Origin of the sequence: Candidatus Kryptonium sp., assembly GCA_025060635.1 — a bacterium.
In the GTDB taxonomy this organism is placed as follows: Bacteria; Bacteroidota; Ignavibacteria; order Kryptoniales; family Kryptoniaceae; genus Kryptonium.
The window spans coordinates 1-115,343 of the sequence record JANXBN010000006.1; the positions used below are offsets into that span (position 1 = coordinate 1).

The 115,343-nt window shown below is 37.3% G+C and carries 119 protein-coding genes, 1 tRNA gene and 1 CRISPR repeat array (1 of these 121 running past the window's edge); of the genes, 73 read left to right on the top strand and 47 right to left on the bottom strand.

The features are described from left to right. Window positions 1-47 precede the first annotated feature (47 nt). Window positions 48-1,197: a CRISPR direct-repeat array (repeat unit 30 nt; unit sequence GTGAGAATTGAACCAGTGTGGAATTTAAAC). A 404-nt stretch (window positions 1,198-1,601) separates the two neighbouring features. The 4 genes from NZ923_08095 to NZ923_08110 form a co-directional block, all read right to left on the bottom strand. After that, entirely contained in the window at window positions 1,602-1,727 is a 126-nt protein-coding gene (locus NZ923_08095) for a hypothetical protein (GenBank protein MCS7229976.1), read from the bottom strand. A 161-nt stretch (window positions 1,728-1,888) separates the two neighbouring features. Next, window positions 1,889-2,266, bottom strand: a complete 378-nt coding sequence (locus NZ923_08100; GenBank protein MCS7229977.1) for a hypothetical protein — start codon at window positions 2,264-2,266, stop codon at window positions 1,889-1,891. After that, window positions 2,263-2,955: a hypothetical protein gene (locus NZ923_08105; protein MCS7229978.1), complete on the bottom strand. Its 693-nt coding sequence runs from the start codon at window positions 2,953-2,955 to the stop codon at window positions 2,263-2,265. Before NZ923_08105 ends, NZ923_08100 begins: the two co-directional genes overlap by 4 nt. A gap of 181 nt (window positions 2,956-3,136) precedes the next feature. Next, window positions 3,137-3,547: a DUF262 domain-containing protein gene (locus NZ923_08110; protein MCS7229979.1), complete on the bottom strand. Its 411-nt coding sequence runs from the start codon at window positions 3,545-3,547 to the stop codon at window positions 3,137-3,139. 648 nt (window positions 3,548-4,195) lie between these two features. On the opposite strand from NZ923_08110, the gene prfB reads away from it, so the two are divergent. The 7 genes from prfB (at window position 4,196) to NZ923_08145 (ending at window position 9,557) form a co-directional block, all read left to right on the top strand. Beyond that, window positions 4,196-5,309 (top strand): peptide chain release factor 2 gene (gene prfB / locus NZ923_08115; GenBank protein MCS7229980.1). Its coding sequence is split into 2 segments (ribosomal slippage): window positions 4,196-4,264 and window positions 4,266-5,309, totalling 1,113 coding nucleotides; the frame shifts between segments, so codons are not numbered across the junction. 32 nt (window positions 5,310-5,341) lie between these two features. After that, a complete protein-coding gene (locus tag NZ923_08120; protein MCS7229981.1) occupies window positions 5,342-6,211 on the top strand; it encodes a YicC family protein in 870 nt (289 codons plus the stop codon). A 15-nt stretch (window positions 6,212-6,226) separates the two neighbouring features. Then, complete coding sequence (gene gmk, locus NZ923_08125; protein MCS7229982.1) at window positions 6,227-6,820, top strand: guanylate kinase; 594 nt, start codon at window positions 6,227-6,229, stop codon at window positions 6,818-6,820. 26 nt (window positions 6,821-6,846) lie between these two features. Further along, the gene (locus NZ923_08130; GenBank protein MCS7229983.1) at window positions 6,847-7,194 is read left to right on the top strand and encodes a DNA-directed RNA polymerase subunit omega; all 348 of its coding nucleotides are present in this window, start codon (window positions 6,847-6,849) and stop codon (window positions 7,192-7,194) included. Between the two features lie 369 nt (window positions 7,195-7,563). Then, a complete protein-coding gene (gene pta / locus NZ923_08135; protein ID MCS7229984.1) occupies window positions 7,564-8,535 on the top strand; it encodes a phosphate acetyltransferase in 972 nt (323 codons plus the stop codon). Window positions 8,536-8,667: 132 nt separating this feature from the next. Continuing rightward, window positions 8,668-8,754: transfer RNA gene (locus NZ923_08140), tRNA-Leu, on the top strand. Between the two features lie 137 nt (window positions 8,755-8,891). After that, window positions 8,892-9,557, top strand: a complete 666-nt coding sequence (locus NZ923_08145) for a site-2 protease family protein (GenBank protein MCS7229985.1) — start codon at window positions 8,892-8,894, stop codon at window positions 9,555-9,557. Here the strand turns inward: NZ923_08145 and NZ923_08150 are convergent. The 3 genes from NZ923_08150 to cdd are packed head-to-tail and all read right to left on the bottom strand — an operon-like array spanning window position 9,554 to window position 11,932. After that, window positions 9,554-10,912 (bottom strand): NupC/NupG family nucleoside CNT transporter, encoded by a 1,359-nt coding sequence (locus tag NZ923_08150; GenBank protein MCS7229986.1) that lies wholly within the window; start codon window positions 10,910-10,912, stop codon window positions 9,554-9,556. The genes NZ923_08145 and NZ923_08150 overlap by 4 nt on opposite strands. Window positions 10,913-10,933: 21 nt before the next feature. Continuing rightward, a complete protein-coding gene (locus NZ923_08155; GenBank protein MCS7229987.1) occupies window positions 10,934-11,518 on the bottom strand; it encodes a thymidine kinase in 585 nt (194 codons plus the stop codon). 3 nt (window positions 11,519-11,521) lie between these two features. Further along, the gene (cdd, locus tag NZ923_08160) at window positions 11,522-11,932 is read right to left on the bottom strand and encodes a cytidine deaminase (GenBank protein ID MCS7229988.1); all 411 of its coding nucleotides are present in this window, start codon (window positions 11,930-11,932) and stop codon (window positions 11,522-11,524) included. A 191-nt stretch (window positions 11,933-12,123) separates the two neighbouring features. Here cdd and NZ923_08165 point away from each other — a divergent pair, with 191 nt between their 5' ends. The 17 genes from NZ923_08165 to NZ923_08245 all read left to right on the top strand — a co-directional run bounded on the left by NZ923_08165 (window position 12,124) and on the right by NZ923_08245 (window position 28,309). Next, window positions 12,124-12,732, top strand: a complete 609-nt coding sequence (locus NZ923_08165) for a MarC family protein (protein ID MCS7229989.1) — start codon at window positions 12,124-12,126, stop codon at window positions 12,730-12,732. 25 nt (window positions 12,733-12,757) lie between these two features. Then, the gene (locus NZ923_08170; GenBank protein ID MCS7229990.1) at window positions 12,758-13,474 is read left to right on the top strand and encodes a tetratricopeptide repeat protein; all 717 of its coding nucleotides are present in this window, start codon (window positions 12,758-12,760) and stop codon (window positions 13,472-13,474) included. Between the two features lie 8 nt (window positions 13,475-13,482). Then, entirely contained in the window at window positions 13,483-14,274 is a 792-nt protein-coding gene (locus NZ923_08175; protein MCS7229991.1) for an SDR family oxidoreductase, read from the top strand. Window positions 14,275-14,299: 25 nt separating this feature from the next. Continuing rightward, a complete protein-coding gene (locus NZ923_08180) occupies window positions 14,300-15,988 on the top strand; it encodes a phospholipase D-like domain-containing protein (GenBank protein MCS7229992.1) in 1,689 nt (562 codons plus the stop codon). 10 nt (window positions 15,989-15,998) lie between these two features. Continuing rightward, on the top strand, window positions 15,999-16,526 hold the full coding sequence (locus NZ923_08185; GenBank protein ID MCS7229993.1) for a hypothetical protein: 528 nt from the start codon (window positions 15,999-16,001) through the stop codon (window positions 16,524-16,526). Continuing rightward, the gene (locus NZ923_08190; protein ID MCS7229994.1) at window positions 16,523-17,419 is read left to right on the top strand and encodes a DMT family transporter; all 897 of its coding nucleotides are present in this window, start codon (window positions 16,523-16,525) and stop codon (window positions 17,417-17,419) included. The genes NZ923_08185 and NZ923_08190 overlap by 4 nt, the downstream gene beginning before the upstream one ends. Then, window positions 17,416-17,997, top strand: coding sequence for an RNA methyltransferase (locus NZ923_08195; protein ID MCS7229995.1), 582 nt, complete (start codon window positions 17,416-17,418; stop codon window positions 17,995-17,997). The genes NZ923_08190 and NZ923_08195 overlap by 4 nt, the downstream gene beginning before the upstream one ends. A gap of 15 nt (window positions 17,998-18,012) precedes the next feature. Further along, window positions 18,013-19,413 (top strand): YchF/TatD family DNA exonuclease, encoded by a 1,401-nt coding sequence (locus tag NZ923_08200; protein MCS7229996.1) that lies wholly within the window; start codon window positions 18,013-18,015, stop codon window positions 19,411-19,413. Window positions 19,414-19,415: 2 nt separating this feature from the next. After that, window positions 19,416-20,078, top strand: coding sequence for an L-serine ammonia-lyase, iron-sulfur-dependent subunit beta (gene sdaAB, locus NZ923_08205; protein MCS7229997.1), 663 nt, complete (start codon window positions 19,416-19,418; stop codon window positions 20,076-20,078). A gap of 23 nt (window positions 20,079-20,101) precedes the next feature. After that, window positions 20,102-20,983: an L-serine ammonia-lyase, iron-sulfur-dependent, subunit alpha gene (gene sdaAA, locus NZ923_08210; GenBank protein ID MCS7229998.1), complete on the top strand. Its 882-nt coding sequence runs from the start codon at window positions 20,102-20,104 to the stop codon at window positions 20,981-20,983. Window positions 20,984-20,995: 12 nt separating this feature from the next. Continuing rightward, on the top strand, window positions 20,996-23,089 hold the full coding sequence (locus tag NZ923_08215; protein MCS7229999.1) for a BatA and WFA domain-containing protein: 2,094 nt from the start codon (window positions 20,996-20,998) through the stop codon (window positions 23,087-23,089). A 30-nt stretch (window positions 23,090-23,119) separates the two neighbouring features. Beyond that, entirely contained in the window at window positions 23,120-24,004 is an 885-nt protein-coding gene (locus tag NZ923_08220; protein MCS7230000.1) for an alpha/beta hydrolase, read from the top strand. Further along, window positions 23,976-24,530 carry a biotin transporter BioY gene (locus NZ923_08225; protein ID MCS7230001.1) on the top strand — a complete coding sequence of 185 codons (555 nt, stop codon included), beginning with the start codon at window positions 23,976-23,978 and terminating at the stop codon, window positions 24,528-24,530. Before NZ923_08220 ends, NZ923_08225 begins: the two co-directional genes overlap by 29 nt. A gap of 18 nt (window positions 24,531-24,548) precedes the next feature. Then, a complete protein-coding gene (locus NZ923_08230) occupies window positions 24,549-25,520 on the top strand; it encodes a TerC family protein (GenBank protein MCS7230002.1) in 972 nt (323 codons plus the stop codon). Between the two features lie 9 nt (window positions 25,521-25,529). Next, entirely contained in the window at window positions 25,530-26,555 is a 1,026-nt protein-coding gene (gene hemB, locus NZ923_08235) for a porphobilinogen synthase (GenBank protein MCS7230003.1), read from the top strand. Window positions 26,556-26,627: 72 nt separating this feature from the next. Next, on the top strand, window positions 26,628-28,184 hold the full coding sequence (locus tag NZ923_08240) for a sodium-dependent transporter (protein MCS7230004.1): 1,557 nt from the start codon (window positions 26,628-26,630) through the stop codon (window positions 28,182-28,184). After that, entirely contained in the window at window positions 28,181-28,309 is a 129-nt protein-coding gene (locus tag NZ923_08245) for a hypothetical protein (protein ID MCS7230005.1), read from the top strand. Before NZ923_08240 ends, NZ923_08245 begins: the two co-directional genes overlap by 4 nt. 126 nt (window positions 28,310-28,435) lie before the next feature. Here NZ923_08245 and NZ923_08250 read toward each other — a convergent pair whose 3' ends face one another. Beyond that, window positions 28,436-31,234: a T9SS type A sorting domain-containing protein gene (locus NZ923_08250; protein MCS7230006.1), complete on the bottom strand. Its 2,799-nt coding sequence runs from the start codon at window positions 31,232-31,234 to the stop codon at window positions 28,436-28,438. Between the two features lie 21 nt (window positions 31,235-31,255). After that, window positions 31,256-31,669, bottom strand: a complete 414-nt coding sequence (locus tag NZ923_08255) for a hypothetical protein (GenBank protein MCS7230007.1) — start codon at window positions 31,667-31,669, stop codon at window positions 31,256-31,258. Between the two features lie 292 nt (window positions 31,670-31,961). Here NZ923_08255 and NZ923_08260 point away from each other — a divergent pair, with 292 nt between their 5' ends. The 15 genes from NZ923_08260 to NZ923_08330 all read left to right on the top strand — a co-directional run bounded on the left by NZ923_08260 (window position 31,962) and on the right by NZ923_08330 (window position 46,712). Next, window positions 31,962-33,500 carry an ATP-binding protein gene (locus NZ923_08260; GenBank protein MCS7230008.1) on the top strand — a complete coding sequence of 513 codons (1,539 nt, stop codon included), beginning with the start codon at window positions 31,962-31,964 and terminating at the stop codon, window positions 33,498-33,500. A 13-nt stretch (window positions 33,501-33,513) separates the two neighbouring features. Next, complete coding sequence (locus tag NZ923_08265; protein ID MCS7230009.1) at window positions 33,514-34,917, top strand: sigma-54 dependent transcriptional regulator; 1,404 nt, start codon at window positions 33,514-33,516, stop codon at window positions 34,915-34,917. Beyond that, window positions 34,914-35,450, top strand: coding sequence for a dCTP deaminase (dcd, locus tag NZ923_08270; GenBank protein MCS7230010.1), 537 nt, complete (start codon window positions 34,914-34,916; stop codon window positions 35,448-35,450). Before NZ923_08265 ends, dcd begins: the two co-directional genes overlap by 4 nt. Before the next feature lie 204 nt (window positions 35,451-35,654). Continuing rightward, a complete protein-coding gene (locus NZ923_08275) occupies window positions 35,655-36,734 on the top strand; it encodes an ATP-grasp domain-containing protein (protein MCS7230011.1) in 1,080 nt (359 codons plus the stop codon). 44 nt (window positions 36,735-36,778) lie between these two features. Beyond that, window positions 36,779-37,813: an ATP-grasp domain-containing protein gene (locus NZ923_08280; protein ID MCS7230012.1), complete on the top strand. Its 1,035-nt coding sequence runs from the start codon at window positions 36,779-36,781 to the stop codon at window positions 37,811-37,813. Next, window positions 37,788-38,261 carry a GNAT family N-acetyltransferase gene (locus NZ923_08285; GenBank protein MCS7230013.1) on the top strand — a complete coding sequence of 158 codons (474 nt, stop codon included), beginning with the start codon at window positions 37,788-37,790 and terminating at the stop codon, window positions 38,259-38,261. Before NZ923_08280 ends, NZ923_08285 begins: the two co-directional genes overlap by 26 nt. Before the next feature lie 12 nt (window positions 38,262-38,273). Then, window positions 38,274-39,401, top strand: a complete 1,128-nt coding sequence (locus NZ923_08290; protein ID MCS7230014.1) for a KamA family radical SAM protein — start codon at window positions 38,274-38,276, stop codon at window positions 39,399-39,401. Window positions 39,402-39,575: 174 nt separating this feature from the next. After that, complete coding sequence (locus NZ923_08295; GenBank protein MCS7230015.1) at window positions 39,576-40,268, top strand: hypothetical protein; 693 nt, start codon at window positions 39,576-39,578, stop codon at window positions 40,266-40,268. A 16-nt stretch (window positions 40,269-40,284) separates the two neighbouring features. Next, complete coding sequence (locus NZ923_08300; protein ID MCS7230016.1) at window positions 40,285-40,911, top strand: phosphatase PAP2 family protein; 627 nt, start codon at window positions 40,285-40,287, stop codon at window positions 40,909-40,911. Between the two features lie 6 nt (window positions 40,912-40,917). Then, the gene (gene polX / locus NZ923_08305) at window positions 40,918-42,654 is read left to right on the top strand and encodes a DNA polymerase/3'-5' exonuclease PolX (protein MCS7230017.1); all 1,737 of its coding nucleotides are present in this window, start codon (window positions 40,918-40,920) and stop codon (window positions 42,652-42,654) included. Between the two features lie 147 nt (window positions 42,655-42,801). Then, entirely contained in the window at window positions 42,802-43,653 is an 852-nt protein-coding gene (gene panC, locus NZ923_08310) for a pantoate--beta-alanine ligase (GenBank protein ID MCS7230018.1), read from the top strand. Window positions 43,654-43,684: 31 nt separating this feature from the next. Further along, entirely contained in the window at window positions 43,685-44,068 is a 384-nt protein-coding gene (locus NZ923_08315) for an aspartate 1-decarboxylase (protein ID MCS7230019.1), read from the top strand. A 27-nt stretch (window positions 44,069-44,095) separates the two neighbouring features. Beyond that, window positions 44,096-44,890 (top strand): sugar phosphate nucleotidyltransferase, encoded by a 795-nt coding sequence (locus tag NZ923_08320; protein ID MCS7230020.1) that lies wholly within the window; start codon window positions 44,096-44,098, stop codon window positions 44,888-44,890. Window positions 44,891-44,893: 3 nt separating this feature from the next. Next, a complete protein-coding gene (locus tag NZ923_08325; protein MCS7230021.1) occupies window positions 44,894-45,541 on the top strand; it encodes a hypothetical protein in 648 nt (215 codons plus the stop codon). Then, on the top strand, window positions 45,483-46,712 hold the full coding sequence (locus NZ923_08330; GenBank protein MCS7230022.1) for a class I SAM-dependent rRNA methyltransferase: 1,230 nt from the start codon (window positions 45,483-45,485) through the stop codon (window positions 46,710-46,712). The genes NZ923_08325 and NZ923_08330 overlap by 59 nt, the downstream gene beginning before the upstream one ends. A 13-nt stretch (window positions 46,713-46,725) precedes the next feature. Here NZ923_08330 and NZ923_08335 read toward each other — a convergent pair whose 3' ends face one another. The 3 genes from NZ923_08335 to NZ923_08345 are packed head-to-tail and all read right to left on the bottom strand — an operon-like array spanning window position 46,726 to window position 49,537. Further along, entirely contained in the window at window positions 46,726-48,144 is a 1,419-nt protein-coding gene (locus tag NZ923_08335) for an amidase (protein MCS7230023.1), read from the bottom strand. Between the two features lie 4 nt (window positions 48,145-48,148). Beyond that, on the bottom strand, window positions 48,149-48,424 hold the full coding sequence (locus NZ923_08340) for a hypothetical protein (GenBank protein ID MCS7230024.1): 276 nt from the start codon (window positions 48,422-48,424) through the stop codon (window positions 48,149-48,151). Between the two features lie 21 nt (window positions 48,425-48,445). Beyond that, complete coding sequence (locus NZ923_08345; protein MCS7230025.1) at window positions 48,446-49,537, bottom strand: DUF362 domain-containing protein; 1,092 nt, start codon at window positions 49,535-49,537, stop codon at window positions 48,446-48,448. Window positions 49,538-49,738: 201 nt separating this feature from the next. Here NZ923_08345 and NZ923_08350 point away from each other — a divergent pair, with 201 nt between their 5' ends. From NZ923_08350 to ccsA, 19 genes are all read left to right on the top strand, one after another. Next, complete coding sequence (locus NZ923_08350; GenBank protein ID MCS7230026.1) at window positions 49,739-51,100, top strand: MFS transporter; 1,362 nt, start codon at window positions 49,739-49,741, stop codon at window positions 51,098-51,100. Window positions 51,101-51,166: 66 nt separating this feature from the next. Continuing rightward, entirely contained in the window at window positions 51,167-52,465 is a 1,299-nt protein-coding gene (gene asnS, locus NZ923_08355) for an asparagine--tRNA ligase (protein ID MCS7230027.1), read from the top strand. Between the two features lie 8 nt (window positions 52,466-52,473). Beyond that, a complete protein-coding gene (locus NZ923_08360; protein MCS7230028.1) occupies window positions 52,474-53,721 on the top strand; it encodes a site-specific DNA-methyltransferase in 1,248 nt (415 codons plus the stop codon). Next, on the top strand, window positions 53,714-54,382 hold the full coding sequence (locus tag NZ923_08365) for an MjaI family restriction endonuclease (GenBank protein MCS7230029.1): 669 nt from the start codon (window positions 53,714-53,716) through the stop codon (window positions 54,380-54,382). Before NZ923_08360 ends, NZ923_08365 begins: the two co-directional genes overlap by 8 nt. A gap of 14 nt (window positions 54,383-54,396) precedes the next feature. Then, complete coding sequence (locus tag NZ923_08370) at window positions 54,397-55,299, top strand: ATP-binding cassette domain-containing protein (GenBank protein MCS7230030.1); 903 nt, start codon at window positions 54,397-54,399, stop codon at window positions 55,297-55,299. Window positions 55,300-55,385: 86 nt separating this feature from the next. Beyond that, window positions 55,386-56,252 (top strand): zinc metalloprotease HtpX, encoded by an 867-nt coding sequence (htpX, locus tag NZ923_08375; GenBank protein MCS7230031.1) that lies wholly within the window; start codon window positions 55,386-55,388, stop codon window positions 56,250-56,252. A gap of 20 nt (window positions 56,253-56,272) precedes the next feature. Further along, entirely contained in the window at window positions 56,273-57,382 is a 1,110-nt protein-coding gene (locus NZ923_08380) for a hypothetical protein (protein MCS7230032.1), read from the top strand. A gap of 20 nt (window positions 57,383-57,402) precedes the next feature. Then, on the top strand, window positions 57,403-58,683 hold the full coding sequence (locus tag NZ923_08385; GenBank protein MCS7230033.1) for a Glu/Leu/Phe/Val dehydrogenase: 1,281 nt from the start codon (window positions 57,403-57,405) through the stop codon (window positions 58,681-58,683). Continuing rightward, window positions 58,676-59,254, top strand: a complete 579-nt coding sequence (locus NZ923_08390) for a hypothetical protein (protein MCS7230034.1) — start codon at window positions 58,676-58,678, stop codon at window positions 59,252-59,254. Before NZ923_08385 ends, NZ923_08390 begins: the two co-directional genes overlap by 8 nt. A gap of 18 nt (window positions 59,255-59,272) precedes the next feature. Further along, the gene (bamD, locus tag NZ923_08395) at window positions 59,273-60,055 is read left to right on the top strand and encodes an outer membrane protein assembly factor BamD (protein MCS7230035.1); all 783 of its coding nucleotides are present in this window, start codon (window positions 59,273-59,275) and stop codon (window positions 60,053-60,055) included. 40 nt (window positions 60,056-60,095) lie between these two features. Further along, window positions 60,096-60,563, top strand: coding sequence for an acyl-CoA thioesterase (locus tag NZ923_08400; protein MCS7230036.1), 468 nt, complete (start codon window positions 60,096-60,098; stop codon window positions 60,561-60,563). Then, entirely contained in the window at window positions 60,532-62,679 is a 2,148-nt protein-coding gene (locus tag NZ923_08405) for a VCBS repeat-containing protein (protein ID MCS7230037.1), read from the top strand. The genes NZ923_08400 and NZ923_08405 overlap by 32 nt, the downstream gene beginning before the upstream one ends. Beyond that, on the top strand, window positions 62,676-64,340 hold the full coding sequence (locus NZ923_08410) for a hypothetical protein (GenBank protein MCS7230038.1): 1,665 nt from the start codon (window positions 62,676-62,678) through the stop codon (window positions 64,338-64,340). The genes NZ923_08405 and NZ923_08410 overlap by 4 nt, the downstream gene beginning before the upstream one ends. A gap of 15 nt (window positions 64,341-64,355) precedes the next feature. Beyond that, the gene (locus NZ923_08415) at window positions 64,356-65,009 is read left to right on the top strand and encodes an ABC transporter ATP-binding protein (protein ID MCS7230039.1); all 654 of its coding nucleotides are present in this window, start codon (window positions 64,356-64,358) and stop codon (window positions 65,007-65,009) included. A gap of 16 nt (window positions 65,010-65,025) precedes the next feature. After that, complete coding sequence (locus tag NZ923_08420) at window positions 65,026-65,664, top strand: heme exporter protein CcmB (GenBank protein MCS7230040.1); 639 nt, start codon at window positions 65,026-65,028, stop codon at window positions 65,662-65,664. A gap of 116 nt (window positions 65,665-65,780) precedes the next feature. Then, entirely contained in the window at window positions 65,781-66,512 is a 732-nt protein-coding gene (locus NZ923_08425; protein MCS7230041.1) for a cytochrome c biogenesis protein, read from the top strand. After that, window positions 66,509-66,670 (top strand): CcmD family protein, encoded by a 162-nt coding sequence (locus tag NZ923_08430; GenBank protein ID MCS7230042.1) that lies wholly within the window; start codon window positions 66,509-66,511, stop codon window positions 66,668-66,670. The genes NZ923_08425 and NZ923_08430 overlap by 4 nt, the downstream gene beginning before the upstream one ends. Before the next feature lie 3 nt (window positions 66,671-66,673). Beyond that, window positions 66,674-67,063 (top strand): cytochrome c maturation protein CcmE, encoded by a 390-nt coding sequence (locus NZ923_08435; GenBank protein ID MCS7230043.1) that lies wholly within the window; start codon window positions 66,674-66,676, stop codon window positions 67,061-67,063. A gap of 16 nt (window positions 67,064-67,079) precedes the next feature. Then, the gene (gene ccsA / locus NZ923_08440) at window positions 67,080-69,389 is read left to right on the top strand and encodes a cytochrome c biogenesis protein CcsA (GenBank protein ID MCS7230044.1); all 2,310 of its coding nucleotides are present in this window, start codon (window positions 67,080-67,082) and stop codon (window positions 69,387-69,389) included. Between the two features lie 166 nt (window positions 69,390-69,555). On the opposite strand, the gene hypE is transcribed toward ccsA, so the two are convergent. From hypE to lipA, 7 genes are all read right to left on the bottom strand, one after another. Further along, entirely contained in the window at window positions 69,556-70,605 is a 1,050-nt protein-coding gene (gene hypE / locus NZ923_08445) for a hydrogenase expression/formation protein HypE (GenBank protein MCS7230045.1), read from the bottom strand. Window positions 70,606-70,618: 13 nt separating this feature from the next. Beyond that, window positions 70,619-70,864 carry a HypC/HybG/HupF family hydrogenase formation chaperone gene (locus tag NZ923_08450; GenBank protein MCS7230046.1) on the bottom strand — a complete coding sequence of 82 codons (246 nt, stop codon included), beginning with the start codon at window positions 70,862-70,864 and terminating at the stop codon, window positions 70,619-70,621. Window positions 70,865-70,933: 69 nt separating this feature from the next. Then, the gene (locus NZ923_08455; protein ID MCS7230047.1) at window positions 70,934-71,902 is read right to left on the bottom strand and encodes a choice-of-anchor D domain-containing protein; all 969 of its coding nucleotides are present in this window, start codon (window positions 71,900-71,902) and stop codon (window positions 70,934-70,936) included. A gap of 19 nt (window positions 71,903-71,921) precedes the next feature. Further along, window positions 71,922-74,978: a T9SS type A sorting domain-containing protein gene (locus NZ923_08460; GenBank protein MCS7230048.1), complete on the bottom strand. Its 3,057-nt coding sequence runs from the start codon at window positions 74,976-74,978 to the stop codon at window positions 71,922-71,924. A 20-nt stretch (window positions 74,979-74,998) separates the two neighbouring features. Beyond that, window positions 74,999-75,295 (bottom strand): hypothetical protein, encoded by a 297-nt coding sequence (locus NZ923_08465; protein ID MCS7230049.1) that lies wholly within the window; start codon window positions 75,293-75,295, stop codon window positions 74,999-75,001. Window positions 75,296-75,319: 24 nt separating this feature from the next. Next, window positions 75,320-76,753: an oligosaccharide flippase family protein gene (locus NZ923_08470; GenBank protein MCS7230050.1), complete on the bottom strand. Its 1,434-nt coding sequence runs from the start codon at window positions 76,751-76,753 to the stop codon at window positions 75,320-75,322. An 18-nt stretch (window positions 76,754-76,771) separates the two neighbouring features. After that, window positions 76,772-77,623: a lipoyl synthase gene (lipA, locus tag NZ923_08475; GenBank protein ID MCS7230051.1), complete on the bottom strand. Its 852-nt coding sequence runs from the start codon at window positions 77,621-77,623 to the stop codon at window positions 76,772-76,774. A 92-nt stretch (window positions 77,624-77,715) separates the two neighbouring features. Here lipA and NZ923_08480 point away from each other — a divergent pair, with 92 nt between their 5' ends. Beyond that, on the top strand, window positions 77,716-79,869 hold the full coding sequence (locus tag NZ923_08480) for a VWA domain-containing protein (GenBank protein ID MCS7230052.1): 2,154 nt from the start codon (window positions 77,716-77,718) through the stop codon (window positions 79,867-79,869). A 3-nt stretch (window positions 79,870-79,872) separates the two neighbouring features. Here the strand turns inward: NZ923_08480 and NZ923_08485 are convergent, their stop codons facing one another. The 14 genes from NZ923_08485 to NZ923_08550 form a co-directional block, all read right to left on the bottom strand. After that, window positions 79,873-80,775, bottom strand: coding sequence for a tyrosine recombinase (locus NZ923_08485; GenBank protein MCS7230053.1), 903 nt, complete (start codon window positions 80,773-80,775; stop codon window positions 79,873-79,875). A 170-nt stretch (window positions 80,776-80,945) separates the two neighbouring features. Further along, entirely contained in the window at window positions 80,946-81,491 is a 546-nt protein-coding gene (locus NZ923_08490) for an arginine decarboxylase, pyruvoyl-dependent (GenBank protein ID MCS7230054.1), read from the bottom strand. A gap of 22 nt (window positions 81,492-81,513) precedes the next feature. Further along, on the bottom strand, window positions 81,514-82,716 hold the full coding sequence (gene tyrS / locus NZ923_08495; GenBank protein ID MCS7230055.1) for a tyrosine--tRNA ligase: 1,203 nt from the start codon (window positions 82,714-82,716) through the stop codon (window positions 81,514-81,516). Window positions 82,717-82,772: 56 nt separating this feature from the next. Further along, the gene (smpB, locus tag NZ923_08500; protein ID MCS7230056.1) at window positions 82,773-83,237 is read right to left on the bottom strand and encodes an SsrA-binding protein SmpB; all 465 of its coding nucleotides are present in this window, start codon (window positions 83,235-83,237) and stop codon (window positions 82,773-82,775) included. 42 nt (window positions 83,238-83,279) lie between these two features. Beyond that, window positions 83,280-83,768: a DUF2721 domain-containing protein gene (locus NZ923_08505; GenBank protein MCS7230057.1), complete on the bottom strand. Its 489-nt coding sequence runs from the start codon at window positions 83,766-83,768 to the stop codon at window positions 83,280-83,282. A 2-nt stretch (window positions 83,769-83,770) separates the two neighbouring features. Then, the gene (apt, locus tag NZ923_08510; protein ID MCS7230058.1) at window positions 83,771-84,331 is read right to left on the bottom strand and encodes an adenine phosphoribosyltransferase; all 561 of its coding nucleotides are present in this window, start codon (window positions 84,329-84,331) and stop codon (window positions 83,771-83,773) included. Between the two features lies 1 nt (window position 84,332). Next, entirely contained in the window at window positions 84,333-85,109 is a 777-nt protein-coding gene (locus NZ923_08515) for an enoyl-CoA hydratase/isomerase family protein (GenBank protein ID MCS7230059.1), read from the bottom strand. A 138-nt stretch (window positions 85,110-85,247) separates the two neighbouring features. Further along, the gene (locus tag NZ923_08520) at window positions 85,248-86,270 is read right to left on the bottom strand and encodes a zinc-binding dehydrogenase (protein ID MCS7230060.1); all 1,023 of its coding nucleotides are present in this window, start codon (window positions 86,268-86,270) and stop codon (window positions 85,248-85,250) included. A gap of 13 nt (window positions 86,271-86,283) precedes the next feature. Continuing rightward, window positions 86,284-87,426 carry a DUF1624 domain-containing protein gene (locus NZ923_08525; GenBank protein ID MCS7230061.1) on the bottom strand — a complete coding sequence of 381 codons (1,143 nt, stop codon included), beginning with the start codon at window positions 87,424-87,426 and terminating at the stop codon, window positions 86,284-86,286. Beyond that, on the bottom strand, window positions 87,423-88,865 hold the full coding sequence (gene gltX, locus NZ923_08530; protein MCS7230062.1) for a glutamate--tRNA ligase: 1,443 nt from the start codon (window positions 88,863-88,865) through the stop codon (window positions 87,423-87,425). Before gltX ends, NZ923_08525 begins: the two co-directional genes overlap by 4 nt. A 114-nt stretch (window positions 88,866-88,979) precedes the next feature. Beyond that, on the bottom strand, window positions 88,980-90,128 hold the full coding sequence (locus NZ923_08535) for an acyl-CoA dehydrogenase (protein ID MCS7230063.1): 1,149 nt from the start codon (window positions 90,126-90,128) through the stop codon (window positions 88,980-88,982). Continuing rightward, complete coding sequence (locus NZ923_08540) at window positions 90,125-91,000, bottom strand: 3-hydroxybutyryl-CoA dehydrogenase (GenBank protein ID MCS7230064.1); 876 nt, start codon at window positions 90,998-91,000, stop codon at window positions 90,125-90,127. Before NZ923_08540 ends, NZ923_08535 begins: the two co-directional genes overlap by 4 nt. A 44-nt stretch (window positions 91,001-91,044) precedes the next feature. Continuing rightward, a complete protein-coding gene (locus NZ923_08545; protein MCS7230065.1) occupies window positions 91,045-91,242 on the bottom strand; it encodes a DUF5618 family protein in 198 nt (65 codons plus the stop codon). A gap of 76 nt (window positions 91,243-91,318) precedes the next feature. Beyond that, on the bottom strand, window positions 91,319-92,497 hold the full coding sequence (locus NZ923_08550) for an acetyl-CoA C-acetyltransferase (protein MCS7230066.1): 1,179 nt from the start codon (window positions 92,495-92,497) through the stop codon (window positions 91,319-91,321). 235 nt (window positions 92,498-92,732) lie between these two features. Here NZ923_08550 and upp point away from each other — a divergent pair, with 235 nt between their 5' ends. The 6 genes from upp (at window position 92,733) to ahcY (ending at window position 98,525) form a co-directional block, all read left to right on the top strand. Then, window positions 92,733-93,365, top strand: coding sequence for a uracil phosphoribosyltransferase (gene upp, locus NZ923_08555; protein MCS7230067.1), 633 nt, complete (start codon window positions 92,733-92,735; stop codon window positions 93,363-93,365). 15 nt (window positions 93,366-93,380) lie between these two features. Beyond that, entirely contained in the window at window positions 93,381-94,382 is a 1,002-nt protein-coding gene (locus tag NZ923_08560) for an iron ABC transporter permease (protein ID MCS7230068.1), read from the top strand. Window positions 94,383-94,384: 2 nt separating this feature from the next. Continuing rightward, entirely contained in the window at window positions 94,385-94,918 is a 534-nt protein-coding gene (locus tag NZ923_08565; GenBank protein MCS7230069.1) for an LOG family protein, read from the top strand. Window positions 94,919-95,006: 88 nt separating this feature from the next. Then, on the top strand, window positions 95,007-96,002 hold the full coding sequence (locus NZ923_08570) for a sugar phosphate nucleotidyltransferase (protein ID MCS7230070.1): 996 nt from the start codon (window positions 95,007-95,009) through the stop codon (window positions 96,000-96,002). A gap of 32 nt (window positions 96,003-96,034) precedes the next feature. Further along, entirely contained in the window at window positions 96,035-97,204 is a 1,170-nt protein-coding gene (metK, locus tag NZ923_08575; protein ID MCS7230071.1) for a methionine adenosyltransferase, read from the top strand. A 43-nt stretch (window positions 97,205-97,247) separates the two neighbouring features. Further along, window positions 97,248-98,525, top strand: a complete 1,278-nt coding sequence (gene ahcY / locus NZ923_08580) for an adenosylhomocysteinase (GenBank protein ID MCS7230072.1) — start codon at window positions 97,248-97,250, stop codon at window positions 98,523-98,525. A gap of 89 nt (window positions 98,526-98,614) precedes the next feature. Here the strand turns inward: ahcY and NZ923_08585 are convergent, their stop codons facing one another. From NZ923_08585 to NZ923_08620, 8 genes are all read right to left on the bottom strand, one after another. Beyond that, window positions 98,615-99,268: a M15 family metallopeptidase gene (locus tag NZ923_08585; GenBank protein MCS7230073.1), complete on the bottom strand. Its 654-nt coding sequence runs from the start codon at window positions 99,266-99,268 to the stop codon at window positions 98,615-98,617. Continuing rightward, window positions 99,265-101,058: a membrane protein insertase YidC gene (yidC, locus tag NZ923_08590; protein MCS7230074.1), complete on the bottom strand. Its 1,794-nt coding sequence runs from the start codon at window positions 101,056-101,058 to the stop codon at window positions 99,265-99,267. The genes NZ923_08585 and yidC overlap by 4 nt, the downstream gene beginning before the upstream one ends. A gap of 23 nt (window positions 101,059-101,081) precedes the next feature. Continuing rightward, on the bottom strand, window positions 101,082-101,306 hold the full coding sequence (gene yidD / locus NZ923_08595; GenBank protein ID MCS7230075.1) for a membrane protein insertion efficiency factor YidD: 225 nt from the start codon (window positions 101,304-101,306) through the stop codon (window positions 101,082-101,084). Beyond that, window positions 101,296-101,697 carry a ribonuclease P protein component gene (locus NZ923_08600; protein ID MCS7230076.1) on the bottom strand — a complete coding sequence of 134 codons (402 nt, stop codon included), beginning with the start codon at window positions 101,695-101,697 and terminating at the stop codon, window positions 101,296-101,298. Before NZ923_08600 ends, yidD begins: the two co-directional genes overlap by 11 nt. After that, on the bottom strand, window positions 101,687-101,833 hold the full coding sequence (gene rpmH / locus NZ923_08605; GenBank protein ID MCS7230077.1) for a 50S ribosomal protein L34: 147 nt from the start codon (window positions 101,831-101,833) through the stop codon (window positions 101,687-101,689). Before rpmH ends, NZ923_08600 begins: the two co-directional genes overlap by 11 nt. 123 nt (window positions 101,834-101,956) lie before the next feature. Further along, complete coding sequence (locus NZ923_08610; GenBank protein MCS7230078.1) at window positions 101,957-102,481, bottom strand: NTPase; 525 nt, start codon at window positions 102,479-102,481, stop codon at window positions 101,957-101,959. After that, window positions 102,482-103,081, bottom strand: a complete 600-nt coding sequence (recR, locus tag NZ923_08615) for a recombination mediator RecR (protein MCS7230079.1) — start codon at window positions 103,079-103,081, stop codon at window positions 102,482-102,484. It abuts the gene before it with no gap. A 19-nt stretch (window positions 103,082-103,100) separates the two neighbouring features. Further along, window positions 103,101-103,445, bottom strand: a complete 345-nt coding sequence (locus tag NZ923_08620; GenBank protein MCS7230080.1) for a YbaB/EbfC family nucleoid-associated protein — start codon at window positions 103,443-103,445, stop codon at window positions 103,101-103,103. A 135-nt stretch (window positions 103,446-103,580) separates the two neighbouring features. Between NZ923_08620 and NZ923_08625 the strand changes: the two genes are divergently transcribed. Together NZ923_08625 and NZ923_08630 are read left to right on the top strand one after the other, a co-directional pair. After that, window positions 103,581-104,627: a hypothetical protein gene (locus NZ923_08625; GenBank protein ID MCS7230081.1), complete on the top strand. Its 1,047-nt coding sequence runs from the start codon at window positions 103,581-103,583 to the stop codon at window positions 104,625-104,627. Window positions 104,628-104,637: 10 nt separating this feature from the next. Then, complete coding sequence (locus tag NZ923_08630) at window positions 104,638-105,138, top strand: DUF2934 domain-containing protein (GenBank protein ID MCS7230082.1); 501 nt, start codon at window positions 104,638-104,640, stop codon at window positions 105,136-105,138. On the opposite strand, the gene NZ923_08635 is transcribed toward NZ923_08630, so the two are convergent. The 4 genes from NZ923_08635 to NZ923_08650 form a co-directional block, all read right to left on the bottom strand. Beyond that, a complete protein-coding gene (locus NZ923_08635) occupies window positions 105,139-106,095 on the bottom strand; it encodes an ROK family protein (GenBank protein ID MCS7230083.1) in 957 nt (318 codons plus the stop codon). Further along, on the bottom strand, window positions 106,092-107,405 hold the full coding sequence (locus tag NZ923_08640; protein MCS7230084.1) for a replication-associated recombination protein A: 1,314 nt from the start codon (window positions 107,403-107,405) through the stop codon (window positions 106,092-106,094). Before NZ923_08640 ends, NZ923_08635 begins: the two co-directional genes overlap by 4 nt. 16 nt (window positions 107,406-107,421) lie before the next feature. Next, window positions 107,422-107,709, bottom strand: a complete 288-nt coding sequence (locus NZ923_08645) for a septum formation initiator family protein (protein MCS7230085.1) — start codon at window positions 107,707-107,709, stop codon at window positions 107,422-107,424. A gap of 121 nt (window positions 107,710-107,830) precedes the next feature. Further along, window positions 107,831-108,634, bottom strand: coding sequence for a DUF2851 family protein (locus tag NZ923_08650; GenBank protein ID MCS7230086.1), 804 nt, complete (start codon window positions 108,632-108,634; stop codon window positions 107,831-107,833). A 494-nt stretch (window positions 108,635-109,128) separates the two neighbouring features. Between NZ923_08650 and NZ923_08655 the strand changes: the two genes are divergently transcribed. Then, window positions 109,129-109,671, top strand: a complete 543-nt coding sequence (locus tag NZ923_08655) for a YbhB/YbcL family Raf kinase inhibitor-like protein (protein ID MCS7230087.1) — start codon at window positions 109,129-109,131, stop codon at window positions 109,669-109,671. Then, entirely contained in the window at window positions 109,661-110,692 is a 1,032-nt protein-coding gene (locus NZ923_08660; GenBank protein MCS7230088.1) for an asparaginase, read from the top strand. The genes NZ923_08655 and NZ923_08660 overlap by 11 nt, the downstream gene beginning before the upstream one ends. Window positions 110,693-110,746: 54 nt before the next feature. Here the strand turns inward: NZ923_08660 and NZ923_08665 are convergent, their stop codons facing one another. After that, entirely contained in the window at window positions 110,747-111,877 is a 1,131-nt protein-coding gene (locus NZ923_08665) for a glycosyltransferase (protein MCS7230089.1), read from the bottom strand. A 3-nt stretch (window positions 111,878-111,880) separates the two neighbouring features. Beyond that, on the bottom strand, window positions 111,881-112,846 hold the full coding sequence (locus NZ923_08670) for a glycosyltransferase family 2 protein (protein MCS7230090.1): 966 nt from the start codon (window positions 112,844-112,846) through the stop codon (window positions 111,881-111,883). Window positions 112,847-112,971: 125 nt separating this feature from the next. Between NZ923_08670 and NZ923_08675 the strand changes: the two genes are divergently transcribed. The 4 genes in view from NZ923_08675 to sdhA are tightly spaced (at most 35 nt apart) and all read left to right on the top strand, a layout consistent with a single transcriptional unit that may run on beyond the window. After that, window positions 112,972-113,151, top strand: coding sequence for a hypothetical protein (locus tag NZ923_08675; GenBank protein MCS7230091.1), 180 nt, complete (start codon window positions 112,972-112,974; stop codon window positions 113,149-113,151). A 27-nt stretch (window positions 113,152-113,178) separates the two neighbouring features. Further along, complete coding sequence (gene sdhC, locus NZ923_08680; GenBank protein MCS7230092.1) at window positions 113,179-113,592, top strand: succinate dehydrogenase, cytochrome b556 subunit; 414 nt, start codon at window positions 113,179-113,181, stop codon at window positions 113,590-113,592. A gap of 28 nt (window positions 113,593-113,620) precedes the next feature. After that, window positions 113,621-113,974 carry a succinate dehydrogenase, hydrophobic membrane anchor protein gene (gene sdhD, locus NZ923_08685; GenBank protein ID MCS7230093.1) on the top strand — a complete coding sequence of 118 codons (354 nt, stop codon included), beginning with the start codon at window positions 113,621-113,623 and terminating at the stop codon, window positions 113,972-113,974. Window positions 113,975-114,009: 35 nt separating this feature from the next. Continuing rightward, window positions 114,010-115,343 carry the 5' portion of a succinate dehydrogenase flavoprotein subunit gene (gene sdhA / locus NZ923_08690; protein MCS7230094.1) on the top strand. The gene runs 424 nt beyond the window's last position, so the window shows 1,334 of its 1,758 coding nt (coding positions 1-1,334); it begins with the start codon at window positions 114,010-114,012; the stop codon falls past the right edge of the window.

Here is a 115,343-nt window from a genome sequence, read left to right on the forward strand (position 1 = left end):
GCTCAAAAACTTGTTGTTTTCATGCGAAATTTTCTACTTTTATAAAGGTGAGAATTGAACCAGTGTGGAATTTAAACTTTGATTTTCTATTACAACTTCAGATTCAATTTCAAGTGAGAATTGAACCAGTGTGGAATTTAAACAAGATTTCTGCGTTGATTTGGGGAAAGGAAGCGAGGGTGAGAATTGAACCAGTGTGGAATTTAAACTTTTTAACTACAAAGAATTTCCCCAGCGGGGTTTCGTGAGAATTGAACCAGTGTGGAATTTAAACAATTTTTTACAAGAAATAAATTATTCTCTAATCTTGTGAGAATTGAACCAGTGTGGAATTTAAACGCCTTTTCAATTAATCCTCAAAATCCTTTTCTCTTAGTGAGAATTGAACCAGTGTGGAATTTAAACTATGGTAATTTGAATGAAAAATTGGAAGAAGTGATAGTGAGAATTGAACCAGTGTGGAATTTAAACTTCTTCAAGACATAATAATGCCCCAAAGGCATTTCAGTGAGAATTGAACCAGTGTGGAATTTAAACATTGAAAAATTCTTGAGATTTATGTATGAAATTCAAGTGAGAATTGAACCAGTGTGGAATTTAAACGAGGTTTTTTCGTTTAAAATGGGAAATTTTGTTAAAGTGAGAATTGAACCAGTGTGGAATTTAAACTTTTTCAACACATAGTATTGGCCAATTCGGTTCTCAGTGAGAATTGAACCAGTGTGGAATTTAAACGTTGTTAAGAGAAAAGAAGAAGTTGCGAAAAAGAAAGGTGAGAATTGAACCAGTGTGGAATTTAAACATGTGCTGCTAATTTTTTATCCTTATCGTAAAGTTAGTGAGAATTGAACCAGTGTGGAATTTAAACAATGATAATTCTTGTTCTCTTGTTATCGTCCTTGCTGTGAGAATTGAACCAGTGTGGAATTTAAACATTGTTCGGGTTGTTTGTGTTCATTTTACAACAGAGTGAGAATTGAACCAGTGTGGAATTTAAACTATTTTTTTTGTCTCATCAATTGCCTAATCGCTGGGTGAGAATTGAACCAGTGTGGAATTTAAACAATCCTTATGCAATTCAAGCAAATCAATAACATAAAGGTGAGAATTGAACCAGTGTGGAATTTAAACAGTAAAATTGATAGCTTGGATTACAGGATTGCAGTTGTGAGAATTGAACCAGTGTGGAATTTAAACTTTTATAGAAAAGGCGGTCAATGTGTGTTGGATGATTACATTCCCCATATTAGACAATCCACTTGAAATTCAAAAATAAAATAAAAATTTGATAAAAGGATTGCCTTTATGGAAGAAAAAGAAATAAATGACAGTTAAACAAGTCGCTGAGTATTTACATATGGATGAATACACCGTATATATACTTGTCCGCGCAGGACTTACCCCTTCCCTAAAATAGATGGCCATAAAATGTTAACAACTTCCCTATAGGATAAAAATCTGTAGCCTCCTTTAAATGTTTTATTATTCCTATTTGTTTAATTGAAATTTTTTGACTTCCGACAATATCTCATTATTCTTTTAAGATTGAAAGTGCGTAATTGTTTAACTTTGATCTAATGCTGCTCCTTCTCTCATCGTAATTATTTGTCCCAACCATAAGTCATCATATAACATCTCCTCCAGCTGTTTTTTGAAATGTTGAATATAATTTTTATACCATCAGCTATAAACTCAATGAGAAATGCCTTTTCAGGTAGTTTTTTCATCAATTTTATGTTGAATATTTTTATCCTTCAGAGTCAAGATGTTATTGTCAGTAAGGATTCATAAAAACTATACAAGTTTTCGCTTACGAGAGATGCTTGAGATAATCCATGAAAGACCTCATCAAAATATTAAAATGATTCCATACTAATTAGATTCTTTTCTATTTAGTTTCGTGGCTCTGCGCGCATTTCTTTAGCCTCTTTCTTATACTCTCTATTATGGCACTTCTTCTTTTTTCTAAAAAACCTTCTATGTTATCCTTTAATAAATCGTCCAAAGCATCCGGAGGTATAATGTGAGATTCTAATATAGACTTTAATTTCTCCTCTCCATGTAGCTTAACTAGCGTACCAAAATATTCAGAAGGTTTTTTATTTGATTTTTCAGCATTTGTTGAGATTAAAGTTCTATTCAAAATACGATTATCCTTGTAAATTGACTTTGGGAATATGTGGTCATCTTGTACTTTTTCTTCATCAAATTGTGGGGGCTGTCCAGTTTTAAAATCATAGGCACCTTGCAGTGTAATCAGATTCATAACTCCTCTGTATATTGCGGAAGATTGTTATCAACATCTAAGTCTACTTCATCACAGTTAAATTTCCGGATAAAGTCGGGTTCTTTGTTATTCTCAATCCAGTCCTTAATGGCTTTGAAATCATTCGCTGATTTAGTATCTACCGCTTGGTCGTACCTATTAGAAAACACAGAAGACCAATACCAGCAGTCTATTTTATCATAACTTGACGATATATTTATACTTTTATTCTTTCTACGTTTATTCTTTCCATGTTCATCAGTAAAACCAAGTATAAAAGCAAGCATAGCAGCAAGTGGAACTAACATCGTAGTATAAGGCATCCACTTTTTAAAATCTAAAACACCATAACCATCTTTTGTATTAACGACTCGGTCGTATGCCTTTTCTAATGCCTCACATGCTATTTCCCAATCTTCTTTGAAATTTTTAGGAGCTAACTTAAGGATGATGTTTTTACGTGTTGGCTCTTTCTCTCTTATTAAAGCAATTACCTTTAAAATAAATTCTGGCGGAACAAATTTTAAAAACTCGTAGTTTTCTTTAGCGTCTTCTAATAATTCTCCTAATTTAATCTTATTTCTGTATAGTTTTGCGGCCAAAAGATCAAAAATAGACAGCGGTTCTCCAGTCCTATTTATTCTCTCAAAAGTTTCAACTATTTTTTTTAAATCTGTGTCTTTAGGCAAGAAAACCATGTGAATTTCATAATTTAGAAAATTTTCAGCCAGTTCTTCAATTTTTTTAATTATATGCTTAAATCTTGGATTTTTTTAAGTTCATTTATATTTCTAAGGTAACTAAATGGGATAATATTTTTTTTATTTTTTATTTTTTTCTGGTTTTTTTTGTCGTTTTTGCTTACTGCAATTACTGCACTATCCCACTGCGGGTTTTTTTGTTGAGTACCTTCTTATTCAAATTAAGATAAAATTTATACGAACCTTTTCTGTTTTTTAGAGGTATATCTGGTTCATACAAAGCATAAAATAATGCTGTAGTTCGCTGTTGACCGTCCAGTAATATTTTTACTGTTCGTTGTGGTTGTTTTTTGACATCTGGATTAATTTCTTCTACACCTTCAATGAACCTTGTAGCAAAAGGAAATTCAGATTTATCCCCAGAAAATTCCATCAATAACATGGAACCAATAAAGTAACCACCCAAGACAGAGACAAGTAATTCTTTCACATCTTCTGGTTCCCAAATGAAACTCCTTTGAAAATCTGGCAAAACAATACTTCCATTATACACTTCGTTTATAAGTTCAGATACTTTCATATTTCCTCCTATGGTTTATTTTGGTTTATAACAGATTATTTATGCTTTTCTCCTCTTATTACCCTATTGCGAGTTCCTAACGAACAATTATAACTGCCAGTTTACCACCAAGTTTTAATGCCCAATAGATATTTTTTATAGATCCTTTTAAGTCCCTCATAATACAAGCCAACCCTTGGTGGTAATCCATTATAGTTATCCTTATTTTTCATTCCTAAAAATCTGGCTTTAATATATAAAAAAAATGGAATTAATGTCAAGGGGGCGAATTGCCTTATCAAAAATCTAAACAAAATTGAATCGTTGCCTTACACAATCTATAGAAGTGTGGTCAATATGCGTTGGATAATTGTGAGAATTGAACCAGTGTGGAATTTGAACTTTGTAATACGCATATGACATTTTCAAAAACGAAGTGTACATATTTTTTCTCTATTTACTACGCAAGCTAACTCCTGCGATATTTCATCAATCCTACGCACGAAGCTAAACCACAAAGCGATTGATTTTAGGCAATTTTACCATGTCGGCAGGCGTTCATATAAATATCACATAATTTTACTTTTACGATGCATTGACATACTTTGTAAATTCAAAAATTTTTGCTATCTTTAAATCCAAAACAAAAGAAAGGGAATTTGAACGGAGATGTTTGAAAATTTCAAAACGAAAGTTGAAGAACTTGCCGAAAGGTTTGAAACTTTGAGAGGGTTTCTTTGACATAGAAGGGAAGCGAAAACATTTAGCTGAACTTGAGGAAAAAACCGCAAATCCCGATTTCTGGAACGATCCCACTACAGCTCAAAAAACCATGCAAGAAATAAGTAAAATCAAAGACTGGCTTACCGAGTGGGAAAGCGTTCAAAAGATGATTGAAGACACAAAAGTTCTAATTGACCTCGCAGAGGAATCGCAGGATATCGCATTTACTAATGAATTACAAAAGGAGATAAAAAAACTTGAGAAAAAGATTGACGAACTTGAACTTAAAAATCTATTAAACGGCGAGGACGATCCAAAGAGCGCAATCTTGACAATTCATTCCGGAGCTGGTGGAACCGAAGCGCAGGATTGGGCTGAAATGCTTTTGAGAATGTATCTGCGATGGGCGGAAAGAAATGGATACAACGCAACCGTCGTTGATATACTTGAAGGAGATGGCGCCGGAATAAAGAGCGCTGTGGTTGAAATTGAAGGTCCTTATGCTTATGGATATCTAAAGTCCGAAAGCGGAGTACATCGGCTTGTTAGAATTTCACCTTTTGACGCAAATAAGAGAAGACATACTTCATTTGCATCAGTATTCGTTTACCCTGAGCTTGACGAAGGCGATACGAAAATAGAAATAAATCCAGATGATTTGAAAATTGAGACATTTAGAGCAGGTGGACACGGTGGTCAAAATGTTAACAAAGTTGAAACCGCAGTTAGAATTACACATATACCTACAGGGATAGTTGTACAATGTCAAAGCGAACGCTCGCAATATCAAAATAAGGTCAGGGCATTGCGCCTGCTTCAATCAAGGCTATATCAATTGCAAAAGGAGAAGGAAAGAGAGAAACTTGATGAATTTGAAAAACAGAAAAAGAAAATTGAATGGGGAAGCCAAATTCGTTCATATGTTTTTCATCCGTACAACCTCGTGAAAGATCACAGAACTGGATATGAAACATCAAATGTCCAAGCAGTTATGGATGGCGAAATAGATGAGTTTATAAAAGCGTATCTTTTAAGCTCCGTCAAAGCAAACTCCAACTAAATTTTTCCCTGCAAGCACAAATGCTTTTAAGCATGACTGGCTTTGGAAGATCTGAACTTAAACGAGATGGAATTTCTGTCTCTGTTGAGATAAAGAGTTTAAATTCTCGTTTCCTTGAGGTGATTCCGAAGATCCCGAAGATTCTTCAATCAAGAGAATTTGAAATAAGGGAACTGGTCCGCCAGAGGATTTTAAGAGGAAAGGTCACGATTTCAATTGATGTCGCAATTGAGCCGATGTATCAAATGCCTGTTAAAGTTAATTTTGATGTTTTGACGAATCTTTTAAAAGTGCTTCGTGAGGTGAAGAAGAAAGCCAAGATCAAGGGCGATATAAAACTTGAGCATTTGCTTATGTTTCGTGAAGTATTTGAGACGAATCAAGTTAATGAAATTTCCGATGAGCAATGGGAAGTGGTAAGAACCGCAATTGATGAAGCGATAGACAAACTTATTTCTTCAAGACAAAGAGAAGGGATTGAAATCTTAAAAGATGTTGAAAGCAGGATAAACTTAATTTCCAACAATCTTGAAAAAATCCTGACGCTTTCCGAACAAAGTTTGAAAGCTAAGCAAAGTTTGTTAAAGCAGAAAATTGAGGAGGTTTTTAAAGATGTAGAATTTGATAAAAATCGCCTTGAATCAGAGCTTGTTTGGCTTGCGAATAAACTTGATGTCACGGAGGAATGTGTCAGGTTGAAAAGCCATATAAAGTTCTTTCTTGATACATTGAAAAGTGATGATATTGCGGTTGGTCGTAGATTAAACTTTCTTCTTCAGGAGATGCTCCGCGAAGCAACGACGATAGGAGCAAAAACTGAGGACGCAGAGATAACTTATCTTGTTATCGCCATCAAAGAAGAAATTGAAAAGATCAGAGAACAGTTGCAAAATGTTGAATAAAATTTTAGGTTTGAGATGCCAAGAGGAAGATTGATAGTTGTTTCAGCCCCAAGCGGTGCTGGGAAAACCACGATCGCAAAAAAAATAATGGAAAAGTTCCCCTTCATAAAATTTTCTGTCTCAGCAACCACGAGACCGAAACGAGACGGCGAAGTTGACGGAAAAGATTATTTCTTTTTAACACGAGAGGAGTTTGAGAAAAAGATTCAAAATGGGGAACTGCTTGAATGGGAGGAAATTTATGGAAATTACTACGGGACATTGAAAAGCGTTGTTGAAGAGGCACTGAAAAATGGTAATGTTTTGCTTTTTGATGTTGATGTAAACGGCGCAATTTCAATAAAGAAAAAATTTCCAGACGATGCTATTTTAATTTTTCTAAAGCCACCAAATATAGAAACATTAAAAGAGAGATTAAAACGAAGGAAAACCGAATCTGAAGAACAATTGAAAAAACGACTTGAACGAGTCCCGATGGAACTTGAAAAAGCAATATATTTTGATTATATTTTTGTCAATGATAAACTTGAAGACACGATAAAATCAGTGGAAAGAGCGATTTTCAACGAAATTGAAAAATGGAAAGCGATTCAGAAACACGAGTATTAAAAACAAAATCAATTTAAACTTCAAAAATGGGAATCAAGCCACTTGATCTTAAGAAAATTCAAGAGATTGCTGGAAACACATATGAAGCAATTGTCATAATGGCTAAAAGAGCAAGACAGATAAACGATGAAAGAAAAATTATGTTTAACAAGCGACTTGAAGAGATGAAAGCAATCAAGGTACAACAACAGGCAAGTCCAACTGAGGAAGAAACGCCTAAATTTATAGACGACGAACGAGTTTTGAAGGCACCGCCAGAACAGGTCAGGATCGCTGAAGAATTTGAGCAACTCCCAAAACCAACTGATGTCGCAGTAGAAGAATATCTTGATGGAAAAATTGAATGGAACTATGAGAAAAGAGGTAAATTTTAAAGAATCTTCAAGTTTAGGCATCGCCTTTGTAAAACCGATATTTAAAAATGTGGATGATAATTTTGAGAAGACAAGGTTATGCTCAATATACAGCATGCGCTTATTGAGAGCGAAAAAGAGTTGGATGAAACACTTGAATTAAGGGCACATACGGGGAATTCAAATAGATCTTTCGGTTTTAATTTTATTTTTTGGTTGATTTATAAAGTTCGGGGAGAACTTAATTTCAAGGGCTTCCCGCTTGATCTCTTTATTGAAAAATTTCCTTTGCTTGTTTTGAGCTTGGGAAGTTCGTGCGTTGAAATGAATAAAATTTTTCGTTTTCAGTATTTAACAATATAAAATAAATAGCGAGGATAAATGTCAGGGATAACTTTGCTTGAAAAGATCAGGGAGAAAGCAAAGCAATTAAAGAAGCACATCGTTCTTCCAGACGCACTTGATGAAAGGACCTTAAAAGCAGCACGGATTATCGTTGATGAAAAAATTGCCAATATAACTTTAATAGGTGACGAGGAAAAAATTTATTCGCTTGCTGAAAAGATTGATGTTAATTTATCGGGCATAAGGATCGTAGATCCGTTGAAGTCGGAGAAATTACAAGATTTTTCGCAGATATTTTACAATTTGAGAAAGCACAAAGGAATCAGTTTTGAGCAAGCAAAAGAAACGATGAAAAATCCGCTTTTCTTCGGAGCTATGATGGTGAGGGAAGGATATGCAGATGGAAGCGTTGCTGGTTCAATTTCAACTACCGCGGATGTTTTAAAAGCTGGAATACAAGTTGTGGGATTGATGAACGGAATTTCAATTGTTTCAAGCTTCTTTCTGATAGTTTTTCCAAACAAGGTTTATTCTTTTGCTGATTGTGGAGTTGTCCCAAATCCAACAGCTGAAGAGTTGGCTGATATCGCGATTGCGACTGCGATAAATCACAAAAAGTTAACAGGTGAAGAGCCGATAGTTGCAATGCTTTCTTTTTCAACGAAGGGAAGCGCTAAGCACGAGATGGTTGATAAAGTTGTTCAAGCAACTCAAATTGCAAAGCAAAAGATGCCAGAACTGATAATAGATGGGGAACTTCAACTTGACGCAGCGATTGTTCCAGAGGTTGCGAAGAGAAAAGCGCCAGACAGCCCTGTTAAAGGAAACGCAAATGTGTTGATTTTTCCGAATCTTGATGCTGGAAATATCGGATATAAAATGGCTCAAAGAATGGCTGGAGCAGAAGCACTCGGTCCATTAGTTCAAGGTTTAAAAAAGCCATGTTTTGATCTTTCAAGGGGTTGCAGTGTTGAAGATATTGTAAATGTCGTCGCTATAAATTGTGTTATGAGTTGAACAGCTGTTTTTCCCGGCTTTCGTTGTTTTAGCAAGCTTGTGGTTTTATGAATTGTCGTTTTGTGGTTAGGATTTACGGTTTTCGCTTTATTTGCAAAAAATAATCTTGATTTTTTATATTTTAATTGCGTTGCCGAAGTGGCGGAACTGGAAGACGCGCGGGACTCAAAATCCCGTGGGGCTCCAAACCCCGTGTGGGTTCGACTCCCACCTTCGGCACTTCTTTAATTTTTTTTGAATTATCAAGCCTGTGGCGATTGCTAGAGAAAACCTTGGATCTTACAAAGCAACTTTTAAAAGTGTTTTCAAAAATTGAATCTCAAATTTAGCTTTTCAACCAATTTTAGGAAACAAAAATGGAAACTCTTTATATAATTCCGATCCTTCTTTTCAGCGTCGTTGTTCATGAAGTTATGCATGGATATGTTGCTTTGAAGTGTGGTGATCCAACTGCAAAGTATGCTGGAAGATTGACCTTGAATCCAATCCCACACATTGATTTATTCGGTTCAATCCTTGTTCCATTATTTTCTCTTCTTATTGCTGGCCGTGTTTTCATCGCCTGGGCTAAACCTGTGCCTGTCAATCCGTTGAACTTTAGAAATTACAGAAGGGATTCCATTCTTGTCTCCGCTGTTGGTCCGCTTTCTAATCTCTTTCTTGCTTTATGTTGCGCTTTTGCCGTGATTTTGCTTTTGAATCTTGAAGGTTTCTTCAATTCGTTTAATTCTGAACTTATTAGATTTGCTTATGAGTTTCTTGTTAAAATGTTTTACGGGGGAATTTACCTTAACATAGTTCTTGGTGTTTTTAATTTAATACCAGTGCCTCCGCTTGATGGTTCTCATGTTCTCGCTTCAATTTTACCTGATAGAATCGGCGAAAGCTATAGGCAAATTGGTTTCTTTGGGATCTTTATCGTTATATTTTTGATGCGTGTTCCAGCATTTTCAAATATCTTCTTCACGATAGTTCGGGCTATAGCAACTCCGATTGAATTTTTAATAAATGTCTTCGTTTAACCGACAAGGACTCCTGCGATTGTAGCGGTCATTAAATTTGCAAGTGTTCCACCGAGCACTGCTCTAAGACCAAGTCGTGCAAGGTCAGCTCTTCTATTTGGTGCCATCGGGCTTATACCACCAATTTGAATTGCAATTGAGGAAAAGTTCGCAAATCCACAGAGTGCAAATGTCGTCATTGTGATGGTCTTTTCAAGCATAATTTTGTTTTGTGCTATTAGCTCCGAAAACTTCAAGTAAGCAACAAACTCGTTTATAACTATCTTTGTTCCGAGCAAGCTTCCGAAGTTCAATGCGTCGCTCCAAGGTATTCCAATTGCTACTCCGAGATATTGAAGCACGAGACCGAAGATTAGCTCAAGTTTTAAAGGTGAACCATATTTTTCAATCAAGATGTTATTTAATCCTCCAATCGTTCCGATTTTTTCAAGTCCCCAATTTGTCATTGCAATAAGTGCGATGAACGCAATTAACATTGCTCCAACATTTAAGGCAAGATGAAGGCCGTTGGAAGCACCTTCGGCAGCTGCTTCTATGACATTGCGTGCTGTTTTTTCAACTTTTACTTTCACAGTTCCTTTTGTAACGGGTTCTTCAGTTTCTGGCCACATAATTTTCGCCATTACAAGTGCAGCTGGCGCAGCCATTACACTTGCACCGAGGAGTTGCTCAGCAAATTTTACTTGTGCAGTCATTATATCAAGTCCGTGTGCTTGGGCAAATGAATATCCAAGCATTTGAACATAAGCAGCCATGACGCCACCAGCTATCGTTGCCATTCCACCAACCATGACAGCAAGCAGCTCGGACATAGTCATCATCGCAATGAAAGGACGCACCATAAGAGGTGCTTCAGTTTGACCAACAAATATATTCGCTGTGCAAGATAGACTTTCCGCACCGCTTGTTCCCATAAGGCGAAGCATGATCCATGCCATAGCTTGAACAACTCTTTGCATTATGCCAAGGAAATATAGCACAGACATCAATGAAGAAAAGAATATGATCGTTGGTAAAACTTGGAAAGCGAAGAAAAATCCAAGAGAATTATCTTGTCCTGGGCTTATCGCAAGATTACCGAATACAAATTTTGCACCTTCAATAGTGAAACCAAGTATGATGACGAACGCTTTGCTTATCCATTCAAACAAAACCTTTGGCCAACCGAGAGGTGCCCACAAGTTTGCGAGTTCACGACCTTTGAGTATAAAAATTGCAAAGACGATTTGAATCAAAAGCCCAGAAATTACAAGTCGCCAATTAACTTTTTTCTTATTATTTGAAACGAGGAAGGCGATCCCAACTATAACTGCCATCCCAAGCAGTCCATTCAGAAGGGAAAGTAATTTCATCAGTTGATTTCTCCATTTTTATTTTTATTCTTCTGGAGGTTCAAAGCATCTTCTGCATCTTGCTTCGTATATATCTGAAGCTCCTACGACGATCCTTTCCCCTGTTTTTATCTTTCTTTGGGTTTTACTTGCGGGATTTCCACAAACGACACAAATTGCGTGCATTTTTGTTATATACTCGGCAATTGCTAAAAGTTGTGGCATTGGCTCAAATGGTTTACCGCGATAATCTTGATCAAGCCCTGCAACAATTACTCTTTTACCATCATTGGCAAGTTGTTCACATACATCAACAAGATCCATACCGAAAAATTGAGCTTCGTCAATTCCAATCACTTGGGCATCTTTCGCAAGTTCAAGAATTTGCTTTGCGTTATCAACGACGATTGACGCAATTGATATATCGCTATGCGAGACGATCTTATCAACGCTATATCTTGTATCAATTCTTGGTTTGAAGACAGCAACTTTTAATTTTGCTATTTGAGCTCTTCTTATCCTTCGGATAAGTTCTTCGGTTTTACCGCTGAACATGCTTCCTGCTATTACTTCAATCCATCCGGTTCCGCGTGTTCCTGGTGGAATTTTTTCAAACTCCGTTGTGTCCATATTTTATTTCCTCTTTTTTGTTTTTAGATCTTTTGATCCAAACGGAAACGGGAGCAATTCACGAAGTTTTACGACTTTTTTCTTTCCTTCTGAATTTGTTAATATGACCTCAAGATCCTCCCCGGCTAAATCCATCAAAACTTGTCTACACGCTCCACAGGGGGAAATGTAATTTTTTGAATCGGAAACAATGGCAATTGATTTGAATTTTCTCTTCCCTGCAGAATATGCTTTAAAGATTGCGACCCTTTCGGCGCAGATCGTCAGCGAGTAAGAGCTATTTTCAATGTTGCATCCTGTAAAAACTTCCCCGTCTTCTGTGAGGAGCGCTGAGCCGACATTAAATTTTGAGTATGGGGCGTATGCAAACTTCTTTGCTTCAATAGCGAGCTTGATCAGTTCATCATGTTTCATTAAAAATTTTCGGTTTAATTTTAAAGGCAAGTAAAAATATATTCAAAGTTGAGGATAAAAGCAACGGAATTTTGCGTTGTGCGTCTCGGAATTTTTGAATGGATATTCTCTGCGATGTTTGAAACAAAATTGAGAAGTTGCTATGTTTATATAGTTTTTGGAAAGAAAAACAAAAACAAAAGGGCTGGAAAATGTTTGAGGTTACATCATTATGGAGCAAATTCGTTTTGGCTTTCGTTCCTCTTTTTGTTGCGATTGATGTCCTCGGGATTTTGCCGATATTTATATCGCTTACTGAAGGATTAACAAGTAAACAAAGGAAAAAACTTGCGGTTGAAGCAACTTTAGCAGCACTTATCGTTGCTATTATCTTTGCTCTCGCTGGAAGACCAATTTTTACATTTCTTGGTATAACGATCACTGATTTTAGAATTGGTGGAGGGATAATTCTTCTCGTTCTCGCAGTTACAGATCTTTTGTTTTCAACTGAAGAGAGAAAAAGAAAAGAGACATCAATAGGTGTCGTCCCAATTGGAATGCCACTTATAATTGGACCTGCTGCTTTAACCACGATTCTTCTTCTCGTTGACACTTATGGGATTTTTTTGACTATGTTTTCAATTTTTATTAATTTGATACTGGTTCTGCTTGTTTTTGTAAATTCAGGTTTTGTTATAAAAATTCTTGGAAATGCTGGCTCAAAAGCTTTTGCTAAGATCGCATCTTTGTTTTTGGCTGCGATAGCAGTTATGATGATCAGAGTTGGGCTTGTTGAAGCTTTAAAACAAATGGGTTTTTAAAATAAAAACATCAGTAAAAATTTCAATGCTAAACCGAGATTATATCCTCACCGTCGTTGAAAAAAAGCTTGACACAGGAGATATACAAGGGGCAATGAGATTTATAGAGTCGCTTATCAAAGATAATCCTAATGATCTTGATGCTTTAAATCTTCTCGCAATTGCTTATCGCTTGCAAGGTGATTTTGGCAAAGCGATGCAGATACTTAAAAAATCTCTCAAAATAGATCCGAATTATCCTGAAACGCACTATCACCTTGGGCTTCTTCACTATGAGCGTGGGAATTATTTAAAGGCGATTGAAGAATTTTATAAAGCAATTGAAAATTATTTGCCCCACGAGAAAAGATGGAAATCTGACGCCTACACCGCACTTGGAGAGGCATTTTATAAAATTGGACTTGTTAACGATGCAATTAAATCTTGGAAGAAGGCACTTGAATCTTATCCTAAAAACAGGCGAGCGAAATATTATCTCAATAAAGTTGAGAGCGAAGAAAGTAAAAAATTAAAAAGCTCAATACCCATCTTTGATTTCTTGCGCTTCAGCGATATAAAAATCAGTGAATATTTGAAACAGAAGGGGAAAGATAGATTTGACTCTGAAAAAGAATATAAACGGGTGCTTGGAAAAATAATAAATGCGTGGAACACAAAAGTAGCAAAAATTTCTGATAAACTGGAAAGAATGACGCACAAGGAAAAGTTGAAGTATTTCAAATCAATAAAAATAAACTTCTGAGTTCTCTGATGGATCTTGGGCTCAAGGATAAAGTCGCTATAGTTTCTGCATCAAGCAAGGGGCTTGGGAAAGCTTGTGCATTAGGACTTGCTCGTGAAGGTGCAAGAGTTGTTATATGCGCAAGAAATCAAGAAGAGCTTTTAAAAGCGAAGAACGAAATTGAAAGCAAATCAAACAATGAAGTTTTAGCAATTCGTGCGGATGTCACAAATTACGAAGATATAAAAAACCTTGTTAAATCAACTGTTGAAAAATTTGGCACTGTTCACATTCTAATTACAAATGCAGGTGGACCACCAGCGGGATATTTTGAAAATTTCTCCGACGATGATTGGAACAACGCTTTCAATTTAAACTTTATGAGCGCAGTGCGATTAATTCGCGAAGTTTTGCCCTATATGAAAACGCAAAGGTGGGGACGAATAATAAATATAACTTCCGTAGCTGTCAAACAGCCGATAGATAACCTCGTGCTTTCAAATTCAATCCGAATGTCCGTCGTCGGACTTGCTAAAACGCTTGCTCTTCAACTTGCAAAATATAACATCCTTGTTAACAATGTCGCTCCGGGTTATACGCTTACAGATAGAGTTAAGTTTGTAATAGAACAGCGAGCGAAAGATAGCGGAAAAACATTTGACGAAGTAAAATTAGAACTTGCGAAAGATATCCCTCTCGGGAGATTGGCTGAACCAGAGGAACTCGCAAATGTCGTCGTCTTCCTCGCTTCGGAGAGAGCAAGTTATATAACTGGCGTAACTATCCCAGTTGATGGTGGCTGGGTAAAGGGAGTTTATTGATGAAAAAACAAATGCAAACCTATTGATGAAAAGACTAATCATCTTTCTTCTTCTATTTCAAAATCTTTACGCTCAAATTCTTAAATCTCCACCATATGAAAAGTATGTTGATTCTGTCAGAATAACATTTTCGTGGCGGACTCTTTCAATCTCGGACACAAGAGTTAAAATTGGGAAAACACCGAACTATGAGATCGGTGAATTCATTGATACCACAAGAACAACAAATCACGAGATAACTGTCTCGGGGCTTGAACCAGCGACGATTTATTATGTCCAGATCGCATCTTACGGGGTTATAAGAGATTCAGTCCGCTTTATCACTTCAACTTCTTCTGACTCAAGGTCAACAGGAAGAATTAATGTTTATTTTAACAAAAGTGTTGACACAAGCGTAAGCGTATGGCAGAAAGCAAATGGAAATGTTGATTTAAAAGCAAAGTTAATTGAGAGAATAAATCAGGCGAGATATTCAATTGATATATGTATTTATAATTTTTCAGGTACGGTCGCAAGCCAAATAGCAGATGCGCTCGTTAATGCAAAAAACCGCGGTGTTAAAATTAGATTTATAACTGAACAAGAAAATTATAATCCAGCGAGAGCAGGTTATTCAAAATTGATAAATGCTGGGATCCCGATTTTGAGGGATAACACAAGCGGATATATGCATAACAAGTTTGTAATAATTGATTATAGGGATACAAGTTCCTGGAGCAATGTTTGGGTTTTAACTGGCTCGTGGAATTTCACGGACGAAGGAACTAACAGGGATTTTCAAAATTTGATAGAGATCCAAGATAGAGCGATTGCTGGTGCATTTACGCGAGAGTTTGAGGAGATGTGGGGCGGTAGTGGTGATTTCCCAGATACCGCAAGAATGAGGTTCGGATCAAACAAGACGGAAAACACTCCACATGTTTTCAACATAAAAGGAAAAAGAGTTGAAGTATACTTCAGTCCCTCGGACGGGGTCGCTTCAAAGATAACCAAAGCATTAAACCAGGCAAATCATTCAATCTTTTTTGCGCTTTTGACATTTACAAATTCAACTTTATCAAACGCAATTAAAGCAAGATACGACGCTGGCGTAAGAAAAATTAAGGGAATACTTGATAACAACACAGACACAGGAAGTCAATATTCCTTCCTTTTAAATTTTTCTGAAGTTCTAATTGATACAGATAGAGCCGCGTTACTTCATCACAAGTATTGTTTGATTGATCCAACGCATATTTTTTCAGATCCAATTCTTATCACTGGTTCATACAATTGGTCAAACTCCGCTGAAAATAGCAACGATGAAAATGTTTTGATAATTTGGGATACTCTTCTTGTAAATCTTTATCTACAGGAGTTCGTTGCAAGGTATAAGCAAAACGGCGGGCGCGATGTAATTACATCCGTCCAGGAAATCTCAAACGAGGTTCAAGATTTTGAACTTTCACAAAATTATCCAAATCCTTTTAATCTGGAAACTAACATCATTTATTCAATTCCGTTTGATGGCTTTGTTAGTTTGAAGGTTTTTGATGTTCTTGGCAGGGAGGTTTTAAGCGCAGTGAATTCATATCAAAAGTCCGGAAGATATCGTTTGAATTTAAAATTTGATAGTGTTAATTTAAGCTCCGGAGTTTATTTTTACCATCTTGAGGTCACAAATTCAGGGCGACGCATAGTTTCGCCCACAAGAAAGATGATTATTATAAAGTGATTCAAAGTTGATGGAAAAAAATTTACCTTATGATGAAATAAGACGGCGTTTTATAGAATCCGAGGATTTTAACGAAATTTTTGATGCTGTAGAGGAAGCGATAAGGCAGAAAATAGACGATGTTGAACTTTATAGGTTGCTTTTCTGGAACAATTCTCTTTCTGCCGAGGCAATTGCTATGTTTGGGGAGAAAATTGCAAGTGAGTTTCCCTCAATTGCATACGATATTTATATGTGGCTTGCGAGTGTTTTTGAAGTAGTTTATTCAAAATTTGATAACTATGAGGGAGCGTTGAAGTTTTATAGAAAAGCTTCCAAAATCAGACCACAAGAAATTGATCCATATCTTGACGCTGCGGATTGTTACGATCCCGATTTGAATATTCCACCTGCTGAATCTTTAATTGAATTCCTTGTTGAAGGATTAAAATATGTGAGAACTCCTAAACCGATCTACCAACGATTGTATGCTTTACACAAGGCGATCGGAAACGAAGAAATGGCAAGATATTACGAACAAAAGATGAAAGAAGTTTGAGAACCTATGATTTAAAAGGTTATCTGAGCATAGCCACAGCAACACTTTTCTGGGGTTTTTCAGCAACGATTGCTAAGTTTTTATTTAAGCAAGAAGTTGATCTCCTCGCTCTCGTTCAAATGAGATCAACTCTTTCGTTTATTGTTTTGTTTCTCGTCCTTTCTGCGTTCAAAAGAGAATATATGAAAATTTCAATAAGCGACATTCCGAAGTTTGCTTTGCTTGGTGTGATTGGAATTGCGGGTTCAAATTTTACATATTACTTTACATTAAACGAGATAAATGTCGCCACAGCGATAATTATGCAGTATACTGCTCCAGTTCTCGTTGTTCTTTATGGGGTGCTGTTCGGAAGTGAAAAAATCACATCTGTTAAGGTGCTCTCTGCTTTTCTTTCGTTATTTGGATGTTCGCTTGTGGTTCGGATTTTTGATGTGCAATTTCTAAACATAAGTAAAATTGGCATAGTAAGTGGCGTTGCCTCAGCTTTGTGCTGGGCATTTTTCAATATCTATGGCAAAAAAGTTGGATTTAAATACAACACTTGGACAAACCTCACATTTGGATTAATGTTTGCGGGAATTTTTTGGCTTTTCTTCAATCCACCGTGGAAGATCCTTGAAGCAAATTACTCGGTAAATGATTGGCTTATTTTCTTTGTATTCGCGATGATCTCTGTCCTGATACCGTATTTTTTCTATTTTAGTGGTTTGAAACTTATTTTGCCATCATCTGCAATTATAACGAGCACCCTTGAACCAGTTGTCGCAATCGTTTCTGCTTGGATGATTGTTGGGGAAAGGTTATCTTTAATTCAAATTTTAGGAGCGATCTTTGTCTTGAAATCGGTCATTTTGTTGCAAGTTGCAAATAAACAAAGAGGCACAAGTTGAGGACAGAAAGAAGGATTGAAAGGATAAAATATGTTCTATCTCATAGACAGGATGATTTAACCGTTGTCGTTGAGAACATTCACGATCCGCATAATGTTAGCGCAATTATAAGAACTTGTGATGCGGTTGGGGTTTTTATGATAAATCTCGTTTATACAATTGAAGAATTTCCAGACATCGGGAAGAAATCAAGCGCCGGGACGATGAAGTGGGTTTACAGGAGAAATTTTAAAAGCATTGATGATTGTTATAATACATTGAGAAGCGAAGGATTTAAAATTTATGCAACTAAAATTGTTGAGAACGCTAAATCTCTTTATGAACTTGACTTAACTCAAAAGGTTGCCTTCGTTTTTGGAAACGAGCATCGCGGCGTTTCTGATGAGGCAAGTGAAAAAGCAGACGCAATTTTCATGATCCCTATGTTCGGAATGGTTCAAAGTTTGAATGTTTCGGTTGCTTGCGCTGTAACTCTTTATGAAACATTGAGACAGCGACTTTACGCAGGACATTACGATAAACCGAAGCTAAAACCAGAACTTTTTGAAAAAATTTTTCTTGAATGGCTTGAAAAATAAAAGATGGATCAATCTATGTTAATTGATACACACGCACATATTTACTGGGAAAGCTACAACGAAGATAGAGAAGAGATGTTGAAAAGAGCTATTGATTCAGGGGTTAAATATATCATTTGCCCCGGGACAGATATTGAAACAAGCGTGAAAGCAATTGAGCTTGCAGAAAAATACGATTTTGTCTATGCTGGGGTTGGCTTTCATCCACACGATGCGATCAAAGCAGGAGATAGAGAACTTGAAAAGATTGAAGAGTTAAGCTATCATCCAAAGGTTGTCGCAATAGGTGAAATTGGACTTGATTTTCATTACAATTTTTCGCCAAGAGAAAAGCAAATTGAGGTTTTTAAAAAACAAATTCAAATTGCCAAACGAAGAAATTTACCAGTTATAATTCACAATAGGGAATCACATAAGGAAATTTTTGAAGTTCTTGAATCAGAAATAGATGATAAATGGACAGGTTTCGGCAAACTTGCTGATGGGAAATTGCCACCACCGCGAGGTGTATTTCACGCATTTAGTGGAACGGTTGAAGACGCATGGAGAGCGATAAAGCTTGGATTTTATATTTCAATTCCAGGTGTTATAACTTTTAAAAACGCTCAAAATTTGATTGATGTTGTACGGGAAATCCAGCCGGAGCATTTGCTTGTTGAAACCGATTCACCGTTTCTTACACCACATCCGTTTCGCGGAAAGAGAAATGAGCCGATGTATGTTAAATTTGTCGCTGAAAAAATTGCACAAATTCAAGGACTGACGGTTGAAGATATTGAAAGGACCACTAGCTTCAATGTCTATCGCCTTTTCAGAATCGGACCAAAACCCGAGCCAAGGATCGCATATAAAATTAGAAATTCACTTTGTCTTAATGTAACATTGCGGTGTAACGCAGATTGTATTTTCTGCGATAGAAAAGGCGAAGCGATTGTTAAAGGCTACTTCTTAAAAATTGATCGCGATCCAACAGTTGAAGAATTTATAAAGGAAATTGGGGACCCAAAACAATATGATGAAATTGTCTTCGTTGGATATGGCGAGCCAACGATACGACTTGATGTTGTAAAAGAGGTTGCTAAATATGTTAAAGAACGCGGCGGGAAAACTCGTCTTGATACAGATGGACATGGGAACATAATCAACAAAAGAAACATAGTTCCAGAACTTGTTGGTTTAATTGATGTCGTATCAATAAGTTTAAATTCAATTGACCCAATTGAATACGGGAGATTGATGAACATAGATGGTGAGAAGTTTCATCCAGCAATGATTGAATTTGCAAAAGAATGTAAAAAATATGGAATTGAAACAATAATGACAATCGTTGGAGTTGATGGGATTGATGTTGAAAGGCACAAAAAATTCGTTGAGGAGGAGCTGGGTTTGAAATTTAAATATAGACCACTCTTTTAATTATGCCAAGCATATTTGACATACTTGGACCTGTGATGATAGGCCCATCAAGTTCACACACTGCTGGAGCTGCAAAATTAGGTTATATCGCAAGGCAACTTCTTGGATCTGAACCAAAACGAGCAGAGATAACCTTGTATAATTCGTTTGCAAGAACTTACAAAGGTCATGGGACAGATAGGGCAATTATTGGTGGAATTCTTGGCATCAAACCAGACGATGAGAGGTTGAGAAACTCGCTTGAGATAGCGAAAGAAAATGGTTTGAAATATGAGTTCAAACTCATAATGAAAGCTCCAAAACTTCATCCGAACTCTGCACGAATTAAATTATACGGTTCTGATAACAATGAAATTGAGATGGTTGGTTCATCGCTCGGTGGCGGAAGAATTGAAATTGTTGAGATAGAAGGTTTCAAGGTGAGCTTCTCGGTTATGACTCATACCATCGTTATAATTGCTGATGATATCCCAGGAAGTATCGCGCACATAAGCGGGGCGATCGCGGAGAAAAATATAAACATCGCAAATATGTTCGTCTCGCGCGAGGAAAAACTTGCAAACATGATAATTGAGGTAGATCAAGATGTTCCTGATGAGGTGCTTGAAAAGATTCGTTCTTTTGGATGGGTTCACTATGTTCGTTTGGTTGAGCCAATTTATTAACAAAAAATTTTGGAGCATAAGCTATGGAGATAAATTCTTTTGAAGATATTTTAAAGCACTGTCGCGAGCTGAAAGCGACAATCCCTGAAGTTATGATTGAGTATGAGGTTCGTAAAACTGGGAGAACGCGTGAGCAAGTGATTGAAGGTGTAAGAAGAATTTTAAATGTTATGATAGAGTCGGTAAATAATGGCTTAACCCGCGATGTTAAATCTCCAAGTGGTTTGTTAAACAATTACGCCAAAAAGGTATATAATGCAAAGATCAATGTTTTAACTGTGAATTTCCAAAGGGCAATTGCAAGAGCTATGGCTGTTAGCGAAGTTAACGCTTGCATGGGCAGGATCGCAGCGGCTCCAACCGCAGGTTCTTCCGGGATCATGCCAGCGGTTATAACAACTATGATGGAAGAGCATGGGATAGATGAAGATAAGGCAATTGAAGGTTTGCTCGTCGCTTCTGCGATCGGTCTCTTAATCGTTAAAAACGCGTCCGTCGCTGGCTCTGAAGCTGGATGTATGGGTGAGACAGGAAGCGCAGCTGCTATGGGCGCAGCTGCTATCGTTTATCTTCTTGGTGGAAACAATAAGCAAATTGAAAGTGCTGCGTCTTTCGCAATTCAAAATACAATGGGGCTTGTCTGCGATCCAATTGCAGGACTTGTTGAAGTGCCTTGTATTTTCAGAAACGCTGTTGGTGTTGCAAACGCTTTCACATCAGCACAAATCGCTCTTTCTGGAGTTGAATCTATCATCCCGCTTGATGAAGTGATATTTGCGATGAACGAGGTAGCGGAATTGATGTCCCCGAAACTTAAGGAAACAGCGCAGGGAGGTCTTGCAAATACAAAAACAGCAAGGGAAATTCAGCGAAGGTTCATATATCAAATTGATTTAGGAAAATAAATCTCTTTTGAGATGACATTTTTAAATCCAGCTTTTCTGTTCGCACTTGTTGCCTCTGCGATCCCAGTTCTAATTCATCTATTCAACCTCCGCAGGTTGAGAACGGTTGAGTTCAGTAGTGTTAAGTTTTTAAAAGAGCTCCAACGCTCAAGGATTCGTTCTTTAAAAATAAAACAAATAATTCTTCTGATCATTCGTGTCCTTGCTATCGTTTTCTTGGTCCTTGCTTTTTCAAGGCCTGTGATAAAAGGCTATCTTTTCAAGCCAATCATCGCAGGGCAAGCAAGAAGCAGTGTTATCCTGATAATTGACAATACCTTGAGCATGGCTTCAACTGACGAGAACGGAAGCTTCATCAATCAAGCAAAATCAGTTGCACAAGGCATTGCGGATGTTTTGAGCGAATCCGATGAGTTCGCACTAATCCGCATGTCGGATCTTCCAATTGTTGCTACCGATGGATTTATACACAATGTTTCTTTTTTTAGAAAGCTTATTGAAGAAACAGAATTCACATATACACACAAAAAACTCTATGAAGCGCTCGCAGTTGCGAGCGAGCTTATTGAAAAAGCAAAGAATTTAAATCGCGAAATTTACATAATTTCTGATCTTCAAAAGAGCGAATTTGAGTTTTCACTTGACACTTTAAATCGCAAGATCAAAATCCCTCCAGATGTTCGTGTTTTTTTAGTAAATGTTGGCGAATTCGGAGGACAAAATTTTTCCGTTGATAAAATTGAAATAAAGAACAAGATAATTTTCCCGGGGCGAACTCTCGGTCTTGACGCAATTGTTTCAAACCATGGGCAAAGCGATGTCTCAAATTATGTCGCAAGCGTTTTTCTAAATGGTAGAAGAGTTGCGCAGAAAAGCGTAAACATTAAAAGCGGTGAATCACGGCTGATTGATTTTAATATCTTAACAGAAGATCTGTCGGGATTTGTTGAAGGTTTCGTTGAAATAGAAGATGATAACTTCAGCTTTGACAACAGACGATTTTTCACCTTTTTCATACCGACCGGGATAAAACTTTTGCTTGTAGGAAATGACGAGGATCTTAGATTTTTAAAACTTGCTCTTTCAACAGTCCAGGAGATATACAGGAGAGAATTTTTCAAGATAACACAGGCATCGTTTCAATCCTTGGGGCGATTTGAATTTTCAAATTTTGATGTTGTCTTCCTTGTGAAGCCAACTCAAATTGATAGGAGCGTTTCCGATAGATTGAGAAATTTTGTTTCAGATGGCGGTGGGGTTGTGATTTTTATGGGTGGATTTGCGAATTTCCAAAATTTAAATCAGAATTTTAATTCCGTTTTTAAATTGCCTGAGTTTGAAGGGATAGTGAAGCAAAAAATGTTTTTTTCAAAAGTTGATTTGAATCATCCAATTTTTGAGAATGTCTTCACGGAAGCGCCCAAGAAATTTGACTCCCCAGAGGTAAGAGAATATGTCAAGTTTAAAACAAATTATGGTTTTACATCCATTGTTGAATTTTCGGATGGAAGTCCGTTTCTAATTGAAAAATCTGAGGGAAGCGGTAGAATTTTAATTTTTACAACTGAACCAACCGATAGAGTTTCAGATTTACCTTACAAGGGGATCTTTGTCCCGCTCGTTTTTCAGTCGGTTCTGTATTTAACAACTCCAACTGGGCTTAAACCTGAATATGCAATTGGTGATACAGCTGAATTTAGAGTTGATTTGATCAAAAAGTTTTATGGGCAAAGTTTTAAAGACTTAAAACTTGTGCGACCAGATGGTAGCGATTTCGCTTTCGGATCAAATGGAAATTTTGTGAGGATAGGCCAAGCGACGATTCCAGGAATTTACGCCATATCAAGCGGTGGAAGAGGGGATATCTTGAAATTTGCTTTTAATCCGCCAGCGGAGGAGTTTGAATATGAGAAAGAAAATGAAAAAGAAATCACCTCTTTCCTTGAAACCTTTGGAGTGAAACAATATAAAACACTTGGATATTCAGAGCGTAAGATCAAAGATGAAATTTTAAGGGCAAGGTATGGGATTGAATTGTGGAAGTTCTTCCTTGCGCTTTCAATCTTGATGTTTCTTGCCGAAAGTTTGATCTCAAGAAAAATGTGAATTCATAAAAAACTTAAATTTAACGCACAAATGAAAGTTGAAATTAAACATTTAATTCTTCACAACTCTTCAGGGGATCGGATAACAGCGAATGTTCATTTTGTTGGCGACTTTTTACCAGCACCTGTCGTAGTTTATTCGCATGGTTTCCTTGGATTTAAAGATTGGGGTTTCATCCCGTATGTCGCGGACAAATTCGCTGAAAATGGTTTTGTATTTGTGAGGTTTAACTTTTCACACAACGGAATTAGCGAAAATCCTAACAAGATAACAGATTACGACAAACTTGCGAGAAATACCATCTCAAAGCAACTTGAAGATTTAACTGCGGTGATTGAATATGTTTTTTCAAAAGAATTTAAAATGCTAAACAATGGTCAATTGTTTTTGCTCGGACATTCGGCTGGCGGTGGTATCTCAATTATAAAGGCAGTTGAAGATGAAAGAGTTAAAGCGATCGCCTTGTGGGCTTCAGTATCAACATTCCAAAGATACAGCAGACATCAGATTGAAGAATTGGAAAAAAATGGTTATATTTTTGTGCGTGTTCCCGATTCTATGATTCAAATTAAAATTGAAAAGATAGTTTACGATGATTTCGTTAAGAATCAGGAAAGGTATGATGTCGTGAAGGCGATTTCAAAATTGAAAATCCCGATTTTAATTATTCACGGATCAGCTGATGTAATAGTGCCATTGATTGAGGCGGAGAGATTGAAAAATGCGAACCCGGAACATACGAAACTTGTTTTAATTCCAGAAGCAAATCACTTTTTCAACATAAAGCATCCAATGGATCAACCAAGTCATCAACTTATCAAAGTTGTTGAAGAGACGGTTTTATTTTTTAAAGAACCAACTTTTAAAAACAAAAACCTTGTGCGAGATGAAGCAGATAAAAGCATTATCAATTGATCTATCACGAGCGACAACATTAACGAACGCATTATGGGTGCTTGCATTTGCAAGCCTTACATTTCTTGGAGCGAAGATAGAAATCCCAACTTATCCAGTTCCTTACACATTGCAAACCATGTTTGTGCTATTAAGTGGAGCTTTTCTTGGTCCGTATCTTGGGGCTTTGAGTCAATTTATATATCTTGGTCTTGGATCGGTTGGTTTGCCTGTTTTCGCAGGACCAACAGCTGGATTTGTTAAACTGCTCGGACCAACTGGTGGATATCTTCTTGCTTTCCCGATTTCAGCTTTCATCACAGGTTACCTTGTTAGGTTGAAAAATGGATTTGGGTGGGTTCTTTTCTCAATGTTTTTAGGATTAATTTTGATCTTCGTTTTTGGCACGATTCAGTTAAATCTTGTCTTGATTAAGAATTGGAGCGAAGCAATTAAATCTGGATTTTTGATTTTTTCGGTTTGGGATTTGGTGAAGCTTTTCGCATCTGCTTCAATTTTCTATAGCTTGAGGAGATTTTCAAAATAAAGGTCAAGATTGGCAAATATGCACTTAACAGAGACATTAATGTGGATTTTGTTCAATGTTTTCGTTCTTGGCATGCTTGCGCTTGATCTCGGGGTATTTCATAGGAAGGCGCATGAGGTCAAGTTCAAAGAAGCTGTTATATGGAGCATCGTTTGGATTGCTTTAGCTCTTGCGTTCAATGTCCTTGTCTACTTCTGGCACGGAACTCAATCCGCGCTTGAATTTTTAACAGGTTACCTTGTTGAGAAATCTCTGAGCGTTGATAATATATTCGTCTTCTTGATGATATTTACATACTTTGGTGTTAGCCCGATGTATCAGCACAAAGTTTTGTTCTGGGGAATTCTTGGCGCAATAATCATGAGAGCGATCTTCATATTCGCTGGAGTGACATTGATAAAAATTTTCCATCCGATAATTTATATCTTTGGTGCTTTTCTAATTTTCACAGGTATAAAAATGGGATTACAAAAGGACAGGGAGATACATCCTGAAAGAAATCCCGTTTTGAAGGTTTTTCGTAAATTTTTCAGCATCACTCCGGATTATGTAGATGGGAAATTTTTCGTAAGACAAGGGAAGAAACTAATTGCAACTCCGCTTTTCGTTGTCCTTCTCGTTGTTGAAAGCACGGATGTCGTTTTCGCTGTTGATTCAATCCCGGCGATAATTGCGATAACTCGTGATCCTTTCATAGTTTATACATCAAACATATTTGCAATTCTTGGTTTAAGGGCTCTTTATTTTGCGATCGCTGGATTTGTTAAGTTGTTTAGGTATTTTAAATATGGTTTATCAATCGTTCTTGTCTTCATCGGCATAAAGATGTTGATTTCCGATTTTTATAAAATTCCAACGGTGATTGCTCTTATTACTGTTTTCAGCATAATTACGATTTCAATCCTCGCGTCAATTATAATTCCAGAGCCGAGGCCAGCTCTTAATCCAGCCGGCAATCCAGGCGAAAAAGAGAAGGAAAACAAAAGTTAAAAAGCAAAAATGGGGTTGGCACAATTAACAACTCAGACGGTAGGTTTCCCTATAACGCGGCTTAGAAGGTTAAGGATGACAGAACAATTTAGAAAAATGGTAGCTGAAACACAGCTTTCAACCGATGATTTTATTTATCCGCTTTTTGTCTGTCCAGGTGAAAATGTTAAGAGAGAAGTTCGTTCAATGCCAGGTGTTTATCAGCAATCAATAGACAACATAATTCGTGAATGCGAGGAGGTATATAAACTTGGTATTCCAGCGGTGATCTTGTTTGGTATTCCGGAAAGAAAGGATGAATTTGGCTCCGAAGCTTATGATGAAAATGGTATAATTCAAAGGGCTGTTAGAGCTTTGAAAAAAGAAATACCGGAGCTTGTCGTCATAACTGATGTTTGCTTGTGTGAGTATACATCGCACGGGCACTGTGGAATAGTTAAAGAAGTCGCCCCAGGTAAATATGAAATTTTAAATGACGAAACAGTTGAACTTTTGGCCAAAGAGGCTTTAACTCATGCGGAGGCGGGAGCAGATATGGTAGCTCCAAGTGATATGATGGATGGGAGGGTTTTAGCGATAAGAAAAATTCTTGATGAGAATGGTTTCCAAAATGTTCCCATAATGTCATATGCTGCAAAGTATGCATCTGGATTTTATGGACCATTTAGAGAGGCAGCTGAGTCTACCCCAAAGTTTGGTGATAGAAAAAGTCACCAGATGAACCCGGCTAATTCGGATGAGGCGATGAGGGAAATAGCACTTGATATCCAGGAGGGAGCAGATATAGTTATGGTTAAACCAGCGCTTGCTTATCTTGATGTGATTTACAGAGCAAAGCAGGAATTTAAAGTTCCAATTGCAGCATATCAGGTCAGTGGTGAATATTCAATGATAAAAGCTGCTTCTCTAAATGGGTGGATAGACGAACAGCGAATAATGATTGAGACATTGACAGCGATAAAGAGAGCAGGTGCTGATTTGATCTTAACATATTTTGCTAAAGATGCTGCGAAAATTTTAAAAAGTGGGAGTTGAAAAATCCGCAGAAAAAGTTTGCAAATTCTCCGTTGGAAAAAATTATAAAAACTAATTCCACAAGGAGGCGTAATGGCTAAAAGAGAGCGCTGGGCTACAAGAATTGGGTTGATACTTGCAATGGCGGGAAATGCAGTCGGGCTCGGAAACTTTCTTAGATTTCCAGTTCAGGCTGCACAAAATGGCGGGGGAGCATTCATGATCCCATATTTTGTTGCTTTTCTCTTGCTTGGTATACCTCTTATGTGGGTTGAATGGGCTATTGGAAGATACGGGGGAAAATTCGGACACGGAAGCGCTCCAGGAATGTTTGATGCTATGTGGAAAGCTCCGATTTCAAAATATCTCGGCGCCCTTGGTCTTTTTATTTCAACAGTTATAATGATCTATTACACATACATTGAATCGTGGACGCTTGCCTTTAGCTTTTTCTCTATTACCAAGGCCTATTTCGGTGAGACGACATTTGAAGCTATGAGAAGTTTTTTGCATAGTTATCAAGGCATAGAGAAAAATTATTTCCAAAGCATTCTTCCTGCTTACTTTTTCATGTGCTTAACTCTCTTCCTTAACTTTTTTATACTTTACCGTGGCATTTCAAGAGGCATTGAGATGTTTGCAAAAATAGCGATGCCGATGCTTTTCCTTTTCGCAATTATACTTGTTATAAGAGTTGTAACTCTCGGGACTCCAGATCCAGTGAACTATCCAGAACGAAGTGTTGAAAGTGGTTTCGCTTTTATTTGGAATCCCGATTTTTCAAAACTTGATGATGCAAAGATATGGCTTGCAGCTGCAGGTCAAATTTTCTTTACTCTTAGCGTCGGTATGGGAACGCTTCAAGCGTATGCAAGTTATCTAAGGGAAACCGATGATATTGCTTTAAGCGGTCTTTCAACGGCGTCAACGAATGAGTTTGTTGAAGTAATCCTTGGTGCAAGCATTGCAATACCTGTTGCGGCTGCATTTTTTGGAATTGAAGCGACTCAAGAAATTGCAAAGGGAGGTGCGTTCAATCTTGGCTTCGTTTCAATGCCGATAATCTTTCAAAAATTGCCATTCGGTGAGTTCTTTGGATTTCTCTGGTTTTTGCTTCTTTTCTTTGCTGGAATAACTTCATCTGTTGCGATGGCTCAACCTTTAATTGCATTTTTAAAAGAAGAGTTTGGAATTTCACATGGTAGAGCGACTGCTTTGATCGGTTTCTTCGTTTTTATCGCAATTCAATTTGTTGTTTTCTTTTTGGAGCATGGGTTCCTTGATGAAATGGATTATTGGGCTGGGACATTTGGGCTTGTCCTTTTTGCCTTGTTTGAAATTATAATTTTCGCTTGGATCTTTGGAATGGATAAAGGTTGGGCTGAAATTACAAAAGGTGCAGATATAAAGGTGCCACGAATTTTCTACTACATCATCAAATACATCACACCGCTCTATCTTCTTTTCATCATGATAAACTGGTTGATTCAAGATGCTATACCAACATTTTTGATGGAAGGTGTAAATCCCGAAGATGTTCCCTATAGATGGGGTGCAAGAGCGTTGATGCTTTTGGTATTCATTGTTATTATTCTGCTAGTTAGAACTGCGTGGAAAAGACGAGAAAATAAATTTGGGGTAGCAGAATGAAGCTGACAGTAGAAGGAATCATTTTTATGACGATTGCGTGGGGAATCGTTGCGACTCTTACATTTTACTGCTTTACTAAAGTTTTGAAGACAAAAATAAAATATGACAACCAAGACGACGAGTAAAAAATTAACTTAATTTTTGAGACCAAGTGAATCAATTGTAACGAGGGGAATTTACCAAAGCTGGCTAAATTCTTACCCCTGCCCCCTCTCAATCTCACCGAGAGGGGAACAGGGGTAAGTTAATAATTACTTCAACAACATCATCTTCTTCGTTTGCACGAACTTACCTGCTTTCATCACATAGAAATAAACACCGCTTGCGACCATCCTTCCGTTTTTATCTCTTGCATCCCATCTTACTCTGTATTTTCCTGGCTGAACGAACTCATTTATAAGCGTTGTGACTTCCCTTCCGAGAATGTCGTAAATTTTTATCTCAACATTCACAGCAATTGGAACAGAGAATTCAATGTCAGTTGTCGGGTTGAATGGATTTGGATAGTTTTGGGCAAGGTAAAATTCTTTTGGAACTTCATTAGTGGCGATTTGAACTTTAACAGGTTTCGGAGCTTCGCGAATTTCAATTGCATCGGCTCTGATAACGAAGCTATCTCGCTTTGCTCTGTTAACAAGTGAATCAGCGTAGTATGCATTTACAAGTGCTGTATCATTTTCAAGTCGTATATAGCCAAAGATTGCGGTTTGCTTTGAACCCATTGTGAAGTCGCGACCACCGCGTCTAAACTGGAATCTACCGAGGCGAATTCTTTCAACGCCCATTTGGCTAACGATAACAGTTTCGGGTTTAACTCCACCTTGTTGATAGATTAAATATCTTGCTCTTGGAGTTGAATTTGCCGCTGCAAGCCCTGTTCTTGCGAAAACATCAAAGCTATCCACCTCAGGCGCACCTTCCCTCATTGGGATGAATGGATACCATTCTGCAAATGCATTTGGAGCTCCATAAATATAAGCAATCAATCTTGAGTTGTTAATTCCGCTTCCAGTTATCTTATTCCACTTATCAAATGTCGTATCAACAGGTGGATAAACATAGCTAACTATTGACGGTTGAGCATAAAATTCGTTTTCAACATCGTTGTCCGCATAAATTAATGTTCCTCTTCCTACTCCAGTGAAAACAATGGTTAAAACGCTATCATATTTTGAATTTGAAACGATGTAAAGTGTGTCAACATAGGTTCTCAAATCTCTTGGTGCAAATTCAATTACAAGGTTAAGTTTTCCATTTATCGCTGGCAGTTCAATTGGTAATCTTGGCATGTTGATAACTCTAAAAATCCCTGATGTATCGGCGAAACGAATTTCATAAATCCAAAGTGATCTTTCTCCGTTGCTTCCAATTGTTATCGTTCTCCTATAGTTACCCTGCAATTCCCTTTCAATAAGGTCAATTGCAACTTCGCCAAAGCCAACAGTCCTTGAGGCAATAGTAATTTGTGGATGTGTTGGGACTTTTCTAACTCTTAAAAGATCTGTTCTCAGGAAGTTACCAGAAGCTTGTCCTGGATTGCTAAATATAACTTGTGTTGGCCCTCCGGGATTTAGTTTAAATGTAAACCCAGGACCGCCAATTTGTGCCCAAAGCAGAACAGTAGTGATCTGTCTTTGGTTAAAGCCAGTTACCCTTTGTGTATCAGCAAAGAATGGCGTTATGACATCAATCTGTGCTGCTGTAGCTGCATTTGGAGAACCAGCAGGTCCACTATATTCAAGTATGTAATCTCCACCAAGTGTATCCGGAATAACAAATTGATACAAAGCCCTAGGTATTTGATCTGTTCCAGTGTAAACTCTGCTGAAACGATTTCCACCAGGAATTGGAAATGGATATGGGCTTATAACGCTATTCAACCATCCAGTTGGAGTTTCTTGATATAAAACTTCACTTCCACCCGGAGCTCTCCAATGTGGTTCGCTTCCATCACTTGCATTCATAATGAAATTATAATTAAGACCTTGCCCAACGACATGCAAATAAGCAACTGGTTCCAACGGATCATTACTTTCTATCCTAAGTGAATCAACAGCAAATTCTTCTTGATATGGTCTGAAAACAATAGTAAGATCATAATAACTCCCTGGGTTTATTCTTATCGGCATTGGATCAGTTGTATAAAATCTGCCAGTATGTCCATAGACATTGTAAATTGTTAAAACGCTATCGCCAAGATTATACAAACGAACTTTCTTTTCCGCTGTTTCTCCAATCGTGACTTCTGGGAAAGTTTCACCTACTCTGTAAAGTGCGAAATGGTCCATGTTTGGTCTCGTAGTATCTGGAGTTGTCAATTGCCAGGGATTTCCTTTCATCCTTCGTCCGAACTCAAGGTCACGAGGGAGATCACTTCTTAACACTCTTACAGCATCAACCCTTAGAAATGCTGGTGTTAGTGTATCAGCACCTATCGTAACAATCGTCGGTGCCCCAGCATTTAATCTCAAAATTGTAAGTGGATACCAAGCACCATCGCCAGTATTTTGTGTTGGTCTCCAAAGCCCCGCTCGTTGCAAAACAGGTAAATCTGCACCATTTAACATTTGATTATGTCTTAATGAGTCAGCATAAAATCCCTCCCCAAATCTTTCTACAGTAACATAGCTATTCGGCGAAGCATTACCACTTTGTTGTAAGTAGTAATAAAGGATATAATAATCATCTTTGTCAAGGATGTTTTGCTGTGTTTGGGTCGGGATACCGAAAATATATCTTGCCCATGCACCCGATGGGCTTCCAGCTGTGAATGGAGTTCGTCTGTGATCAGGACCAACATTCGCTCCGCCAGTATTTGTAAACCAACCAGGTCCAGGTTGTCCAGATGCAACTGAGTTTGGTGGTTTTTCGTAATATCCATCCGATGAATCACGGTCAACTTCCCAATTTGCCGATGTTCCAGCTAAATTCGGCGTGTTATCAACTGTGAACCATTTTTGCTTCGTTGTATCAAGCGGTGCCCATTGTGAATAAGCATTGCTTGAAAATATGATTAAAATGGCTACGATTAAAAATATAATTTGACGCATATAGATTCACCTCTTTTTATGTTATTTTTTGCGTTTGTAAATAGTTATCCGAATTACTCCGGGCTTTCCAAGAAACCTATCGTATCCAACTGGAATAACTTTGTAATATACCCAGACGCTATCCTCAGCAAAACTTGGGATAGTTGAATCTGCATAGCTTGGAACTCTTACAGGAGGTTGAAGCAACGAGAGCTTACCTCCGGCGGTATCACGCAAAGCCCTATAAACTTCCCACTCCCTTAAGTTGCCATTGTCATTATACTCCCAATTTAAGGTAACAAGATACTTGCCCGTCCTTGTAGTATCTACCCTTGCGCGTAGGTTTTTAACATCTGGGACTCTCTCTATATGTGTTGGTGTAATCAAATCTCTCGGTTTATCGCAACCATACAGTAAAACTATTAAGAGGCAAGTTAAAAAAAATCTTTGAAGCATCTTCTCAAGAAATTTTGTTTACGGATTTTTAATTTCTCGCTGACACGAGATTAAAAACTTAATTAAACATCCGTTCGGAATTAAATGGATTTCTCTTCCAAAAGTAAGGTAACCTTTGAAAGAATAAAAAGCAAGAAAAATCGGTGCAAAATTTTAAATCGTGAAAAATTCTTATTCCTCCGAGCTTGACCATAGGGATAACCTGCGGAACGATTGAGAAATTGATAATTTATCCCGCATTTTCTATATTTTTTTATGCTTGGTTGGCTTTTAAAACGAAGAAAATCGGAATATGAAAATTTTGATAGTTGACGATGTGTCCGAAAGCCTTGAATTGTTGAAAGAAGTTTTTGAAACGATGGGATATGCTGTTTTAACCGCAAACAATGGTGCGGAAGCTCTTAAAATTCTTGATGAGGAAAGAGTTGATGTTATAATCTCTGATGTTTTAATGCCGAAAATGGATGGATTTGTATTTTGTAGGGAGGTCAAGAGGAATGAACATACTCGGAACATTCCATTTATATTTTATACAGCAAATTATACTGATCCTGAAGATGAAAAATTTGGGCTAGGGCTCGGGGCAGATGCTTATCTTATTAAACCTATAGATATTCAAATTCTCATTAACACTGTTGAAAAATTGCTTCAAAAAGGTAAAGCGGAGATCTCAAAAGTGGATGCTGTGAGCGATGATGTTCAATATCTGCGTGAGTATAATACAGTTTTAATTCGCAAGCTTGAGGATAAAATGTATGAACTTGAGCGGGCAAATGAGATGTTGATGAAGATGAACCGAGAGCTTCAAGTTTCACACGAACAATATAAGAGCTTATTTGAAAACGCTGGGAAACCAATTTTCATTGTTCAGCCGGAGACCTGGATGGTTCTTGATGCAAACAATCAGGCTGAAAATCTTTTGAAATGCACAAGGGATGAGATTTTGAATTTAAATTTCGCAAAATACAAAAAATTCTTCCAACCGCTTTTTGAGGGGGAAAGAGTTGTTAATTTTGAAACAACCATAATTGATTTTGAGGGAAACGAAAAAATTGTTGAGATGACGGCGAATTTAATCGGGTATGCTGATACAAGCACGATTCAAATTATAATCTCGGATCTTACCGAGAAAAGAAAAATTCAAGATGAGCTAATCCAGACAGAAAAACTTGCTTCGCTCGGACGATTATCCGCTTCAATTGCTCATGAAATAAGGAATCCGCTTTCAGCGATAAATATAAATCTTCAGTTTCTTGTAAGAAAATTTCAAGAAGGAACACAAGAGAGAAAATACCTTGATCTTGCGCTTGAGGGGGTTCGTAGGATTGAGAAAATAGTTGAAGCAACTTTGAACTTCGCCAGACCAAGTAAGCCAAATGTTAAAGAGGAAAACATAAATGATGTGATAAATGCCACGCTTCCGCTTGTTGAGATATCAACATTAAAAAAGAAAATTGAAATCATGACGAAGCTTGAACCAGACCTTCCAAAAGTGAAAATTGATTTTAAGCAAATTCAGCAAGTTATTTTAAATATATTAACAAACGCGGTTGATGCAATTAACGATGTAGGACAAATATGCATAAAATCATATCTTGCGGAAGAAGGTGGAACAAATTATGTTGTCGTTTCAATTTCCGATACTGGATGTGGAATTCCAAAAGATGAGCTTACGAAAATTTTTGAACCATTTTACACCAAGAAAAGCGATGGAACGGGGCTTGGCCTTGCTATAAGCAAGCAAGTTATGAATCATCACGATGGAAAAATTGAGGTTGAAAGCGAAGTAAATCGTGGGACAACTTTTTATTTAAAATTTAAAGTAAAATAAGAGAGGCGTTAAAATGAAGATTAAGGTCATGGTCATTGACGATGATGAACTTTTTAACCGATCTATAACCCAGGTTCTTAAAGATTCTGGTTATGAGGTGTCTTCACATTTAAGTGGAGAAGAGGCATTCAGAGAATTGCAAAACGATCAGCCTGATATAGTTTTACTTGATATCTTCCTCAAGGGTGAAAATGGGCTTGATATCTTAAAAAAAATTAAAGATGAGTTCACCTCTCTTCCAGTTCTAATGATAACTGCTTATTCCGATGTTAATCTCGCTGTCCAGGCGATAAAACTTGGTGCTGAAGATTTCATACTAAAACCGCTTGATTTTGAGCAACTTGAGATCGCAATGCAGAAAGCTGTCAAAAATATAAAGTTGCAGCGAGAAGTTCAGCAATTGAAGGAACAGCTGGCGGAACGCGCGGGTGAGTATCGCATAATTGGACAAAGCAAGGGACTTCTTGACGCTCTTATTTTGGCTGAGAAATATGCACTCGGAGATGATACGACCGTTTTGATAATAGGAGAAACGGGGACAGGCAAAGAATTAATTGCAAGATATATCCACGAAAAAAGCGCAAGGCGAGATGGCCCATTTATAGCAATCAATTGTGGTGCGATCCCTAAGGATTTGGTAGAAAGCGAACTTTTTGGATATGAGCGTGGAGCTTTCACAGGAGCAACTGAAAAAATGAAACAAGGAAAGTTTGAACTCGCACACGGTGGGACCATTCTTCTTGATGAGATTGGCGAATTGAGCCCTGAGGCACAAGTAAAACTTTTAAGAGTTCTGCAAGATAAAAAATTTTATCGGCTCGGTGGAACAAAGGAAATATCAGTTGATGTTAGAGTGATAGCTTCAACTAATAAGAATCTAAAAGAAGAAGTTGAGGCAGGCAGATTTAGAAGCGATCTTTACTATAGATTAAATGTAGCAACAATTTACCTTCCTCCGCTCAGGGAACGAAAAGAGGATATACCACTTCTTGTTATGAGCTTCATTGAGGAATTTAATAAGAAGTTTAGAAAAAACTTTATCGGAGTTAATGAGAAAGCGCTTGATATTTTGAAGTCATATCACTGGCCCGGAAACATTCGTGAGTTGCGAAATACAATAGAGAGAATATTACTGGTTGAAAACGACACGGAAATTAAACCAGAACATCTTAGGCATCTTCAACTTCAAAAAGCTGATGTTGAAATTGACAAGGAAAGTGAATTTGTGCTTAAAATTCCACCGACAGGGATAAGCATGGATAAGGTTTTGCGTGAGCTTATAATTCAAACATTAAAAATAACAAATGGTAATCAAGTCCAAGCAGCAAAAATTCTCGGGATAACTCGCTCAAAGTTGAGGTATAGAATGGAACAATTAAAAATTGAACAAAAGAAAACAATTACGGAAGGGAAATGATACTTAGCGACAAAAGAATTCTTGAGGAAATTGAAAAAGGTAATATCGTAATTGATCCGTTTGATATAAATTGTCTCGGGACAAATAGCTACGATGTGCATCTTGGGGAATGGATGGCTGTTTACAAAAATGAGATACTTGATGCGAAAATAGAGAATGAACTTGAGTATTTCAAGATCCCTCCAGAGGGTTTGATTCTTTATCCGAACCGACTCTACCTGGGAGTTACGCTTGAATATACTGAAACACATGGCTTCGTCCCATTTCTTGAGGGAAAATCAAGCGTTGGGCGACTTGGAATTGATATTCATTCCACAGCTGGAAAAGGGGACGCTGGTTATTGCAACCACTGGACGCTTGAAATATCAGTGAAGCAACCGGTCAGAATCTATGCTGGTATGCCAATTGGTCAACTGATTTACTTTGAAATCTCGGGCGAGATCCTGACACCTTACAACAAAAAGAAAACAGCTAAATATAATCAGCGTTCCAATAAGCCGATCGGCTCAATGATGTGGAAAAATTTTCTGTAAATTCTCAAAGTTGACACCTCATATGATTTGAAAAATTATTAACACACTAAATTTTGCAATCTTGTCTTACGCTTGTTCATTTCTTACTCCAGGGGCGAAAAGAAATCATCTGATGACTCTGAATGTGTTTAAACACTTGACAAATTCAAAAAATTTTTTATATTTATAATTGAGAACTGATTTAAAACAAATTGCAAACACTTTATGAATGTTGGTCTTGTGTTTAACTTGAAGAAGGAAAGAAACGATGACTCATCTGGAGATGACTCGTTTAGTAGTGTTAAGTTATTAAATAAGTTAAGTGGTGAACAGAAGGAAGTTTCAATTGATGATACATATGCCGAATGGGACACATGGGAAACAATAAACGCTGTTAAACTTGCGCTTGAAGAAAATCACACCGTCACGCTAATTGAAGCTGATGAGAATGTCTTTGAAAACCTCAAGAGAGCAAAACCTGATATAGTCTTTAACATCGCCGAAGGGTTTTACGGGGTAAGCAGGGAAGCCCAAGTGCCAGCAATTCTTGAAATGTTAAACATACCTTACACTGGGAGCGATCCACTAACACTTGCCATCTGTTTAGATAAAGCAAGAACAAAGGAAATTTTATCCTATCACAAAATTCCAACCGCAAAATTTTTCGTGGTTGAAGACCTTGATGAGTTTGATGGAAATATTGAACTTGAATTCCCTCTCATAGTTAAGCCCTTACATGAAGGTTCAAGCAAAGGTATTTTCAACTCATCCGTTGTTGAAAATAAAAATGAACTTTTCAGAGAGATAGAAAGGATATTGATAACATATAAAGAACCAGCTCTCGTTGAGGAATTTTTACCTGGAAGAGAGTTTACAGTTGCAATTCTTGGAAATGGCAAAGAGGCTCGTGTCTTACCAATAGTTGAAATTAAGTTTGATGCTTTACCAAAAGATGCAAGACCGATTTATTCATTTGAAGCAAAGTGGATATGGGATACCCCAGAAAAACCACTTGATATTTTCAAATGTCCAGCTGAAATAGACATCCATCTTAAAGAAACAATTGAGAAAATAGCGCTTTCAACATTTAGAGTTTTACGCTGTCGGGATTGGTGCAGGATTGATATGCGCCTTGACAAAAACGGGATCCCAAACATACTTGAGGTTAATCCATTGCCCGGCATCCTTCCGAATCCGGAAGATAATTCATGCTTTCCGAAAGCAGCGCGTGCAGCGGGGTTAACTTACAATCAAATGATAAATGAAGTTTTAAATGCTGCGCTAAAAAGATACAAGATGATTTAAAATGATTGATATTCAATCAGCAAAAATAAAAAATCAGGATCTTTATGTTTAAAGGAACGGAAATAACGGTTATATATAACGACCCTACTATGATTGAGCCAAAGCCCCAGCAGATTGACGCTTCCATTACCGAAGTTAAAGACGAAATTGATTTCATAGTGAACTCGCTTGAAAATGCCGGTTTCAAAGTTAAATGTTTATCTGTCTACAATGCGAGAAAATTCATAAATGACCTTATGAATTTGAAAACTGATTTGATATATAACTTTTGTGAGATGGTTGAACTTGAGTCAAGGGAAGAAGTTTTCGCAGCCGGATTATATGAACTACTGAGAATTCCATATACTGGTTCACCACCTATGACATTAGGACTTTGTCTTGATAAAGCGAAGACGAAAATAATACTTTCGCATTATAAAATTCCAACTGCGAAATTTGAGGTTTTTGATGAACCTTTGAATGGTTATAGAAAAATTAACCTAAACTTCCCTTTGATTGTGAAACCGCTTCATGAAGATGCAAGCGTCGGGATAAGCGAGAAATCAGTCGTTTATGAAATTAAAGAATTAGATGAAAGAGTTGAGTTTATTTTGAAATCGTTTAAACAACCTGCTCTCGTTGAGGAATTCATAGATGGCAGAGAGATTAATGTTGCAATTCTTGGGAATGAACCGCCCATTGTTTTGCCAATTTCAGAAATTGATTTTTCTAATCTGCCATCTCATCTGCCGAGGATAGTAAGCTATGAAGCTAAGTGGTTTCCTGATACAGAGTATTATCAGAAGACTATACCTATTTGTCCTGCGCCACTTGAACCAGAACTTGAAAATAAAATCAAAGAAATAGCTCTTTCATGCTACAAGATAATGGGTTGCAGAGATTATGCAAGGGTTGATATGAGGATTGATAAAAATGGAAATCCGTATGTCCTTGAGGTTAATCCAAATCCCGATCTCTCGCGCAACGCTGGATTTATGCGTTCCGCTTCTGTTTATGGATTAACACCATCTGAAACCATCGTTAAAATAGCAGAAATAGCACTTGAGAGAAGTTATGTTAATAAGGGAGCTGAGAAATAAAGACAAAAATAGAATAATAGAAATTTTGAAAGAAACCAATATGTTTACCGACGAGGAAATAGGAGTTGCTATTGAGTTAATTGATGAATTCGTCAAAAACGGCGAGAGTAGCGGTTATGAAATTTACACAATGGTTGATGAAGAGGATGAACCAATTGGATATATATGTTTCGGCAAGAGACCTTTAACGCAGGGTGTTTACGATGTCTACTGGATCGCTGTTGATCCTGCATTGCAAGGAAATGGAATTGGGAAAAGTTTGATGAAATTTGTTGAACAAAAAATAAGAGAAATGGGAGGGAACTTAATTCTTGTAGAGACATCTTCACAGGAAAAGTATTTAAAAACCAGATTGTTCTACAAAGCATGCGGGTATGATGAGATAGCCCGCATAAAAGATTTTTACAAGAAGGGTGACGATTTAATAATTTTTGCAAAATATATTTAGGAGGGAAAAATTATGGAGCTTTGGCAAGAGCTATTAAGAAAAAGTATTGAAACAGCCGAGGACTTTGCCGAGGTTTTTGGGGTGGATAAAGATTTGATGCGAAGGATAGTGGAGAAATACCCCGCAAGGATCAATCCATATTACTTGAGCTTGATAAGATATAAAGGAGATCCAATCTGGCTACAATGTTTCCCAGATATAGAAGAGCTTGCTGATGAAGGGATGCCTGAAGATCCACTTGATGAAGATTCAATGAGCCCAGTGCCAAGCATTACACATAGATACCCAGATAGAGTTCTTTTTCTCGTGACGAGTCAGTGTTCAATGTATTGCAGATTTTGCACGAGAAAAAGAAAAGTTGGAGATTCAAGCAAGATAAGTATGAAATTTATTCACGATGGGATTGAATATATAAGAAATCATCCAGAGGTTAGAGATGTAATTTTATCCGGTGGCGATCCGCTAATGCTCACGGATTATATGCTTGAGAAAATTATTAGGGCATTGAGGGAGATTCCACATGTTGAGATAATAAGAATAGGGACAAAAATGCCTTGCGTTCTTCCTCAAAGAATTACGGAAAATCTATGCAACATGCTGAAAAAGTATCATCCGATTTATGTTAACACTCATTTCAATCATCCGTGGGAGATAACGCCTGAGAGCAAACGAGCTTGTGAGATGCTTGCAGATGCCGGAATTCCAGTTGGAAATCAGACTGTTCTTTTGCGAGGTGTTAATGATGACCCGTATGTTATGCAAGATTTGATGAAAAAGCTTCTCGCTATAAGAGTTAGACCATATTATATTTATCAAGCGGATATAACTCGCGGGGCAAATCATTTTAGAACTCCAATAAGAGTTGGAATTGAGATAATGGATAAACTTCGTGGACATATCTCTGGGCTTGCTGTTCCTTATTATGTCATAGATGCACCAGGTGGAGGTGGGAAAATTCCAATTCTGCCTCAATATGTCATAGCGCATAATGAAAACGAAATTATCGTTAGAAACTTTAGATATGAAATCTATGTCTATCCAGAGGTGAAGGAAGAAGAGATTGAAGAAATAAAATATGAACCGAAACCAGCTACTGAGCCGAGGAAGATAATTGAGCGTAGGAAGTGGCTCGTTGAATAAAAATGTTTCAAATTAATTTTTTGTGTAGATGGGCAGGAGCTTGGCTCCTGCCTTTTTTGTTTTTGAGGAATTTTTTTAACTTATTTATGAACTCAAAGGTCTAAAATAAAGGAACTCCGCTTTGTAGGAACTGGTTAAATTTTTTGAATAAAAATTTAAGCGAGGTTTTTTCCGATGAAGAAAATAATTGCAATTTCGGCTTTAATTTTTATTTTTTTGAGCGTGGTTTATTCGCAGGACAAAAAATCAAGACCACCATCTCTTAGAGATAGTATCATTGTATATGACAGCCCACAGGATTTTAAACTCGTTGATACCGTCGGTTATAGGAAGTCGTGGGGGATAGATCTTTCGGTTGCAAATAATGGTTTTGCTTTCGGCACTTTTTATAGATATATGTTGAAAGATGTTTATTTTCTTCAATTGACACTTAATTTTATGACAGCGAAGGATAAAAATGAGGTTGAGTATGTTGACTGGTTGACTGGTCAAACATTTGTTCCGAACAAGGTTAACAGAATAATGGTTATACCACTTTCCATATCTTTTCAATATCGCTTGTTCAAAGATGAACTTTCCGATAATCTTCGCCCATTTCTTACGGCTGGTGCTGGACCGACTTTGATTTTCACGACCCCGTATGAGAAGGAGTTTTTCAGTAGTTTGAAGTACGGTAGAGCTTATTACACTGTGAATTTTTACATCGGCGCAGGTGCTTATATTGGGCTTGACCCGCGGACGGTAAGCGGATTGAGCGTGAGGTATTATTTAATACCGTATTCAAAGGGGATTGAATCTCTTCGTGGAAGACCGATAAAGGAATTTGGCGGGATAAACCTTACCTTGACATTTGGGATCAATTTTTAAATAAAATAAAAATTGCATGAACAAATACACCGAAAGATTCCTGCTCAATGTTGCCAAGCAAAAATCCGCTGAAATAATATCGTTGATCTTCGCACCTCAAATTGTAAGTTTCGTTTCGTTTCTTTTCATATCATTTTATCTTGAGACAGATATTAAAATGAAGATTATTTCTGCGTTCACAACGATCTCTTTCACTTCTATTTTTCCGACTGCTTTTATTTACTATCTGATCTACCGGGGCAAGATAGACCATCCTTTTGTTCCGGTTCGTGAGCAAAGAACAATTCCTTATCTTTTTGCTGTGTTAAGTGCGTTTATCGGATTTTTGATCTTGCTTTACTTCAAATCGCATTGGCTTATAATCGCATCACAATGGTGTTATGTTTTAAACACTCTTTTAATTTTGCTTATAAATTCGCGCTGGAAGATAAGTGCTCATTCCGCAGGATTAAGTGGACCTTTAACTATTCTTGCTTGGATATTTGGTTATAAAGTGATACCTCTATTTTTACTGATTCCACTTGTTGGTTGGTCAAGGTTATATCTCAAGGCACATACGCTCGGACAAGTTATTGGTGGGACGATGCTCGGAATTTTTTCAACATCAATTCAAATTTATCTTATTTCAAAAATATTCGTGTAATCTTAAATGCAAGAGAAGATTGTAGATAAAAAATTCGTCGCTGAGATACTTGAAGAGATCGCAGATATGCTTGAGTTAAAGGGCGAAATTGAGTTCAAGGTAAGGGCATACAGGAATGCCTCAAGAATTATTCGCGAGGTTAAAAAAGATTTAAGGGAACTCGTCAACTCTGGCGAGCTTGCAAAGATAAAAGGAATTGGACCGAATCTTTTTGAGAAAATAAAAGAAATAGTTGATACCGGACATTCAAAATATCATGAAGAGTTGAAAAGAACTATACCAGATGGATTGTTTGATCTTCTTCAGGTGCGAGGGCTTGGACCTAAAAGGATAAAAGCAATTTATGAAAAACTTGGCATCACGACTCTTGCTGAACTTGAATACGCTTGCAGGGAAAATCGCCTTCTAAAGCTTGAAGGTTTCGGCAAAACGATTCAAGACAAAGTTTTAAAAGAGATAGAACGATTGAAACGAAATGCACAATATCATTTGATCACCTCCGCATACAATGTCGCTGAATTCATTACTTCATTCATTAAAACAAACCTTGATGTTATCAACTTCACAATAACAGGAAGTTTGAGGAGGAGAAAAGAGATAGTAAGAGATATTGATGTAGTGCTAAATGTCAAAAAAAGGGACTTTAAGGGCGTAATTGAAAAAGTTCTAAAAAAATTCCCTCATACAAGTGTCATTGCTAATGATGATGATTTTGTGAGTTTGGTCTCTGAATTCGGAATGCAAGTTGATTTTATACTTGCTGATGAGGATTACGGCTTCAAGGTTTTCTATACCACAGGGAGCAAGGATTTTTTGAGTAGATTTGAAGAGCTAGTGCTAAAATCAGATTTCAGAATGAATGAAAATGGAATTTTTAAAAATGGTGAAAAGATCAACTTTTTATCCGAAGAGCAGATTTTCAGCAAATTTGGGATGGATTTCATACCTCCGGAGTTAAGAGAAGGATTTAACGAAATTGATCTTGCTTTAAGTGGTAAAATCCCTGAGCTTTTAAGTGAAAAAGATATAATTGGGATCTTCCATGTTCACTCAACCTATAGTGATGGTTCAGATACGCTTGAGGATATGATCGCAGAGTGTGAAAAAATTGGTTTGAAATATGTTGGGATCTCGGATCACAGCAAGTCAGCCTATTATGCTGGTGGTTTAACCGAGGAGCGACTGGAACAACAATGGAAGGAGATAGAGGAATTACAAAGGAAGTTTAAAATAAAAATTTTGAAAGGAGCTGAAGTTGATATACTTCCTGACGGAACTCTTGATTATTCAGATGATGTGCTTTCAAAGTTTGATTTTGTGATAGCTTCAATTCATAGCAAGTTTAGGATGACATTGGACGAGGCAACTCAGAGAATAATAAGGGCAATGCAAAATCCATATGTTACGATCCTCGGACATCCAACGGGACGACTTCTTCTTGGAAGGGAGGGTTATCCCGTGGATATGAAAAAAGTTATTGATGAAGCATCAAAACTTGGTGTTGTGATTGAATTCAACGCAAATCCACATCGTCTTGACATTGATTGGAGGCATATAAATTACGCAATACAGAAGGGTGTTAAAATAAGTATAAATCCTGATGCGCACGCGATCGGTGAAATTTATTATACTTTTCTTTCGCTTGGGACAGCAAGAAAAGGGATGCTTACCAAAAATGATGTGTTAAATGCGATGGATTTTGAGCAAGTTCAAAGTTTCTTGAGAAGACGCAGAGGAAAATAAAGATTGTTAAGTGAAATTTCTATATCGGGGGACATCTATCCCTTTGTGTTTTCCACTGGGGCAAGGTTAGATTTGCGATGTGGAAAGTTTTATTTTGTAAAGTTTTCTTTTTAATTTTATGAGCGAAAAATAAATATCTGCGGGATTATGCGAATTATCACAAAAGTTAAGGAAATGCAAAAAGTTGCCGATGAATTAAGAAGAGAAGGCAAAATTATCGGTGTTGTTCCAACTATGGGTTATTTGCACGAGGGACACTTGAGCTTAATCAGGATCGCCAAAGAAAGAAGCGATGTCGTGATAACGACGATTTTTGTTAATCCATTGCAGTTTGCACCACACGAGGATTACGACAGATATCCGAGGGATTTTGAAAGAGATGTTAAGCTTGCTCAATCAGCTGGATGTGATATAATTTTCCATCCAAGTGTTGAAGAGATGTATCCAGGAAATTTTTTAAGTTATGTTGAGGTGGAGAAATTAAGCAAAGTTTTGGAAGGTGAATTTAGACCAACGCATTTCCGAGGTGTTACAACAGTTGTCGCTAAACTTTTTAACATAACTAAACCACATATCGCTGTTTTTGGACAAAAGGACGCTCAACAAGCGTTAATAATAAGGCAAATGGTTAAAGATTTAAATTTTGACATTGACATAATCGTTGCCCCGATTGTCCGAGAGCCAGATGGACTTGCGATGAGCTCAAGAAATGTCTATCTTTCGGAAACAGAGAGAAAAGAAGCGACAGTTCTTTACGAAAGTTTGAAATTGGCAGAAAATCTCGTCGCACAGGGTGAGAGGAATTCAAAAGTTATAATTTCAAAAATGGAGGAACTTATAAAATCAAAACCATCAGCAAAAATTGACTACATTGCGATAGTTAAACCAGATACGCTTGAGAAAGTTGAGAACTTAAATGAAGGAAACGAATATTTAATTGCTCTCGCCGTGAGGATAGGAACGACGAGGTTAATTGATAACACAATTGTAAAAATTTAGTTTAAACAAAATTTGTATTACTTGGATGACAATATATCGTGAGATGTGCAAATCAAAAATTCACGGTGCAACCGTAACTCAAGCTGAACTTTATTATGAGGGAAGCATAACAATTGACGAAGACATCCTTGAATTAGCCGAGATCCTGCCTTATGAGAAGGTTCAAGTTGTAAATGTAAATAACGGTGCGAGGTTTGAAACTTACACAATTCCTGGCGAAAGAGGCTCAGGGGTAATTTGTCTTAATGGGCCTGCAGCTAGGCTCGGGGCTGTGGGGGATCAGATAATTATCATATCTTATGCTCAATATCCACAAGAGATTGCTGAAAATCACAAGCCAAAGGTCATAATACTTGACAAAGACAACAAAATTAAGCAAATTATTTATGGGCATATAGGTGAACTTACGAAGTAAAAAATTTCAACTAAGTATGGAGGATTAATGGCGGAAATTTTTTCTAATTATAAACATCCAAGAAATCTCGCAACCGTCATACTTGCAGCTGGAAAGGGGACAAGGATGAAAAATCCAGATATGTCAAAGGTCATGTTTTATCTAAATGGTGAGCCGATGATAAAAAATGTTGTGAATCTCGCTTTTAAAATCAATTCTGATAGGGTCATTGTGGTTGTCGGATACAATAAAGAGATGGTCATGGACTATCTTAAGAGAATTGCTCCATCGGTTGAGTTCGCTATACAAGAGGAACAGCTTGGCACAGGGCATGCGGTTATGCAAACGGAAGAAATGTTGAAAAATTTTGACGGTGATGTGCTTGTGCTTTCTGGTGATGTCCCACTTTTGACCGTGAAAACTATGAGGCGACTTTTGAAGCACCACTATGAGTCAAATGCAGTAGCAACACTTTTAACAGCTGAAGTTGATGATCCAACTGGTTATGGCAGAATCATTAGAAATCCTGATGGATCAGTTGATAGAATTGTTGAACACAAAGATGCAACGGAGGAGGAACGAAAGATAAAAGAGATAAATTCTGGTATCTATGTTTTTAAAAGAGAACCGCTTTTTGAGGCACTTAAACATATCACTCCGCATAATGTCCAGGGCGAATACTATTTAACAGATGTTTTTTACTATTTTTCGCATCACGATATGAAAATTTGTGCTCTGAAAGCGGAAAATTGGGATGAGATTCACGGTATAAACACAATGGAACAACTTGAAAAGGCAAGGGAAATTTTGGAACGAAGAAGACAACTTGGCATTGAAGAGTGAAATATGAAAAAGTTTAAATTAATCATAATTCTTTTACCAATTCTGCTTGGTTTGCTTCTTATCGTTCTCGTCAGAAAAAAACAGGAAGTTATGGAAATTGAGGAAGCGAGCGCACCTTATTCAGTTGAATATGTTAAGAATTTAATTTTCAATTCAAGCTTTGAAACTGGAACGGGGGATAAAGCAAATGGTTGGAATTTTGAAGGGTTTGGAAATAAAGTTTATTTTGAAAGAGACGCAATTGAAAAATTTGATGGCAAATTTACAGCGAATTTAACCTCCGATGAGAGCTCATCAAAAGCCTTCCTCGTTCAAGAAATTGAAAATTTCCCAAAAGATAAAAAATTCATCCTCTACGGAGCTATCAAAACTTACAGCGCTGATACAGCGTTTTTAAGAATTGAAGTTTATGATACGCTCGGAAATTTGAAATCGTTTAACTCAACCGATTTTTTAACTGGGACAAACGATTGGCGTGTTTATACCTGTGCTGTGCTCGTTGGAAAGGACGCAGGAAAAATAAAAGTTAAATGCGTCTTGCTTGGCAAAGGAAGGGCGTGGTTTGATAGCGTTGAACTTGTTGCAGTGAAATATGAAGAGAAAGATTATCCGTTCTGGTGGAGATATTGGACAAGACAATTTACAAGGTGAAATGGGAAAAGTCGTTTTAAAGAGAGATGGCGACAAGAGAATTTTGAAAGGTCATCTTTGGATTTTCAGCAACGAGATAAAAGAGATAAGGGGAAATCCAAAGATCGGTGATGTTGTTGATGTTTATCGCTTTAATGGTGAGTTTCTTGGTGTTGGTTTTTTCAATCCGCATTCGCTCATTTCGGTTAGGTTGTTAAGTAGAGAAAAAATTGAAGTTGATTTTGAATTTTTCAAAGAGCGGATTTTAAATGCGTATAAATTAAGAAAAATTTTATATCCAAATTCGGAAACATTTCGTCTCGTACATGGCGAGAGTGACTTTCTCCCGGGGCTTGTGATTGACAAGTATAACGAGTTTTTATCAATTCAAACATTTTCATACGGAATGGATTTAAGGTTAAATTTAATTTGTGATGTTCTTGAAGATCTGTTCAAGTCGGAAGGAATAGTTGAAAGAAATGAATCACCTTTAAGAGAACTTGAGGGGCTTGGGAACCGAAAAGGGATTTTAAGGGGTAAAGTGAGGGAGACGATTTTTGAAGATGATGGAGTTAAATTTAGAATTGATTTGCTTTCAGGTCAAAAAACAGGTTTTTATCTTGATCAAAGGGAAAATAGAAAAGCTTTGAGAAGATTTGCAAAGGATAAAAAGGTGCTTGATTGTTTCACTAATGAAGGTGGGTTCGCGCTCCACTGTGCCTATGCTGGTGCCGAAGATGTGATCGGAATTGATGTCTCCGAAACTGCAATTGAAAAAGCGAAATTGAACGCTGAATTGAACAACTTAAAAAATGTTAAGTTTGAAATCGGTGATGTTTTTGATAAACTTCGCGAGTATTTAAGCAAGGGTGAAAAGTTTGATATAGTTATCCTTGATCCACCGTCATTTACGAAGTCAAAGAAGACAGTTAAATCTGCTCTTTCTGGATATCGGGAGATAAATTCAACAGCGATGAAAATTTTAAAATCGGGTGGGATTCTCGCTACTGCGTCGTGTTCGCATCACATTGACGATGAAAGCTTTATGAATGTGATCATTGAAAGTTCAATTTTGGCAAAGAAAAAACTTCGCTTGATAGAATGGCGTGGTGCATCGTTAGATCATCCAGTTTTGCCGTCAATGCCAGAGACAAAATATCTTAAATTTGGAATTTTTCAAGTAATTGAGTGAAAAATTATTCTTTTTAATCTATCGGCGGTCTTTTTAGATGCCAATCGGTTCTATCTTGATAGGCATTTCCGATCTGGATTAATGTTTTTTCAGTGAATGCTTTGCTCATGAATTGAATTGATGTCGGTAAGTTATTTAATCCAAATCCGTTCGGCAGACATATAGCAGGGACACCTCCAGCGTTTCCTGCTGGAATTAAAGCAGGTCCTCCGCTTATGCCAGGATAAGCTTTATCAAAATCAACTCCAATTGGATAAGCAACAGTCGCTCTGGTTGGTGCTACAATGGCGTCATATTTTGAGAGAAACTCCTCAAGAGCTTTTCGCATCTTTTTTCTCAATCGCATTGCGTTTAGATATTCCACTGCTGAAACTTGTATCATTGAGTATCCACCAACTTTGTCTCTTTTGTTTCTTAACTTTGAAATTTCGCCTGAAATGATCAAATCATAAAACGCGCTTGCCCCTTCAGCATCAACGATTGTTCCGACAACTGCGCCCCATGGATAATCTGGAAATTCAACATCATATTCAAGTTCTGCAAATTCGGAGATAACTTTTAAAGATTCCTCAAAATTTTTCTTAACTTCGGGTTGTGCTTTGTCAGTCGTTCCTTTGATCACTGCGATTTTAAATTTTCGGTTCGGTAGTAGTTTGCGAGTGTAGTTGAATTCTTTTTTAACGGTTGTCTCATCCTTTGGATCATAACCTGCGATTGCTGATAAAACAATTCCACAATCATCAGCGGTCCTGCACATCGGACCGATCTTATCAAGCGTCCAAGATAAAGCCATCGCTCCATATCTACTTACGAGCCCATAAGTTGGTCTTAATCCGGTGATTCCACAAAAGGCTGATGGTGTTAAAATTGAACCGGATGTTTCTGAACCTATTGCGAAAGCAACTAAACCAGCTGAAACAGCTGAGCCGGAACCACTTGATGAGCCACCGCTCCAATAATTTAAATTCCAAGGCGTTCTGCCAGGTCCAGTGAAAGAAGCATCTGCATCATCGTATCCCATTCCACCAGCGAGTTCAACCATTGAAAGCTTCGCAACGAGTATTGCTCCAGCGTCGTAAAGTTTTTTTATGACTGTAGCATCGTAATCAAAAATTTGGTTTCGGTATGGTTCAGCTCCCCATGTTGTTGGGATTCCGCGCGTTGCAAGTAAATCTTTCGCTCCGAAGGGTATACCGTGAAGCAAACCTCTATATTTCCCCGCCATTATTTCTTTTTCTGCTTGCTTCGCCTGTTTAATTGCGAGCTCTTCGGTTATTGTTACAACTGCGCCAAGTTTTTCTCCATGCTTTTTTAATCTCTCAATGTAAATTTGTGTTAACTCTACGGGTGAAATTTTTTTGGTTCTAATCAAAGACGAGAGTTGGCGAATTGAAAGGAAAGCGATGTCCCTGTCGCTCATATTTGCCTCCATTTTTTTAAACTTGAAATTTAAAATCGGGTTCGTCCCAATTTGAGAGATTATAACTTAACAATCGTTCCCTTCTTCTTACATTTGCTTCAATCTCTTCTTTGATAATTTTCATCTGCTCATCTGACAATCTCTCGCCATATTTTAATTTGACCAGCTCGGTAATTTTTTCAATTTCGTTTGAAAGATCTTTTTCCGGTGCTTGAATCTTTGAAATACCAAGATAGCCTACTGCTGGCAGTGAGACCGCGATTTTTAGAAATTTTCTCCTTTTGATCTTCATCTTGTTTTTGCTCCATTTTGTTTAATCAAGAGGATAACTTTCAAAAAGCTTTCCCCATTTTGAGCTCTTTCTCAGTTTTTCTTGAATCTTTTTCCCTTTTAACGGCCACCAGACGAAATCATGATAAAAGTATGAGCCGAAGACAAAAATATAAACAAGGGGCGTTCTAAAAAATAGATATTGAATCCCTTTCAAAGGTCCAAACCAAAGTATATCACCGACTCGGCTTGCCATGTTATCACCGACGAAAAATTTTAAATTGACATTTGAAATGTCCTCACCAACTATTTCAATTTCTCTCGGATCCCCGACGCCAAGTCCAGCTTCGTAAGCCAGACGAATGTATTTTATCTTCATCGGGTCAAATCCCATGATCTTTGCCGAGACAGCGTCAATTGCTACTTGATCTGCGCTTGCAAGAATATAGTCGGTTTCAACTGGGATCATCGTCCTCGGTCCAGGACCATTTCCAGCTATAGTTCCGTCCATAACTGCAAATATCCCAGTGTGAATTTCCTTTTGAATTGCAAGCAAATCAACAAGTGTTTCGTGTATCCAAGTGTGAGTATAGTGTCTTCGTGTATTTAAAAGACCACCGAATGCGTTTTTCATTGCGCCGGTTGTCGTTGTGTAAATATGTGTTTTCATCGTTGGAAGGTGAATGATATTTTTACCGATGAAAAATTCAGGGATGTGTATCCCTTTTGGATAAACCTTGTGCAAAGCGAGCATCTTATGTTTTGGCTCATACCGAATCCATTTTATGTCAGTTTTGATAAAGTTATATCGTTCTTCAATCCCGTATTTTTTATAGATCGGTTCAAGCTTGTTAAGTTTTCCACCTTTGAATGGATCTGTGACGACTGTGTTATTATGAACTGCAACAAGTTTATCAAAGCCAGCGTTTTTCAGAGCAATTATAACTCCCTCAAGTTGCCACGGCGTCGTGTTTGAGCTTAAATATGGCAAATGCCAAGAGATGTTGTCTTTCAAAATAGTGACTGAATTTTTATCAAGGTAATTTTCAAAATCGGCAAGTTTCATCAATTTTTCTATGTCTTGTAAAACTGTATCTGGCTTTGTCCTTAAGACTGCGACTTTTGAACGGGGCATAGAAGAGGTTTTTTGTTTTAATATAATTGTGACCAATTTAAAATTCAACAGGAAAAATCTGGTTGAGGAGTTTGGTTCAATTTCTCGGGCAATGAAAATTTGCGAATTTGAAGCGTAAATTTTTAATTTCAAAAATTCATAGCACGATTGATTTTTGAGAATTTTTGTTTGTAAATTTAGCAAAAAATAAAAGCACATCTTATGACGCTTGATATAGATTCGTCGCGTCGCGGAATGAGATATTCAATAATAGAAGGAAGTTTTGCGACGATCTTTATCGCTCTTTCAACAGGTGCGTTTTTAACTGGTTACGCTCTAATGCTTGGTGCTGAGGAGTTCGTCATTGGCTTAATTGGAGCTATACCTTTTATTTCTCAAACTATGCAAATTTTGGGGGCGTATCTACTGCGAAAGTATAAAAGTCCTCAAAAGCTTTCAATAATCTATAGCATATTAAATCGCTGGGTTTGGTTCATACTCATATTCTTGCCGTTTTTAAAAATTGGCAACGAAATCAAAATTTTAATTTTTCTAACCATTCTTTTCATATCTTCATCCGCTGGGAGCATACTTGCAAACATTTGGACAACTTGGATCGGTGAAATCGTCCCGAGAGATATTTGGGGTAAGTATTTTGGTAAAAGAACATCTTACAACAATATGGTCAATATAGTGATTTTCTTTGTTTCGGCGTGGCTTCTTGATTATTTGAAACAAATTGATGTAAAGATTGGCTATTTGGTTATAACTTCTATTTGTTTTGCAAGTGGTGTTGTGACGACATTTTTGTTCAGGTATCATCCAGATGTTAAGTTTGAGTTTAAAGATAGAACTTCTCTCAAAGATGAAATTTTAAAGCCTTTGAAGGATAAAAATTTCAGAAGATTTATCTTGTTTTTTGCGCATTGGAATTTTTCGGTTGGGCTTGCTGCTCCTTTTATGACTTATCATATGCTAAAAAATTTAAATGTAAATTTTTCAACGATTGCTATTTTCAACATGCTTACGATGACATTTAACATTATTTTTTCAAGGTGGTGGGGGAAATTGATTGACAGGTTTGGTGCTAAAAATGTGCTTATATTTAATGCTTCAAACATTGCCTATATACCGGTTCTGTGGCTCATTGCGACGCCTGATTTTTTGTTTCCGCTTTTTATTGATGCTATACTTGCTGGTGTTGCTTGGAGTGGATTCAACCTCGCTGCTTTCAATATCCCTCTATCAAAAGCTCCAAAGGAAAATCGTTCTGCCTATGTCGCTGTGCTTTCAATTTTTTCTGGATTTGGTTATCTATCCGCATCAATGCTTGCGGGATATATTGCAACTCTTCTTAAAGATTTCTCAATCTGGATATTTGGCTTGAAGTTTATAAATCTTCACATATTGTTTTTACTTTCGTTTATTTCAAGGATTATTGGGACTATTATTCTTTTGAAGATACCCGAATTTGGGGAGAAGCCGTTCTTTGCGATGGTTGATTCAATAAGCAGTACGATTTTTAAAGTTTTTACGACGCTTGGTGGGGTTATATCAGATTCAAGGGATGAAGAGCGAAGGTAAAATTGTTTTTTCACCCCTCTTTTTTTAATTTCAATTCAAAATCAAAACAAAATTTTATCTACCGAAATGGCACCTGAAGTATATATTGAAAATCTCTCTGATTATGTTGGCAAAGAGGTGAAAATTTACGGTTGGGTCTATAACAAAAGATCAAGCGGTAAAATCCGCTTTGTGCTCGTCCGTGATGGAACCGGAATTCTGCAATGCGTTATGACGAAAGGTGAAACTCCAGACGAAGTTTTTGATAAATACGATATTTTAACTCAAGAGTCATCATTGATCGTCAGTGGAGTTGTTAACGAAGACAAAAGAGCTCCAGGTGGTTATGAACTTCACATAAAAGATATTCAGATAATCCACATTTCTCAAGATTATCCAATAACTCCAAAGGAGCATGGTGTTGATTTTCTTATGGATCATAGGCACTTGTGGCTTCGTTCCCGGAGACCGCATGCTATTTTAAGAATAAGGCATCGCCTTGTTAAGGCGATAAGAGATTTTTTTGATTCAAAGGGTTTTGTTTTGATTGACGCGCCGATTTTAACACCTTCTGCTTGTGAGGGAACAACGACGCTATTTGAAACGGATTATTTTGATCTTGGCAAAGCATACCTTTCACAGTCAGGTCAACTATATGTTGAAGCTGCTGCGATGGCTTTTGGAAAAGTTTATTGCTTTGGTCCAACTTTCAGAGCAGAGAAATCAAAGACGAGACGACACTTAACAGAATTTTGGATGGTTGAGCCAGAGGTTGCATTCTATGAACTTGACGATATAATGAACCTCGCTGAAGAATTTGTTGAATATATAGTTGGACGAGTTCTTGAAACAAGCAAAAAAGAATTTGAAGTCCTGGAAAGAAACACTGAGCCACTTGAAAAAATAAAACGACCATTTCCGAGAATTTCTTATAACGAGGCAGTTGAAATTTTGAGAAAGAACGGGGTTGATTTTAAATGGGGTAACGATTTTGGAAACACGGATGAGACGATAATTTCTCAACAATTTGATAAGCCGATTATAGTCCATCGCTATCCTGCTGCTGTTAAAGCTTTTTATATGAAACGAGATCCAAACGATGAAACCTATGCGCTTTCATTTGACATGCTTGCACCCGAAGGATACGGCGAGATCATAGGAGGAAGCCAAAGAGAGGATGATTATGACACGCTTTTGAAGAGGATAAAAGAACATAATCTGCCAGTGGAGGCTTTTGATTGGTATCTTGACCTTAGAAAATATGGAAGCGTCCCTCATTCGGGATTTGGACTCGGAGTTGAAAGAACACTTGCTTGGATATGCGGACTTGACCATGTAAGAGAAACGATACCATTTCCGAGGATGATTTATAGAATAAAGCCATAACTTTAATTATGATTGGTTCCAAACATATTCAAACTGAATCTGCAATCAAGGGAATCGTATATGTAGCGGATAGCAGGGAAATGCCTGAAATTGAAGATGAAACAATTGATCTTGTTATTACCTCACCCCCATATTGGCATATAAAAGATTACGGTATTGAAGGTCAGATTGGCTATGGGCAAACTTTGCATGAATATCTTAAGGATTTATACAAGGTTTGGACAGAATGCTTTAGAGTTCTTAAACCAGGTGCGAGGACTTGTATAAACATAGGCGATCAATTTTTAAGAAGCATAATATACGGGAGGTATAAAATCGCTTCGCTTCATTCTGAAGTTATCAATCAATGTGAAAAGATAGGTTTTGATTATATGGGCGCCATAATATGGCAGAAGAAAACAACTATGAATACAACTGGTGGCGCAAATGTTATGGGTTCATATCCGTATCCTTCAAATGGAATGATTGAAATTGATTACGAGTTTATACTCATATTTAAAAAGCCGGGCAAAAGGAAGGTTTCAAAAGAAATAAAAGAGCGCTCAAAACTTTCAAAGGAGGAGTGGAAGGAGTATTTTTCAGGACATTGGAATTTTCCGGGTGAAAAACAGATTGATCACGAAGCTATGTTTCCCGATGAGCTTCCGAGGAGATTGATAAAAATGTTCTCTTTTGTAGGTGACACTGTTCTTGATCCTTTTTTGGGAAGCGGAACAACATTAAAAGTTGCCCTTGAGCTTAACAGAAATGGAATTGGATATGAGATAAATCCTAATTTTGTTCCAATTATTGAAGAAAAACTTGGTTTAATGGTTAATCTTGTTGAGTTTAAAAAGAGAAGCTGGGTCTATAATTATAAGTTTGAGAATGTGGACTATCAACCTTATATAAAAGATATTGCTCCGATCATAGAACCATCAAGATTGGGGTTTGAAAAGGGAGGGACTTACAAAGTTGTTGAAGTTTTAAGCGATGGGAAGATAAAACTTGACACAGGGCTTATTGTTAAGTTTTGTGGGATAGAAATTGCGGATTTTGAGCGAGCCTTGAAGTATTTAAATGATTTTATTAAGGGAAGGCAAGTGTTTTTGAAATTTGATCAGAGTTGTAAAACGACCGATAAGGAGGTTTGCGCGTATGTTTTTCTGAAGAACAAAATTTTTGTTAATAAGGAACTCGTGAAAAATAAATCAGCAAAGGTTGCTAATTATAATTTCAAGTTTAGAAAGAGGTTTGAGGAAATTCAAAATGGCTAAGGAATGGATTTTAAATATAACAATGAATAGATGGGGGTTAAATAAAAAAGATAGTGTTGTACCTGTGTCAGCGTGGATAAGAGAATGTTCACCAAGGTCTAAAGAGGATTGGGAAAAATTTTACATAAATAAGCTTTCGGAGTTTTTGGAAAAGAAAGGAATAAATTTATCTCCAACGGAGTATCTTGTGGGTCTTGGAAAGAAACTTTATGTGAAAATTTCAGAAGTCATTAGGGCGGAGATAGAAGATGTCACCGAAGAAGATTGTATAAACTTTGTATATCAGGTTGTTATTGATAGAACTTTTGAGGGTTATCAAACAGAACGAGAGACAATTTATAGGCAATTACAAAATGCGTTGGGAGTTTCAATACAACCTGCGCCCGATGAATGGGACAGATTATATAATGTTGACTTTTATATTCATATAGGGGATAAATTCATAGGTTTACAAATTAAGCCAATCACCTTTGAGCACGCTCCGGAGTATGAAATAAAGTGGAAAGAGGTTTACAGGGAAAGTCACCAAAAATTTGAGGAAGAATTTGGAGGAAAGGTCTTTACAGTGTTATCTGTTAAAGAGGGGGAATTGCGAAGGATTTACAATGAGGAAGTTATTGAACAGATTAAAAGTGAAATTAAGCGCCTGAAAAATAAATGAACTTAAAATAGCTTATGCTTAAAGTTGAGAACTTAAAAAAGGCATTTTCAAACATCGTTGCTGTTGATGGGGTTTCATTTGAGGTCAAGCGTGGTGAAATTTTCGGGCTTCTTGGTCCAAATGGAGCTGGGAAAACCACAACTATTAGAATGATACTTGACATAATTAAACCTGATTATGGAACTATAAAGTTTGATGGTGTTGAAATTAATGATGAAATTAAAAGCAAAATTGGATATCTGCCTGAAGAGCGAGGGCTTTATAGAAAAACAAAAGTTCTTGAAACGATTCTTTACTTTGCGGAATTGAAAGGGGTTGAAAAGAAAACAGCACTTGAAAGAGCAAGATATTGGCTTAAAAGATTTGGCTTGATTGATAGAGTAAACAGTAAAATTGAAGAGCTATCAAAGGGAAATCAACAAAAAGTCCAAATTATAATTTCAATTCTTCATGATCCCGAGATAGTAATACTTGACGAACCTTTTGCAGGTCTTGACCCAGTTAATCAAGAATTGTTTAAACAAGTTCTACTTGAGTTGAAAGATAAAAACAAGGTAATTATTTTCTCAACTCATCAAATGGATCAGGTTGAAAAACTGTGCGATTCAATTTGCCTTATAAATAAAGGAAAACCACTTCTTTTTGGTCCTCTTGCTGAGGTTAAGAGTAGATTTGGAAGAAATACAATTCATGTTGAGTTTGAGGGGAACGGGGAAATTTTAAAAAACATTAATGGGATAAAGAAGGTAAATTTGTATTCAAACTACGCTGAGCTAACATTGATGGAAAATGTGAATTCAGGTGATATTTTAAGAGAATTGATAAATGTTGTGAATTTGAAAAAATTTGAGATAAAAGAACCGTCTCTTCATTCAATCTTTATTGATGCGGTTAGTCGTGGTATGTCTCAAAATTGAATTTGTAAAAATTTGGTGGTTTTGATAAATTTATAAAGACCTTTGTTACAGAAATTAGTAAAAAACAAATTTTGGGGTGAATAGAGATGAACAACACTTTGAAAACGGTTTTCCTGATGACATTGATGACGGTTCTTTTGCTTGCAGTTGGAAGTGCGATAGGTGGACAATCAGGACTTGTGATCGCATTTATAATTTCATTATTAATGAATTTCTTCGCTTATTGGTTCTCTGATAAAATTGTCCTCGCTATGTATGGTGCAAGACAGGTAACCGAAGCTGAGGCACCGAGGTTATATTCAATGGTTCGTCGTCTTGCGACTAAAGCAGGCTTGCCAATGCCTAAAGTTTATATCATACCGAGCTTGACCCCGAACGCATTTGCAACAGGCAGGAATCCCAAAAATGCTGCGGTTGCAGTAACAGAAGGTATTATGAGAATTCTAAACGAAGATGAACTTGAAGGTGTATTAGGGCATGAGCTCGCACATATTAAACATAGAGATATTTTAACTGCGACAATAGTTGCAACGATGGTTGGAACTATAACTTTTCTTGCTCGTATGGCACAATGGTCTTTCTTCTTTTTAGGTGGAAGCAGAGATAGAGAGAATAATACGAATTGGATTGCTGAGCTTGTTTTGATAATCCTTGCTCCGATAGCTGCTGTTTTAATTCAGCTTGCTATTTCAAGGGCAAGGGAATTTGCAGCGGATGAAGGAGGTGCAAGGATTTCTGGCAAGCCGTTATCACTTGCAAGCGCATTGAAGAAACTTGAGAACGCTGCTGAGGCCATACCAATGGAGGAAGCGAGACCGGAAACAGCACACTTGTTTATAGTTAATCCGTTGCGTGGTGAAGGTATACTTAAATTATTCTCAACGCATCCGCCAATTAAAGAGAGAGTTGCACGGCTTGAGAAGCTTGCGCGAGCGATGGGAGTTTACTATTAAACAAATTTTTTAAATAATTAATGCCTGGAATATCCGAGATAAAAGATAAACTTTCGCAAGCTTTTGGCGAGCAGCAGACGAATGTTTTAGTTGAAATCGTTGCTATGCTTTATGAGCAAGTTATAAAGGCGTTTAATTTAGACGAGATAAAGCAAGTTATAAAAGAACTTGCGGAGGCCCAGAAGAAGACAGAGGAAAGATTAAATGCTCTTACCTTAAGATTTGATCAGCTTACAGAGAGAGTTACTCAGCTTGCTGAAGCGCAACGAAAAACCGAAGAGAGATTAAATACTCTTGCCTTTAGAGTTGATCAGCTTGCTGAGAGATTGGAACAGCTTACTCAAAGAGTTGACCAGCTTGCTGAAGCGCAACGAGAAACCGAAGAGAGATTAAATGCTCTTGCCTTTAGAGTTGATCAGCTTGCTGAGGCACAGCGAAAAACCGAAGAGAGATTAAATGCTCTTGCCTTGAGAGTTGATCAGCTTGCTGAGAGATTGGAACAGCTTACTCAAAGAGTTGACCAGATTGCTGAGGCGCAGCGAAAAACCGAAGAGAGATTAAATGCTCTTGCCCTGAGAGTTGATCAGCTTGCTGAGAGATTAGAACAGCTTACTCAAAGAGTTGACCAGCTTGCTGAAGCGCAGCGAGAAACTCAAGAGCAGTTGCAGAAACTCGCTGAGGCGCAAACTAGAGTTGAAGACGCTATCGCTATGTTGCTTGGAAGAATGAAAACTGTAGAAGAGCGACTTGATTGGGTTTTCCATTCAATAGGATTCGCGGTTGAAGATAAATCTTTGCGAGTTCTTCCCGAACTTTTGAAAAAGGAAGGAATTGAAGTTGAAGGAAAACTTATTAGAAAATACTACTGGATCAAAGATGATTACAATCAAATTAATATCTTCGGTTGGGGCAAAAAGAATGGAAGTAAAGTTTTGATCCTTGGTGAGGTTAAGATGAGAGCATCAAAGAAAGAAGTTGACAAATTTCTAAAGATAGCAAATGAAATCAAAAAAAGAGAAGGCGAACCACCTGTTTTTCTCGTTTTTGTTGCTTCAGATTTTCATCCAAATGTTGAAGAGTACCTACAAAGCAAAGGTATAAAATACTATTGGTCATTTGAACTTGATTAAAAACAAAAATCTAAAGTCAAATGTCATACAAAGAACCCGCACCTATCCCAGATATTGAGAATCCATTTGAGTCAATGATGCAAAGATTTGACAAAGCAGCTGAGATCCTCCAGCTTGAGAAAGGGGTTTATGAATTTCTAAAAACCCCGGCTTTACAAGTTATTGTTTCAATACCAATTCAAATGGATGATGGAAGAATTGAAGTTTTTGAAGGTTATCGCGTCATTCATAACTATGCTCTCGGACCCGCAAAAGGTGGAATAAGATATGCTCCAGATGTCACGCTTGATGAAGTCAAAGCACTTGCAGCGTGGATGACATGGAAATGTGCTGTAATGGACATACCGTTTGGAGGAGCAAAGGGAGCTGTCAAATGCGATCCAAGAAAATTAACAAAAATTGAATTGGAAAAAATAACACGCAGATATACAGCAAATCTTCTTGATATTATCGGACCAGATAAAGACATACCAGCACCTGATCTTAACACTGATGAACAGATAATGGCTTGGATAATGGATACATATAGCATGCATGTCAGAAGAACAGAAAGAGCGGTTGTTACTGGAAAACCTCTCATACTTGGCGGTTCACCAGGTAGGCGTGAAGCAACAGGACGGGGCGTTATGATCGCAACGCTTGCAGCAATGAAAAAACTGAATCTAGATCCGAAAAAATCAACCGCTGTTATTCAAGGTTTTGGAAATGTTGGCTCCGTTTCAGCAAAACTACTTTCTGAACAAGGGCTCAAAATTATCGCTATAAGTGATATAACAGGAGGATATTACAATAAAAAAGGAATTGATGTTGAAAAGGCAATTCAATATGTGCAGAATAACCCAGATAGAACACTTGAAGGTTTTGATGGTGGTGAAAAAATTACAAATGAAGAACTACTTGAACTTGAGTGTGATGTTTTAATTCCAGCTGCGCGTGAAGATCAAATAACTAAATATAATGCTCCAAGAATAAAAGCTAAGTTAATAGTTGAAGGTGCAAACGGTCCAACTACCGCAAGCGCTGATCCAATCCTTGAGGAAAAAGGTATACTCGTTGTTCCAGATATAGTTGCAAATGCCGGTGGAGTTACAGTTTCGTATTTTGAATGGGTGCAAGATAGAATGGGATTCTACTGGACAATTGATATGGTTAATGAGCGACTTGAACAAATGATGCTTTCAGCGTTTGAAAATGTTTATAATACAGCAAAATTGTATGGTATCTCACTACGACTTGGCGCATATGTTCTTGCGGTTGATAAAGTTGCCAAAACTTTGAAACTCCGTGGAATTTATGGATGATATTTTTCGTAAAATTTTTATTCTTTCTATCTTTTTAAACTTTTCGTTCGCGCAAACGCAAACAAACTTTGAGGTAATTGACAGTTTACTAAATTCAATTGTTGGTGAAATTTCAGAGCAAATAAGGTCAGATAAAATAAAAGTTGAAACCAGCTTACAAAACAAGGTAATAGAGAATAGAATCCTGAACTCGTTTTCCAAAAGATTTGCACTTTATATAAACGATGATGCTGATGCTATTCTTGTTCGCCTTGATGCTTTCAAAAGTAGAATTAAGTATGCTCCAGTATCAAGAGGCTTGTTCAGAAAATTTGTTAATAGACGCGTGGAAATAAATTTATATTGCTCCGTAATTCAAGATGGAAAGGTTTTGTTTAGTCGTGATTTCAAGAGGGAGCATTCCGATTATGTTAAAGATGATGCAATTCAGGATCTTGAAGATGAAAGCTTTGACTTTACACGAGGCGAATTTATTGGAAATACATTAACAATTGACAAACTGCTTGAGGTAGCTGTCCTTGTTTTATCGGTTGGGATCTCAATTTATCTTCTTTTTGCTGTGAGAAAATAAATCTTTTGGAAAGAAGAAATGTCAAAATTCAAAATTATTTTACTGCTAATTATACCCTTCGCTGTTCTGATTTTAGGTTGCTCGTCATCAAAAGAGATCGCGAACCTGTCAGCTGAGGACAGATTTGAAATAGGTAAGGACAAATTTGATAGGAAGAAATATCTTGATGCAATTGAAGATTTCAAGTATATCCTGATTCAATATCCTGGGAGCGCAGTTGCGGACGATGCCCAGTTTTATCTTGCGGAGTGTTATTACAATCGGGGTGAATATCTACTTGCCTCGTCCGAGTACGAAAATCTCATAAGGGGTTATCCATCAAGTGAATATGTTCCAGTGTCAAGATATAAGCTTGGCCTTTGTTACTATAATCTTTCTCCTAAATCAGAACTTGATCAAACATATACATATAAAGCAATAGATGCGCTTCAAGGATTTATTGAGTATCATCCGACAAACGAATATGTTCAAGATGCGGAGAGAAAAATGATTGAACTTGTAAATAAACTTGCAAAAAGAGATTACGAAACTGGCTTGTTCTATATGCGAAGGGAGTTTTACAAAGCGGCTATGATCTACTTTGATTCTGTCATTGAAAAATATCCCGATTCAGATTACCTTGAAAAGGCATATGCTAGTAAAATTGAATGTTTATTGAAAAGAGAAGATTATACCGAGGCAATAAGAATTGCTGAGGAATTTGAACGAAAGTTCCCATCAAGCGAGCTTATTGATAAGGTCAGGAGAATAAAGGAAGAGGCGAAATCACATGTTGGAAAAGAATTACAAACAGGAAGATAAAGTTGAAAAAGCCAAACGCGTGAAAGATTCTCAAGTTGAAATGACGGAGCTCATTTTGCCAAGCGATGCAAATCCGTTTGGATTTTTGTTAGGTGGAAGGTTAATGCATTGGATTGATATCTGTGCAGCAATGTCTGCGATGAAACACGCAGGCAAAGTTGTTGTAACCGCAAGCGTGGATGAGCTGAATTTTCTCTGTCCAATAAAAATTGGAGAAGTCGTCATCTTAAAAGCGTCCGTTAATCGTGTGTTCAGAACTTCAATGGAGGTTGGGGTGAAAGTTTTTGCGATGAATCCGCTCACTGGCGAGTTAAGGCATGCTAATTCTGCTTATTTAACATTTGTAGCAATAGACGAAACGGGAAAACCTGTCCCAGTGCCTCCGATACTTCCCGAGACGGAAGAAGAAATAAGAAGGTATGAGGAAGCACTTATAAGACGAGAACAAAGATTGAAGCACAAAGAAGAACTTAAAAATGCCCGAAAACAAAGAGTTGAAAATCAATAGATTTTTTCTCTATCTGTTTGCTTTTTACATTGAAATTTTAATATCTCAAAATAAACCTTTCCCAGTTTTTTTTATAAGTGAGATTCCGCTCCCAGAAGGCGCTTCTGCTTTTTCGGTTGGAAATTTAAATAGTGATAATTTTCGTGATATAGTTGCTATCTCTCGCCGTGCGATAACTTGTTTAGAAAATAATCAAAAAAGAGAATTTAACTTTTATTATAGCATTCCAATAAGAGAGAAGCCATCGGATGTTAAGCTTGAAGATATTGATAACGATGGCGAATCCGAAATTATAGTGGTTTACCGCGCAAACTCAACAATTGAAATTTTTAAAAAAGACACGCTTGGCTTTAAAAAGTTTACCTCTTTTGAAACAGGTATCTATCCAGATATGCTTATGTGTTCGGATATTGATTTAAACGGATATGCAGATTTGATAACAGTTGGGAAAATAATGCTCGGTATAACTGTCAATTATCAAATGGCTCCATATGAATTTTCAACGCCTGTTAATTTTCTCCCTAAGATACCTTTCAAAAAAGTGCAAATAGTTGATTTAAACTATGATGGTGTTCCAGACCTCGCTGGGATTGATTGGCTTAATAACTTGCTTGTCATCTCGTACGGTAGAGGGGATGGAAGATTCGGGTTAGCATATAACTATAAACTTCCTGAAGAGCCAAATGAGTTCGCAGTTGCTGATTTGGATGGCGATGGCTTATTTGATTATGTGATTTCTTACTATTATCTTGGTGAAGTTCAATTTCATTATACCACTCAAGTTGGGATAAATTCTCGTTTTAGATTTAAAATTTCCAAACCTTCAAAGGTTTCTATCGGCGACTTTAACGGAGATGGTTTTAAAGATGTCGTTGTCAGCAATGGTGAAAAACTTTATGTTTTTTTTAATTCCAAGACAAACTTTGAGAGATATGAATTTTTAAGTGATGGAACTGCTGAGATCAAATGCGTTGATATTGATGGAAATGGAAGAGACGATATAATTGCTCTTGACTCTGTCAGGAACAGATTAAGAATTTTCTACTCCGATGATAAATTCATATTATCCCGGAATTTTGCACTTGCTGTCGGCTCAAGTTCTATGGATCTTGTGGTCGCTGATTTTAATAATGATGGATATATTGATTTTGCCACCGTCGGAGATAGTTTGGGTTTAATCTTCGCATATCAGAATGGTGGGGAATTTACGGTGTATCAAAATCAAAAAAACGGTTTATTTACCGATGTCAAGTTTTCATCTTTTTTAAATACAAACTATCTTTTTTGTTCAAATTACGAAACTGGGGCTGTTTCCCTATTTCGCTTCAGCGATGAAAAAAAGGTGAGCGAAATTTTTAAATACAATTTTGATAAACCAAGGCAAATTTTTATCGGGATGTCTGCTGATAAAACGATCGCTATCTTTATTACCATATCTGACTCAAATCTTATTCTGATAAAACCAAAAGGGGAAACAGAGTTTGAAGAAATTAGCATAAAAGAAATTGACAGCACTAAAGTAATTGCTTCAACGGTTGGCGATTTTAATAACGATGGATATTTTGATGTCGCAGTTATAAATCGTGAAGGTGAAAATATCCGATTAAATATATTTGTCAAGGCGAAGGGTAGCGAATATATCAAAGTTTACTCTGGAAATTTAAACAAAATGATAAAGCGTGCTTTTCTTTACACTGACGATTTCAATAGCGATGGTTATCAAGATATACTTGCCTATTACGATTATTCTGAAACAAGAATTTCCGATGGCGAACTAAATCTCTTTCTAAACGATGGAACAGCGAAGTTCAGGGAAAGAAAAAGGATTGATACGCATATCCATCTTTCTACAAGCAAACTTTTGAAGATCGGTGATTTTTCTGGTGATTATAAGAAAGATATCGTCGTTTTTGACAAATTTAGAGATAAAATCTACCTCTATGCGGCTGGTGATAAAGGTTTTGAAAAGAAACAAGTATATTATACATCAGGAAATAAAATCAATGCAATCGGTGTTGCCGATGTTAATCATGATGGATTTCTTGATTTGATTTTACTTAACGGAGCAAATGGAGGAATTGAATTTTTAATAAACAAAAATGGTCAGTTTGAATGAAAATTCTTTTGCTTTTGTTTGTTATCTCAAGTTTACTGTTTTCGCAGAATGAAAAGATTGAACGAATTTATTATACGATTTGCGATAGAGCTGGAATTGATGTGAGCAAACCTTTTGACTTTAAGCCATTTGATACAGGTAAATGTGGATTTAATCTTTATGTTGAAGCGGGGAAAAATTGGGATAGTTTTAGCGAGCTTCAAAAGACGAACATAAAGAAATCTTTAGAGAGACCACGACTTCAGGCGAGCGTCTTGTCCCCAAGCAAAAAATTTAGAATTCACTTTGACACGACGGGGGTAAATGAGCCATTTTTATTTGATCAAAATGGAAGCAGGATCCCGAACTCGTGGAAAATGTATGTTGATTCTGTTGCAAAGTATATAGATTCAGTTTACAATGTTGAGGTAAATTTATTAGGTTTTGAGTTTGACTTTAACGATAACGGCGCTGGGGGTGGGAATGAATATGATATTTATATTCAAGATCTTGATGATGGTCTTTATGGTGAAACGGTCTTTGATCCTTCAAGTCCTCTGCCCAGAGGTGGAGTTGCGAAAAGATATCTGAGCTATATGAGAATTGATAACTCATATTATGAGACTTCTTATTATACTCGTGGTATAGATGGTTTAAAAGTGACGCTTGCACACGAATTTGGGCATGCAGTTCAAATTTTATCTTACGGGCTTTGGTTTGAAGATATTTGGTTTTATGAAATGACCTCCACTTGGCTTGAAGAGGTCGTCTTTGACGAGGTGAATGACTACTATGCTTATATTCCAAAGTTTTTCAGATCAACAAAAACTCCAATTTATCTTCAAGATGGTTACTCTCTTGTTGTCCTTGGGATATTTCTACAAGGAAGATTTACACATAGGATAATGGTAAAGGCGTGGGAGAACATAAGAAATTATACTCCTCTTTTATCGCTTGAGTTCGCACTAAATTTCTTCAATAGCAGTTTGAAGCGTGAGTTTGTTGAGTTTTCACTCTGGAACTATTACACTGGCAGTAGAGCGAAAACTGGATATTACTACAAAGAAGCTAAAAATTATCCTGAAATTAGGTTTGAAACGCAACCTGTTGTTATAACATCAAATGAGGCAATGGTGGAAAATTCCACTGGGGCGCTCTCAACACAATATTATAAGTTCATTTGGCGAAGTGATACGATTATTGCGATAATTTCAAATGTTAATTTGAATTCTGCGTTTGCTCGTTTTGAGGACGAGTTTATTTTTCAATATCACATAACAACTGGAACTTATGAAGGTTATACAACGCTTGGCAACGGTCTGAGGGCAAAATTAAAAGTTTCAGATTTTGATAATTGGGGGAATTTAAATATCTTAAACTCACGAGTTGCGTTAGCCAAGGATGCAAATGTTTTCCCCAATCCTTTTTACGCTGATGGTGTTGAAAAAATTTTGATACCTGTTGATCCAAATGTCCAGGAAGTTGAATTGAAAATTTTTACTGCTGGTCTTGATCTTGTTTATTCTGCAAAATTAAAACCTGAATTTAATCTTGGAGATTATTTTGTAAGTTGGAATGGAAGAGATGGAAATGGCGAGCTTGTTAAAAGTGGAGTTTACATTTATTTTGTAAATTCGGGTAAAGTTGAAAAAATCGGTAAGTTTGTATTGATAAGAAAGTGAACGAAGGATTTTTAAGTGGAATTTAAATTAATAGGTAAGGACATAAGAAAAAATTTTGGTCGCTTGCTCGTTTTTGATTCAGTTAATTTTGAACTTGGTATAGGCTCATCACTTGCCATTGCTGGGAGAAACGGTTCTGGCAAGTCAACGCTTGTTAAGATAATTGCTGGACTTTTAAGCCCAAGCTCTGGCGAGGTAATTTATCAAATTGATGGAAAGAAAATTGATAAACTTGAATGGTTTAAGTATGTTGGATTTGTTGCTCCATATCTTCAACTATATGACGAATTTACGGGTTATGAAAATATTGAAATACTTGCAAAGATAAGAGGTTTAAGAAACTACAAGGAAAAGATAAATGAGGTTTTAGAACTTGTAAATTTGTATTCTCGTCGTAATGATCTTGTTCGCGGTTATTCATCAGGAATGAAACAGCGTTTAAAATACGCCTGTGCACTTCTTCACGAGCCGATGGTTTTGATACTTGATGAACCTACTTCAAACCTTGACTCAGAAGGTGTTGAGATGGTGTGGGCATTAGCAGAGAAACAAAAGAAAAAGGGAATTCTGATCGTTGCCACAAATGAACCAGAAGAACTGCAAATGTGTGATGATGTTGTAAATCTTGATGAATTAAAACAAAAAGTGAAAAATCAAATTGTTAGGTAGCGTTTGGGCAATTTTTTTGAAAGATTTAAAGTCGGAGCTCAGAACAAGATATGCTTTAAATGCTTTAATCATGTTCGTCGTGGTCACGATTTCAATGCTTCTGTTTGCCACCGCTGGTGAAGTTTTGAGCGCTGAATTGCTTTCGGGATTGCTTTGGGTTGTCATATTTTTCTCTGCGATGTCCGGGCTTTCAAGGACATTTGTAAGTGAGGAGGATAGAGGAACTGTTATTTTCCTTCAACTTTCAGCACGACCAAGCGTTGTGTATTTTGGTAAATTGCTTTTTAATCTCGTTTTGATTTTTGGGATCAATTTTTTCGTTGTTGTGGCTTATCTTTTAACTATGGAAAATTTCAAGGTTAGAAGTTTTGATGTTTTTCTTGTTGCTTTGATCCTCGGAGGCATGGGGCTTGCTTCAACATCAACTATAATTGCAGCAATAATTGCAAAGGCAAATACGAAAGGAACACTTTATCCAGTGCTCTCTTTTCCGATCCTTTTGCCACTTCTAATTACAGCGATAAATATGACACAGCTTTCAATTGAGGGTGCAAGTCTTGCAGAGACGACGGGACACTTAAGGATTTTGTTTTCTTATTTTTTTGTTGTTATAATTGCGTCATATCTTTTATTTGACTATATCTGGAAGGAATAAATTGTGTGTCGGTTTTGTTTTATTTATTGAACAGCGTTGAAAATTTAGACAAAAATTGTCTTGGATTGTGCAAAATTGGCTAAAAATCAATACTTTAATGTTTGGCACACGAGTTGTTGAAAATAAATGACGATAAAAAACATAGAGCGAAAAATTTGATGCTAATTTGGAAAATCCTGTTAGGTTTATATATTGCGATAATAACGGTTCTTGCGTTCGTTATTCCTATCGGGTTTATTCCTGGGCTTGGGGAAAGAGCGAGGATAATTTTTTTGCATGTCCCATCGGCATGGTTGAGTGTTATTGCTTTTTTCGTATCAATGATTTATGGAATTCGTTATCTTAGGACAAGAAATATATTTGAAGATGTTAAGTCAGCGTCCTCGGCAGAAATTGGATTTTTATTTTGTCTTATTACAACTGTAACTGGTGCTATTTGGGCGAAATTTAACTGGGGTTCTTTTTGGAATTGGGATCCTCGTCAGACATCAATTTTTGTTCTTCTCTTGATCTATGGTGCGTATTTTGTTTTAAGATCAGCGATTGAAATTGAGGAAAGAAAAGCAACTCTTTCTGCGGTTTATTCAATAATTGCTTTCGTCACTGTTCCGTTTTTCATTTTCATAATGCCAAGAATGATGCCGGGATTGCATCCAGGTTCAAAAGGGGATCCTGAAGGTGCAGGTCCTGTTTTGACTTTTAAGATGGATCCAAATATGAGAATTCTCTTCTTTGCTTCTTTAATTGGTTTTACGCTTTTATATCTTTGGATCTTTAAACTTCGCTCAAAAACGGAGGTTTTGAAAATCAAAATTGAAAACAAACTGTATCAGGAGGTTCAAAATTGAGCGTATATGAATTTCTTGAAAAGAACTCTATTTACCTTGTTTTAATCATTGCGTTGATCGTTTGGCTTTCGGTGTTTGTTTATCTAATAAGGGTTGATGTTAAATTGAAAAAGCTTGAAGATGAGTTCTCAAAGATTGAAAACCAAGGAGGAGGTTGAGAGATGAGGTTGAAAGTTATAATTGGCTCAATTCTCATCATCGGCTTTATAATTTTCGGAGCTTATTCCTTCATTGAAAGTAATGTTAAATACGCAACAATAGAGGAAGCAAAAAAGACAACTAAAAAAGTTCAAATAGTCGGCGAGTGGGTAAGAGACAGGGAAAGCTATTATGATACGAGAAGGCATCAGTTTATCTTTTATCTCAAAGATGACAATGGTGATATTGTAAAAGTTGTTCATCAAGGAGCGAAGCCAAATAATTTTGAAATTGCTTCTCATGTTGTTGTTAAAGGTCGTTATGTTAATGGGATTTTTGAATCGCAGGAGATTTTGACAAAATGCCCATCTAAATATCAATCTGCCGACGCGCTGAAACAATATCAAAACTAAATTTGGAGAGTTCAAAATGACAGGTAGAATTTTAATATATATTGCTTTCGCAACAGCTCTTTTTGCAGCGATTGGATATTATCTTGGTTTCAGAGGTAGAAGGGAATTAATAACAAAGGCAAGGGTAAGCTATCATATTTCTGCTGTAACTGTTATACTTGCTTCAGCTCTTTTGCTTTATTTCATCTTAACGCATCAGTTTCAATATACTTATATTTGGAGTTATAGTTCAACCGATTTATCTACCCCACTTTTGATCTCAACATTTTATGCTGGTCAAGAGGGGAGCATTTTACTTTGGACATTCTACACTGCGATACTTGGTTTGTTTTTAATGGGGTATTCAAGGCGTAATGGTTATGAACCGGAAGTTATGAGTGTTTATTCACTTATCAAAGCTTTTCTTCTTTTAATGTTGATTGTCAAAAGTCCGTTTGAATATGTATGGGAGACATGGCCTAAGGAAGTTCACGAGGGATTTATTCCACCTGAGGGTCGCGGTTTAAATCCACTTCTTCAGAATTTCTGGATGGTAATTCATCCGCCTATAATTTTCATTGGTTTTGCTGCGATGGCTATACCTTATTCTCATGCTATAGCTGCTCTCTTAAGGCGTGAGTATATTACTTGGGTTAAACCGGCACTACCTTGGACTATCTTTGCAGCTTTGACGCTTGGAGCAGGGCTTGCAATTGGTGGTTTCTGGGCTTATGAGACGCTTGGATGGGGTGGATTTTGGGGTTGGGATCCAGTTGAAAATTCTTCACTTGTCCCGTGGCTTATAGCCGTTGGAACTATTCACACGATGCTTGTTCAGAAAAGAACAGGTGCATTTGCACGGTGGAATCTTGGAATGTCAATTCTTGCTTTTATTCTTATCCTATACAGCACATTTTTGACAAGAAGTGGAATCCTCGGTGATACCTCTGTTCATTCTTTCGTTGATCCTGGAATGTGGGTTTATACGCTTTTGATTACACTTATAGTTGTCTTTTCTGGTATTGGTTTCGGCTTGCTATTTGCAAGAAGAAAGGAAATACCGAAGGTAAAAGTTGAAGCAGATCTTTTATCAAGAGAATATAATCTTTTCCTTGCCTCCGTTATACTTGCTATAATTGCTGCACTTGTGATAGCTGGGACATCTTCACCGATCATAACGAAAATCTTTCAAGGCAAAGCAAGCGCCGTTGATATTTCGTATTATAACAAAACTACGCTTCCGCTTGGAATAATAATGGCTTTGCTAATTGGGTTAGCTCAGGTGATGTGGTGGAGAAAGACCAAACCTGAGGCTTTAATGAAAACACTTATGTTTCCAACTGCTGCTTCAACTATTTTCACCTCAATTCTTATAATTGCTGGTGTAAGGGAAATTTTAATGGCACTTTTTGTTTTAACATCATCTTTTGCTTTCTTTGTAAACTTGAGAATCGCCTATAAAATTGCGCGTGGCAATCCAAAATATATCGGAGCTTCTTTAACTCATGTTGGAGTTGGTATATTTTTCCTCGGAGTTATTGCGTCAACAAAATATGATAAAACTCAAATTATCTCATTGCCCAAGGATCAACCTGTCAATGTTTTTGAGTATAAGTTGACATATATCGGAAATCAAAAAATTGATAAGGAAAAAGTTGCTTATAATGTGAAAGTTGAAAAGGGTGGGGATTCGTTTATAGCTCCATTACAGATGTACTTTAGCGAATATAATCAGGGAGTTATGAGACATCCTTATATCTTTAGTTTGCTTAACTATGATATCTTCAGCAATCCGAAACTTCCTGCTTTTCTTATTAAAAACATGCTGACAAACGACCTTTATTTATCTCCAATGAGCTTGGAGAAAAGCACTGGCTTTAATCCTCATTCAACTGGTGACCTTATTATACTAAGCAAGGATCAAGAAAGGACGATCGGTGATTATACCTTAAAATTTATTCGCTTTGATATGACATCGGACGATATGGCGAAAATGATGGCTGGAGAAGATTTTGCAATTGGTGCAGTGATTGAAGTTACATACGGTGGGAAAAAACAACAAGTTATCCCGAAGATTTATTATCGCAACAATGTGCCGGTTCCAGAGGCGGTTAAAATCGGTGATAAACAATTAACATTTGTTAATCTTAATGTTGAAACTGGACAAGTTGCTGTGAGTTTAAAATCAAATGGTGGTAGCTTACAGGTTAAAGATGAACCGGTTGAGGTTTTGGTAATTGAAGCAAGTGTTAAGCCGTTTATAAATTTGGTTTGGTTTGGTGTTTTGGTCATGCTTGCTGGATTTATTGTTTCAATGGTAAGACGAATCTCTGAAGTGAAAAAGTAAAATTTCGCAAAATTGATCTCAAAAAAGGCGTGCTATCAAGCACGCCTTTTTTATTTTAAATCCGTTTCCGCTTGTGGATAATAAGTGTGAGTAAAAAGGAGGAATAATTGGTTTTTTTACTTGCATAGAATTTAACTTGAAGAGCGAAGGTAAAGATTTCTGATTTTTAACATATTCTCGGCAATTGTTCACCAGTAAGCATATCAACGACTCTTTTCCCACCGATGATTGTCTTCATCAGGACAAATCCTGGATGTTCATATGTGACCTCTCCGATAATTTTTGCATCTTTTCCAAGTGGATTCTTCCTCATTGCTTCCAGGACCTTATCTGAATCTTCATTTTTAACAACGACGATTATTTTCCCTTCATTTGCGACATAAAGTGGATCAAGCCCAAGCATCTCGCAGGCTGATTTGACAGGTTCTGGTATTGGTATTTCAGATTCCCAGATTTCAATCCCGACATTTGCTAATTGAGCAAGTTCATTTAGAGCGCTTGAGATACCTCCGCGAGTTGGGTCGCGCATCCAATGAATTTCTCTGCTCGCAGATAGAATGTCTTCAACAAGATGGTTCAATGGCGCTGTATCACTTTCAATTTCTATTTCAAACTCTAATCCTTCGCGCTTTGATAGAATCGCTATCCCATGAAGTCCAATCGGACCATTAATTATGATCTTATCGCCCGGCTTAACTTTTTTAGGAGAAATTTCAACATCATGTTCAATTATTCCAATGCCAGATGTATTTATGAAAATTTTGTCCCCTTTTCCTTTTTCAACTACCTTTGTATCACCAGTCACAAGGATTACTCCAGCTTTTTCGCAGGCTTTTTTCATGCTTTCAACAATTAAGCATAGATCTGATATTGGAAAACCTTCTTCAATTATAAGACCTGCACTTATAAAAAGAGGCTTTGCGCCGCCAACTGCTAAATCATTTACCGTTCCATTTATAGCAAGCTCGCCGATGTTTCCACCAGGAAAAAAAATTGGGTTAACGACATATGAATCTGTTGTGAAAGCAATTTTCAATCCGTTTAGATTTATCACTGCTTGATCACCAAGTTCCGAAAGATATGGATTGTTAAAAGCGGGGAGAAATATGTTTTTTATAAGTTCATGCGTAAGCTTTCCACCGCTTCCATGTCCAAGGAGGATTTTTTCAGCATTTGAAGAAAAGCTCAAGCAATCTGATGTAATTCCCTTACTCATTTTTATGAAAAGTTTATTCTCCAAGTTCATTATTTATGAAGCCAATCCTTTCAAGATAATATAGCATTTCTTGGGCTTCTTGCTCGTTAAGTTTGCTTATTCCAAATCCAACATGAACGACGGTGTAATCTCCAACCTGGGCATCAGGTATATATTCAAGGCAAACAGTTTTAATAACACCTCCAAAATCAACTTTACCCATTTTTAATCCATTTTCTTCAAAGATTTCAATTATCTTTCCAGGAATACCGAGGCACATAGCGTCTTCACTCCGTTTAAGTTTACTGGAAACATTCAGTTATTAAATTTAAAAAGAATAATTTGAAAATTACATCCTGCTCCACATTTCTTGGATTTGTCTTAGTAGTATAGTTGGATCTGTTGAGTGAGGTGCTCCAGCAGGATTAATTATATCAAGTTGTCTTGCTGCGTTTTGAAAATCTCCAAGTGTATAATACGATTGTGCAAGAACGAGGCGAAGGCGTCTGTGATGTACGCGATTGTCATATGTAAATACATAGTTTGAATTTGCATTTAAAACTTCAAGTGCTCTTTGAATTGCGGATGGAAATTCGTTTAAAGCATGGTGAACGAAAGCAAGCCCCGCTCTTGAATCAATAGATACTTTTTGAGACACATTTTGGCGAGCAAGGGCGCTTAACAAATCATTTTTTGCAAGTTGGAAATCACGGTTGTAAGCTCTTGACCAACCACGACCACATTCCGCTTCTGCTTGTAAACTGTCATATCTTGAGCTCGTTCGTGCAAGAGAAATGGCGGAATCAAATTTTGCATAAGCTTCATTATAATTTCTATTGCTAAAAGCTTGCCAGCCAGATTGGATCAAAGAAGATATTCTAACTATGGTGGCATCGCCATTTCCAATTAGCTGAACCGTCAAAGGCGATGTTGAATTTGTCGCGTTATGTGTAATTGATAGCGCTCCAGCAAACGCGCCGTCAGATGTAGGGGCAAATCTCACGAAAACGATTAACGATTCACCAGGGGAAAGATTAAATTGCGTCGCCCCCTGAAGCGTAAATCCAGCTCCACTTATGCTCATTGCCCCTGTCAATCGTCCTGTTGAATTATTTTGATTTTTTATCACAACTTGCATGTCTTTAAATTGATTTAGCGGAACATATCCGAAGTTTATTGAACTTGGTGATATGCTTATGTAAATCGCTTCACTTGGTCCGGATGGTTGTTTTTTGCAACTTGGAAATACAATAAGCATGGCGAAAATGGAAACGAAACTTAAAACTGAAATTAATGTTGATTTGAAAATCTTTTTCATAGATTTATCTCCCGTTTGTTTATTTTGTCAAAACCATTTTTAATGTCTTGCTGAAATTGCCAGCTGTTATTCTGTAGAAGTAAATACCGGATGGTGCAACTTTACCTGAATTATCTTTTCCATCCCATACAACCGTATATCTACCTGCGTTTTTGAATTCATTAACAAGGGTTCTGATCTCCTGACCAATGATGTTATAGATTTTTAGTGTGACGAATTCATCTTCTGGGAGATCAAATGATATACTTGTTGATGGATTAAATGGATTTGGATAATTTTGATAAAGTTCAAACTTTTTCGGGATATCAACCAGCTGAGGTGTATTTGTCACAACTTCGCTTTTTCTTGTGACAATGAAATGCCCGAGTTTATTTATTTCCGCCGTGATGAAATCCCCTGAATTTGACACTGTTGAAACCAATCCAACCCATCTTGAACCATCCCAATATGCGATCGTAAGATCTTCTCTCGGAATTCCTGAGATTTTGTTGGGATCAAGATAAATTTTGATTGTCGCTGGCTTGTTAAGTGCATATCCAACTGGGCTTAGTGTGTAAATTGAACTTAATTTTGTTGCAATTGAATTTTCAATCTCTGTGTTCAAAACATCTGAATTTCCAGCAAATGAGATCACATAGATATTATCACGAAGCGAATTTCTACCAAATTCTGCTTCCATTTTCCCATCGGTTGAAACAATGTTACCACCATCTGTGGATCGCAAGAATTGAACATTGAAAGTATATGCCGTATCTGAGTAAATAAAACCATATTTCGTCGTTCCTCTTACTCTTATTTCAATTGTTCCGCTTGATGTAAGAGTGATATTATTGTCAACGAAGACCCTATCACCTGAATTCGGAACTAATTGAAAGTTCAGGTTTACAACTCTTGAACCCTGTGTTAGGGTACCTGAAAGATTACTTCTGTTGAGTTTTGAAGGGCTTGCAACGAAAACATCAAGCTGTTCACTAAATATCGGGTTCTGGAAAAATCCGACAATCAATCTCGGTCTTGTTGTATCAGTATAAGCGAAAGTTGCTCTCATCATCATATTCCAACCTCTTAAAGAAACCGTTGTCCCACCACTTGATACCTGAAGGTTTTCCATTGGAACCCAAGTGTTTGGATTTGATGGATGTGTCGGACCAAAGAAGGCATAAGTATAATTAACCTTCGTAGTGCTGTCCATACCAACATAAGTTCCAATCGTATCGTCAGGATCTTCAGTAAAGCCAATATATATCGTTCCAAGGTTTCTAAGCTGAGAAGCGTATGGAGTAAGGTCAATTGTTAAAAACTGTCCATCATAGCCAGCTCTATTTGTTGAGTAGATAAACGGTGTAATTATGTTATTTCCAGGAAGCCCATTGTTATCTGCCCAAACATGGAAATAGAAATCCTTTGGAGCTGTTGGTGGAATGTTTGAGCCAGAGAATTCATGAGCGAATGCTGCGAGTATTTTTGCGGAAACAAGTTGATTTACGCTAACCTCAGGGATAAATTTAACAGCCCATCCATACCCAGCTCTATTATTTCCAAATCCAAGGAAGTTTGCTTGACCAACAAATCTATCTGGATTGCCATCGTCATAAGCAACTTCAACATAGTGAGCAATTTGTCTTCCTTGCGAAGTGTATGAATAAGTTGCAGATGTTGAACCTGTATTCATTACAACAAAAACTACTGTTCTAACAGAGCTTCCAAATTCGGGGACTTGGAACTGAACCCCAGGAGTAACATCAACGACTTGTTTTACAGACGGTCCAAGCTTTATGGCTTTTATTTGAACAAGTGCTGATGTAGTTGTGAATGTCACCTTTAAAGATTCACCGTAGATAAAAGCGATGTAATCAACAGCATAGCCGTAAACAGATTGATTTGTGACATTTACATTTGGATCAGTATGAGAATTTGCTTCCGATGGTCTTCCGGAAATAGGATAAGTATAGCCATAACTCGGGCTTACGGTTTTATCATTGAGATAATTTGCGATAAACCAATTAGTTAAAATTTGTGTAAATGTTCTTCCTTTTGTCGTGAAAACGGTATTTAACCCAACTGCACCATCTCCGGGTTCTTGGACAACACTTTTTAGAATATCATCCCCAAGTTGTTCCGTATAATAAAGTGTAAAGAGCGCAGCTCTTGCATAATCTGAGAGAACATCACCACTTATATTATTCCAGTCAAAAAGTGGAACATCAACTTTTGAGAAATATCTTGATGGACTTCTTAAGGAATATCCGCAAATAACTTCGGAAACCTCTGATAAACCTTCGTTTACAAATGTTACTTCATTTCTATCATAATTGTAATGGATCAAATGCTGATATTCATGCGCAAGTGTGCTTAAAGGTCTTTGTGGATCTCTTACATTATTGTAGAAGATACCTGGGTAGGAGTCAATGTAAAGTATATCTCTGCGATTACTTCCAGTGTTATCTGTTTGATCCCATGAGAAGAAAAAGCCAGCAACATAGCTTCCACCAGGTTGCCAGCCATCTTTTATATCAGTTATCAGAAAATCTGTTTTCCCATCGCCATCTTTATTTGGAGGATTTCCAAAGTATTGATGCATAATCCGAACTATTCCCCAGTTAGGGTTCCGTGATCCACTTGGCGTTTTGTTTTCAAGAGCGTTCAGGATTGCGTTAACCTCAGTTTGGGTTACATAACCATTATTTAGGTCTGTGACATCAACCCACACTTGAGTTAGGCTGCCAACCCCTCTTAATTCTGCAGTGATATTATCAAACTGTTGAGTCACAAGATTGTAAACGAAGAAGCTTCTTCTTGTTCCAACAGTGTCTGATGTTTTTTGAGGAACCGTCTTCTCAAGCAGTGCCTTTTGCATTAAGGCATAGACCTCGGGATTGTAAATTCGCGTGTTTTCAAGCGCTTGTTTTGCTACTTCATCAGTTAAAAGCGTCGTTACACATATAGAAGTACCGATCTCATCAGATGAACTTTCAAGTGTCGCCTTTGCTATCTCTGGAGTTTTATGCAGTTGTTGGGTGAACGAAAGGTTTACAAAGAAATAAAGAAGCAGAAAATACCAAATTTTCGCCAGCATAATTTTTGCCTCCGTTTATTTTATTTTGATAAAATTTTAAAACTTTTGACGAGAATTTTTCCTTTCTCAATTCCTTTGGTATCCCTTCCTGTGACTTCAAGAACAACCGTAGATCCCTGATTTTTCCACAGCTCTTTGTAAACAGGTGAATTTCTTGAGATAATAAAAACTCTACCATCCTCTGTTTGAATCGCAAGCTCAACAAACGGCTCATTGCCGGTTGTGTAAATTTTCCCTTTAATGCTAAAGCCGTCCGAAGAATGCCATATCGCATAACAGCCTGAAATTAGAACAAGAAGTAAAATAAAAATCTTCACGAGAATTGTCCCTTGTGTTTTGTCCTATGCCCGTTTTCGGGGAAAGAACTTTAAAACTAAAAGAAATATAAAAAACACAATCAACAATATCAACTTTAAAAGCGTAGGTGTGAGTTGAATCAAGCTCGGATTGGCGAATTTATAAAGAGCGAAACATGAAATCGTTGCGGTTCCGATTTTTATCAGTTTTATGTATTCGTATTGTATGGGGTAAATTTTTTGAACAATAAAGAAAAGCGAAACCGCCATCACAAAATAACTTATAAATGTTGCCCAAGCAGAGCCATAGATTCCGAAGTATGGGATTAAAATATAGTTTCCAGCTATATTTGCTATCGCTCCGATCCCTGTAATGTAAGGGAGATAGCTTGTCTTTTTCTCAATGTAAATTCCTGCTATTAAATTAACATAGATTCCGTTGAAAAGATAACCAAGCAAGACAATCGGCACAATGTCAAGCCCGCTCCAGTAATCCGGATGTATTATGTATCTTCCAAAGATTTTTATTTTAACAATATCGCTTATAAAGAATGAGACAGCCAAAAACAAAAACGATGCAGATAAAACAAAGTAGGTCATAACTCTTGAGAAGAGAATCTTCGCATCAGGACGACTTGCGTTTTTCAGAAAAAAAGGTCTCCAAGCGTAGTCAAACATTGAAACGAAAAGCATCATAAAGATCCCGAGCCGATAGTTAGCTTGGTAAATCCCCACGGTCTCGTCGTTTGTCAGGGCTTTTAAAATTGGGCGATCTACAACTTGGATCACCATTGCGGATAAGCCCGAGGGTATGTAAGGCAAGCCAAACTTTAAAAGCTCCGTGTAAAGATTTTTCAAAAATGTCAATGAAAAATTTTGTAATATCACAGGCAGAAGCAAAGCAAATGTCAACGCTGATGCGATAAGATTGCTTATAAAAATGCCATAAATTTCAAGATTCAATTTCAAAAGCAAAAAAATGTTGAGAGCAACATTTACAATTATATTCAGCACCTTTATCGTTGAAAAGATAAGCGCTTTACTTTCAAGGCGTAAATATGCAAATGGAATTATGGAAACAGCGTCAAAAAATAAAATCCAGGCTGAATATCTTATACATATTGCGTATTTTGGAGGAATGTCAATTAATTTCGCGATTTGATCCGAAAAAAAATGAATCAAACTTGAGAATAACAACGAAGTTAGAAAAACCGATATAAACGGCGTGCTAAAGTTTTCTTTTTTGTTGCCAATTTCAAGCGATGAAGCATATCTTAAGTATGCTGATTCCATTCCATAGGAATAAATCACATTCAGAAAAGCAATGTAAGCGTAAATTGTGGTGACAACTCCATATTGGTCTGGTTTTAAAACATTTGTGTAAAATGGAACGAGAAGGAAATTTAAGAATCTTCCAATTATCGTGCTTATACCATAGATTGCGGTTTCCTTCCCAAGCTGTTTTATTTGCGGGAACATCAATTTATTTTTTTACTTTCACCATATTATGTGTGACTCCGCGTGGTAGGAACTTCTCACAAGTGGACCCGACTCAACATATTTAAATCCCATTTCAAGCCCGATATTTTTAAACATTTCAAACTCTTCTGGTGTGACATATCTATCAACAGGCAGATGCATCTTCGTCGGTTGGAGATATTGCCCAAGCGTTAAAATATCAACATCTATTTTTCTTAAATCTTTCATCACTTCAATTACTTCTTCGTTTGTTTCCCCCAGCCCTAAAATTATTCCTGTTTTTGTAACAAGCCCTCGCTTTTTACAATAATCTAAAACCTTTAAGCTTCTTTCATATTTCGCTTGAGGACGGACGGTTTTATAAAGTCGTGGGACTGTCTCAACATTGTGATTTAAAATATCTGGTTTTGCTTCAATTACTATATCAAGAGCTGATTCATCCCCTTTGAAATCCGGAATCAAAACTTCAACTCTGCATTCTGGGACAAGTTTTCTTATCTGTCTTACTGTTTCAGCAAATGCCCACGCTCCTCCATCTTTGAGGTCATCTCTGTTAACCGAAGTTATAACAGCATGTTTTATTCCCATAAGTTTAACTGCTTCTGCGACTCTCCTTGGTTCATCTTGGTCAAACCATTCAGGTTTTCCTGTTTTTACGGCACAAAATCCGCAGCTTCTTGTACACACATCGCCAAGTATCATAAAGGTTGCAGTTCCCCTTGACCAACATTCGGACATGTTTGGACAATGTGCTTCTTCACAAACTGTGTGGAGTTTATAGACATTGACGATGTTCCTCACATAGGTGAAGGAACCGTTAACCTGAAGTTTTATCTTAAGCCAGTCGGGTCGCTTTTCTCTTATTTGCATTGTTTTGAGAAATTTTGTTTTCGTCAATACAAAGTTAAAAAATTTTGTTTGAGAAATGAAATTTTTAAATTCAAAATAAAAAAGAAATCTTGATGGGCGTTTTTTCGCTGAATGCAAACCTGATAATAGCTTTGCTTGCGGTTTTGGTTTCAGTTGGAGTTGGGTTGATTTCATATTATCGTGTGTCCGTCCCAGGTGAGCGAAGCAAAATAATTTTTCTTTTCATCTTAAGAGTTATTGCTGTTTTTATATCTTTTCTTCTGATTTCCGAACCGATTTTGACGCTCATATTGCGCTCAAGTCAATCACCTTCGGTTGCTATATTAATTGATAACTCAAAAAGCATGGGAATTCAAGATCGCCTTGGGGATAGGAAAAAGCAAACTAAAGAAATAGTAGAGAAATTAACCAAAATAGATATCAAAGGGGATAAGAGATTTTTTGTTTTTTCTGGGGATGTTGAGGAAAAAAGGAACTTTAATGTGGATTCACTTTCGTTTTCTGGTGGTTTGACCGACATCGCAAGAGCTTTGAGGAAAATTCAATCAATTTCAACGCAGGAAAATATAAAAGCAGTTATCCTTGTTTCGGACGGAATTTACAACGCTGGTGAGAATCCAGTTTATTTCGCTGAAAAGGTTGAAATACCAATTTTCACAGTTGGAGTTGGTGATTCAACCGTTCAAAAAGATTTAAAAGTTATTGATGTTTTGGCAAACGAAGTAGCATATGCAGGTGTAGAAACTCCGATCGTTGCGAGGATAGGAAGCGCTGAGCTTGGTGGAAGCGAGGTGATCGTTTCTCTTCATGATGAAAAGAGTGAAATTAGCAGGGAGAAGCTAAAGTTAGATGTTGGCGTAAATGAGTATGTTGTTAACTTTAAGTTTATCCCCAAAGAGGAAGGATTAAAGAAATTTGTAGTTAAAGTTCAGCACCTTCCGGGCGAGGTAACATATCAAAACAATCAAAAATCTTTTTATGTTAAAGTTTTAAGAAGTAAATATAAAATTTTACTCGTAAGCGGTGCTCCGAGCCCTGATCTTGCTTTCGTGAAAAGGGTTCTTGTTGAGAATAAAAATTATGAGGTTATCTCTTATACGGAGAAACGGGGTAGAGAATTTATAGAAGGAAATTTTGACTTTAAAAACGCTGAAACAGCTGACGCTGTTGTGTTTGTTGGATATCCAGTTAAAACCTCCGATGTTGAGATAATTAACAGATTGAAAAATGTTATCAGTGCGCAAAATAAACCATTTTTCTTTTTAATAAGTCGGACGGTTGATTTTGATAAGTTAAGGATTTTTTCAGATGTCTTGCCTTTTAGATTCTCAAGGGTTTTTGGTGATGAGGAGATTGTGAATTTGGTTATAACCGAAGACGGGCGAAATCACTCAATTACAGATTTGAAGGATAAAAACAATATATGGAACATGCTCCCACCTGTTTTTAAACTGCGTGGTGTTTTCAACGCAGTTTCGGGGACGATTGTTCTTGCGAAAGCAAAATATCAGAACATAGAAACCGATGAACCGTTAATTGTCGTAAATCGTTTTGGAGATAAGAAATCTGTTGCAGTCCTATGTTATGGGATTTGGAGATGGAAGCTTATGACCGCACAGAATAGGGAGTTTGATGGTTTTTTTGAAACATTTGTTAATAATCTCGTTCGTTGGCTTATAGCGCCTGTTGAGGAAGAATTTGTGAAATTTAAAATTACGAAAAATTTTTATAGTGAAGATGAGGAGATAAAATTTTCAGCTCAGGTTTATAATGAAGATTATTCGCCGATAAACGATGCGGAGGTAGAGGTTAAAATTTTATCTCATGAAAGCGGAGAGATAATTCGTGAGATTGAACTTGAGAATGTAAGTCCTGGGGTTTATTCCGGTGGAATTAATCTTTTGAGGGGTGATTACAGGTATGAAGCCAGTATTTTGAGAAGGGGAAAAGTGTTAAGAAATTTCTCGGGGCGTTTTACGGTTGGAGAAGCAGAAGTTGAGTTTTTAAACACACGGATGGATGCAAAGCTACTTCGCGAAATTGCCACAAGAACTGGTGGCGTCTTCATAAGTAGCGAAAAAGTTGATACACTGGGTGGAATAATAAATTCACTTTCTGATTTTAAGCCAGCGATAGTTGAAAGGAAAATGGAATACATTTTATGGTCAAGGTTTGAGCCACTTGCTATAGTTATAATTTTGCTTTCAATAGAGTGGTTTATGCGGAAAAGGATGGGGCTTGCGTAAAATTTATTCAGAGCGAGGATGGGCAAGTTTGTAGGTTTTTTTCAGATGCTCAATTGTGACATGCATGTATCTTTGCGTCGTTGATAAGCTTGAATGACCGAGAAGTTCTTTAACAGCCATTATGTCGGCGCCGTGATTTAAAAGGTGAGTTGCGAATGAATGTCTCAAGACATGCGGTCCTTTCTTTTCAATATCCGCAACTGCGGATATATATCTACTTACTATGTGGTAAACCTCAATACTTGTTATCCTTTTCCCGTTTTTTGATAAGAACAAAGCTTTCTTGTCATCATCTGTTTGATTTGGTGTTATAAAGTTTTTTCTTATGTTAAGGTAAGTTTTCAATGCTTCCTTCGCTTTTTTGCCGAAGGGGACAAATCTAACTTTGCTACCTTTTCCAAGAACTTTAATTGTTTGGCTTGCGAAGTCAACATCTTCAATGTTCATCCCACAAAGCTCGCTTACTCTTATTCCTGTGCTGTAAAGTGTTTCAAGTATTGCTTTATCCCTTATGCCTTCATCGGTTTTTAAATCAGGTAAATTCATCAGTTTTTCAATTTTGCTTTCTTCAAGGAAAACAGGCAGTGTTTTTTCTGTTTTTAGTGAGAAACCAATTGTTGGGTTTGAAGAGATGAACTTGAATTTGTTCAGGAATTTGAAGAAAGATTTAAGAGCGGAAAGTTTTGTTGATATACTTGTTTTTTTGAGCCCTCGCGAGTGGAGATAAGAAAGAAAATCCCTAATTAAAGATCTATCAATCCGTGCGACATTTGCTTCCCTTTGGGCTTCGTTTATGATGAAGGAATAAAACTCATACAGTGCGTCGTGGTAGGATTGAATTGTTCGTTGCGAGTAGTTTTTTTCTATGTCAAGATACTCAAGAAATTTTCTGATTTCGTTTTGCATTCGTTTTGTGTTAAAAAATTTATATAAGGGCTTTAAACTTGACTTTTTCTGAAAGATGTATTATATTTATTACAGGTTTAAGAGTTCCCTCACCCAGGGTATCCCCCGCCCTGGGTTCCCCCGCAGGGCAGGTTCCCCCCGCCTGCCCTTTCCTTCTTACCTTAAAGGAATTAAGGAATTAAAACAGCAGCAGCAACAACCGTTGTCCATAATCCAGTTTTATCAACCACAGCAGATTGAGTTATATTAAATGTCCTTACGATTTTACCGCTCATTTTCCATACTTGTTCTCTTTCGTCCCAGCTTGTGTTCGGATCAAACTCAAGTCCAAGCGTCGTTGCAAGCATTGTTGCAGCAAGGTCTTCAGCATATTCTCCGGCTTTATCGTCAGTTTGACCAAAAGCGTGATGCTCTGAAAGATATCCAAATTGTTCAGAATCAGCAGGTATGGCGACCCCAATTGATGCAGCGATCAATCTGTTAGGCTCGTTGCTTGATTCTTGGCTTATAACGACATGGACAATTTGTCCTGGCTTGAGATATTCAAGTCCTTTGTTTTTTGGTATTATTTTACATCCAGGTGGAAATATACTTGAGACACGAACGAGATTAAATTGCGCGATCCCCGCATCGCGGAGCGCCATCTCAAAGCTTGTTAATTTTTCTTTGTGTCTGCCAACTCCTTTCGTCAGGAACATTTTTGTTGGGACATACAATTTTACCTTTCCTCCTTTAAATTTAGTTTTTAATTTTTGGCTTTATTCTTAAAAATTTCCGTTTTCCAACTTTTATGACGAATGATTTTTCAAGAGTGACAACGCTGTCAATATCGTTGATTTTGTTGCCGTCAATGCTTACGCCACCAAGTTGAATCAATCTTTTCGCTTCGCTTTTTGAACTTGCAAGCCCCGTTTGAACAAGTAGTTCAACAACTCTAATCTTCCCATCGTTGACATCAATTTCAAATTCTTCAACTTCATCTGGGATTTCTTTCTTAACAAAAATTTTATCAAACTCTTCCTGCGCCTTATTTGCTTCGTTGAAGCCATAGTACATTCGCACGAGTTCCCACGCTAAACGCCTTTTCAAGTCCCTTGGATTTACGCTCGGGTCTTGAAGTTGCTGACGAATTGTTTCAATTTCTTGCGGTGGAAGATCCGTCGTTAAAAGAAAATAATCGTAAATCAAATTATCTGGAATTGACATGGTTTTGCCATAAATTTCAAAAGGTGGATCATTTAAAGCGATGTAGTTATCAAGTGATTTGCTCATTTTTTCAACGCCATCAGTTCCAACAAGAAGTGGCATCGTTATTATAACTTGTGGTTCTTGTCCAAATTCCTTTTGTATATCTCTGCCAACAAGAAGATTAAATTTTTGATCAGTTCCACCAAGTTCAACATCAGCTTCAATCGCAACAGAATCCATCGCTTGCGCAAGTGGATACAGAAGTTCATGAATGCTTATTGGTTCTCCCGATTTATATCTTTTGTTGAAATCATCTCTTTCAAGCATTCTTGCGACCGTATATTTGCTGGCGAGTCGTATCACATCTTCAAATGTCATCTTCCCAAGCCATTCGGAGTTATATCTTATCTCTACTCTTTCTGGAAGCAGAATTTTCTTTGCTTGCTCAAAGTATGTTTGTCCATTTATCCTTGTCTCTTCAAAAGATAATTGCGGTCTGGTCTTACTTCGCCCTGACGGATCACCAATCATCGCTGTAAAGTCTCCGATTATTAAAATTGCTATGTGCCCAAGCTCTTGAAAGTGTCTCAATTTTCTCAATACAACCGAATGACCGAGATGAAGGTCTGGTTTGGTTGGATCGCAACCAAGTTTAACTTTCAGAGGTTTTCCTGTCTTTATTGATTTTTCAATTTTTCTTACAAGATCGTCTTCTGGGATTATCTCAACAACACCGTGCTTAATTAAATCCATTTGTTCATTTACGCTCGGGAATTTCAATTTGTGTAAATATCATTTTGTTTTTGAAGCTATTCTCTATATTTATCCGCATACTTTCGCTTCAATTCTCGCTGTAAATCTCTTTCTGCAATGTCTTCTTTCTTTTCGTATTTTCTCTTTCCACGGACAAGTGCAAGTTCAACCTTAGCTTTTCCTTTTTTAAAATAAACTTTCAACGGTATCAGCGTCAAACCGCGCTCTTTAACTTTTGTTGCAAGTCGTATGATTTCATGTTTATGTAGAAGTAATTTCTTGTCGCGGAGTGGATCGTGATTATGAATGTTTCCATACTCATAAGGGCTTATGTGCATGTTTAAGAGCCACATTTCGCCGTCTTTAATAATTGCGTAACTGTCTTGTATGCTTACTTTACCTTGGCGGAGCGATTTGACCTCTGTTCCTTTCAATACAAGCCCTGCTTCAATTGTTTCAAGAATTTCGTAGTCGTGATATGCTTTTCGGTTCGTTGTTATTATTTTGATCTTCTCTTCCATTTGAAGATAATTTTAAAAAAATTAATTCCTAAAGTCAATTTTTCATTCTTCACCTTTCACCTCTATCAGGATAACGCGATATGAAACCAGGACATCTACACCAAGGAAACAAACGCCGCAGAGAACGAGTAAAAGCCCAATGACAAACAAGTAAAGCGGAATTTCACGAATAAGCGGAGTTGCAAAAAATATATTCAGCCCTATTGCAAACGATGTCAAGACGAAAAATATCGCAGCAACAATATGACAAAGCATCGCATTTCTTATATACCAGATCCTTTTGATCAAAATATCAATTTGATTTTTTATGCTTAGAAAGCGAACATTCTCTGTGTATTCAAGCTCGCCGTGTTTTACAAGCTCTTTTATGAGTTTGCGTTTTTCCTCGTTTAGTAATCTTACTCTATTCACAAGCGTTGAATGTCTTGCGTTCAAACCTGATAGAAAGAAAGCGCTTGATGATATCATGATCGCTGGTGACAAGATCGTTTGAATTGCCTGCGTTGCTGTTAAGACGAAATTATTTTCCATTTTTACATTTCTTGTTCGCTGTCATATTGAATGATTGAAAATATATCGTAATTTTTCAAGCGTTCTCTTCCATTCAGGAAGCTTAGCTCAATCAAAAAGCAAATGCCAACGACTTCGCCACCGAGTCGCTCTATTAATTTGCATGCAGCTGAAACAGTTCCGCCAGTTGCAAGCAGATCGTCGTGGACCAGGACTTTTTCGCCTGGCTTAATTGCATCAACATGGACTTCCATTGCATCAGTGCCGTATTCAAGTTGATATTCTTGCCTTATTTTTTCAGCTGGAAGTTTTCCTGGCTTTCGTATGGGCACAAATCCAGCACCGAGAAGATAGGCAAGCACTGAACCAAATATGAAACCTCGGGATTCAACGCTTACGACTTTGTCAATTTTAATGTCTTTGTATTTTTGATAGAATGTGTCAATGGCGAGTTTGAAAGCGTCCTTGTCTTTCAAAAGCGTTGTGATGTCTCTGAAAACAATTCCATCTTTTGGGAAATTTGGAACGCTTCGGATTATGCTTTTTAGCTTCTTGCTGACCTCGGCAATTTGAATTTCGTTCATTTCACCATTTGATTTTTTCTTTTTTTAAAAATGCATTTATACCCTTTTGACAATCTTCCGTTAACCTTGAAATTGAATTCATCGCTTTGGCATATTCAACTGCTTGGTGTAGCCCCAGAAAATATATGTTTGAAAGCATCTCTTTTATAAATTTAATAGATTCTGGGCTTGTTTCCGTGGCTAAATTTTCAGCTAACTTAAAAGTAAAGTTTTTCAACTCGTCATCTGGAACTGAATAATTAGCAAATCCGATCCTAACAGCTTCTTCCGCATCAATTATATTTCCAGTCAGAAGAAGTTCCCTTGCTTTTGCGCCAGAAATTCTCCTTACGAGAAATGCCATCACGATTGCTGGGATGAAGCCAATTTTAGGTTCGGTGTATCCAAATTTTGCGTTTTCTTTTGATGCGATGATAAAATCGCACACGCTTGCAAGCCCACATCCTCCTGCTAAAGCAAAACCGTTTACCATCGCAATTGTTATTTTCGGATATGAAAAAATTTTCAAATAAAGTTGTGCGAGCTTTTCAGCGTCAAGATAGTTCTCATATGAATTTAGGGTTGAAAGTTTTTTAATATATTCAAGATCTGCACCTGCACAAAAAGAATTTCCAGATCCAGTTAAAATCACACATCTTATGTTTTCCTCCATCGCAAGATCAAATGCTTTTGAAAGTTCATCAACAAGCTCTGAATTTAGGGCGTTTCTTTTATCGGGTCTGTTCAGAGTTATCGTCGCAATTCTGTCGTTTTTTTCGTAAATGATTTGCTGAAACATCTCTTTTTAAATTTTGTTTCCAACGATTTGAAAATTACTTATTCTGTTTGACAAAATCAATTTTATCAGCGTGATAGTTCGGAATAAATTAAATTCCCCTTTTTCAGGACGGTTATTTAATCTTTGCGTTCTTGATTCTTAAATTTTTAAAACAACTTTTCCGAAGACCTCTCTATCCTCAAGCATCCTGTGAGCTTCCTGGGCTTCTTCAAGTGGCAAAACCGCGTGAATTACAGGTTTTAATTTTCCATCTGTGAAAAATTTTAATACTTCCATCAGTTCGCTTTTACTTCCCATGTAAATCCCCTCTATTGACAAATTTTTACCGTAGATGAATCTTAATTCAATTGGAACTTCGCTTCCGCTTGTTGCACCGAGCGTGATTAGCTTGCCTCCCTTTTTAAGTGATTTCAAGCCTTTCATAACTGTATCAAATCCGACATGGTCAAGGATCAAATCAATCCCTTCGCCTTGCGTTTCAACTTTTAATCTTTCTTGGAAATCTTCTTGTTTATAATTTATTAAAACATCTGCACCTAATGATCTTGCCTTTTCAAGTTTTTCATCACTTCCGGCAGTTACGAAGACGAATGCGTTGAAAAGTTTAGCAATTTGAATTGCTGCGATCCCAACGCCACTTCCAGCAGCGTGAATTAGAACTTTCATTCCTGGTTTTATCCCTCCGCGAGTGACAAGCGCATGCCAGGCAGTTAGGAAAACAAGAGGTATTGAAGCTGCTGATTCAAAATCAAGATTTGCAGGAATAGGTAAAACATTTTGAGCAGGCAATACAACATATTCAGCATAAGTCCCATCTTTCTGAACGCCGAGTATATGATAAAGTTTGCAGAAATTTTCTCTGCCAGAGACACACTCTTGGCAAACTCCGCAACCCATTCCTGGGGAAATCAAAACTTTCTCACCAACTTTAAGGTGTGAAATTCCATCGCCAACTTCTGCAATTATTCCAGCTCCATCTGCGCCAAGTATATGTGGGAATGGTATCTTGAAAAGCCCTTTCCTTACCCAAATATCAAGGTGATTTAAACTCGCCGCTTTTAGCTGCACGAGCACTTCACCAGCTTTAGGCTTTGGCTCAGGAAATTCAATAACTTTAAGTTTATCTCGCCCGCCGAATTCGTTGATTCCGACCGCTTTCATTTTTTGCTCCTTTTTAGTATGGGTTTATGAGAAACACCAATAAAATTATATTCGCTATGGCATATCTCAGATAATCAACTGTGCGATAGTTCCTCCACTTTGCAATGTTTAAAAGGTAGGAGGATAGAAACATTGTCATAGCGAGAATCAAAAAGAGAGTAAATACTTGAGGATAGCTCAACATCTCTCTCCAAAACGCAGAGAAGGAAAGAGTGGGATTAATTGGGCTTCCATAAATAATCATAAGATGAACGACATAAACGAAAAGAGATTCAACACCGAAAACTTGTAATGGATGAAATTTCAAATTTATAACACTTTCAATTCTCCACACGATGTAGAAGACGATAATTACAAACGAAAGACGCGAGAAAGAGAGGAACGGACTTGAATAAATCAAAAACTGATTTGGATTTAAAATGATTTCGGATAGTGGTTGAAGGATTAGCGTAATTGGGAAAACGAAAAGTGAAATCTTGAGAATTTTGTTGAAAAAGATTTCGGTCTGTTTGGAATTTGCACTTACCATGAACATATGCCCAATATAAACGCCGAACAAGATATAACCAGCCCAAGGGAAAAGCGGGAATTTTGAACCGTGAAATGTGTTGAGGTATTGAGACAAAAAGAGAGGTAAAAACTTTGAGAAATCAATCATAAATAAAAGCGGTGAAATCAGGAACACGAAAATTCCAGCCAAGAGAGAAAAGGTGGAAAACTTATTAGCATCTTTAAACAAAAACAGAGCTAATTGTAGCGATAAAAGAGAAACGCCTATCACTTGCAAAACATCTGAGGAGAACAAAACAGAAAGCACTTCAAAGTTTGACTCGCTTATCAATTTTCTCAAGGACAGGTAGGGAAGGTGAAGGAAGTAGCCAAGGAATATAATGAAGAGAAACTTCCTAATTCGCTTTAGAAATTTCTCGGAAAACCTTGAATATTCTTCAACATATTTCAGCGTCGTGATTGAGAAAGCGAATCCAGATATGAACAAAAACATCGGTGCTGTAAACCCGCGAAAGATCGTGTAAATTTGGAACGCCAAGGAGGATTTTTCAACTGGATTTAGGAGAGCGTCCGCTGTATGACCGTGAAGCATTAGAAGTATCGCAAGCCCACGAAATACATCAATAAATCTCAAACGACCGCTCATATTTTAAAAGATCTCTCAATTCTTTGTTTTACTTTATCTTTTCCAAAGTATTCAACGATAAGTGGAAGCTCTGGGCCGTGTGTTTTTCCAGTCAGGGCTACTCTTATCGGCATGAAGAGGTTTTTACCTTTTATGCCAGTTTCGTTTTGTATTTCTTTTGCTAATTGTTTGAATTTTTCTCTGTCTATTTCTGTGTCAAGTTCTTGGATTTTTTGGATAAACTTTTCAAGCACGGTTTTGCTGGTTTCAAGCTTCATTATTTCCTGTGCTTCACCGTTTTCAATTTGAATTTCTTCGGTAAAGAAGATATCAACATAATCAGTGATCTGCGCGAGATATTCAAGGTGTGTACGCACTGCTTCAACAATTATTTTAACTTTTTGAAAGTTTGATACATCATATCCTTTTTCTTTCAAAAATGGGATCGCAAGTTGAGTTATCCTGTCAAGGTCTGAATTTTTGATGTAATGTGAGTTCATCCAGTTAAGTTTCTTCAGGTCAAAAATTGCGCCTGCTTTATTGACTCTTTCAAGCGAAAACTCTTTTATTAGTTCATCAAGCGTGAAAAATTCTCTTTCGTCGCCAGGATTCCAACCAAGCAGTGCAATGAAATTGACAATTGCTTCGGGCAGATAACCTTTTGCTCTGTAATCCTCAACAGCGACATCACCTTGTCTCTTGCTTAGTTTTGTTCTATCTGGATTTAAAAGCAAAGGCAAATGTGCAAATTGTGGTTTTTCCCAACCGAGATATTCGTAGAGGAGAATATGCTTGGGTGTGCTTGGTAACCATTCTTCACCGCGGATCACATGTGAAACTTTCATATGGTGGTCATCAACTACTACCGCAAGATGATATGTTGGGAAACCATCTGACTTTAAAATTATCTGATCATCAAGGACTTTAAAGCTTATCGTCACATCTCCGCGAATTAAATCATGAAATGTTAATTCTCCCCACTCTGGGATTTTCATTCTTATTGTTTTAGGTATCCCTTCGTCAAGTTTTCTTTTTACTTCTTCTGGCGATAATCTTCGGCAAGTGCCATCGTATCTTGGGGCTTGTTTGTGTTTTATCTGTTCCTCTCTCATTTTTTCAAGTCGCTCTGGAGAGCAAAAGCAATAGTAAGCTTGTCCTTTTTCAACAAGCTCTTGAGCGTATTTTTGGTAGAGTTCTAATCTTTGAGATTGGATATACGGTCCATAGGGACCACCTTTGTTTGGTCCCTCGTCAAATTCAATTCCTGCCCAATGTAATGTTTCAATTAAATTTTCTATAGCTCCAGGGACGATTCGGGTTTGGTCGGTGTCTTCTATGCGGAGGATAAATTGACCGTTGTGCTTTTTTGCAAATAAATAGTTGTAAAGTGCTGTTCTTAAACCACCAACATGAAGAAAGCCAGTCGGGCTTGGTGCAAAGCGAGTTCTTACAGACACAATCGCATTTTATACAATTTGATTTTAAATCAAAAACTGCCCTGAAAACTCAGGGCAGTTTGTTTCTTTTGTTTCGGAAACAAATATAGTTAAACGAAATTTGAAATCCAAAGAAAATTATAGCTTCATTTCAAGCAATTCTCTTGCGATGATGATGCGTTGAATTTCAGATGTTCCTTCGTAGATCTCTGTGATTTTTGAATCTCTAAGGAATCTTTCAACTGGAAAATCTTTGATGTATCCATAACCTCCGTGGATTTGGACAGCTTCAAGCGATGCTTCAACAGCAACTTGCGAGGCGAAAAGCTTCGCCATAGATGCTTCTTTGATATATCTTTCGCCGCGATCCTTTTTCCAGGCAGCGAGCAAGGTTAACAACCTTGCAGCTTCAATTTTCGTCGCCATGTCAGCGATTTTAAATTGAATCGCTTGATGTTCAGCCAAAAGCTTCCCGAAAGCTTTTCTCTCTTTTGCATACTTTATTGACGCTTCAAGCGATGCTTGAGCGATTCCAAGGGCTTGGGCAGCGATTCCTATTCTTCCGCCGTTTAAGGTTGTCATTGCAATTTTATATCCAATTCCTTCTTCACCGAGCCGATTGCTCACTGGAACTTTACAATCTTCAAAAACGATCTGCGCTGTATCTGAACTTCTTATCCCAAGTTTCTTTTCTTTCTTTGCAACTATAACACCAGGGAAATCTTTTTCAACTATGAAAGCAGAAATTCCTTTTGACCCTTTCTCTTTGTCAGTTTGAGCAAAAACGATCAAGATATTTGCATAGACACCGTTTGTGATGAAATTTTTTGTCCCATTCAAAATATAAAAATCACCATCTCTTACAGCGGTTGTTCGCTGATTAGAGGCGTCGCTTCCAGCTTCTGGTTCAGATAGGCAAAATGCACCAAGCAATTCTCCACGAGCAAGGCGTGGTAGATATTTTAATTTTTGTTCTTCAGTTCCAAATGTCTCAATAGGCCAACAGATAAGCGAATTGTTAACTGACATAATAACTCCTACTGATGCATCAACTTTTGAAATCTCTTCCATTGCTAAAACATAGCTTATCGTGTCAAGACCAGCACCACCATATTTTTCGGATGTCATCATCCCCATGAAACCAAGTTCTGCGAGTTTTTTGATTTCCTCGTGAGGGAATTCTTCTTTTTCGTCCCTTTCGGACGCTCCCGGTAATAATTCTTCAACCGCAAATTTTCTTGCGGTTTCTTTGATCATCAGTTGTTCTTCTGTAAACTGGAAGTTCATTGCTGTGGTTTGCTATTTTGTTGTTGAGTATAATCGTAAAATCCTTTGCCAGTTTTCCTGCCGAGGTATCCGGCGGCGACCATTTTCTTAAGCAATGGGCAAGGTCTATATTTGGGATCTCCAAATCCTTCGTAAAGAACATTCATAATTGAAAGACACACATCAAGCCCGATCAGATCAGCAAGTGCCAAAGGTCCCATTGGATGGTTCATTCCAAGTTTCATGACATTGTCAATATCTTCTGCTGATGCAACTCCTTCCATAAGACAATAAATTGCTTCGTTTATCATCGGCATCAAAATTCGGTTTGATACGAAGCCAGGATAATCTTTAACCTCAACCGTCGTTTTACCAAGTTTTTCAGCAAGTTCTTTCGTAATTCTAAATGTCTCATCTGAAGTATCATAACCGCGAATTATTTCAACAAGTTTCATAACTGGGACTGGGTTGAAGAAGTGCATGCCGATGACCTTATCGGGTCTATTTGTTGCGGAGGCGATTTCGGTAATTGAAATTGAAGAAGTATTAGTTGCAAGGATCGTTTCCGGTTTACATACGAGATCAAGCGACTTAAATATGTCTTTCTTGATTTTAACATTCTCGGTTGCTGCTTCAATAACGAAGTCAGCATCTTTTGCTCCACTTTCAAGTGATGTTAGTGTGTTAATTCTGGCTATCGCTTGCTCTTTTTCTTCCTCGGTCATGACTCCTTTTTTGATTTGCCTGTCCATATTTTGTCTTATCACGCTTATAGCTTTCTCAAGGACGCTTTTGTTGATGTCAATTAAGTTGACGATATATCCATTTTGGGAAAGGACATGGGCGATTCCACTCCCCATTGTTCCAGCTCCGACGACTGTAACTTTTTTGATTTCCATTGTATGTGCTCCAATTTTGTTTTTAATTTACTTTTCAATCATTTTATTGAAGATGGCAACTTTTCTGGTTCAACGCCTTTGCCAAGAAGATACGCATCTATTGCTCTTAAAGCAGCAAGATAAGCCATTGCAGATGCTTCTCTTACATACTTTGTGTCGGTATATCGCTCATATTCAATTTTAACTTTTGATAAAATCTCTTTCGCATTTTTCAAAAATTTCTTCGCCTCCGCAATTGCTTTAGATGTTATGATTGAACGTTAAAATTTTAATTTGTTTTGAATCCGAACTTCGTTGTCACAATTGGTATTTTCAAATTCTTTCAACGATGACAGCGCTTGCTTCTCCGCCACCGATGCAAAGAGTTGCAAGTCCCAGTTTTGCTTCTTTTCTTTTCATTGCGTAGAGCAAAGTTGTCAATATCCTTGCGCCACTTGCGCCAATTGGATGTCCGAGAGCAACAGCACCACCGTGGATGTTCATTTTTTCAATTGGAATTCCCGCAAGTTTTGATGTTGCGAGGGCAACGACAGCAAATGCTTCGTTTACTTCAAAAAGGTCAATATCTTCTTTTTTCAAATTTGCTTTCTTCAAAACTTTTTCAATTGCGTCTACAGGTGCTGTTGTAAACCATGCGGGATCTTTAGCTGCAGAGGTGTAAGCGACGACTTTAGCAAGTGGTTTAATTCCGAGTTCATCTGCTTTTTCTTTTGACATCAAAACAAGCGCGGAAGCACCATCATTTATCTTTGATGCATTCGCTGGAGTTATAGTGCCGTTTGGTTCAAAAGCCGGTTTTAATTTCGGTATTTTCTCAAAAACTACTTTTTTCGGTTCCTCATCTTCGGAAACGATTATCGTTTCACCTTTTGGTTGAGGCACAGGGACTGGGACAATTTCATCTTTGAAATAACCTTTTTCAATTGCTTCAAGAGCTCGTTTATAACTTAACACTGCAAATTCATCTTGTTCTTCCCTTGATATTTTACATTCCCTTGCACATAGTTCACCGGCGTTGCCCATGTGAAAATCATTATATACATCCCAAAGCCCATCTTTTATCATTGAGTCAATTAATTGCGCATGTCCCATTCTGTAACCGGTTCTTGCTTTGTCCAAAAGATATGGGGCGTTTGACATGCTTTCCATCCCTCCTGCGACAATTATGTCCGCATCTCCAAGTTTTATTGCTTGGGTTGCAAGCATCACTGCTTTAAGTCCAGAGCCACAAACTTTATTAATCGTCATACATTCAACTTTTTTAGGAAGTCCAGCGAAAATTGCTGCTTGTCTTGCCGGAGCTTGTCCGACACCTGCGGTTAAAACACAGCCCATTATAACTTCGTCAACCATTTCCTTCGGAACATTTGCTCTTTTCAAAGCTTCCTCAATAACTATTGCTCCAAGTTTAGGTGCTGGCAAAGGGCTTAAAGCACCATTGAATGAACCAATTGGGGTGCGACATGCGCTTGCTATCACAACTTCTCTCATAAATACCTCCATTGCTTAATTTTTATGTGGAGAAGGAATTTTTTGGTTGCGGAATTTTGGAAAATTTTATAACCGAATGTTTTTGCCTCTCTATTTTGGCTTCGCTTTCCATGTGAAAGTGTTGTAAAATTTTGCTCACTCAAAAATATAGCGATTTCAAATTTAACATTCAACTCCGACGAAATTGCATTTTCAAGTTCAAATTTTTAATTTAAAATAAAAATCGCAAATGTTGATGGGAAATAATCTGTTGGTTGTCAATCATCCGCTCATCAAACGAGACCTCACATATCTTCGGGATAAGAACACGCCGAGCTCGGTATTTAGAAGCATTTTACATCGTTTGACTTCTCTTATGGCTTTTGAAGTAACCAAAGACCTTGAACTCTCAAGCAGAGATGTGGAAACACCTCTTGAAGTTACACAAGGTCATGTTCTTAAAGACGAAGTTGTCCTTGTGCCAATTTTAAGGGCTGGGCTTGGAATGGTTGACGCATTTCTTGAGCTAATCCCAGAGGCAAAGGTTGGACATATCGGGTTGTATCGTGATGAAGAAACATTAAAACCTGTTGATTATTACTTTAAATTTCCCAAGAACATTGATAAAAGCGTTGTTATAATCCTTGATCCTATGCTTGCAACGGGCGGAAGCATTTGCGCAGCAATTTCTTATCTTAAGGAAAGAGGCGCAAACAGAATCAAAGTTGTAAGTTTGATCGCTGCACCAGAGGGAATTAATAAGTTGACAACCGAGCATCCGGATGTTCAAGTTTATATTGCTGTCCTTGATAGACAACTTAATCAAAGAGGATTTATTCTTCCAGGACTTGGCGACGCCGGAGATAGAATTTTTGGAACGGAAAACTAATTTTGAGTTTGTGGATTGAAACTGAGAAAGTTGATTTATTATACATCTATTCTCATTCCTTTGCTTGTTTTGATGTTTTCAATTTCAATTTCAATTGGGGTTTCGGAAAGCGGGGTTAAATTTGAATTGGATAGGATTTTTAATTTTTTTCTTGGTCGTGCGGATGAAATTGATAAAGTCATAATTTTCCAAATTCGTTTTCCGAGGGTTTTAACATCTATTTTCGCTGGGGGAGGTCTTGCCATCGCTGGAGCGATATTACAAGCAATAATACGAAATCCGCTTGCAGAGCCATATATACTTGGGATCTCAAGTGGTTCTGCTTTCGGCGCGGTTGTGTCAATAGCTTTGATAGGTTCATTTTCATTTACTTTCACACCGATTTTAGCTTTAGCTGGTTCTCTTTTTGTCACTTTGCTTGTTTATTTTCTCGGGAAGAAAAGAGGAATGATTGATATAAATACGATGTTGTTAAGCGGGATAATGACGGGTTCTTTCTTTTCGGCTCTGATTTTATTAATAATAACTTTGTCTGGTGAGTCAGTTAAAAATGTTTTGTTTTGGTTGCTTGGGAATCTTGCGAATGTAAATTTGAGTCAATCAATTTTAATTTCTATTGTCGTGTTAATTTTTTCAGTTTTAACTTTCGTTTATGCGTACCGTCTTAATTTGCTTGCGGTTGGTGAGGAGATAGCTACTCAACTTGGTATTGATGCTGAACTGACGAAGAAATCGGCATATTTTGTCGCTTCAATTTTAACTGCTGTCGTTGTTTCAGTAACGGGAATAATTGGTTTCGTTGGGCTTGTTGTCCCGCATATATGTCGCAGGATCTTTGGTGTTGATTATAGAATTTTGGTACCGACATCGTTTTTCTCTGGGGCTATAATTTTACTTTTTGCTGATATAGTTGCTCGCGTTGCCTTGTATCCGAATGAGATCCCGATTGGCACTGTCACAGCTCTTTTCGGTGCGCCATTTTTCATTTATCTTTTGAAAAAAGAAAAGAAGGTTTAAAAATGAGAGAAAAAGTCATAACTATCTTCGGAAGTTCAAAACCAGTTGAAGGGGAAGAGGATTACGAATTTGCACGAAAACTTGGATACGAGCTCGGTAAAATTGGCTTTGCTATTTGCAATGGCGGTTATAGCGGGATAATGGAGGCAACTGCAAGAGGTGCGAAGGAAGCAGGAGCTAAAACAATTGGGGTTACAGTTGCAACTTTTGAAGGTCCGGCAAATAAATGGATAGATGAGGAGATAGAAACGAAAAGTTTATTTGAACGATTGAAAATTTTGATTGAAAAAGGCGATGGGTATATTGTTTTAAGAGGTGGGACTGGCACAATGGTGGAGCTTTCGCTTGTGTGGGAAATGATGAATAAAGGTTTGATATATCCAAAGCCGTTTGTTGCTGTTAACTTTTGGACACCAATTATTGAGGTAATCTCGGAACAATTAAGAATTGAATCACGAGAGAACGCAACTAAATTTATCAAGATCTTAAGCGATGTTGACGAGATCGTCAAATATATCAAAGATCAATTGTTATAGCGATGCCGAAAGTTGCTTTGGTAATTGAAAATAACGAATTCATTTTTTATATTAGAGCGAACATAAACTAAAAAATGGGTCTTTAACAATGAAAGCAATTATCCCAGTTGCAGGAATAGGAACAAGGTTGCGTCCGCATACATATACGCAACCGAAGGTTTTGTTAAATGTGGCTGGAAAACCGATACTTGGTCACATACTTGATAAGCTTGTTGAAAACTCAATAAATGATATCGTGCTTGTGATTGGATATCTTGGTGAGAAAGTGAAAATCTATGCTGAATCAAACTATCCAAATGTAAGATTTGAATTCGTTGAGCAAAAGGAGACACTTGGGCTTGGTCACGCAATTTATCTTGCGCGAGATCTTTTTGAGAACGAAGATGAAGTTTTAATAATTCTCGGAGATACAATTTTTGATTTTGATCTCTCAAAATTTCTAAAAAGCAAATTTACAACGCTTGGTGTTAAGACAGTTGAAGATCCAAGAAGGTTTGGAGTTGTGATTCTTGATGGGGATAATTTCGCTAAAAAACTTATAGAAAAGCCATCTCAACCGGAGAGCAATCTTGCGATCGTCGGAATTTATTTGATTAGAAATCCAAAACTTTTAAAGGAAGCGCTTGAAGAGGTTGTAAAAGGAGAAATAAAAACCAAGGGGGAATATCAACTTACCGACGCGCTTCAGATTATGGTAAATAAGGGTGAAAAGATAACTGTTTTTGAGATAGATGGATGGTATGATTGTGGCAAACCGGAAACGCTTCTTGAGACGAACAGATTTTTGCTTGAGAAAAACGGAACAAGCTTGAAAAAACTCGGTAAATTTGAGAATGTTTTGATAATTCCGCCAGTTTACATCGCGCCAACGAGTAGAATTGAAAATTCAATCATAGGACCATATACGACGATTTCAGATGGCGTTGAAATTTCATCTTCAATCATAAGAAATTCAATCATAGGTGATGACGCGAAAATTCAAAATGCTCTTCTTGATTCTTCAATCATTGGTCTTGGAGCTATCGTCAAGGGGGATTATAAGAAAATTAACATTGGGGATTCATCAGAGGTTGAGTTTTATTGAAAAACTAAAACTTAAACAAATTAGGAGAGTAAATGGGAAGGCTATTCACCTCTGAATCAGTTGCCGAAGGACATCCAGACAAAATCTGCGATCAAATTTCCGATGCAGTTCTTGATGCCTTTCTTATGCATTATCCCGAGGCAAGGGTCGCTTGTGAGGTATTTGTGACAACAGGGCTCGTTGTAATAGGTGGTGAAATTAAAGCTCCCGAAGAGGTAAGGGCAAAAGTTAATTTTGACGAAATCGCAAGAGATGTCATTAAAGACATAGGTTATGATAAATCAGAATATCAATTTGATTACCGCTCCTGCGGAGTTATAGTCACAGTCAAATCTCAATCACCTGACATAGCCAGGGGAGTTGATAAAGGTGGGGCAGGTGATCAAGGAATGATGTTTGGCTATGCTTGCCGAGAAACACCAGAACTTATGCCAATGCCCATCATGTTTGCACATAAATTAATGAAACGGCTTGCTTATGTCAGGAAGAAAACTAATCTAATGCCATATCTAAGACCCGATGGTAAATGCCAAGTTACGATTGAGTATGACAATACTGGTAAACCCGTCAGAGTTGATACGATAGTTTTTTCAGTTCAACATGATGAAAGGTATAAAGGGAAAAAGTTAACATCAAAAGATATAGCTGAGGACCTCAAAGAATTCGTTATAAAAGAGGTTATCCCAGAGGAATATCTGGATAAAAAGACGAAGTATCACATCAACCCAACGGGTTCATTTGTGATTGGTGGTCCTCACGGTGATACGGGGCTTACTGGTAGAAAAATAATAGTTGATACATACGGCGGAAAAGCACCGCACGGTGGCGGTTGTTTTTCAGGCAAAGATCCAACAAAGGTTGATAGAAGCGCAGCTTACGAAATGAGACACATTGCGAAAAATATCGTTGCTTCTGGGCTAGCTGATGAATGTTTGATTCAAGTTGCCTACGCAATAGGCGTTGCGAAACCAGTTGCAATCTATGTTGACACGAAGGGAACGGGCAAAGTCCCAGATAATATGATAGCTGATTTCATCATGCAAAACTTTGACCTTTCTCCGAGAGGAATAATTGACAGATTGAAGCTTCAAAGACCAATCTACCGAAAAACCGCTGTCTACGGACATTTCGGAAGAAATGAACCTGAATTCACTTGGGAGAAACTTGACTATGTCCCTATGTTCAAAGAACTCTTGAAATAGATTCAAATAAAACTCAAAAACAAAATAAGGAGAACCTTTTAACATGGATGAACTAAAAGGCGTCTATAAAGTCAGAGATCTATCATTAGCAGAGGAAGGATTCAAGCAAATACGGTGGGCTGAAAGTAGAATGCCTGTTATGATGGCTTTGAGGGAAAAATACAAAAAAACAAAACCCTTTAAAGGATTTAGAATTGCAGGATGCCTTCATGTAACGAAGGAAACAGCAGTTTTGGTTAAAACCTTTGTTGAGTGCGGAGCAGAAGTTAGTTGGAGCGGATGTAATCCTCTATCAACTCAAGATACAATAGCTGCAGCACTTGCAAAAGAGGGGATTTCAATTTTCGCATGGAATGGGATGAGCGTTGAAGAATTTTATTGGGCAATTGAACAAACGCTTCATATAAAACCGAATTTAACACTTGACGACGGAGCTGACCTAATTTTCACAATTCACAGCAAACACCCAGAACTTATCCCGGACATAATCGGTGGAACAGAGGAAACAACAACAGGCGTGAAAAGATTAAGAGCGATGGCAGAAGCAGGAGCTTTGAAGTACCCAATCATAGCTGTTAATGACGCAGAAACGAAGTGGGATTTTGATAATGTATATGGAACTGGACAGTCAACTCTTGACGGAATTTTAAGAGCAACAAGCATTTTAATTGCTGGTAAAACTGTTGTTGTCGCCGGATATGGACACTGCGGGAAAGGAGTTGCAATGAGAGCAAGAGGTCTTGGTGCAAATGTGATCGTTACGGAAGTTAGACCAATTGCAGCGTTGAAAGCCGTGCTTGATGGTTTTACAGTTATGCCAATGAAGGAAGCTGCAAAAGTCGGAGATGTTTTCATAACTGCTACGGGGGTGAAAGATGTTATAACTGAAGAACATTTTAAAGTTATGAAAGATGGCGCCATAGTTTGCAACACTGGACATTACGATGTTGAGGTAAATCTTGTCCATTTAAAAAAGATGGCAAAAAGCATAAAAGAAATTAGAAACCATGTTGAAGAGTATCTTTTGAAGGATGGCAGAAGAATTTTTGTCCTCGCAAAGGGTCGCCTTGTAAACCTTGTCGCAGCAGAAGGTCATCCTTCCGAAGTTATGGATATGTCATTTGCAAATCAATTTATGGCTCAACTTAAACTTGTTGAAATGTTTAAAAAAGGCAAAAAGCTTGAACCGAAAGTTTATGATATTCCTCCCGAACAGGACGAAGAAATTGCGGAACTTAAATTGAAAACGATGGGTATAAAAATTGATAAGCTAACGAAGGAACAAAAAGCATATATAAAAGATTACAGCGCCGGAACTTGAATTATCTTTGATCAGGGCGAGGGAATTTAAATTCACCTCGCCCTCTTAAAAAATCTCAAAATGTGGGGAAATTGTAAGGCAGGGTAAAATCACTTCGTTATTTTAGATTTTCTATCTTTAACGAGTTCTTCCAATGGGATGTCAAGAATTGAAAATCTTTCCCATCCTTCGGAATCAAAATGCCACCACTCGGTTGGAAGTGGGATGAAACCATATTTTTTCATCACATCTTCAAGGAGTTTTCTATTTTTTATAACTGTATCTGGCAAGTTATAATAATCTCGGTGTGCCTTTTCGGAGAAATCGTCATATTTTGTCGGCATTGGCAATTCCTTGCCTGATGAATCAACGAGAGTTAAATCAACAGCGCAACCGCGATTATGTCTTGAACCTTTAGCTGGATTTGCAACATATCTTTCGTCTGGGACGATTGACCACAGAATTTTCTGAACCGAAAGTGGGCGATAACAATCCCAAACTTTTAATCCGAGCCCAAATTTTTCAAGCTCTCGTTGAACTGAATCAAGTTTAAGCGCTACAAACTTTCTCAAAAAGCATCTTGAAACAGTGTAAAGTTTTCTTCCAGTAAAGTTGTCATCGGTTGCGTATTTTATTTCAACAAATATCCTCGGGTTAATTTTTTGTATATCAACAAGAACTGTATCTTCTGGTGAAAACTGCGCTACGGAATTTTGAGCAAAGAGAAGAAAGAAGGCAAAGAGTAATAAGATTTGAACCTTCATTTCTTGGATTTCTTCTTTTTTGCTCCTGTTAACTCGCTCATCGTTGGGATATCAAACTTTCTAAAGATTCCACCTTTGAAAGGCCTCTTCTTATCTTGCGCTGGTTTTAGCTCAACTTTAGTGTATTTATTTATATACCACTGGTGCAGTATTGATAGCACATTGAACACAAAGTAATACAAGTTAAGTCCAGATGGCAGGCTGTTAAATATCAAGAAGAAAATTATCGTCATTATGGTCGCAGTTACTCTTTGTCTCTTGTCTATTGTAGCCGACGACATCCATTGCTGAATTAGCATAGTTATAGCCATTAACAAGGCAAGACCGCTTATCTGATTAACTCCAAAGATCGGAATATAAAAGGGTAGTTTTAGAATTGTGTCTGGAATTGAAAGATCTTTTATCCAAAGTATAAATCCAGCCTGTCTTAATTCAATCGTGACGCGGAACAATGAGAAGAGAGCATAAAGAATTGGTAATTGTAAAAGCAATGGCCAGCATCCGCTGAAAGGATTGACACCATATTCACGATAAACTCTCATCACCTCTTGGTTAAGCTTCTGCGGGTTGTCTTTGTATTTTTCCTGCAACTCTTTCAAGATAGGTGCTATCGCCTGCATCTTTTTGATTGATTTCATCTGCGTTATGGTCAGCGGGGTAAGGAGAATTTTTATCACAATTGAGAAGATGATTATCACAACTCCATAATTTGGTATAAACGAGTGCAGGAATGTAAAGAACGGGAGAAGAACATATTCAGCTATTGGTCTTATCAACCATCTCAAACCTAAACTAATCATCTCTTCAAGTCCGACGCCGTATGACTTCAAAATTTTATAATCAAGCGGACCGAGATAAACTGTGAAATGATTCTTCTGATAACTTTCGCCTCTAAATGGAATTTTTAAAGCAACTAAGTAATCTTCTTTAACTCCGTTATCAGGCAATGGGAAGCGTTCACCCTCAAGATATGCGCCGTCTGAATAGTCGTTTGATATTATCGCTACCGCGAAATACTTATTGTGTGTCCCAACCCATCTTGTTGTCCCAGAGTAAGAGCGAGAAACTTTTTTGCCAAATTCGCTTGCATCTATCGTCTCATAAACATCTCCAACTTTAGCGTATGCGCTGGCAAAATATGATTCCTCAACGCTGTTTTCTTCAGTTAGCTTTATCCCGTTCTCCCAAACGACTTGATATTCAAAATTTGCAATTATCTTCTCCATCTTTATGAACTCAACCTCCGTATCAAACGAGTATTTCCCGCTCTCAAAGATAAATTTTTTCACAATTTTGCTTGAGTCGTTAACATTGAGCACAAAGTCAATTTCTACTCTTTCATTTTTGCCTTTGATTACAAAGTTTTCCCAGTTTCTGGCTTTTGTATCAAAGTAAAGTTTTTTGGTGTTAATTATTTTACCATCTGTTGTCATGAAAAGAAGCGAGAAATCGCCACCCTTTTTCATTTCCACCAATTGGACAGGATATCCATCCCATGTCTTGAATTTTTTCAATTCAAACTTTTCAACTACGGCACCCTTTGATGAAATAACGCAAGTGTATAAGTCAGTTTCAACAAGTATTTTTTTCTCTTCCCCTTTTGAAAGATGAGAAAAATAAACTCCGAATGTATCGCTTTTCGCTTGATCTATTTTTTCTAATTCCTCTTTTGCTTTAAGCGTGTCTTTGACATTTTGCATTTGTTGGGGCACTCTTGGAGCATTATACCACATCCAAATCAGTAAAACAAGCGTAATTAAAATTATTCCAAGAAGGGCATTTCTATCCATTTTGAGATATCCTTTGTTTTATTTTAAGGAACTTCGTCAATTCCACCTGGATTAAATGGGTTGCACCTTATTATTCTTTTCGTTGAAAGCCAAAGACCTTTGAAAAATCCATATTTTGAAAACGCTTGTATTGAATATTCGGAACATGATGGATAAAACCTACAACTTGGCGGAAAGATCGGAGAAATAAAAAATTTGTAAATTTTGACAAGCAGTATTGCAAATTGCGTCAAAATATCACGCTTCATTTATCATCTGCAAAATTTTTTCCATTGAGTGTGCAAAATCCCTTTCAACATCTGAGTATTTCAACTTTTTAAGCAATTCTTTCTCTCCGATAAATAACAAAACCAAGTCAATGGATTTGTTCTTCAAAGAGAGAAGGTCTATCAGCTTATGTTTATTTAGCCGATAGACCTCTCTTAATAATCTTTTCGCTCTGTTTTTTAGAACGATCGGTTTTACTCTTTTTGATACCGCAAATGCTACTCTTGTTGTTATGTCTCTTGCTGGCAGGAGACGAAAGTAAATTTTAATTAAATTTCCAGCTATTGAGTTTGAATTTTTAAGTATCTCCGTTATCTCTTTGGGCTTCTTGATGATTTCTCTTTTCGGTAGCGTATATCTTTTAGCGTTCATCACTTACAGTCAATTTCCATCTTCCTTTTGCTCTCCTTCTTGCGAGAATTTTTCTACCACTTTTTGTCTTCATCCTTGCTCTGAAGCCGTGCGTTCTGCGTCTTTTCGTGTTATGAGGTTGATATGTCCTTTTCACCTTTCATCCTCATTTGTTTTGGAGATTTCAACTTTCCCGAAAATAAAGCAGGTTAAAAAACATTAGATTTCCACCATCAAATCTGAACAAAAATACGAAAAATAAGCGAAAGAACAAAAACTTTCACTTTAAAACGGCAGATATTTTTTCAAAAATCAAACTTGGGATTTCATCCCTGTTTTCAAATGTGAGTTTTATCAGCTCAACATCGTCTCTGGATTTTATCGTGTTTATAACTTGGTCTCCTTTCTCTTTTATAGTTCCAACTACAATTTTTTCTGAATCAAGCGCTTCAAAAACTTTTTGAACGAAAAGTTTGGAGAAACATTCCATTTTCCCGATCTCGTCAATCACAACTATATCTGAATTCAAATCAATTGAAGGCACAGCGATGTTGTCAATATCTTTCAAGTTGACGCCGTATTTGCCAACTCTTGGTGTGTTTTTCAAATTGATATCAGCTAATGTCCCTGATTTCCCATCAAGAGTGATGATCTTGAATCCGATTCTTTTTCCTGTTTTATCTCTAATTTCTTCAGTTATGAAGCCAGATAGTTTAAATTTTCCCTTTGCGAGGTTAACGAAATTTTTTATAGCTGTTGTCTTTCCTGTTCCTGGTGGAGATGTGATTAGAAAATTTTTCTTCACTTACATTGATGTTCTATTTTCAATTGCTCTAACGATTGTCGCTGTGTCTGCGTATTCAAGGGCTGTGCCGATAGGCAAACCTCTTGCGATGCGAGTAACCTTTACACCAAATGATTTGATAAGGTTTGCGATATAAATTGATGTGGTTTCTCCTTCAACGCTTGGATTTAGAGCAATTATAACCTCATTAATTCCCCCTGATGAAACTCTTTGTATAAGTTCCTTTATTTTCAAATCGTCTGGACCAATTCCTTCAAGCGGGTTCAGGACGCCACCAAGGACATGATATAGCCCGTTATATTCATTGGTTTTTTCTATGGCTAAGACATCCATTGGTTCCTCAACAACACATATTGTTGTTTTATCGCGCTTTGGGCTTGAGCAAATGGGGCAAGGATCAGTTTCAGTTATATTGTAGCAGATGGAGCAATATCTTATTTTTTCTTTGACATCAATAATTGCTTTGACGAGTTTTTCAACTTCTTCCTTAGGTTGCTTTAAAATATAAAGCGCAAGTCGCTGTGCCGTTTTTCTTCCGATGCCTGGGAACTTTGTCAATTCCTCTATCAAAATTTCAAGGCTTTCGGATGTGTAAAGCATCTTTCGTCAAAAATTTGTTTCACGCCTTGAAGCCAGGAAAATTAAATAAAAATCCAGGCAATCCAGGAATCAATCCGGAAGTTGCTTTTGCGATTTCCTCGCTTATCATTTTGTCTGCGCTTTGAAGTGCTTTGTTTACAGCAGCGACAAGCAAATCCTCAAGCATTTCTATATCATCTGGATTAACAACCTCTTTATCAATTTCAATCTTCACAACTTCCTTTTTTCCATTTACTGTTACCTTTACCATTCCACCGCCGACTTCTTCGGTGACGGTCTTGTTTTCAAGCTCCGCTTGAACTTTCTCAAGCTCTTCTTGGACTTTTTCAATTTGTTTGAAGATCGCTTTTAGATCTGGCTTCATTTGACTTGATACTTTAATTTTTAAAATAAATTAAACAAGATTTTGCTCTAAAACAAAAAAGCCGAAGCCCAAATTTGCAAGTTAAAATCCCATTAATTAGATTGACAATAAGCAAAAAATCAGTAGGAAAAATTCATGCGAGCTGAACAAAGAAAATATATCACAGAAGAAGACAATAGGGCGATAGATATAGTTGCAAATTATTGGCTCAATTCAGAGCCAGTGTTTTTTGAAAAAATTAGAGGAAGCGTTGTTTTAATTCTGTTTTTCAACTACGCAAGCGGTGAATGGAAGGAACTTCACAGATATGTTGAAGAATGGTGGAAAAGATATGGAGATAAAGGGCTTTTCATCTTGGGAGTTCATATACCGAAGTTTCCATTTGAAAGCAAAGTTGAAAATGTTGAAAAGGAGATGAAACGACTTGGGATAGATTTCCCAATTGCAATTGATAATGATTGGATAAATTTGAAAAGATATTCGTCGCTTCGTGGACTTTACCCGGATGTCCCATTGATATTTCTTGTTAATCGTGATGGTTTGATCTCTTATTCGCACTTTGGGATTAAAAATTTATGGGAAGTTGAGTTTTTCATTCAATCGCTTTTGATAAAAGCTGGATACTATGGCGATTTCCCCTTGCCAATAGGCTCTCGTTATGATATTGACGAAACAGCTTTCTATCGTGTTATTCCTGAAATTTACACTTGTTACACTGGTGGAGCGCTCGGTAATATAGAAGGTTTCGCCCCTGAATCAGTTGTGAAATACGAAGATCCAAAGATATATGTGAATGGTAAATTTTACCTTGACGGTAATTGGTATAACGGAAGATACTACCTAAAATATAATCCAGTTTCAGGCGAAATTGGCTCAGTCATATTACCTTATGCTGGAACAAAAGTTGGCGCTGTTATGGAATCTATCAATGGCGAGAGTTTGAATGTCCTTGTTATGCAAGATGATGAATTTTTAAACGAGGGGAATTGCGGTGAAGATGTCTTTTTTGAAAATGGACAAAGCTATGTTAGAGTTTGTGAGCCAAGATATTACGAGATAGTTAGAAATTCCGATTTTAAAGAAAGCATATTAAAATTGCTCGTTGATTCGGAAAATTTTGCAATATATAAGTTTTCAATCTTCGCTTGTAAAACAAGGTGGGAATTAATAAAAGAAAGTTGAGCCTCGGCTGATGGCGAAAAAGATAAAAAAATCAGATGTAGAGCAGTTTTTGATTGATTTTTCCAGAAAGAATCAATTTAAACCGATGGTTGTTGAATCCGCAAGTGGAAGAAAAAGGGAAAGAATTCTTGAGGGCGCATATTTCCTTGGGTTTCATTGTAAGACGGAAGTTGGTAGCAAAGACAAAGTTTACCTGTTCAAGGCAACAACAAATTATCAATTCATCGGTGAAATTGTTTTTGAAATTGACGGATTGGAAGAGATTAGTTTTAATAAAGGAACGGAGATAGAAGAGGTTAGTTTGAAGTCAGATAAATCAAAAAAGTATATCGTCAAGGTTTTCGGTCGTCCGAACGACGAAATGCGTAGGGAGACGATAGCAAAGGTTGCATATTTTATCTGGGAAAGGAAAGGTGGAATAGGAACACAGGATCTTGAGAACTGGGCAGAAGCCGAAAGAATAGTTCAAGATTGGTCAAGAATTTTCAGCGATGGTTTTATAAAAGTTTAATTACACGAGCTCTTCAAAAGCCAAAGCTCCTGCGCCAAGTACTCCAGCTTTGTTTCCAAGTTGTGCTGGAATTACAATCGCTTTTTCTGCGATTGGTTTCAATGCTCTTGACTTAACAGTTTCGTTCATTGCGTCAAATAAAATTTTTCCAGCTTTAGCAACCCCACCGCCGACGATCGCAACATTTATATCAAAGAGGTTCATCACAGAAGCAAGCATAACCCCGACATAAAAACCAGCTTTTTTCCATACATTTATCGCAAATTCATCCCCTTGTTCAGCAGCAATAGAAATTATATGTGGCTCAATTTTTGAAAGGTCTCCGTTTACAATTTCTATTATTTTTGAATTTGGATTTCTTTCAAGTTCCTTTGCAACCCACGATGATAGATATTTCTGTCCGACATAAGCTTCAACACAGCCATAGTTTCCGCAATTACATTTTGGACCTTCAAAGTTGATTGATACATGTCCGATTTCTCCAGCTCCACCAGTTGGACCGCGATAAATTTTCCTACCAATTATAATTCCACCACCTATTCCAGTTCCGAGCGTGACCATTATAAAATTTGGATGTTCCTTTCCAGCGCCGAACTTTGCTTCGCCTATCGCAGCGACATTTGCGTCATTGTCAACGATCGCCCTTAAAGAAGTTCTCTTCTCAACTTCTTTCGCAAGATAGACGACCGTCCAACCTGGGAAATTTGGTGGATATTTAACTCCGCCCTGTGGATCAACTTGACCTGGTGCTCCGATCCCAACACCTATGATTTGATCATCGTCGTAGTTTTCAGAAAGTTTCAAAACGATTTTTGAAATTTGTTCAATTACATGAGAAGGTCCTTTTTCTGCTTCCGTTGGGATTGAATCTTCAATGATGATGTTTCCGGTCTCATCAACTATTCCAGCTTTGATAAATGTTCCGCCGAGGTCAACACCAATTACAAGTTTTTTCATTTTTTAATTTTTTTATTTTCTTTTCGTTTGCGCCATAAACTTTCAAGTCGTTCTTTTAAAATTTTTTCTCTGCCGAGTTCTGTTGGTTCGTAATAGATTTTATCTTTTAGTTCATCAGGCAAAAATTGCTGTTCAATGAAATGCTCAGGGAAATCGTGGCTGTATTTATAATCTTTTCCGTAGCCAAGCTCTTCCATTAGCTTGGTTGGCGCATTTCGTAAGTGGAGAGGGACGGGAAGGTCGGGATATTTTTGTGCATCTTCAATTGCTTTTTCAATCGCAAGATAAGCAGAATTACTTTTGGGGCAACTTGCAAGATAGGTTGCAACTTGCGCAAGAATTATTCTTGCCTCTGGCATTCCAACATAGTCAACAGCAGTGAAACAACTTGTTGCAAGGGTCAAAGCATAAGGTTCTGCGTTTCCGATGTCCTCGCTTGCTAAAATTATCATTCTTCTTGCGATAAATTTCGGGTCCTCGCCAGCAATCAACATCCTCGCAAGCCAATAAACCGCTGCGTCAGGATCACTACCACGAACACTTTTAATGAAAGCAGAAATTAAATTGTAATGCTCTTCGCCCGCTTTGTCGTATTTGAAATGTCTGCGCTGAAATGCCTCAGAAATAATTTCTTTTGTCAAAAAAATTTCATCTTGCGATTTTGGCTTTGCAAGTTTTAATGCGATCTCAAGTGCGTTCAACATCACACGAGCATCTCCTCCAGAATAAAGAAACAAAAGATCCTTGTCCTCAATTTTGATTTTAAATTTTGATAGGACCTCATCTTTCATTAATGCTCGTTCAAGGATTGCGTTGAGCTCATTTACACCGAGTGGTTCAAGGACGAAAACTTGACATCTTGATAGAAGAGGCGATATTATTTCAAAAGATGGATTTTCGGTTGTCGCTCCGATGAGTATTATTACACCTTCCTCAACGCTGTTTAATAGAACGCTTTGTTGTGCCTTGTTGAACCTATGGATCTCGTCAATAAAAAGAATTGTCCTCTTTCCGTAATATTTCAGATTTTTTTCAGCTTTGTCAATTATTTCTTTTAATTCTTTTGTTCCTGATAAAACGGCGTTTATCTGAAAAAATTCAGCATTAACTTTTTCAGCGATGATTCTCGCAAGAGTTGTTTTGCCAGAGCCCGGAGGACCCCAAAGGATCATAGATTGAATCTCACCAGTTTCAATCATAACTCGTAAAGGTTTCCCCTCGCCGATGATATGTCTTTGGCCGACGAATTCTTCAATCCTCGTTGGTCTTATTCTGTCCGCAAGTGGTGGGAGGATTTTTTCATCATTCATTTTTTATGTGTTTGGGTTATTTTTCTTTTATTATGAAAACTTCCTCGCCTTCTTTTGCCATGCCGTATTTTTCACGAGCGATTCTTTCAATTTCCTTCGGATCTGTCTCAAGTTTGTGAATTTTTTCCCTCAATGATGCGTTTTCGTTTTCAATTTTCTCAATTTCTTTTTTGAGTTTTTTCAGCTCAATTTCAAGTTTCACACGCTTTATAAGTCCCTTTTCAGCGAAGACGAGATAAAATAAAAGTGCAATTACGATGCTAATGAAAATTAAATTCACAGGGTTTGATAAAAATTTTCTCATTTGAGATTGCTTTAAATTTAACTGCTAAAATATAAAAAAGAGCGCAAGAAGTAGCAAATTTGTTTGTGTGAAGATTTTGAAATTTTACGAGATGATTGGAAGGTGCAAGTTTTACAAACGATTAATTTTGGGTGTTTTTGATATAGTGATGAATGCCGAAGTAAGTTTTTGCGGAGGAATTGATTTTAAGGTAAGTTTTTTCGCCGACCAATTTTTTAAATTTTCTCGTTGTGGTGTTTTCCGAAAGCGGTGGGTGAAGTTCAAAAATTCTATTTAAAAATTCAATAGTTTCAGGTTCTTTATTTTCAAGATATGCCATAGTAAATGGCATAATGATGTTGAAAAACATTTCTCTTTTTCTGTCAATGCCGATGCCTTTTATGTCCATTATCCTGATTACACATTCCTTCGCTTCTTTAGGGTTTTTCAGATTTTTCATTTCTTTTTTGATTTTTTCAACGAAAAACTTAACTAAACCTGTTGATGTCATCTCCGAGAGGAATTGGGAAATTTTTATTATTCTTTTATTTGGAAAATTTGCGGGGCGTATTTTTTTAAATTCCCAGACGGATTTATCCATTCTCAGGGAGAAATCAAAATCCTCGGGCAGTCCTTTTTTCACATCGCTGAATCCAGCTCTATAAAGCAAAGCGGTTTTTATTTTTTCTTCTTCTTTTAGATCTTTTATCACTCTGAAAGGGAGAAGCAGTGCGAGTTCTAAAAATTGAATTTTATTTTTCGGATAGCCGAGCGAAAGCATGATCTCGCGATAAAGAGCTTCATCTGGTTCGGCAATTTTCAGAAGATTTCGCATGCGTTGAATTTTAACATAAAGCCATTGTTCACCGAGATGATTTAGATCCATTTTTTCATTGCCATGGTTGTCAAGATTAGCAAGACGATGAGCGAAGTTCCAATCGGTCATGAGGTTATGACTTAAAATATCAAGTTGATTTTTAAATACTTTAAAAAGAGGACAAAAATCCCGAATTTTTTAGGTTTCTTCTATTTCTTATTTTTCACACGCTTTTTGCTTTTTCAAGTCTATTTTTCACAAGTTCTGCGACTGCCCAATAAACCTCTTTGCGTTCTTCTTCGGTTAAGCCAAGGACGTCAAAGACAATATCATCAAGCGCTTTACGGTCTAAAAATTTTATAACGCGATTATATTGAATGTTATGCGTTAAACCTGCCTATTAATTTTTTTCATTTCTTCATCCTTCCATAATTTAATTATCAACAAAGCAAAAGTCAAGGGGTTTACTTTAGGAAAAGCATAAAAAGTTTTTAATCTGAATCTTTGGGGAGATCATTGAAATTTTGTTGCTTGCGAAAAGACGCGGGACTGATAGATGTTTTCTTGATTAAATGCTTAAGTTTTTTTAGTTTAAGGGCAGAAAAACACAAAGGTTTTTGAAAATGCGGATCTTAATTTATTTGCTATTACTTTCGCTTCTTGCAACTCAAATCAACGCTCAAAAAGGAGGGGTTAAAAGAATGTTTACAATTAAAGCAACCGCTTTTAAAGACGGCGAGACAATTCCCAAAAAATTTACCTGCGATGGTCAAGATTATTCTCCTGAATTGACATGGGAAAATGTTCCAGCGGGGACGAAAAGTTTTGCTTTGATCTGTGAAGATCCTGACGCTCCAGGTGGGACATTCATTCATTGGGTTATCTACGACATCCCAGCAAATGTGACGAAACTTTCTGAAAATATTAAAAAAGTTGGAGTTGTAGATGATAAGATTAAACAAGGCCTGAATGATTTTGGAAGGATCGGGTATGGCGGACCTTGCCCACCGAGAGGTCATAAACCGCATCGGTATATCTTTAAACTTTATGCGCTTGATGTTGAGACGCTTGGATTAAATGCAGGAGCAACCGCTGACCAAGTCCAAGCAAAAGCAAAAGGTCATATACTCGGCGAAGCAAAAATCGTTGGTTTTTATGGGCGTTGAATCTGAAAATGAGAAACTTATGAAACGAATTCTGCTTATTCACACCGGCGGAACTTTCGGAATGGGATTTAAAGGTGGAACACTTGCCCCAAGCTCTTTTATTCAGAGAATAGTTGAATTTGTCCCCGAGATCAGAAAAATCGCAGAAATTGAGTCAAGGATCGTCGCAAACATTGATTCTTCAAACATCGGTATTGAACATTGGATAAAAATTGTTGATGTGATCGTTGAAAACTATGAATCTTTTGATGGGTTTGTGATAACGCATGGGACTGATACCATGGTTTACACTGCTTCCGCTCTCTCATTTATGCTTGGTGGTCTTTCAAAGCCAGTGATCCTCACTGGTTCACAGCGTCCACTTTCGGAGATAAGAACTGATGCGAGAAATAATCTGATAAACGCCGTTGAGCTTGCGACATATCAGATCCCCGAAGTTTGTATATTTTTTAACAACAAGCTGTTTCGTGGAAATCGGACGAAAAAGCTTAACATTTGGGGATTTGATGCGTTTGACTCTCCGAATTATCCACCACTTGCTGAGGTTGGTGTGGGGATTGAGATCAATGAAGAAAATTTTCTAAAACGGGATGAGAAATCACTCGTCGTTTCAAAAAATTTTTCGGATAGGGTTTTTTGTATTAAAATTTTCCCCGGCTTGAGAGTTGATTATCTTATGTCTCTACTTGAGCTTGATGTTCAAGGTTTTGTGATTGAAGCGTTTGGCTCTGGTAATTTGCCAAATATAGAAGAGCGTTCTTTGATCCCGTTCGTTAAAAATGCAATTGAGATGGGGAAAGTTGTCGCAATTTCAACGCAAGCTGTTTATGGCAAGGTAGATCTTTCACTTTATCAATGTGGTAAAGATGCTCTTGATGTTGGTGCATTAAGCTGTAAGGATATGACAACTGAATCAGCAATTGTTAAGTTGATGTTTCTGTTTGGAAAATATGGAAACGATGTTGAAAAGGTCATTGAGAAGTTTTATGAGCCAATCGCTGGTGAGATAAGCGAAGATTAATTTAAGATGTGTGGCAAGATAAAGCAAAGCCATTAAGCGAAAAATCTTCAGGCACTATGAAGGGTGGGTTCGTGAAGCGAGAAGAGCATTAACAAAGTTTTCCCAAGAAAATCTCTTCTTTTCTGCTTCAATGTTTTTTGAGAAGAATTCACCAAGATTTTCATTAAAGAACTTAACAACTGCTTCAGCTATTTTTTCAGGTGATGGGTCAACGATGAAACCTGTTAAACCATCATACACAACTTCCGGGAGCCCACCAACATTTGTCGCAACGACAGGTTTGTTGAAGTTATAGGCAATTTGGACAATGCCGCTTTGAGTTGCAGAAAGATACGGCAAAACGACAAGATCGCAAGCGGAAAAATAGATTTTCACATCATCGTTTGGGACATATTCATTTACGAAAACAACAAAATCACCAATTCCTTCCTCTTCAACTAATTTGAAATACTTTTCCGGATTTTCGTAAAACTCACCGACAACGAAAACCTTAACTTGAAATTTGCTCACGATAAATTTTACAGATTTTAAAAGTATGTCAAGCCCTTTGTAGGGTCTTATGTAGCCAAAGAACAGGAGAACTTTTTCATTCGGTCTGATGCCAAGAATCTTTCTCGCTTCATCTTTATCAATCGCTTCGCCAAAAATTTCGTAAATCGGGTGAAAAACTTTTTTGTAATTTGCTGATGGTTTTAGCTTAAGTAGATCCTTCTCAACTGCATCTGATTGTACGATGAAGCGATCGGCGAATAAAAAAGCGAACTTCGTCAGCAGGTTTCCAAAAGGGAATTTTTCATGCGGGGTGATGTTGTGGCAAATGAAAACTATTTCTGAGCTTGAGAAAATTTTTAGGATCGCTGATATAACTCCGTAGCAGGGAGCAAAAAACGGAAGCCAGTATTTGAAGATCACAATCTCTGGTTTTTGTTTAACGATTTTTATAGCGGTGAAGATCCAATTTAATGGATTAATTGAATCAATTATTCGCTCGCTTTCAATTTTCTCTGTTGTGGTTGAGCTCTCAAATTGCGTTTTCCCAGGGAAGAGAAATTTCGGATATAATCGTTTGAAGTTGAAAATTTTTACCTCGTTATTTTTCATCACGAGATTCTTGTAAAGTAATCCAGTGAAGTGCGCAATTCCACCACGATATGGATAGGCAGGTCCGACGATGATTATCTTCATTGATTAGTCAAGATGTGTTTCCTTGATTGAATATGTTTCAAGATGTTGATATGCCTTCGTTATCATTTCGCCAAGCAAACCGATTGAGATAAATTGTATCCCAACGATGGTGAGCATAACGCCGAGAATAAACAAAGGTCTATTGCTGAGGGAGATGTTTTCAATTATTTTTAATAGCGAAAGATAAAATGTGATGCCGAAACCGAGAAGGAAGATGACAAGTCCAACAGTTCCAAAAAGATGAAGTGGGCGCATAAAATATCTTGTCGTGAACATCACCGTTAGAAGGTCAAGAAATCCTTTTATAAATCTGCTTACGCCGAATTTGGTTTTGCCGTATTTTCTTGGGTGATGTTGAACAACTATTTCTCCAATTCTATATCCTGCCCAATGTGCAAGGACAGGTAAATATCTGTGAAGTTCGCCGTAAACTTTTATGTTTTGTGTCACTGTCTTCTTATACGCTTTTAAACCGCAGTTGAAGTCATGAATTTTAATTCCAGTTAAGGTTGAGACCACGAAGTTAAAAAATCTTGATGGGATCGTTTTTGTTATTGGATCATATCTTTTCTTTTTCCATCCGGAGACGAGATCAAAGCCTTCATCAAGTTTTTTCAAAAGGTTGGGAATTTCATGAGGATCATCTTGAAGGTCAGCGTCCATCGTAATAACGACATCACCTTTTGCGTGTTCAAATCCAACTGCTAAAGCAGCGGATTTGCCGTAGTTTCTTCTAAAACTTATTATTTTCACATTTTTATCATTTTGGCGCAGTTTTTTTAAAACATCAAGTGAGCCATCAGTTGAGCCGTCGTCAACGAAAATTATCTCATATTTATATCGGTTTCTTTTTACGACTTCCTTGATTTGAGCGTAAAGTTCGGGAAGTGATTCAGCTTCGTTGTAAAGTGGTATCACGATTGAGATATCGGGGTTGGTCTGCGCTTTTTTGCCTTGTTTTGCCGACATTTTTGATTTGATGTTAATTTAAAATTTGCACCTGCGAAAATAATTTAAAAAGAAATTTTTCAAAAATGTAATATCGCTTTCTCAAAATCCTAAAAGAATCCAATTTGAGGTATGTGCGCAGAGCGATGCTTCGGGTTTGTCAAGTGGGCGTAGAAGTAAGTTTCAGATGCGGAAGCTCGGTGAAAGATGGGAAATTTAAGATGTTTAATGGAATACCTTTTGCAAGTGAAAGATGTTTTTTAGCTATGGATGAACGAAGCAAAGAGTTTAAGTTGATATTCTTTTTCGTTTTTTTTAATTTTTGAGCAAACTAAAATATAAGGAGCGTTCTTATGAAGCTTAAGAAAACAAATGAAGGATACTTCAAACTTGTAGCCTCCTACAAGAAAGAAGCTGGGGGATGGGCTTGGATAATTCACCGAATCTCTGGAATTGCCTTAACAGCTTATCTTTATGTTCATATCTACGCTCTTTCAGCTCTTGCGAAGGGAAAAGAAGCTTTTGATGCGGAGATGGCTTTGTTTAAAAAACCAGTTTTCAAATTCCTTGAGTGGGTGCTGTTTGCGTTCGTTCTTGCTCACACTTTGAATGGGATCAGGATTGTTCTTGTTGATTTCGGGAAAGGAGCGTATTATCATAAAAAGGCGTTCGCTTACCTTACAGCAATTGGGATAATTGCATTTCTTGTGATGGGTTATTTCATATTCAGTCAAGAAATTAATCAGCTCTTTGCTGGCTTAATTTAAAAGCTAAAACAAATCAGGAGGTTTTCAAATGTCCTTTAGGTATTACGGTTCAAGAAAAAGTGGTTCAATCGGGTGGCTTCTTCAGAGGATAACAGGTGTATTTCTAATTTTCGCGATGGTAGGGCATTATGTCTTGATGCATTATACTCCGGAAGTAGGGCATTCGTATGATCAGTCTGTCGCAAGGCTTTCTAATATATATTGGAAAGTATTTTATCTTACTTTTGTAACTTTAGGTTTGTGGCATGGATTAAATGGCGTGTGGTCAATTTTGAGAGATTTTAAAATGAAGCATTGGGTTGCAGTAACTCTTTACGGAATAATTATCGTATCGGGAATTGCTTTTTGGGTTCTTGGTGTAACCACTGCTTTGAAATTTTAGAGCACATCTAAAACAAAATTTCAAGAGGTTCAAAAATGATTCATCAATTTGATGCAGTAATAGTAGGTGCAGGAGGCGCTGGGCTTCGCGCAGCTCTTGAAATTCCAGAAGGTTATTCCTGTGCCGTCTTAACAAAAGTTTATCCGACAAGATCACACACGGGGACAGCTCAAGGTGGCGTTTGCGCAGCACTTGGAAATGAAGAAGAAGATTCTTGGGAATATCACTTTTTTGATACCGTAAAAGGAAGCGATTTTTTGGGGGATCAAGATGCGATTGAAATAATGTGTTATGATGCAATTCGTGCGATAATTGAGCTTGAACATATGGGAATGCCATTTTCAAGAAATGAGAAAGGGTTAATAGCACAAAGACCTTTTGGAGGACATACAAAGCCGAAAGATCCAAATAATCCATTTGGTGAAAGGGTTCCTGTTAAAAGGGCGTGTTTCTCAGCAGATAGAACTGGTCATGTGATGCTTCAGACACTTTATGAAAATTGCGTAAAGCGTGGTGTTCAGTTTTTCCCAGAGTTTTTTGTAACTGATCTGATCGTTCAAGATAATATAGTTCGTGGTGTCGTCGCAATTGAAATTCCAACTGGCGAAATTCACATTTTCCACGCAAAGGCGGTGATGTTTGCAACTGGTGGATATGGCAGGGTTTATAGGATAACTTCAAATGCAGTTGTAGGCACTGGTGATGGTTTTGCTATTGCATATCGTAGGGGAATTCCGCTTGAAGATATGGAGTTTGTCCAGTTTCATCCGACGGGATTGTGGCGTCTTGGCATACTTGTTTCCGAAGCTGCGAGAGGTGAAGGTGGGATATTGAGGAATAAAGATGGCGAAAGATTTATGGAAAGATACGCCCCAACGATTAAAGACCTTGCCCCGCGCGATGTGGTCTCAAGAGCAATGTATACGGAAATTCGTGAAGGTAGAGGAATTCAAGGACCAGATGGAACTTACTATCTTTTGCTTGACTTGACACATCTTGGGGCTGAAGTTATAAACAAAAAGATCCCAGAGATAACAGGATTTGCTAGGATTTATCTCGGTGTTGATCCGTTGAGAGAGCCAATCCCAGTTCAGCCAACGACGCACTATGCGATGGGTGGGATACCAACGAATGTTGATGCCGAAGTTGTAATTGACGATAAAGGAACCAAAATTGAAGGATTTTATGCAGCTGGTGAGGTTGCTTGCGTTTCGGTTCATGGTGCAAATCGTCTCGGGACGAATTCGCTTCTTGATATAATTGTCTTTGGGCGTCGTGGTGGAAAGAAGATGGCAGAATATATCAAAGAACGCGATTTCCCTCCACTTCCAAAAGATGCAGATGAATGGACAAAGAAAACAGTTGAAAA

What these genes read in the sequence shown, in the direction of transcription:
- NZ923_08505 (MCS7230057.1), bottom strand. Translation starts at nt 83,768, where the DNA reads ATGGAAAATAATTTCGTCTTAACAGCAACGCAGGCAATTCAAACGATC.
- NZ923_08295 (MCS7230015.1), top strand. Translation starts at nt 39,576, where the DNA reads ATGAAGAAAATAATTGCAATTTCGGCTTTAATTTTTATTTTTTTGAGC.
- NZ923_08165 (MCS7229989.1), top strand. Translation starts at nt 12,124, where the DNA reads ATGTTTGAGGTTACATCATTATGGAGCAAATTCGTTTTGGCTTTCGTT.
- NZ923_08665 (MCS7230089.1), bottom strand. Translation starts at nt 111,877, where the DNA reads ATGAAGATAATCATCGTCGGACCTGCCTATCCATATCGTGGTGGAATT.
- NZ923_08130 (MCS7229983.1), top strand. Translation starts at nt 6,847, where the DNA reads ATGGGAATCAAGCCACTTGATCTTAAGAAAATTCAAGAGATTGCTGGA.
- NZ923_08230 (MCS7230002.1), top strand. Translation starts at nt 24,549, where the DNA reads ATGCACTTAACAGAGACATTAATGTGGATTTTGTTCAATGTTTTCGTT.
- NZ923_08400 (MCS7230036.1), top strand. Translation starts at nt 60,096, where the DNA reads ATGACGGAGCTCATTTTGCCAAGCGATGCAAATCCGTTTGGATTTTTG.
- NZ923_08275 (MCS7230011.1), top strand. Translation starts at nt 35,655, where the DNA reads ATGAATGTTGGTCTTGTGTTTAACTTGAAGAAGGAAAGAAACGATGAC.
- tyrS (MCS7230055.1), bottom strand. Translation starts at nt 82,716, where the DNA reads ATGGATTTAATTAAGCACGGTGTTGTTGAGATAATCCCAGAAGACGAT.
- NZ923_08200 (MCS7229996.1), top strand. Translation starts at nt 18,013, where the DNA reads ATGTTAATTGATACACACGCACATATTTACTGGGAAAGCTACAACGAA.
- NZ923_08455 (MCS7230047.1), bottom strand. Translation starts at nt 71,902, where the DNA reads ATGAAAAAGATTTTCAAATCAACATTAATTTCAGTTTTAAGTTTCGTT.
- NZ923_08525 (MCS7230061.1), bottom strand. Translation starts at nt 87,426, where the DNA reads ATGAGCGGTCGTTTGAGATTTATTGATGTATTTCGTGGGCTTGCGATA.
- NZ923_08225 (MCS7230001.1), top strand. Translation starts at nt 23,976, where the DNA reads ATGAAGCAGATAAAAGCATTATCAATTGATCTATCACGAGCGACAACA.
- cdd (MCS7229988.1), bottom strand. Translation starts at nt 11,932, where the DNA reads ATGAAACATGATGAACTGATCAAGCTCGCTATTGAAGCAAAGAAGTTT.
- NZ923_08450 (MCS7230046.1), bottom strand. Translation starts at nt 70,864, where the DNA reads ATGTGCCTCGGTATTCCTGGAAAGATAATTGAAATCTTTGAAGAAAAT.
- NZ923_08635 (MCS7230083.1), bottom strand. Translation starts at nt 106,095, where the DNA reads ATGAAAAAACTTGTAATTGGTGTTGACCTCGGCGGAACATTTATCAAA.
- NZ923_08565 (MCS7230069.1), top strand. Translation starts at nt 94,385, where the DNA reads ATGAGAGAAAAAGTCATAACTATCTTCGGAAGTTCAAAACCAGTTGAA.
- panC (MCS7230018.1), top strand. Translation starts at nt 42,802, where the DNA reads ATGCGAATTATCACAAAAGTTAAGGAAATGCAAAAAGTTGCCGATGAA.
- NZ923_08245 (MCS7230005.1), top strand. Translation starts at nt 28,181, where the DNA reads ATGAAGCTGACAGTAGAAGGAATCATTTTTATGACGATTGCGTGGGGA.
- NZ923_08265 (MCS7230009.1), top strand. Translation starts at nt 33,514, where the DNA reads ATGAAGATTAAGGTCATGGTCATTGACGATGATGAACTTTTTAACCGA.
- NZ923_08640 (MCS7230084.1), bottom strand. Translation starts at nt 107,405, where the DNA reads ATGAATGATGAAAAAATCCTCCCACCACTTGCGGACAGAATAAGACCA.
- recR (MCS7230079.1), bottom strand. Translation starts at nt 103,081, where the DNA reads ATGCTTTACACATCCGAAAGCCTTGAAATTTTGATAGAGGAATTGACA.
- sdaAB (MCS7229997.1), top strand. Translation starts at nt 19,416, where the DNA reads ATGCCAAGCATATTTGACATACTTGGACCTGTGATGATAGGCCCATCA.
- NZ923_08385 (MCS7230033.1), top strand. Translation starts at nt 57,403, where the DNA reads ATGTCATACAAAGAACCCGCACCTATCCCAGATATTGAGAATCCATTT.
- sdaAA (MCS7229998.1), top strand. Translation starts at nt 20,102, where the DNA reads ATGGAGATAAATTCTTTTGAAGATATTTTAAAGCACTGTCGCGAGCTG.
- NZ923_08145 (MCS7229985.1), top strand. Translation starts at nt 8,892, where the DNA reads ATGGAAACTCTTTATATAATTCCGATCCTTCTTTTCAGCGTCGTTGTT.
- hypE (MCS7230045.1), bottom strand. Translation starts at nt 70,605, where the DNA reads ATGAGTAAGGGAATTACATCAGATTGCTTGAGCTTTTCTTCAAATGCT.
- NZ923_08520 (MCS7230060.1), bottom strand. Translation starts at nt 86,270, where the DNA reads ATGAAAGCGGTCGGAATCAACGAATTCGGCGGGCGAGATAAACTTAAA.
- NZ923_08215 (MCS7229999.1), top strand. Translation starts at nt 20,996, where the DNA reads ATGACATTTTTAAATCCAGCTTTTCTGTTCGCACTTGTTGCCTCTGCG.
- NZ923_08240 (MCS7230004.1), top strand. Translation starts at nt 26,628, where the DNA reads ATGGCTAAAAGAGAGCGCTGGGCTACAAGAATTGGGTTGATACTTGCA.
- gmk (MCS7229982.1), top strand. Translation starts at nt 6,227, where the DNA reads ATGCCAAGAGGAAGATTGATAGTTGTTTCAGCCCCAAGCGGTGCTGGG.
- NZ923_08325 (MCS7230021.1), top strand. Translation starts at nt 44,894, where the DNA reads ATGAAAAAGTTTAAATTAATCATAATTCTTTTACCAATTCTGCTTGGT.
- NZ923_08535 (MCS7230063.1), bottom strand. Translation starts at nt 90,128, where the DNA reads ATGAACTTCCAGTTTACAGAAGAACAACTGATGATCAAAGAAACCGCA.
- dcd (MCS7230010.1), top strand. Translation starts at nt 34,914, where the DNA reads ATGATACTTAGCGACAAAAGAATTCTTGAGGAAATTGAAAAAGGTAAT.
- NZ923_08360 (MCS7230028.1), top strand. Translation starts at nt 52,474, where the DNA reads ATGATTGGTTCCAAACATATTCAAACTGAATCTGCAATCAAGGGAATC.
- upp (MCS7230067.1), top strand. Translation starts at nt 92,733, where the DNA reads ATGGGAAATAATCTGTTGGTTGTCAATCATCCGCTCATCAAACGAGAC.
- NZ923_08405 (MCS7230037.1), top strand. Translation starts at nt 60,532, where the DNA reads ATGCCCGAAAACAAAGAGTTGAAAATCAATAGATTTTTTCTCTATCTG.
- NZ923_08550 (MCS7230066.1), bottom strand. Translation starts at nt 92,497, where the DNA reads ATGAGAGAAGTTGTGATAGCAAGCGCATGTCGCACCCCAATTGGTTCA.
- polX (MCS7230017.1), top strand. Translation starts at nt 40,918, where the DNA reads ATGCAAGAGAAGATTGTAGATAAAAAATTCGTCGCTGAGATACTTGAA.
- NZ923_08350 (MCS7230026.1), top strand. Translation starts at nt 49,739, where the DNA reads ATGACGCTTGATATAGATTCGTCGCGTCGCGGAATGAGATATTCAATA.
- NZ923_08180 (MCS7229992.1), top strand. Translation starts at nt 14,300, where the DNA reads ATGAAAAGACTAATCATCTTTCTTCTTCTATTTCAAAATCTTTACGCT.
- NZ923_08120 (MCS7229981.1), top strand. Translation starts at nt 5,342, where the DNA reads ATGACTGGCTTTGGAAGATCTGAACTTAAACGAGATGGAATTTCTGTC.
- NZ923_08670 (MCS7230090.1), bottom strand. Translation starts at nt 112,846, where the DNA reads ATGTCGGCAAAACAAGGCAAAAAAGCGCAGACCAACCCCGATATCTCA.
- NZ923_08280 (MCS7230012.1), top strand. Translation starts at nt 36,779, where the DNA reads ATGTTTAAAGGAACGGAAATAACGGTTATATATAACGACCCTACTATG.
- NZ923_08095 (MCS7229976.1), bottom strand. Translation starts at nt 1,727, where the DNA reads ATGAAAAAACTACCTGAAAAGGCATTTCTCATTGAGTTTATAGCTGAT.
- smpB (MCS7230056.1), bottom strand. Translation starts at nt 83,237, where the DNA reads ATGGAAGAGAAGATCAAAATAATAACAACGAACCGAAAAGCATATCAC.
- NZ923_08390 (MCS7230034.1), top strand. Translation starts at nt 58,676, where the DNA reads ATGGATGATATTTTTCGTAAAATTTTTATTCTTTCTATCTTTTTAAAC.
- NZ923_08660 (MCS7230088.1), top strand. Translation starts at nt 109,661, where the DNA reads ATGGGCGTTGAATCTGAAAATGAGAAACTTATGAAACGAATTCTGCTT.
- NZ923_08480 (MCS7230052.1), top strand. Translation starts at nt 77,716, where the DNA reads ATGGGCGTTTTTTCGCTGAATGCAAACCTGATAATAGCTTTGCTTGCG.
- NZ923_08630 (MCS7230082.1), top strand. Translation starts at nt 104,638, where the DNA reads ATGGCGAAAAAGATAAAAAAATCAGATGTAGAGCAGTTTTTGATTGAT.
- NZ923_08645 (MCS7230085.1), bottom strand. Translation starts at nt 107,709, where the DNA reads ATGAGAAAATTTTTATCAAACCCTGTGAATTTAATTTTCATTAGCATC.
- NZ923_08675 (MCS7230091.1), top strand. Translation starts at nt 112,972, where the DNA reads ATGCTTCGGGTTTGTCAAGTGGGCGTAGAAGTAAGTTTCAGATGCGGA.
- metK (MCS7230071.1), top strand. Translation starts at nt 96,035, where the DNA reads ATGGGAAGGCTATTCACCTCTGAATCAGTTGCCGAAGGACATCCAGAC.
- hemB (MCS7230003.1), top strand. Translation starts at nt 25,530, where the DNA reads ATGGGGTTGGCACAATTAACAACTCAGACGGTAGGTTTCCCTATAACG.
- NZ923_08410 (MCS7230038.1), top strand. Translation starts at nt 62,676, where the DNA reads ATGAAAATTCTTTTGCTTTTGTTTGTTATCTCAAGTTTACTGTTTTCG.
- NZ923_08330 (MCS7230022.1), top strand. Translation starts at nt 45,483, where the DNA reads ATGAAGAGAAAGATTATCCGTTCTGGTGGAGATATTGGACAAGACAAT.
- NZ923_08170 (MCS7229990.1), top strand. Translation starts at nt 12,758, where the DNA reads ATGCTAAACCGAGATTATATCCTCACCGTCGTTGAAAAAAAGCTTGAC.
- NZ923_08515 (MCS7230059.1), bottom strand. Translation starts at nt 85,109, where the DNA reads ATGTTTCAGCAAATCATTTACGAAAAAAACGACAGAATTGCGACGATA.
- NZ923_08470 (MCS7230050.1), bottom strand. Translation starts at nt 76,753, where the DNA reads ATGTTCCCGCAAATAAAACAGCTTGGGAAGGAAACCGCAATCTATGGT.
- apt (MCS7230058.1), bottom strand. Translation starts at nt 84,331, where the DNA reads ATGAACGAAATTCAAATTGCCGAGGTCAGCAAGAAGCTAAAAAGCATA.
- NZ923_08380 (MCS7230032.1), top strand. Translation starts at nt 56,273, where the DNA reads ATGCCTGGAATATCCGAGATAAAAGATAAACTTTCGCAAGCTTTTGGC.
- NZ923_08370 (MCS7230030.1), top strand. Translation starts at nt 54,397, where the DNA reads ATGCTTAAAGTTGAGAACTTAAAAAAGGCATTTTCAAACATCGTTGCT.
- NZ923_08435 (MCS7230043.1), top strand. Translation starts at nt 66,674, where the DNA reads ATGAGGTTGAAAGTTATAATTGGCTCAATTCTCATCATCGGCTTTATA.
- NZ923_08460 (MCS7230048.1), bottom strand. Translation starts at nt 74,978, where the DNA reads ATGCTGGCGAAAATTTGGTATTTTCTGCTTCTTTATTTCTTTGTAAAC.
- NZ923_08110 (MCS7229979.1), bottom strand. Translation starts at nt 3,547, where the DNA reads ATGAAAGTATCTGAACTTATAAACGAAGTGTATAATGGAAGTATTGTT.
- NZ923_08255 (MCS7230007.1), bottom strand. Translation starts at nt 31,669, where the DNA reads ATGCTTCAAAGATTTTTTTTAACTTGCCTCTTAATAGTTTTACTGTAT.
- NZ923_08340 (MCS7230024.1), bottom strand. Translation starts at nt 48,424, where the DNA reads ATGAAGATCAAAAGGAGAAAATTTCTAAAAATCGCGGTCTCACTGCCA.
- NZ923_08345 (MCS7230025.1), bottom strand. Translation starts at nt 49,537, where the DNA reads ATGCCCCGTTCAAAAGTCGCAGTCTTAAGGACAAAGCCAGATACAGTT.
- ahcY (MCS7230072.1), top strand. Translation starts at nt 97,248, where the DNA reads ATGGATGAACTAAAAGGCGTCTATAAAGTCAGAGATCTATCATTAGCA.
- NZ923_08220 (MCS7230000.1), top strand. Translation starts at nt 23,120, where the DNA reads ATGAAAGTTGAAATTAAACATTTAATTCTTCACAACTCTTCAGGGGAT.
- NZ923_08655 (MCS7230087.1), top strand. Translation starts at nt 109,129, where the DNA reads ATGCGGATCTTAATTTATTTGCTATTACTTTCGCTTCTTGCAACTCAA.
- NZ923_08600 (MCS7230076.1), bottom strand. Translation starts at nt 101,697, where the DNA reads ATGAACGCTAAAAGATATACGCTACCGAAAAGAGAAATCATCAAGAAG.
- NZ923_08300 (MCS7230016.1), top strand. Translation starts at nt 40,285, where the DNA reads ATGAACAAATACACCGAAAGATTCCTGCTCAATGTTGCCAAGCAAAAA.
- NZ923_08185 (MCS7229993.1), top strand. Translation starts at nt 15,999, where the DNA reads ATGGAAAAAAATTTACCTTATGATGAAATAAGACGGCGTTTTATAGAA.
- NZ923_08155 (MCS7229987.1), bottom strand. Translation starts at nt 11,518, where the DNA reads ATGGACACAACGGAGTTTGAAAAAATTCCACCAGGAACACGCGGAACC.
- NZ923_08260 (MCS7230008.1), top strand. Translation starts at nt 31,962, where the DNA reads ATGAAAATTTTGATAGTTGACGATGTGTCCGAAAGCCTTGAATTGTTG.
- htpX (MCS7230031.1), top strand. Translation starts at nt 55,386, where the DNA reads ATGAACAACACTTTGAAAACGGTTTTCCTGATGACATTGATGACGGTT.
- lipA (MCS7230051.1), bottom strand. Translation starts at nt 77,623, where the DNA reads ATGCAAATAAGAGAAAAGCGACCCGACTGGCTTAAGATAAAACTTCAG.
- NZ923_08620 (MCS7230080.1), bottom strand. Translation starts at nt 103,445, where the DNA reads ATGAAGCCAGATCTAAAAGCGATCTTCAAACAAATTGAAAAAGTCCAA.
- NZ923_08365 (MCS7230029.1), top strand. Translation starts at nt 53,714, where the DNA reads ATGGCTAAGGAATGGATTTTAAATATAACAATGAATAGATGGGGGTTA.
- NZ923_08570 (MCS7230070.1), top strand. Translation starts at nt 95,007, where the DNA reads ATGAAAGCAATTATCCCAGTTGCAGGAATAGGAACAAGGTTGCGTCCG.
- NZ923_08625 (MCS7230081.1), top strand. Translation starts at nt 103,581, where the DNA reads ATGCGAGCTGAACAAAGAAAATATATCACAGAAGAAGACAATAGGGCG.
- asnS (MCS7230027.1), top strand. Translation starts at nt 51,167, where the DNA reads ATGGCACCTGAAGTATATATTGAAAATCTCTCTGATTATGTTGGCAAA.
- sdhD (MCS7230093.1), top strand. Translation starts at nt 113,621, where the DNA reads ATGTCCTTTAGGTATTACGGTTCAAGAAAAAGTGGTTCAATCGGGTGG.
- ccsA (MCS7230044.1), top strand. Translation starts at nt 67,080, where the DNA reads ATGACAGGTAGAATTTTAATATATATTGCTTTCGCAACAGCTCTTTTT.
- yidD (MCS7230075.1), bottom strand. Translation starts at nt 101,306, where the DNA reads ATGAAGCGTGATATTTTGACGCAATTTGCAATACTGCTTGTCAAAATT.
- NZ923_08650 (MCS7230086.1), bottom strand. Translation starts at nt 108,634, where the DNA reads ATGACCGATTGGAACTTCGCTCATCGTCTTGCTAATCTTGACAACCAT.
- NZ923_08285 (MCS7230013.1), top strand. Translation starts at nt 37,788, where the DNA reads ATGTTAATAAGGGAGCTGAGAAATAAAGACAAAAATAGAATAATAGAA.
- NZ923_08320 (MCS7230020.1), top strand. Translation starts at nt 44,096, where the DNA reads ATGGCGGAAATTTTTTCTAATTATAAACATCCAAGAAATCTCGCAACC.
- yidC (MCS7230074.1), bottom strand. Translation starts at nt 101,058, where the DNA reads ATGGATAGAAATGCCCTTCTTGGAATAATTTTAATTACGCTTGTTTTA.
- bamD (MCS7230035.1), top strand. Translation starts at nt 59,273, where the DNA reads ATGTCAAAATTCAAAATTATTTTACTGCTAATTATACCCTTCGCTGTT.
- NZ923_08175 (MCS7229991.1), top strand. Translation starts at nt 13,483, where the DNA reads ATGGATCTTGGGCTCAAGGATAAAGTCGCTATAGTTTCTGCATCAAGC.
- NZ923_08250 (MCS7230006.1), bottom strand. Translation starts at nt 31,234, where the DNA reads ATGCGTCAAATTATATTTTTAATCGTAGCCATTTTAATCATATTTTCA.
- NZ923_08485 (MCS7230053.1), bottom strand. Translation starts at nt 80,775, where the DNA reads ATGCAAAACGAAATCAGAAAATTTCTTGAGTATCTTGACATAGAAAAA.
- NZ923_08290 (MCS7230014.1), top strand. Translation starts at nt 38,274, where the DNA reads ATGGAGCTTTGGCAAGAGCTATTAAGAAAAAGTATTGAAACAGCCGAG.
- sdhC (MCS7230092.1), top strand. Translation starts at nt 113,179, where the DNA reads ATGAAGCTTAAGAAAACAAATGAAGGATACTTCAAACTTGTAGCCTCC.
- NZ923_08100 (MCS7229977.1), bottom strand. Translation starts at nt 2,266, where the DNA reads ATGAATCTGATTACACTGCAAGGTGCCTATGATTTTAAAACTGGACAG.
- NZ923_08335 (MCS7230023.1), bottom strand. Translation starts at nt 48,144, where the DNA reads ATGGAGGCAAATATGAGCGACAGGGACATCGCTTTCCTTTCAATTCGC.
- NZ923_08585 (MCS7230073.1), bottom strand. Translation starts at nt 99,268, where the DNA reads ATGAAGGTTCAAATCTTATTACTCTTTGCCTTCTTTCTTCTCTTTGCT.